This is a genomic window from Rouxiella badensis (genome assembly GCF_026967515.2).
GTDB lineage: Bacteria > Pseudomonadota > Gammaproteobacteria > Enterobacterales > Enterobacteriaceae > Rouxiella > Rouxiella badensis.
The window spans coordinates 1,602,012-1,717,354 of sequence record NZ_CP114062.1; the positions used below are offsets into that span (position 1 = coordinate 1,602,012).

Below are 115,343 nucleotides of genomic sequence, written 5' to 3' on the forward strand. Positions count from 1 at the left end.
AATATCACTATTCGCCTGCGTCATGCGCTGCGCCACGCGGCGCTGCCTGCCGTCACTCTGACCGGTTGGTTAATTGGCGGCTTGCTGAGCGGTGCCGTGATTACCGAACAGGTGTTTGGTCGTCCGGGGCTCGGAAAAATTACCGTCGATGCGGTGCTCGGCAAAGATCTGCCGGTAGTGCTCGCGGTCGCCATTTTCTCGGCTTTTGTTTACGTGGTGATGAGCACCTTGGTCGATATTCTTTATCTGCTAATAGACCCCCGCCTTCGCGACGCGCCCGTCTCGACCGAGGAAACGCCATGAGCCAAATATTTATCGCATCCGGCGTCAAACGCCGTTATTCCCTCGGTTACGGGCTGGCGGCATTTTATCTGCTGCTGGTGTTTATCGCCGTGCTGTTTCCGGGACATATCAGCCACTACGATCCGCTTAACGCCGACCCACTCAACGCGATGTTGCCCTCTTCTTGGCAGCACTGGCTGGGCACCGACCAATTGGGCCGTGACGTACTGACCCGCATCATCTACGGCAGTCGTTATTCCCTGCTGATTAGCCTGGCGGCGATGGCCATCGCCGTCAGCATCGGTAGCCTGCTCGGCCTGCTCGCCGGGCTGGCAAAAGGACCGCTGGACGAGTTTATTAGCCGCGCCGTTGATGTGATTTCGGCATTTCCTGACCTGCTGCTGGCACTGATGCTGATTGCCTTTACCGGGCCCGGTACCGTCAACCTTATCTTTGCGCTTGGCGTCGCTTCGGTACCGCGTTTTACCCGCGTGGTTAGGGCGCAAACCTTCCAGGTGATGTCCTCGGGCTACGTTGAACAGGCTAAAACCTTCGGTCTTAAGCGCCACGTGCTCATCTGGCGCCACGTGTTGCCGCACGCGATTGCCCACGTGCCGGCTCTGGCAACGCTGGGACTGGGTACAGCCATTATCGGTACCGCAGGCCTGAGTTTCTTAGGGATGGGGCCACAGCCACCGACCGCCGAATGGGGGCTGATGCTGGCCGAAGGACGAAATTATCTGCGCAATGCCTGGTGGATAGGCGCGTGGCCGGGCGTGGCTATCACGCTGACGGTTATCTCCGTGAATACCCTTGGACGCTATTGGCAGGCCAAATTTGAAGGAAAACAGCCATGAGTGATGCGCTTTTTATCGATATTCAAAACCTCAGTATTCGCTTTGGTGACAAGACGGTAATCAAAGGCCTCAACCTGCAGCTGAAACACGGTGAGTCAATTGCCTTCGTCGGCGAGTCGGGTTCGGGAAAAACTGTGACCGCGCGGAGCCTGATTGGCCTGCAGGACGGCAAGGCACGTATCGCTGCCGACCGCTTTTTGATTAACGGCGAGGACATGCTCAACGCCAATCAGCGGCGCTGGCGCAAAATTCGCGGCCAACAGATAGGCTACGTGCTGCAAGACGCGCTGGTGTCGCTCGACCCGCTGCGCAAGATTGGTCAACAGGTCAAAGACGCGTTGAGTGCCAGCCAGAACGCCGAACGCGGTAACCTTCGCGCGCAGTCCATCCAGCTGTTGAAATCGGTCGGCATGCCGGACGCCGAAACGCGGCTCGCGACCTATCCCCATCAGCTTTCGGGCGGGCTGCGCCAAAGAGCTCTGATTGCTACCGCACTCGCGGGGAAACCGAGCCTGTTGATTGCCGATGAACCCACCACGGCCCTGGACATGACGGTGCAAAAGCAGATTCTTGATCTGCTGCAAAAACGTCGCGACAGTGGACAGAGCCTGCTGCTGATAAGCCATGACCTGTCGGTCGTGGGGCAGTTAGCCGACAGAATATTAGTGATGAAAGACGGTGAAGTGGTCGAGGAAGGCGAAAGCGAGAGCCTGCTGCGCGCGCCGCAGCACCCCTACACGCAGCAGCTGCTTGCCGCAGTACCGAGTCCGGCCACACGAGGACTGCGGCTGTCCGGCCAGCGCGGCGAGGCGTTGCCGGTCAAGCATATCTCCAGTGGTGAACCCGTATTGGTAGCCAGCGGGCTCTACAAGCACTACGGCAACAAAAACGTGGTTAATCACGTCAGTTTTTCTCTGGCGGCGGGCGAAACGCTGGGTATTGTCGGCGAATCCGGTTCCGGCAAGACCACGGTTGCCAGAATGGTGTTGGGCCTGACCGAGCCGAGTGCCGGAACCCTCACGATTCAAGGCCAGCGCTGGAGCCAGATACCAGAGTCTGAACGTCGTCTGCGCCGCAAGGGGATCCAGCTTATTGCACAAGACCCGCTCAGCTCTTTCGACCCGCGTTATAATGTGGAAAAAATCATCGGTGAGAGTCTCGACAGCGTGGGGATCTATGGCGATGAGCGTAAAAAACGCATTTTGCAGCTGCTTGAAGAGGTACAGCTTGGCGGGAGTTTCCTGAGCCGCTATCCCCGAGAACTCTCTGGGGGTCAGCGACAGCGTATCGCCATTGCCCGCGCCTTTGCGCCAAATCCGGTACTGCTGATTGCCGATGAACCGGTCAGCGCGCTCGACGTGTCGGTTCAGGCTCAGGTGCTGGACTTGCTGGCAGAAATGCAGGCAGAACACAGCACGGCGCTGCTGTTTATCTCTCACGACCTCGGCGTGGTGCACCATCTGGCCGACCGGGTGGTAGTCATGAAAGACGGTTCAGTGGTCGAACACGGGCACGTTGATAACGTCTTCCATCGCCCTGCACATCCGTGGACGCAACAGCTTATCAACTCGCTGCCAACCTTCTGAAAACGCGCGGTTCCCTGCTCCCCAGGGACCGCTCATCTCTTCGCGTCGTGCGCCTGTTTAAAAAATCAGAAAATAGTTAATTCTCCCACGCTGGCACTGACCCTTTTTAGCGATGTTTTCCCCTGAAATTATTCCTAACTCACAGACTGGTGCTATCTTGATATTGCCAAACAACTAAAAGGAGTGAATATGGCGAGATCGACCTTTACCGTCAGAGTCCAGCTTCATGAAGCTGATTGGGCGCAATATGAAAAATTGCATGCGAAAATGGAGGAAAGTGGTTATGCGCGGCAGGTGACCGCCGAGTCGGGCACCACCTATTTCCTTCCCGATGGCGAATTCAGCATCAGAAGCTCAAGGCAGGAAGGTGAAATTGCCGATGAGGTGATAACCATCGCCAACGGGGTCAAGGACAATGCCTGCGCGGTGGTGACGAAATCAGCCGGCCGGGCAATACGGGGTTTGAGGAAAGCGTAACCATCAAAGGGGCGCGCTGCGCTCCCTTCTTCATGACGGTTGCAGGGGATTGTAAATATTGCTAAAGTCGCGGCCAGACATCAGAGCCATTGCTCTTTTGCGTAAGCGTTAACGTTAACCAACGCACTCTTCGCAGCCTTATGCTGCCTATTGTGTGGTGATTATTGTCATGGCTCAGCTCCAAACGCCTTCTGCGCGTGCTTCTACAGCGTCAAATTCCCTGTTTTTTCTATTTATTATTCTGCTGACCGCGGCAAATCTCCGTGCACCCATTACCTCAACAGGCCCAATACTCGAAGACATTCGCGCCGCGTTTGGCCTGAGCGCCTCCGCAGCGGGGTTGCTCAATTTTATTCCGCTGATGCTGTTTGCCCTCATAGCCCCGATTGCCTCCATGCTGGGCAACCGTGCGGGACTGGAAAAGAGCCTGTGGGTGGCCGTCTGTCTGATTACGCTCGGCAGCCTGCTGCGTATCTCGGCAGGGGAACCCGGTTTATGGCTGGGTACCCTGCTTCTAAGTTCAGGCATCGCGGCGGCAAACGTGCTGCTCCCCCCGCTTATTAAGCGTGACTTTAAACACCACACCGCCAAATATATTGGCCTCTATGCCTCGACGATGGCGATTACCGCCAGCATCGCCTCGGGCGTTGCCGTACCCCTGGCACAGATCAGTAATGCAGGCTGGCACCTTTCGGTCGGCGTGTGGGTCATTCCCGCCCTTGTGGCGGTATTTGCCTGGTTGCCGTTGCTAAAAACCGCTCACCGTCAGCAACGTCAGTCAGTCGCTTGCCCGGCAAAATCTGCCCCCCTTAAATCTCCTTGGCGGTCGGCGCTGGGCTGGCAGGTTTCGCTGTTTATGGCGCTCCAGTCGATGGTGTTTTACACGCTGATTGACTGGTATACCCCTTACGCGCAGTCGCAGGGCTTTAGTCAGGAAAATGCCGGCTGGCAGCTGTTTATCTATCAGGCAGTATCAATTTTCGCCAACCTTGCCTGCATGAGCGCGCTAAAAAAGCTGAAAGACCAGCGGCTAATAGGCTTTACCGCTTCTCTGGCTATTTTTATCGGTCTTGCCGGGCTGCTGATGCTGCCTGCCTGTGCGCTCATCTGGCTGGTTATCGCCGGTTTAGGTGCCGGAGCCTCGATGGTGACCTGCCTTTCGCTGTTCAATCTGCGCGCCACCGACCATCGTCAGGCCGCTCAGCTTTCAGGAATGGCACAGTGCGTAGGCTACGGGATCGCCGCACTGGGACCGCTATTTTTTGGCATGCTGCATCAGGCCAGTCAAAGCTGGACTTTGCCGCTGTCAGTCTTGCTGGCGATGAGTGCCCTACAGATGGTGCTCGCCCCACTTGCCGGTCGCGCAAAACATATTGAATAATACGCCAACGGCGAGCAGCGCGATAAAACGCTCATCGCCTCCATAAAAGAGGATGAGCAATGCACAGCATAAAGCAAAACGCCTGGCTGTATTGGTCTGATACCCTGACTAAAGGCTTTGAGTTCGCCTAGTGGTGATTATTTCTGGAATCATAATGACGGGTATTTATATTGACCAGTTCTGGTGGTAAGAATTAACCTGCATGGGATAAACAGCCCATTAACCGCTTATTCATTAAAGCGATTAATGGGCTATTTACAGCGGGGGAAATAAATACTAATCCTCGACTCGGTCGATTAATATTCCTGTTCAGGAGCCCGAAGCGGATCGTCTTTCTTGTAGTCAGGCTGAGGATTGTCTTTAACTCGCTTCAAATCTTCCTGATTTTTATCAAGGTCGCTCTTTTTACACATAATCGTCAATTCCTTCTGCCAATTTTGGCGGGATAGCGTTATTTCGGTACAACATTTGAATACAGGTTAGCCCACGGTTTTCACCGTGGGCCGGGTAGCCTGCACGTAGAACATTTCATCCATTGCTGCGTGGACTAGTGCCCGCCGTGACTATTTTTGCCACCTTTTTTACCGGCTTCACTTGCGTGCTCACGGTCATCAGCGAAGTTACCTGCGCCTTTTTTACCGCCTTTTTTGCCCGCTTCTGAAGTTTTGTTGTGATCGTCCGTACCTGATCCACCACGATGTTCGGCCATAATATCCTCCTATCGGATTTGTTCCATCATAATGACAGGGTCTTCCTTTTTCAGAGTAACATCCTGTTATTGACCCAATCTAAGAGCACGATGCTCGGAGTTAATAATAGTTGACCGCCCATTCATGTCAAAAATTGCGCAAAACTATTTTATAAAAAACCCACAACCTTTTAATTTTAAAATAAAAACAATTTTAAATATTTTATCGATATATTTAGATATTCTTAAATAACCAAAAAATTAAAATAAAGATGAAAGCTTAGCGTGTTTTTTGATAAGTTATTCTGTTTTTAAACTATTAAAAAAAACGTAGCAACTTATCCGTTAGTCCTTTATTTTTAAATGACTTAGCATGGCATGACCTATTACCTCATTTCCTGCCTTGAGCACATTCTCTCCCGCACCTTTTAAGTCTTCATATTTTTTGTTCTGTCCGAGCTTCATCGAGGCGGTGATATCGGTAATTTTTATCTCGACGCCGACAATCGCCTTTAGCATGGCGGCGATATAATCTGCGGGGGCATCGGCAAGCCGCCACGGAGAGGACTGCGTTGATTCCTGCCTGTCAGTGAGGCTAGCCAGCATCTCGCGCAGGAAAGCCTCATCGTGGTGAAAGTGAATATGCCCTCGAACATGTACTGCACGGTAGTTCCAGGTCGGCACCTCGCGATGAGTTTTATGCTTGCCTGGATACCAGTTTGGTGAAATATAGGCGTCCCCGGCCTGGAATACCACCAGCACTTCCGCGCCATTGGGGACGTTCTTCCACACCGGATTAGCACGCGCGACGTGCGCGCGCAGGCTATCACCTGACGCCGCATTTTTGGCTATCTCGAAGGGAATATGTACTGCATCAAGCCCTGGATCGCCGTAGGTTATCATCGTTCCCAAGGGATATTTTTCCATTAATTCATATAAAAATTCGCTTCTCGACTCTTTATAAGGCGCAGCAACGTACATGTTTTATCTCCCAATCAAAGAAAAAATAGGCGCAGGATGCCGGAATTCACGACAAATTATCGCGATAGTGGTTTACTGTTAAGGTCCACTTTCAATAAAAATGGCTAAGCCAGATAACCTCAAGAACAGTCCAGGATGCCTAGAAAAGCCAAGACGATAGATATTCCCGCCATCGGTGAGCTAAACCGCCAGGCCGGTCAACTCAGCCTGCAGCTGGCGCGTGCCTTGAAAAAAGCTATCCAGCGTGGCGAACTCAAAGCCGGTGACCCACTGCCCTCGACTCGGACACTGGCGTCTTCGCTGAGGCTGGCACGCGGCACGGTCATTGAGGCATTTGAACAACTCATCGCCGAAGGTTTCTTCGAGGCGGTGAGAGGCTCGGGGACGCGGGTGGCCAACGAGCTCTCCGAGCTTTCCTCGCCGGTTACCCCGCGGGGAAAAGACCTGGAGCAGCCCCCGGCGCTCTCTGCTCAGGCAGAGCGCTACGCACTTGCCGGCGGGAAAATCAAACTGCTGGAACCGGTGCCCTTTGCCGTTTCCGTTCCTGCTGGCAGCACGTTGCCCGATGATATCTGGCGGCGTCTGGGCAATCGCATTCGTGCCAAAGGCCCCGGCGCTCCATCAGGCTATGCGTCTCCCGCAGGCGCGCTTCCTTTGCGTGAAGCCATTGCCGAATACGTGCGAAAATCGCGTTCGGTGCACTGCACCCCCGAACAGGTCATCATTGCCGCGGGCACTCAGCAGGGTCTCTATCTTTCCAGTCAGGTGCTGCTTGATGCCGGGGAGAAGGTCTGGGTTGAAGATCCTGCCTATCACGGTATCACCTCCATTTTTGAAACCACCGGCCGTCAGGCGCAGATGATCCGCGTCCCTCTTGATGTCGAAGGGCTCAACGTTACCCGCGGGATTGAGCTTTGCGCAGACGCCAAAGCTGCGTTTGTCACCCCTTCGCATCAGTATCCGGTCGGCATGCCAATGAGCATGGCGCGTCGTCTTGCCCTTATCGACTGGGCCAAGGCCAATCGTTCATGGATTGTCGAAGACGACTATGACACTGAGCTGCGGTACGCTGGGCATCCGTTCCCCTCTTTGCAGGGGCTGTCCCCAGAGCGGGTTATCTATCTCGGCACTTTCAGCAAAATACTCTTTCCTTCGCTGCGACTTGGCTATGTGGTGGTCCCCGAGCCGTTGGTCGATGCCTATCTGGGCGCAAGAATGTTGATCGACCGTCACCCCCCCAGCGCCGATCAGTACGTGCTGGCCAGCTTTATGGCAGAGGGACACCTTGACCGACACATTCGCAGAATGCGCGGCGTGTATGCCGAAAAACGAGAGGTGCTGATAAACGCCGTGATAAGGCATATGGCGCCGGAGCTGGCGGTGCTTCAACCGGGCGATCAGGGAATGCATATGGTGCTGTGGCTACACAAGGGGATACGTGATGTGGAGGTTGTTCAATACGCTATCGCGGCGGGCGTTTCGGTGCGCGCGGTATCGCCGATGTACTCAGCGGGCAACGAGAGGTCTGGACTTATCCTCGGGCTAGGCGGCTTTACCGATGAAGCCATTATCGGCGCGGTTAAGAAACTCGCCGCGATAATTCAGCGCATAGCGCCTTAAAACAAAAGCATGGCCCCGCCGCTGCTACCGGTGCGCCGACGGAGCCGATGCTCAGCGTGAAAACCTTTTTGCGCCAAACACGCAAACCAGCACGCCAGCCATGATGGCTATCATCGAGGGTTCGATGGTTTCATGCAGCACCCATCCCGCCAGCGCAAGTCCGAAGAAAGGCTGCAACAGCTGGAGTTGTCCTACAGAAGCAATGCCGCCCATCGCCAGACCGCGATACCAGAAAATAAATCCGACCCACATACTCAATATCGACACATAGGCCAGCGCGATCCAGGCCTGAGGTGACACCACTGGCCAGGCGTGCGGGGCGGTATAGAGCATCGCGCCCGCGCTTAACGGCAATGAGATCACTAGCGCCCAAGAAATGACCTGCCAACCGCCGAGCACTCTCGACAACACGCCACCCTCGGCGTAGCCCAGTCCGCAGAGCAGAATAGCAGCAATCATCAGCATATCGCCGGTCAACGAACCCGCCGATCCATGCTGCATTGCGTAGCCTGCCACCAGAACGGCACCTAAAATCGAGAACAGCCAGAAGCCCAACCTTGGCCGCTCACCGCCGCGCAGCACGCCAAAACAGGCGGTAGATAAAGGAAGTAAGCCAATATAGACCAGAGAATGAGCCGACGTGGTATGCTGCAGGGCAAGTGCGGTTAAAAGCGGGAATCCTATGACTACCCCGGCCGCCACAAACAGCAGCGGCACCCGCGTTTTACGCCCCGGACGTGCCTGTCGGGTGAAGGTAAGAACACTCAGCGCCAACAGTGCGGCAATCACCGCTCTGGCCGCCGTCAGAAACAGCGGATCAAACTCCATCACCGCAATGCGCGTCGCGGGAAGCGATCCGCTAAAAATCAGCATCCCGATGAAACCGTTTATCCAGCCGCGAGGGGTTGTTTCTACCCTTCCTGAACCTACCGAAATCGTTTGTGCTTTACTCTCCATTATTACCCTGCTCCTTGATTGTCGAAGCAGAGATTCTCAGCCAAAAAGTGGATTAGGGTAAGAACCACTTTAGGACAAAATGAACGAGCCAGAATACCGTAACACCTTGGAGAAAGGGCTTTCACTGCTACAATGAGTCTATATGGCTATTTTTTGACCTAGCCGCTTTCAACGCCGTGCAATTCGGCCTCGCTCACCTCTTGTTGTGCGTACTCATTACGTTTCTTATGCTCGATCCTCTTGCGTACGCGCGAGGAAATTTTCTTGAAAATGGCTTTCGTTCAATGGATTAAGAACAGAAGAGATCCCCAGGCTTCACAGGGAACAACACCCGCACAGCGCAAGGACGGCAGCGAAGTTGCCCCCCTCGCCGCAGAAATTTTTTCCATCGACCAGATGGAGCGGTTCGGAGAGAAACTGGCTCAATCGCACAAGCTTTCGACCAGAAAGGCGCCCTACTATTTGCTGAACCGGCTCACCGAGAGTGAAAAGATCCTCTCGGACAACTGTAACGTTCTCAGCGCCGGGGGAGACAAAAGTATCGCACCCGCCGGTGAGTGGCTGCTCGATAACTTCTACCTGATTGAAGAACACATCAGGCTGGTGCGCCAGCTGTTGCCTAAAAACTTCGGTATGGGGCTGCCCACGCTGGTTAGCCCACAGAGTTGTCCGCGTATTTACGACATCGCCACCGAGGCTATTGCCCACAGCGATGGCCATTGGGACGCTTGTACCCTGACGCGCTTTATCAATGCCTACCAGCAGGTAACCCCGCTGCGACTCGGCGAGCTATGGGCTTTTCCGGGAATGCTGCGCCTGGCACTTATCGAAAACCTGCGGCGTATCAGTATCGAGGTAACCCAGGCGCAGCGCGAACGTAATCTTGCCGAAAGCTGGGCCAACAAGATGCAGCAAAGCGCGGAGAACGATCCGGCCGGTCTCATCATCGTGATTGCCGATATGGCACGCAGCAACCCGCCGCGCACCAACGCGTTTGTTGCCGAACTGGTGCGCCGTCTTCAGGGACACGGTTCAATGCTGGCGCTGCCGCTGACCTGGATTGAACAACGACTCGCCGACGTTGGCTTAACCTCCGCCGAACTCATCGTGCGCTTCAATCAGCAGCTGGCGCTGAGCCAACTGTCGGTGAGCAACAGCATTGCGGGACTGCGTAAGCTGAACGAGATGAACTGGGCTGACTTTGCCGAGAGCGTCTCGGTGGTTGAAAAGGTGCTGCACGAGGATCCGGCCGGAATTTATCCGGCCATGTCTTTCGCCACCCGTGATAACTATCGTCACGTCATCGAGAAACTGGCACGCCATTGCCCGTTTAGCGAAGAGGAAATCGCCCGGCATGTCATCGGGATGAGTCAGCGCTCTCCAGAAGGCAGCCAACAGCACGTCGGGTACTATCTGGTCGATTCCGGACGCAGCGAGCTCGAAAAAACGCTGAATATCCGCTATTCATTGATGAACTATTTCCGTCATCAGATGAACAAAACGCCCCTGCTGTCGTGGCTTGGCAGCCTGAGTCTGCTTATCACCGCCCTGACCGCTAATTTACTGTTCGAGAGCGATCAGAGCGGGATGGGCTGGACGATGTGGCTCCTGCTGCTGCCGATTGTCATTATGTGCAGCCAGTTCACCATGGACCTGCTTAATGAAACCGCCAGCCGCAGCCGCACGCCTCGCGCACTGCCGAAAATGGACTTTTCACTGCATATCCCTGAAGAATGCGCCACGTTGGTTGCCGTTCCCTGCCTGCTGGGCAGTCGAAGCGGCATTGACAAGCTGATAGAAAGCCTTGAGGTTTGCTATCTGGGCAATACTCATCAGCATCTCTATTTCGCGCTCATCGCCGACTTTTTTGACAGCAAGACCGCTATTTTGCAACTCGATCAGCAGTTGCTCAACTACGCCAGCAACCGCATTATTCAGCTCAACCGCCGCTATGACGCCGACCATAACGCCCGCTTCACGCTGCTGCATCGCGAGAGTCAGCTCAATGTTTCGCAGGGCGTATGGATGGGCTATGAAAGAAAACGCGGCAAGCTGAGCGCCCTGAACCGCTGGCTGCTCGGGGAGGAGAGTACGTTTACCACCCTGGTCGGCGCAACTCAGGCCCAGCTTTCATACGTTCGCTATGTCATTACGCTCGACAGCGACACGCTGCTACCTCGCGACCACGCACATCAGCTGGTTGCGGCGATGGCGCACCCGCTTAATCGTCCGGTCTATGACCCGGCGCTAAAAAGAGTGGTCAAAGGTTATAGCATTCTCCAGCCGCGGCTCGCCGAGGAGATCCCCCGCTACGGGCAGAGTCGTTACGCTGCCGTGTGCAGCAGTCTGCCGGGCACTGACCCTTATACCTCGATGTCATCCGATATTTATCAGGATATCTTCGGTGAAGGATCATTCGTCGGCAAAGGCATTTACGACGTGGCGATGTTTACCCGCGCGACCGACAATACCTGCCCTGAGAATCTGGTGTTAAGCCACGACTTGCTCGAGGGTTGCTATGCTCGCTCCGGGGTACTGAGCGACGTGGTGCTGTATGAGCAGTATCCCGCCAACTATCTGGTTGACGTTGCGCGGCGAACCCGCTGGATACGCGGTGACTGGCAGTTGCTAAACTGGCTGCGGCTGCGCGTAGAACAGGCCGACGGAACCCGCTGCCCGAACCCGTTAAGCATGCTGTCACGCTGGAAACTGCTCGATAACCTGCGGCGGAGCCTCGCCGCCCCCGCGTTACTGATGATGCTGTTTGCTGCACTGTTGCTGGCGCCCAACACGCTTTACTGGCTGCTGTTTATCACCACCCTTTTGCTGTTGCCGAGTGCGGCCGCGCTGGCACTGAACCTGTTGAACAAAGGTGCGCAGGTGCAGCTTTTGCCGCATATAAAATCGGTCGCGCTCGGTATTTTATCGCGGCTGGCACGCATCGGTATCTATCTTGCCACCCTGCCGCATGAAAGCGCTTATACCTTAAAGGCCATTGTAGTGACCCTCTGGCGGCTTAACGTTAGCCATCGTCGGCTGCATGAATGGGCCAGCAGTGGGCAGGACGGCAAGCCACAGTTTCTGCTGTCAGCAGAAAACCTGTATCGCATCATGTGGGTTAACCCACTCGCGGGTGTGCTTATCATGGCATTGACCCAGCACATCAATCCGCCGTTTTTGCCGGTTTCGATGGCGTTAGGCCTGCTGTGGATAGTGGCCCCGCTGCTGCTCGGCTGGCTCAGTCGCAAGCCAGAAAAACCCAAGGCTGAAATTGATTGCACCCAGCGCACCTTCCTGCGGCGCACTAGCCGCGAGACCTGGTCCTATTTCTCCACCTTTGTGAATCAGCAGGAAAACTGGCTGCCACCGGATAACTACCAGGAAGTGCCTGAGCCGAAGATTGCTCACCGCACCTCACCGACCAATATTGGCCTTTCCCTGCTGGCGAATTTAACGGCAATGGACTTTGGCTATATCACACAGGGGGAACTGCTTCAGCGCACTAACCTTACGCTGGATACGCTGGACAAGCTCGAGCACTACCGGGGTCACCTTTATAACTGGTATGACACGCGTACCCTTCAGCCGCTCAATCCACGCTATATCTCGAGCGTTGACAGCGGCAATCTGGCCGGACATTTATTGGTGCTGTCCACCGGTATCGCTGCGCTTCGCCATCAGCCGGTTATCGACATCAAACAGGTTCTGACGGGCCTCGAAGATACCCTGCTGCTGATTGAGAATGAGGCTAACCCGCTACAGCGCGAAGGCCTGAGCCTGATGCGCCAACGTTGGGCCAAGGCCGTGCAGCGCCCTGTTCACAGGGTTTATCCCGAGCTCGAAGCCATGCTGGGCATTGCGACAGACCTGTTGCAGCATAATGGCACCGAGAGCCTCGGGTTGCGCGAGCTTCACCGCCAGCTGGAGGCATTTTGCACCGAGTGGTCGCAGCTGTTCGCCTGGATGAAGAACGAGCCACGGGACAAAAAACTGCCTTCGCTGCTGTGGTTGTCGCAGCTGGAGAATAAAGTACCGGGTCTGGATCAGGCGCTGATTGAGGAGACCGCCCATCTGGCGCGACAGCGACTGGTGTTGATTAACGAGCTTGAACTGCGTCTCACCGATCACGCCCGTATGGATTTCCACTTCCTGTATAAGAAAGAAACCCAACTGCTGAGCGTGGGCTATAACTGTGACACTAACAAACTCGACGGCGGTAACTATGACCTGTTACCGTCAGAGATTCGCCTGACCAGCTATTTCGCTATCGCGACCAACCAGCTGCCGTTGAAGAGCTGGTTTGCGCTGGGGCGGCTGTTTACGCTGATCGACAGACAGCCGTCGCTGATGTCGTGGAGCGGTTCGATGTTCGAATATCTGATGCCGCAGCTGGTGATGCCAACCTACCCAGACTCTCTGCTGCTGCAAATGGGCCGCACCGCCGTTGCCCGCCAAATTGCCTGGGGGCAAGAAAACGACGTCCCGTGGGGCATCTCCGAATCGGCCTACGCGGCCTTCGACGCCGCCCAAAACTACCAGTATCGCGCTTTCGGCGTGCCGGGGTTAGGGCTGAAACGCGGTTTGGGCGAGGACATGGTCATCGCGCCCTATGCTTCGGTGATGGCGCTGATGGTCAAACCGCAGCAGGCCTGTGACAACCTGCTGCGCCTTGAAACTCTTGGTGCACGCGGTAAGTATGGCTTTTATGAGGCGCTGGACTACTCGCGATCGCGGCTCAATCACGAAGAAAACTTCTCGCTGGTGCGCACCTACATGGCGCACCATCAGGGCATGAGCCTGCTCGCGCTGTCTCACACTCTGCTCGATGCACCGATGGTTGAGCGCTTCGTAAAGAATCCTTCCTTCCAGTCGGCCCTGCTGCTGTTGCAGGAACGCGTGCCGGACGCACCGACCATGTACAGTCCACGCAGGCAGTTTGACACCATTGATGCGCTGCAATCGGTTAGTGTCGAACCGCGGCAGTTCACGCGCGTTGACACGCCAACGCCAGAGGTTCAGCTACTGTCGAACACCCAATATCACCTGATGTTGACACAGTCAGGCGGTGGCTACAGCACCTGGCGAGATTTGGCCCTGACCCGCTGGCGTGCAGACGCAACGCGCGATAACTACGGCACTTTCTGCTATATCTCTGACCCAAACACCGGTGAAGTGGTGAGTAATACCTGGCAGCCGGCGGGGAAGAAAAACGGACAATACCAGGTGGTGTTTACCGACGCCGCCGCCGAGTTCACCCGCATTGAAGGCTCGCTGAGCATTCAAACCAAAATCGTGGTCTCACCGGAAGATGACGTCGAGATTCGGCGTTTGACCCTGACACATCGTGGGCGTCAACCGCGCATCGTCGAGATAACCACCTACGCAGAGGTGGTACTCGCGCCTTTGGCTAACGACATGGCGCACCGGGCCTTTAGTAACTTGTTTGTCCAGACCGAGCTGGTGCCTGACAGAGAAGGCATTCTCTGTCATCGCCGCCCGCGTGAAGAAAACGAGGACTGCCCGTGGTTGTTCCACATGACCGCTATTCACGGCGAGACGGAGCGTGAGACCTCCTTCTCCACCGACCGTGCGGCCTTTGTCGGACGCGGCCGGACACCGTCATCCCCTCTGGCGATGAGCCGTTCAGGATTGCTCGATAACAGCGCCGGTGCGGTACTCGACCCCATTCTCGCTATCCGCCAGCAGGTTGAACTCAAGCCCGGGATCCCGCTGGTCGTTGACCTGGTCTACGGCATTGCGGAAACACGTTTGCAGAGCCTGTCGATGATGGAAAAATACCGCGACAACAACATCGCCGACCGCGTATTTGCCATCGCACGCTCGCACAGCCAGGTGGCGCTGCGCCAGATTAACGCGACCGAAGAGCAGGCCAACCTGTACAACCAGCTTGCCGGTGCGATTATCTTCCCTAGCGCCGAGATGCGACCAGATGCCTTGATCCTCAGCCGCAACCGGCGTGGACAGTCTGCCTTGTGGAGCCATTCGCTTTCCGGCGACCTGCCTATCGTGTTGCTTTCCATCACCCAAACTGAAAATATCGCACTGGTGACTACGCTTATCCAGGCCCACAGTTACTGGAGAATGAAAGGGTTACCGGTAGATTTGGTTATCCTCAATGATTCCCATGAGGGCTATCAGCAGGACCTGCATAACGAAATTCTCGACCGCATCGCCGTGGGTTCTGAGTCCGGGCTTATTGACAAAAATGGCGGAATATTCGTGCGTATTACCGAGCACATTCCGCCAGAAGACCTGATGCTTTTGATGAGCGTGGCCGCCGTCGCTATCGACGATCGCAACGGCGAGCTCACTGACCGAATGAGCAAAAAAATGCAGCCGCTGATTCATATGCAGCCAAAGCTTGAAACGCTGAAAAATCTCCCTCCGCTCGCCAGCCCTGCGCGCGAGTTTCCGACCGACTCGTTGGCGTTCTATAACGGGCTGGGGGGATTCTCACCCGACGGTCGTGAATACCAGATTGTGCTTCGACCTGGTCAGGATACGCCGGCCCCCTGGGCCAACGTGCTGGCCAACGACAACTTTGGCAGTGTGATTTCAGAATCTGGGCAGGCCTATACCTGGTTCGAAAATGCCCACGAGTATCGGCTTACGCCTTGGGAGAATGACCCCGTCAGCGACAGCGGGGGTGAGGCGTTTTATCTGCGTGACGAAGAGAGCGGCGAAATCTGGTCACCGATGCCGCAGCCGGTGCGTACCGACGGCGACTACCTCTGCCGCCACGGATTTGGTTATAGCGTCTTTGAGCATCGTCATTTGGGCATCGACAGCGAAATGACCGTGCTGGTGGACGAGAACGCCGCGGTGAAACTGTTTATTCTGACGCTAAGCAACCTTTCCGGCAGAACGCGCAAGCTCTCAGCCACCGGCTACGTTGAATGGGTATTGGCCGACCTGCGCGCGAAATCTGAAATGCACATCGCTACCCGAGTCGCCGAGGTCAACCTCGGCTGCGGCGTGCTGGCCACCAACTATTACGGCACCCCCGAAAGCGAACGCACCGCCTTTTTCGCTGTCACCGGCGTTCACTGTTCGGTCACCGGTGACCGCCGTGAATTTTTAGGGCGCAACGGCTCGCTGGCCGCACCTGCCGCCCTGCAACAGGAAAGGCTTTCCAACAAAACCGGTTCCGCGCTCGACGCCTGTGCGGCGGTCCAGTCTGCGACCAAACTTATCGACGGCGACAGACGAACGCTGGTGTTCGCACTCGGCGTAGGCAAAAACGTTCAGGAGGCCGGTGAGTTAATTCAGCAATTCCTGAATCAAGAGTCTGCCCGTAAAGCACTGTGTCAGACTCACCATCACTGGCACCAAAAGCTCGACAAAATTCAGGTCACCACGCCAGAACCCGCGGTGAATCTGCTGGTCAACGGCTGGCTTATCTATCAGACCCTCGCGAGCAGGATTATGGCGCGCAGCGGCTATTATCAGTCCGGCGGTGCCTTTGGCTTCCGCGACCAACTACAGGACACTCTCGCGCTGGCTCACGCCGCGCCCGAGAGGATGCGCGAACAAATCTTACTCTGCGCCTCACGTCAGTTTCTGGAGGGCGACGTACAACACTGGTGGCATCCACCGTCCGGTAAAGGTGTGCGCACGCGCTGTTCCGACGACTACCTGTGGCTGCCGCTGGCCATCTGTCATTATGTTGAGGTAACTCAGGACGTTGACGTGGTCCACCAGCCCGTGGCCTATCTCGAGACGCGGCTGCTGGCCGCCGACGAGGAGTCATTCTATGGCCAGCCTCAGCTCAGTCCGCAGAGTGAATCGCTGTTTGAGCACGGCGTGCGGGCGATTAAATACGGTCTGAAATTTGGTGAACACGGACTTCCATTGATGGGCAGCGGCGACTGGAACGACGGCATGAACAACGTGGGCATTAAAGGGCTCGGTGAAAGCGTGTGGCTTGGATTCTTCCTTCTCAAGGTTCTGCAAAACTTCGCCCTGCTCGCCGACAAGCTCGGTCAGACCGACATCATCGCTCTCTGCGGTCAACAGGCCGCTCAACTGAAGAAAAACCTTCACGACCACGCCTGGGACGGTGAGTGGTATTTGCGCGGCTATTTCGACAGCGGAGAAACGCTGGGGTCACACCTTAACCCCGAGTGCCAAATCGATGCTATCGCGCAAAGTTGGGCGGTGCTTGCGGGCGCAGAGGATGCCGAACGGACCCAGCGGGCGATGCATGCGCTTGACCAACGCCTGGTTGATGAAAACGCGGGGCTGATCAAACTGCTGACCCCACCGTTCGACGATAAAGGCCCGAATCCGGGTTATATTCGCGGTTATCTGCCCGGTGTACGCGAAAACGGTGGGCAATACACCCACGGTGCGATTTGGGCGGTGATGGCCTTTGCAGAGATGGGAGAAACGCGTCGCGCATGGCAGCTGTTGGCCGCCATCAACCCTATCAACCACAGCCTGACCCGCGAAGCCGCAGAACGCTATAAGGTTGAACCTTACGTGATGACAGCTGACATCTACAGCGTCACGCCACACGTTGGGCGCGGCGGCTGGAGCTGGTATACCGGCTCGGCCGGCTGGGCCTATCGGCTGATAGTCGAGTCACTGCTGGGCATTACGCGTCACGGCGACTGCATTGCCATCAATACACAGCTTCCCGACCACTGGCCGCAGGTGACGCTCACTTATCAACAAGGCAGCAGTCAGTATCAGATAACCGTGAAACGCGCTGAGGACGAGCGACGCGTGACGCTCGACGGCCAACCTTTGTCTGACAGGATGATCCCCGTCAAAGACGACGGCAGTTCTCACGTCGTAGAAGTCTGGGTCTAGACAAAAAGCAGTCTGTGTTCACACCCCAAAAGTCTCAGGGCAGGCCGGGCGGTCTGCCCCTGAGCCACACTCTTCAGTAACCATGGCATTTTTCTTTCTTTCGACAACGGTCGGTTGCTTAGCGTTTATGGCTAAGCCGTCGCGCGATAGTCAACCGGTGTTGCCCTACTCCAGCCAATTTCCGGGGCAATAAGCGTGATGAAGTCGGTCAGAATCTGCTTATACTCGTCGATATTGAACTCATACGGCAGCTCGATGCGCAGCTCTTCAACCTCCTGCAGCAACGGATCCTGATGAAGCTGTTCGAGAATTTGGTCGGCGCTTCCGACCAGGTCTGGTGAAAACAGCGTACGGCGTTCGCCCTGTGGGGAGAGCGTGCGCGCATGACGTGAGGCCGCAAAATCGGCGTAGCGCTTGCGGGTCGCCGCATCGGCGCTGTCGAACGGCACTACGACTCTACCGCGTGCTATGCGCGGTGTTCGCACTGCGTTGGCTGGCAATGCCGAACGAAAAGCCTCAATTTGGCGCAGTTGCGCGGTGTAATAATCGTCGGTTCCCTCACCCGAGGTGAGATTGCCAATTAACAGATTCAGGTTCTGCGACCCCGCCCATTTTACGGAACGCAGCGAACCGCCGCCGTACCACAGGCGGTCGGTCAGTCCCGGCGCATAAGGCTGCAATCTTGGGCGTTGGCGATTACCGGGAGACTCGATAAAACTCTCTTTGTCACCAAGGTAGCGACCGCTCAGGTTGTCGATAAGCCGCGTAACGCGATGATACGAAAAGTCCTGCGCTCGCCAGTGGTCATCGAAAACCTCAGGCCCTAACAGCTCGGCATGAGCAGGTTGACCGGCGCTTAAGCCGACGTTCAAACGTCCGTGCGACAGCACGTCCACCGTCGACAGGTCCTCCGCCAGTCTGAACGGGCTTTCGTAGCCAACCTGAATGACCGCCGTACCCAGCTCGATGGTGCTGGTACGCTGACTGGCGGCGGCCAGGAAGGTACTGGCCGACGAAACGCCGTGCTCGAGATGGCGTTGGCGAACCCAGGCACCGTTGTAGCCCAGCCGTTCACCGGTCTCAAACAGCTGTAGAGTCTCTTCAAGACCTTGCCAGGGTGCGTCATCGGGGTAATTGCCGGGCGTGAGGAAAGCGAGATGAGAAATGTTGAGCTGCGTCATAAACGGTTGTCCCTAAGTGTGAAAATCAAAGTTCGGCCATTATGCGTAACAGAATTTACAAAGTTAAATGCATAAAACGGCGATGCTTAGCACAAATAGAAGATAAAAAAACCCGCCAAACGGCGGGTAAAAGAGACCACGACTTCTGCTGGGGAGGCAGTATTATTATTAGTATTCGGTATCACGAAACGCGATGACGCAATCACCCGTCGTGATGCAACGCGGTTACGGATAAAGTCCCCGGTCCTTACGCGCCATAAGAATACGCTCACAGGCTACGGCATAGGCGGCAGTACGCAGTGTCACGCTCAGGCTTTCAGCCTTGTTCCACACTGCGGACAATGCGTCTTTCATGATGCAGTCGAGCCGCTGATTAATCTCTTCCTCGCTCCAAAAGAAGCTCGAGAAATCCTGAACCCATTCGAAATAACTGACGGTAACGCCACCGGCATTGCAGATGACATCAGGCACCACGGTAATCTGGCGCTGGCGCAAAATATCATCGGCGGCAGGCAGCGTCGGTCCGTTAGCGCCTTCCAGCACCAGTCGACAGTTGAGCGCTCTGGCGCGCTCCACGGTGATTTGCCCTTCGAGCGCGGCCGGTATCAGGATATCGAACGCTTTAAGCCAGAAATCACGGTCACGTATCGACTCGGCCTGAGTGAATCCGGCAATGCTGCCATGCTCGCGCTGCCACGCTAATAAAGCCGGAATATCAATACCTTCTTCTCGATAGAGGCTACCGCTATGGTCCTGAATTGCGACAATACGCGCACCCTGCTGATAGAAAAGCTCGGCAGAAATACTGCCGACGTTACCGAGCCCCTGCACGGCCACGCGACTGGTTGCAACGTCCAGCCCAATGCGCGCCGCCGCCGCCATGCCGGTAACAAATACCCCACGGCCGGTCGCTTTCACGCGCCCCAGCGACCCACCGAGATGAACCGGTTTGCCGGTCACGACGCCGGTGGTGGTCGCACCGACGTTCATCGAATAGGTGTCCATCATCCAGGCCATGACCTGCGCATTGGTGCCAACGTCGGGCGCGGGAATATCCTGCTGCGGCCCAATGATGTTGCCAATCTCGCTGGTATAGCGGCGAGTCAGCCTCTCAAGCTCTTTCACCGAAAGCTCACGGGGATCGACGCGCACCCCGCCTTTGGCACCGCCAAACGGCAGATTGAGCGCGGCACTTTTAATGGTCATCCAGGCAGAAAGCGCCATCACCTCCTCCAGCGTGACGTCAGGATGAAAACGCACGCCGCCCTTGCCCGGTCCCCGCGAGAGATTATGCTGCACCCGATATCCTTCGAAGTGGCGGACCGAGCCGTCGTCCATCTCCAGCGGGATATCGACTATCAAGGCTCTTTTAGGGTGACGCAGCGTGTCCGCCCAACGGGTCAGGTCACCGAGGTAGGGCAGCACGCGTTCAACCTGCGCCAAATAGGTTGCCCAGGCGGAATCTGCATCGTCCGAAACGTAAGAAAGCGCAGTCATTATTTAACCTCTTAATTTAGGGGGCTCATCATTCAGGCGAACAAAGTCCTCACCGGTGAGTGATAATAAAAATGTGTGTTATTTTTTAACGACTATTCAGTAAGCTATTCAGGTAGATAACAGATTCTGCCCCTTGCCGCAGGGCGCGCCTGCGGCAAGGGACGGTATTATTTAACGCGATAATCTTCCACAGAGAATGAATTGGCGTGTGCGAAGCCCTGTAGTCCGCCAATAAGTACCGACATCAGCTGGCTTCCCACCTGTTTTTCACTCAGCCCAACGGTATCCAACAGGTCAAAAATCTCACGTGGGTCAAAAAGAATGTTCCACAGGAACACGGCTTTATCACCGATATCCGGAAGGCTCATTTCCGCCATCGCGTCACGCAAGGCCGGACGGACAGAATTAGCCTGCACCAGCAGGTATTCCGCGCCTTCCCACAGACGTTCGAGATAGCCCCGGCGGTTACGCATCGGCACCATCGCCGCGCCGCGCTGCCGCACCAGTTTTATCCAGTAGCGGCTGACCTTTTCAAGCCTTTCGAGGCCGCTACCGGTCTGCTCCTGACTGTATTCAAGCAGCAGCTGACCCACTTCCTGACGGTAGGTGTTCAACACCTCTTCAACCGAGGCAAACTGGCGATAGGCAGTCGCAACGGAAACCCCGGCTTCGTTGGCGATTTCCGTCATGCTGATAGGGCCTTCCGAGACTTCAAACAGCCGCGCACCAGCCTGGATCAAGTTTTTTCGATTCCTTTCGGTATCACTACGCATGGTTTTTGCCATTTCACTCTCTGCCTTGTTTCAATCTGTACTTACGCCATTAGTGGAATGTCCAATAATGAATCAACCCAGTGATGCCAGCCCGCGCTTGAGCCGCTTGACCCCTTCGGCAATCGCCTCTTTGCTGGCGGCGTAGGAAAGGCGAAGATGCCCTTCTCCCGCTGCACCAAACTCACTGCCCGGACGCACGGCGATACCCTGTTCGCGCAGCAGTGCCACCATATCGATCGCCGGAATAGGCAACGAATATGACGGGAAGCAGTAAAATGCGCCTTCCGGTTCGTTAAGTTTTAAACCGGGGATGGCCTGCAGGCCTTCCATCATCAGAATGCGGCGTTCACGGTAAACATCATACATACGTTTGACATCATCCTTGCACTCCTTCAGCGCCACAACCGCCGCACGCTGGACGGCGGTGTTGACCGAGCCGTTAACGGAATTGTGCACGCGGGCGGCGGCGGCAATCATATCAGCCGGACCAGCAAGATAACCTACGCGCCAACCTGTCATGGCATAACTTTTTGAAAAGGTTTGGCAAAACAGCGTACGGCCGCGGAACGCTGGCACCTGCAACACCGAAGTAAACGGCTTGCCGTTAAACACCAGGTCGCTGTAGGCCTCATCGGCGATGACCAGCGTATCGTGCTGATTTACCAGACGGCCCAGGGTCTCAATCTCTTCACGCGTATGCACGATACCGGTCGGATTGCCTGGGTTACAGAAGACGAACAGCTTCGCGCCCTCGAGGCAGTGGTCAAGCAGCTCGAGGTCCCAGTGCAGGTCCGCCTTGCACGGCATTGGCACGCAAATTCCGCCTGCCATGTTAACCAGATCGGCGTACAGAGAATAGGTCGGATCGGGGATAACGACACGATCGCCTGGATTCACCATCGACAGAATCGCCGCCGCCAACCCTGCGGTACCGCCGTGGGTGACCAGCACTTCGCCCGGTTTCACCGGATACCCCGACTGGGCCGAAACCTCTTCTGCCAGAGCTTCACACAGCAGTTTGTCCCCCAGCAACGGCGCATAGTGCGTAAAACCGTTTTTCAGGGCGTCGGCCGCCGCCTGCACGATGCGCGGCGGGGTATCAAAATCTGGCTCGCCCATCGCCAGCGAGACCATATCGCCGCTGGAGGCTGGCTGCTGCACGCGTAAAGAAGTGCGTTCGATACGTAATACAGCCTCGGAGGCCGTGAATTTTTTAGCTAAAGAAGACATGTTTCACCCTTAATTTTTGCAAGTTCGGCGAAGGCTCACCACCCTTGAACGTTTCGCCGAAAGATGATTATTTGGCTGATAAATCAGCCGGTGCACCCTTCCAGCGGCTCAGCTCGAGGTCGCCCGAAATATCACGCATAAAGGTAGGCGCGACGATCAGTTCTTCAATCACCGTGCGGGCTGGCAGCCCAGCGCAGAGTACCACTGCCTCGGCGACGTCCTCCGGCTGCACCATGTTGTCGCGAATACTTTGCGTTGGCGGATTCGCGCGGTTATCCATAATCGGGGTATTTACCTCGCCCGGCAGGATGCAGGTTGAACGGATGCCGTCGTTGCGGAAGGTATTGTGCAGGTAAGTCATAAAGTTGCGCACGCCAGCCTTGGCCGCCCCGTAAGCCGCACCGCCCAGCAGGTTTGGACGCAGCGCCGCCAGCGACGACACGGTGATGATGGTGCCATTCTTCTGCGCCAACATGCCGGGCAGCACCGCCTGTGTCAGCAGAAACACGGCCTTGAGGTTGACGTCCTGCACCTGTTGCCACTCCTCTTCTTCAATCCAGCGCGCATTCAGCGTTTTGCTGGCGCTGCCAGCGTTATTAACCAGAATATCGACCGTGCCAAGCTCGCCGTTGACCCAGCTAATCAGCGCCTGAACCTCGTCCTTATTTTCGATATGCGTCGCACAGCTCCAGGCCTGACCGCCGTTTTCGCGAATGCCGCGCGCCACGCCTTCAAGCACCTCTTTACGACGCCCCACCAGCACCACCTTCGCACCGCGCGACGCCAGCAGCTCTGCCGAGCTCTTGCCAATCCCGCTGCCTGCACCGGTAACGATGATGACTTTTCCTTGTAATGAATCCATGTTCAGCCCCTTGCCAATTCTTCGATAGTGACGTCGTAGTCGCGCAGTGCGCCTTCTTCGGTGATGTAGCCTTCCTGCAAATCAAACAGAATGGCCGCTTTGCTGCGTTCAGCAACCGGGCTTTTACCGCCGCCGCCTGGCATCTGAATCGTGACCTCATCCCCCGGGAACACGTCGTGACGACCGACCGGTTTTTCCAGCTGTTTGCCGTTGATGGCAATAAAGTTAGGCGCACCTGCTTCACCGCCCAGTACGCCCTGCGCCGGATGCTTTTGACGCGAATAGAACATGCTGTGCGAGAGTGGGAATTTGCTGGTGTTGCGGATCACCATGCGCTGGGCCACGCCGCCGCGATAGCGACCTGCGCCTCCGGAGTCCGGCACGATGGATTTTTCGGTAAACAGCAGCGGCGTCGCGGACTCGATAAGCTCGACCGGCGTCGATGACATGTTGCCCGGAAAACCGGTCACGATTCCGTCGGCAGAAGGCCGCGCGCCAGTACCGCCGTTAACGCAAAGGCTTTCAACAAAGCGGCGGCCGTCGTCAAACTGACCGGCGAAAACGTCACAGGTCACCGGCGCACTGCCGGAATGGCCCATCACGCGCTCGGGCATGATTTCTGAAAGCGCGGTAAAGATGGCGGCGTGCGCCATGTGTCCTACGCGGTTACGCATTTCCACCGCGCACGGCGGACGGGCGTTAGCGATAGAACCTACCGGCGCGGTCACGGTGATCGACTTAAAGCAGCCTTCGTTGTTCGGCAGATGCGGCTCCAGCAGGCACTTCAGCGGATAAACGCTGTAGGCGTAGGTAAACGACATCGGGCAGTTGCTGCCAAACAGGGATTCGGCGGACGAACCGGCGTAGTCAATCGTGATGTTGCTGCCGTCGACAATCACCGCCACGTTAAGGTGAATGTCGCCTTCGTAATCGCCAATATCGACCGCCGCCTCATAACGTCCGTCCGGCACCGCCTCAATCGCCTTGCGCATCGCGTTTTCAGTCAGGGAATGGATTTTCTCCGCCAGCGGCTCTACCGAGTCGAGCTTCAGGTCATCCATCAGGCCTAGCAGGCCGTTGGCACCAATCTGGTTGGCAGCAAGCATTGCGTGCAGGTCGCCCTCCACCTGATCCGGTGAGCGCACGTTAGCCAGCAGCAGGTCCAGCAGCTGCTGATTCACCTCGCCCTCGAGCATCAGTTTGCTTGGCGGGATCAGGAAGCCCTCTTCAAACATGTCGCGCGACGAGCCCATATTCAGCGAGCCGCCGATGTCGGACATGTGTGCCGCCGAGCCGGTGAACGCCACCAGTTTACCGTCGCGGAACACCGGCGTGACAATGGTGACGTCGTTCAGGTGGCCGGTTCCCAGCCAGGGATCATTGGTAATCAGGCTGTCGCCCGGCTTGAGCGTCTCGGCCGGATATTTCGCCAGCAGATGACGCACCGTCGCCGGTAAGGTCCCGATAAACACCGGAACGCTGGTTTTTGGCTGCGCCAGCGAATTGCCTTTGGCGTCCATCAGCAGGCAAGAATAGTCGCCTACCTCACGAATAATGCTTGAGAAGGCCATGTTGACCAGCGTCGCGGCCGCCTCCTCAGAGATACTGACCAGACGGTCCCAGGTGATCCTCAGGCTGATCGGGTCATTCAGAAAACGCAGGTTATCAGGGGTTGAGGTCGTCATTATTTCAGCTCCATCAGAATATTGCCTTGTTCATCAAGCATGGCGGACGCACCGGGTCCGACATAAATCGCACACTCTTTCTCCTGCAATAATGCAGGGCCATCAATCCAGGCATGAGTGACCATTAGGCTACGCGGCACGACGCGACAATCGCTGAACCCTTCGTCGCGGCCCAGATAAACGGCAAGGGTTTTCTCCTGCGCGCCCTCGTCTGGCTGAGCCTGCTTGTCGCTGGTATTCATCTGCGGTGGCGTGGTTTGAACGCGGCCACGCCAGTTGACCACTTCCACGCCCTGTCCTTTCAGCGTACGGCCAAAGCGAGCAAAATGGGCGTCTTCGAAGGCGGCAATCAGTGCGTCAACGTCACCCTGTTCGATAAAGGATCCCGGCAGGCTGACGGTCAGCTCCGAGCCTTGTCCGACGTAGCGCACGTCGGCCAGTTTTTGCGTGCTGGCGGTAGCCGGTTCTACGTTGGCTGCGGCCAGTGTGGTAAAGGCTTCATCAAACCCTTCGGCGAAAGTACGATGCACGGCCGCCATGTCGATACCGGGCTGTAGACGGCAGCGATCGCTGCGCACGAAGTCGGCGCTCGGCGGTGCAGTCAGCAGTCCAAAGGCGGAATACACGCCAGCACCATTCGGGAAATAGACCTTTTTAACGCTCAGAATCTTGGCAAGTGACCAGGCGTGGCTCGGGCCTGCGCCACCAAAGGCCAGCATGGTCATCTGGTGCGGGCTGACGTTTTTCTCAACGGAGTGCGTGCGCAGCGCCTCGGCCATTTTGCTGTTGGCCACTTCGTGAATGCCCCACGCCGCGTCTTCGATGCTCAGGCCCAAAGGCTCGGCAATACGCGAAATAGCCTTGCGGGCGGCAGCAACGTCGAGGGTCATCCGCCCACCGAGGAAGGCGTCTGGGTCAAGCAGGCCGAGGACCAGATTGGCGTCGGTAACGGTAGGCAACTCGCCGCCACGTCCATAGCAGGCCGGCCCTGGGTAGGCACTGGCGCTTTCGGGACCTATTTCCAGCAGGCCGAGCGAATCAACGCGCGCAATACTGCCGCCGCCCGCACCGATTTCAATCATGTCGACCACCGGCAGTTTCACCGGCAACCCGCTGCCTTTCAACAGACGGTCGGCGCGCCCGACCTCATAGTCGGTCGTAATGGAAGGTTCGCCGTTGCGCACAACGCAGGCCTTCGCCGTGGTGCCGCCCATATCAAATGCCAGCACCTGGCTGTGACCGTTCTTACGGGCAAACGCGGCGGTAGCCACGATACCCCCCGCAGGACCGGACTCGATGATGCGGGTGGGAAAGTCCGCCGCGACCTGCGGAGCCATCAGGCCACCGTTGGAGCCCATCACCAGCCAGTCGCAAATGAAACCGCCGTCGCGCAGCTTCTGCTCAAGACGCGCCATGTAGTTGCGAGCTTTGGGCTGCACGAAGGCGTTCATGGCGGTCAACACGCCACGGTCATATTCGCGAATTTCGCGGGAAACTTTGTGCGACACCGAAATTGAAACCCCCGGCAGTTCGCGACTCAAAATGGCTTCGATGCGATTCTCATGTTCGGGCCAGGCGTAGGCATGCATACAGAGCACGGCCACGGCCTCGTAGCCCTCATCGCGCAGTTTTGCCGCCAACGTGACCACTTCCTGCTCGTCCAACGGTGTGACAACGTCACCTTTACTGGTCAGGCGTTCATTGATTTCATAGGCCTGTGAACGGGGGATTAACGGCGCGGCAGGTGCACCGTTAAGGTCATAAATGTCATAGCGATATTCACGCCCCAGCACCAGAACATCACGAAAACCTTGGGTGACGACGAAGGCGGTTTTCGCGCCGCGTCTTTCCAGCAGTGCGTTAATCGCAAGCGTAGTCCCGTGAGTAATCGTCTGGATCTCGCTGGCCTCAAGCCCTGCCATCTCGACCAACTGAGTCAGACCGGTATAAGCCCCCTCGGACGGATCGTGCGGCGTAGTCAACGTTTTATGACGAAGCGCGACGCCTGTTTCGTCGTTTAGCAGCACCAGATCTGTAAACGTGCCGCCAATATCAAATCCCATTCGCCATGTTGACGTGTGTTTCATAATTACCTCGACAGATGTTCAGTTGCTCTGATAACGCATTCGGGGTCCGTTACTCCGCACGCAGCGGCTTACCGGCAGTTTCTTTGAGATATAAGGTACTAATCAGGGTCAGCATCGCGGTGATAATAACCATGTAGCTCGGGATGCTGGCGATACCGGTGAGGCCGATGAGCCAGGTCATCAGCAGCGGCGCAGAGCCTCCAAAAATCACCGTAGAAAGATTGAAGCCGATGCTGTAGGCGCTGTAGCGCACGTTAGTTGGGAACATTTCGGCAAGCGTGGCCTGAATGACCGCCGCATGACCGGCGAAGGCAAAGGCCAGCAGAATCGCGGCCATACAGGCCAGCGGCATCATGCCCAGCGTCAGCAGCCAAAAGCACGGATAAGCCAGCAGGGCCATCGCTATCGCCGAGGCAATCAGCAGTGGCTTACGGCCAAGACGGTCGGAGAGCCAGGCCATCATCGGGATAGCGCCGATAATGGTCAGCAGGCCACAGGCGGTGACCATCAGGCTCTGTATCTGAGCGAAATGCATCACCTTGTTGAGATAGGTCGGCATATAAACGAACAGCACGTAGTAGCCGGGTCCGTTGACGGCCGGTAAGGTCACCGCCAACGCGATAGCCTTGAGATGACGTTTAGAGGTCAGCACTTCGCGGATTGGGTTGCGCACTACCGCTTTATTCTGCTTAACCATCTGAAAATGAGGGGTATCTTGAATGCGGGTGCGGATATAAACGCCGATCAGTGCCATCGGGATAGCCAACAGGAACGGCACGCGCCATACCCAGTCCCTCATCGCCTGGGCGCCGTAAATATTAATCAGGCCGCTTATTAACAGGCTACCGAACAACAAGGCGATGAACGACCCCATCACCAGCGGCGACATGACGACCGCACGGCGGTCATCTTCGGCATATTCCGCCACAAAGGAGCCGGCACCCGAGACTTCTCCTCCTGCCGAGAAACCCTGTACCACGCGCAGTAAAATCAGCAAGGCAGGCGCTGCCCAGCCGATGCTTTCATAGCTTGGCAACAGGCCGATGGCCGCCGTGGCCAGTGAAATCATCAACAGCAGGATGGCGAGTAATTTCTGGCGGCCCATTTTATCGCCCAGGTATCCACAAATTACGCCACCGAAAGGACGAACAACGAAACTGACCGTAAAGCCCACGTAGGTCAGCATTAGCCCCGCGTCAGAGGTGTTCATGCTGCTGGCGGAAAACACTAGCACCAGCGTACTCACCAGAAGACCGTAAATGCCGTAGTCATACCACTCAACAAAGGATCCCACGCCGCCCGCCAGTGAAGCACGTTTGACGATATTGTTTTTTGCCGAGTCTCTCGCCGGCAAAGCGTAATCCATCGATGCAACCTGAGATTTATTCATTGTTCTGCCCTGCTAAAGTAGTGATGAAATCCGGCCCAAAACGGTGGCTGGGCCGGTCTTGTGCGCTGTGATTTAGCGGTATTGTCCGGTGACTTCTGCGGTCATCTCGGCTTCACGTTTTGCCACTTCCTTGACTTTCTCCAGGACGTCCTCTGCTCTCCAGAAAGGAATAATGATGATGCCGTCGTCGTCGGCAACGACGATGTCGCCCGCACAGCAAACCACGCCGCCGATGGCAACCGGTTCGCCTATCACGCCCGGACCATTCTTGTAAGGCCCTGCAGGACTCGTGCCACGTGAGTAGGTTGGGAAATCAGTTGATTCAATAATTTTTTTGTCGCGCACTGCACCGTCGATAACCTGACCGCGTGCTCCGGCGTGTTGAAAGCGCTGGGTCAACTGCTCGCCCACCAGAGCACGGTCGATGTGCCCCATGCCGTTGATCATCATCACGTCGCCCTCTTCGATGTAGTCGAGAGCAATGATCACCGCCGCGTTATCGCCCGCCGTAACCTGTACCGGAAATGCAAAACCGGTAAAGGCGGTGTGATTGGTCAGGGGAATAATCCCTGCGTCACACATACTCAGGCGTTCCATGGCGTCGCCGATATTGGCAACAGGAAAAGCGGCGAAAGCATCGAGCCACTCTTTTGAGGGACGTTTCCAGCGTGGAGCAATACGAACTTCTGCTGTTTCTAATGCCATTTTCTCAGACCTCAATGTAGGGAGTAAAAATGAAAAGTAATTCTCGAATGAGAATGTTTTATCATTTTAAAAATTAAATGTTCAACGTTTTTTTTCTGAACCAAAGGGTCAGGAAGGGCTATTTAAGAGGCTAAAAAACACAAAACAAGAGAATTAAAATTAATTATAAAATTGATTAAAATCATTAAGTTAACTTATTATACAAGCATGATATTTGTGATGAAGATAACATTATTAAGTCAAATATCAGCAGCCATTCAATTTTCTTATGGCTAGATAAGAATTGGCATGAAATAAATCATTGTTTTGGTGCAAAATAACCAATGAATATCAGCATCCGCACTGTGCAAGTGCAGAATAAATTTGAGGGGTAAAATAATCCCTTATAACAGGGGATAAGCAATTTTATATTTTGTGGTGCGGCGCACAGAATTGGTGCGCCGTGAGAATGAGCCTGTCTGGCTTTGATAGGGGGATTTTTTTGCAGTAACAGGGAAATCGTAAAATCTATCTGCGGCTAACCGTCAGTTTTACGCTGCCGCGATTATTGCCGTACGCCTGCCAGGCATCGTTGGCAAAAGCATACAAGTAGCCGCTGGCCTTCGGTGTGAAGACTTGCCTTTCACCTATCTGGAACACCTCGTGGGGCAAAAAGTCATTTTTATGCTTCGGGGTCGCGTCCGGCAGATAATCGTTGGCGACCATGCCCGTCAGCACAAACCAGCCAATACGTTCTTCGCGCTTGGTGAGCCAGAAATCGGCCTGATAGTTGCCGGTCATCTTGCTGTAGAGCAGCTCAAATTTGCCCAACAGTGACGACAAAGCCTGCGGAATTTTGCCGAAATGGAATTTACCGTCGCGAGTGCCTTTCGGCCCGCAGTTAATATGACCGTCGAGCCACTCACCCGTGGCATGAAACTCGTACGTCACGCCCGCCTGCAAATAAAACCCGGTAAAATTCCAGAATTCATGTGCGAAAACCTCAACGCCGATTGATTGCTCTTTCTTCAGCGCTTGCCCCTGCCAATAGTCACGCTGAGTCAAAGGTGGGTTGCGATGCCTGTCGAGCGCAGACTGATGCAACGAGGGGTTCTCGTCGCTGAAAAAAGGCACGTTGCGCGGGCGGGTCTTGAGATCTTTGAATACTCCAATCGCGGAATCATGCTGCTGGTCGAGGGAGTCGGGAACTATCTGAGCGAGTGAAGTCTCCCTAAACCTCAGCCCTTCGGCTTCGGCCTGCTCTATCATCCAGCGCAATGCGCCATCGGATAATCCATGCTGCACGTAGCCTCCGCCCACGTCCGCATGCACGCCGGGGAACCAAATCTGCTTAACGTCCCGCGTTGGATCAACGCCGGTCCACAGCGTGGGCATAAAAGTTTGCCGCTTTTCATCGATGGAGATGGCGTGACGCGCCGTTTTAACCATCGGACTCAGGCTGGTATCGTGGAATTTATAGCGCGAGCTGCCGTTTAGTAGACTCAGAAACGCCACGTCTTCCGGGATCCCTAATGCCCCAACCGTGTCCCATACGCCAATAAAGTTTATCGGTACGGTGTGGCTACAGGACTGGCCGGGCGTGACGTAGTGAAAGGCGCGCTCTTCACTGGCGATGACCGTTTTTTGCGCACGGTAGCAGTTAAAAACATCCTGAACCGCTGACCAGGTTTCCTTCTCACTTAGCGGATGCGAGCGCAGGTCGAGCAGCCCACAGTGTGAAATCATGCCACCAAGGCTACGCACGGTAAAGGCCCCACGGCTGAAGCCAAACAGCCAGATGGTGGCACCAACCTGGTAATTTTTGGCCAGCCAGCAGTAGGCACTCATGATGTTTTTATCCAACCCGTCACCGACGATGCCGTCAATAATGCGACGTATTGCGCCCCCTTTGGTGCCGACGCCGGGATGATAGTAAGCCCGCTGCTCAAGCCCCTCTTTATCGGTTTTTTCGAGCGCGTTACGCATTTTAACCACGTTAGTGGGAACAGATATACCGCCGTCGGTTTGCTCGGGAGTATTCCAGGTACCGTCACAGAAAATAATCAGATGCATAAAGGTTTTCACCTCATCCCTTTTGACTTAGAAACCATAGGAAACCAGTTTAAACCTAGCCTGTTACCTTCAGGGTGCAAAGTCTTAATCGACATATAAAAATGATTCAATTCAGGAATTCAGCAGTTTGTCTGTTTGGGGGATCGCGTGCGGATGATGATCGAGGTTTTGAGTCAGGGGAATTTGATGCTTAAGATGCCTGTTACCCACGTAAAAGCCGGATGGACAGCGGATAGCGACGTCATGCTGTCATGGCAACCGCACAACGTTTAAGCATTAAAGGTGATGGCACACTGATTATGCTTAAACGCTAGTTCCCTTAAGGCGTTAGCGTTAATCAGTCTCACTATGTTCAGTCAGCTTTCTTCGGCTTATCGTTGTCCTGCTGATGGCGTTTTTCCGCTAGCCAATCCTGAATCATCTGCAGTAAGAAGAGCCGTAAACGCAACGGTGAACGGTCATACACTTTCCAAAAACTCAGACTCTGTTCCATGAAAGACTCCTGCTTGATAACCACGTACTGAAGAAGGTTTATTGTACAGGTATAGCACAGGCTATATTTGTTAGCCATAGCAAAGTCAGCAAAAATTGGTGGTTGGAGATACTTGGTTTACAATGCCTCCCATTGTCGCGAGGTATGTGGCTTCTGGAAGTGAAGTAAAAAGCCATTGAGCAAGAAAAAAGGCGGGCGTTGTGAAAAATAAGAAAGTAGGTCCATTGCTGGATGTGGAAGATCACGCTCAGGGCTTTTTACAGGTGCGCGAGGCGCATCGTCGGGAACTCATGGATGACTATGTCGAGCTTATCTCTGATTTGATTCAGGAATTTGGTGAAGCAAGGCAAGTCGATTTGGCCGCACGTTTGGGGGTTTCTCAGCCCACGGTGGCAAAGACGCTGAAAAGGTTGGCGAGCGCGGGATTAGTGCGCCAGTTGCCTTATCGCGGCACGTTTTTAACCCCTGAAGGTGAGAAGCTGGCGGCGGAAAACCGTGAACGCCATAACGTGGTTGAGGCCTTCTTTATTGCATTGGGCATAAGCCCTGAAACGGCGCGGCTGGACTCCGAAGGCGTAGAGCATCACGTCAGTGATGAAACGCTGGACGTGTTCCGTCGTTTTACGGAACAGAAAAACGCCGGGAAATAATCCCCCCCCGCTAAAAAGTCAGGAAGACTTGTCATTTTTCCTGACTTTTTACTGATATTTCTGCTTCCCCCATCACGGTTCATAAATAGTTTGCCCCATTATCGTTTCTTTTCATTTAACTCGTGCAAAAATAGTCCCCCTCTACGCCTGACCCCACTCTTTGTTAATAAGGATTTAAACGAGATGACGTTCAAGCCTATCGCTATCGCATTTTTGAGCCTTTCCTTTATCGCCTCAGCTCAGGCTGCATCCTCCGAGCAGGATAAAATCGACTCGATAATCAAGCCGTTAATGGCCCAATATCAGATACCGGGTATGGCCATTGCCGTGAGCATCAACGGTAAAAATACATTCTACAACTATGGCGTTGCGTCCAAAGAGACGCACAAGGCGGTGAGCCAGAACACGATTTTTGAAATCGGTTCACTGAGCAAAACCTTTACCGCGACGTTGGCCAACTGGGCCGCACAGCAGGGCAAAATTTCCTACTCTGACGCCGCCAGCCACTATATCCCTGAGTTGCAAGGCACCGCGTTTGACAAAATAACGTTGCTAAATCTGGCCACGCACACCTCTGGCCTGCCGCTGTTCGAGCCAGACCACGTGAAAAACAACGCTCAGCTTATGGCCTGGTTTAAGCAGTGGAAACCTGCCCAACCGGCGGGCACCCAGCGCATCTATTCGAATATGGGGATTGGATTGCTGGGCATGATAGCGGCCAAGAGCCTTAATCAACCGTTTACCGACATCATGCAAAATCGTATGTTGCCCGCGTTAGGTATGCACAATAGTTATGTGCAGGTTCCGGCCGATAAAATGGGTGAATATGCTCAGGGCTATAACAAACAGAATCAGCCGGTGCGCGTCAATCCTGGGGTATTGGACGCCGAGGCCTACGGCATAAAGTCCAGCTCGGCGGACCTGATTCGTTACCTGAACATAAATCTACGAACTCAACCCATTGACGCCAAATGGCAGACAGCGGTAGACGCGACGCATCGCGGTTACTATCAGGTCGGGCAGTTTACGCAGGATATGATGTGGGAAAACTACGCCTATCCGTCAGCGCTGAAAACCCTGTTAGACAACAACGGCTCGCAGATTATTTCCCAGCCCCAGCCGACTCAGGCCATCAACCCGCCGCAGCCCCCGTTGGAGCAGGCCATCTACAACAAGACCGGCTCTACCGGCGGATTTTCAACCTACGCCCTGTTCGTTCCTATCAAAAAGATGGCAATCATTGTGCTAGCGAATAAGTCTTACCCTAACGAGGCAAGGGTTAAGGCGGCATACGAGGTTATGAAGGCCGTCGATCCGGACTTTTAATCATTGAATATTTGTTTTTAATTCAAAACATAATGATTTAAGTCAAAGGCGCGCGTTTTGCGCGTCGGGAAGGAAAATAGCCTTTGTACAGAGGGTTTCCACTAGTAGGGAACCCTCTGCATTCAAGGCTTTCAACCGCCGGGCTCAAGCCTCAACCTAGCGCCAATATTTTTTCCTGCTGGTCTTGCCTATCCCTGGATTGTAACTGTTGGTCGGGTCAAGCTCGCGCATGTGCTGCTCGTATTCACCGGAGGCAGAGTACAAATGCCCGACGTTGTGTTCAGCGGGATATTTCGCACCGCGCCGGTCAAGATACTCCAGCACCTCATGCTTGAAAGTCACCGGGTCTACGCCAGGCTTGAGGATGTAGTCCTGATGGTTTACGAAGCAGAAAAAGTGCCCGCAGCAGGAGTCTTCAAGCACCTGCGCCTGAAGATGTGCGGGTAACACAATTCGCCACTGGTCATCGTTACGGCGCAGCGCTACGTCAAACGCCATCAGCCGCTGGTTGGTGTCGATGCCCATATAGTCGCAGTACGAAACCGTACAGCCGCCAACGCCGAAGCGAACCAGGAAGGCGTCTTTTTCTTCACGCGAGTCGCAGGCAAAAAATTGCCCCGATTTCCCTGCGAAAAACGAGGTCAGCAGAAGCTGCAGTTCAGGCGCGTGGCGAGCCTCGGTTTTTATCATCAGATGATGCTCAAACTGGTCTCGATAGTCGAGGATGCGTTTCGACACGCGCTTCGGCGTCAGGTTATTTACCCCTTGCAGCACTTTATCGACCAGATTAAGCGGTAAGAAACCGGCCTTTTTCACCCGCAGGTCCCATTTAGCCTTCCCGGCCATTAAAGACGGTAAAGCCTCTGGCCCCAAACGATCGATTGCCCAATAAACATGCTTGGAGTAACGCACCGTCAGATCAAACGCGTTGCGGTGGATATATTCCGCCTGCTGAGGCAGTTCTTGCAGATTTTGCAGCAAATAACGGCGTAGCCCGACAAGCTCTTGCTCATCGTTGGTGCCAATATAGAAAGTCTGCGTGCGGTCGCCTTTATCGAAGGTAGAAAGCCGAACCGCAAACACCGCTACCTTTCCCGCGCTGCCCGAACTGTCGTGCAGGTATTGCGCATTGCCGTTAAAGCGCGTCGGGCTATTGGCATCGACGTCACGGATAACCTCAGCATAATCGTCGGCCCAGATTTTCCCTTCCCAGTCCGGCGCGGTGCCGGTGGTGTAATCCTGATTTTCGAGACGCGCAATCATCTCTTCTGGCGTATTGCCCAGAAATACGCCCAGATGATTGACCAGAGAAAGGCTACCGTCGTTGTTAATCTGCGCGAAAAGGGATTTTTCAGTAAACGCCGGGCCGCGCCGAATGAGCGAACCGCCAGAATTATTGCAAACGCCGCCAATCACCGAGGCGCCAATGCATGAAGAGCCAATCACGGAGTGCGGCTCTTTATGGTGCGGTAACAGCGCCTTTTCCAGCTCGGTCAGCGTGCTTCCGGGGAAAGCAATAACCTGTTGCGCGTTATCAATGATCTGCACACCTTTTATACGCCGCGTGCTGACAATAACGACGTCACGATCGTAATTATTGCCGTCTGGGGTTGAACCGCCGGTCACACCGGTGTTGGATGCCTGCATCAATATAATTTTGTCAGCGGCGACGCATAGCTTCAGTACCTGCCAAAGTTGCAGCAGGGAGTCAGGAATGGCTACGGCAAGCGCCTGTCCCTGACCGACGCGAAACCCCTTGGTATAATAGGCTTTATCATTTTCACTGGTCAGTAACTGGTCGCCGGTCAAAATCTGCTGCAACTGAGGAATAATTGCTACACCCTTCTCCATCTGCCTTTCTCCCTTGGCCGCGCGCGTGAACGGCGGCTGACGATTCAATAAAATATTCTGATTTTTTAGTGGTTATAAAACTGCCCGAGGACAGTGGCAGAATAGGAGTATCAAAAAACTTTCTCTAATCTAAAACGGTGATTTTCCGTCCAGAACCCGTGCAATAACGTTTAATGCGCCCTGTTGGTTGTTGCTTTCGGTCCGATAATCCGCCACCGAGGCGACGGTCGGGCTGGCGTTAGCCATCGCAAAACCAAACCCGGCATGGCGCAGCATTTCAATATCGTTGTCACTGTCGCCAACGGCCACGACGTGTTGATCTTTAATGCCCCATCGCGCCTGAAGCAGGCTGAGGCCGTTGGCCTTGTGCAAACCTGGGATAATCAGGTCGATAAAGCCGAAGCCGCTGCCGACCGGCTGAGAGATATCACCCACCTCGTCGGCAAGTTTCTTAAGCAGTGCCGGGATAGCGTCATTGGGGACGTTTAATGAAAATTTGAAAATAATGTCCTCTACCGTCGAGAAGTCTTCCACCTTTTTCAGGCGACGATAGTGATTCGACATTTTTTCGACGATAGCCTCGCTCATTGAGACATGAGCATAGGCGCTGTTTTTACCGCACACCACCAGATTGATGTCTTGAACCTCTGCCAGCACCTCGAGAATACGTGCAACGTGCTCTTTGGCAAACTCGCCACAGTGGATCTCCTCACCTGCGTCCACCACATAGGCTCCATTTTCAGCAACGAAGGCTATCTCCTGCTGAATTTCTGGAAAATAGTGCACCAGCTGATAAAACTGATTGCCACTGGCGACCACGAAGCGGATGTCACGCGCCTTGAGTTCGGCATACTGCTCGAGAAAACGTGCTTTATCATAGGCCTTATCGTCATTGAGAAAGGTCCCGTCCATATCAACCGCAATCAGTTTAATTGACATAAATTTTCCGTTTTTAAAAAGAAAAAAAGAATCGTCGCCGGCTGTCTGGCAGCAGCGCTGGCGCTAAAGCTAAGCCGATAACGTATTATCCGCTAACCGTTCACCCTGTCGATTGACCTGTAACAACGAAATCTTACGATGAGATCCAGATCACAAAACTGTGATTAATCCACCGACGCTTTATCAAACAAAGGCAGAGAACTGGCGTTAACTGCTTGTTCTTATTGCCTGACTCAAAATTTGCCTAGGTTATTTAAAGTGTTGGCAAAGGTTGCCGATGCTTGTCTTCGTTAAAAGTTTATGTAATCTTGCGCTCGCAAAAAAATGTGCGCCAGGTCACTTTATTGACGCACTGTTTGAGTGTCATCAGGGTCAGATAACGATGCATTACCCCGCATCGGCATTTTATCTCTAAGTCAGAGGCGCCATTGAAAGCGAATAATCTGACAGCCATAAGTAACAGGAACTTACATGAACGAAAAATCTACAAGTTACAAAGGGCCTCTGGCTCTGCTAACGGCGCTATTCTTTATGTGGGGATTGATTACCTCACTGAATGACATCTTGGTTCCACATTTAAAATCCCTATTCGAATTAAGCTACGTTCAGGCCTCGCTGGTTCAGTTCAGCTTCTTCTTCGCCTACTTTGTGATGTCTTATCCGGCGGGTAAAGTCGTCAGCAAGTTTGGCTATAAGGCCGGTATCATCATGGGCCTGCTGGTTGCCGCACTGGGCTGCGTGCTGTTCTATCCTTCGGCGTCATTGCGCTCTTATCCGCTGTTCCTGCTGTCGCTGTTCATTCTGGCCTCCGGTTTAACTCTGCTACAGGTTGCGGCAAACCCTTACGTTAACTCATTGGGAAGCGCAGATACCGCAGCCAGCCGTCTTAACCTGACGCAGGCGTTTAACTCATTGGGTACCACCATTGGTCCGGTGCTGGGCGGCATGTTTATTCTTTCCGCCGTGGTGCTGACCGCTGACCAGATTTCTCATCTGCCTGCCGGTGAACTTCAGCATTACTATGCCAGCGAGTCCTCTTCGGTGCAGATGCCCTATCTGGTGCTAACCGCGGTACTTATCCTGATTGCTCTGGTGATTAAATTCAGCAAGCTGCCAGTCTTGAGCAACGAGAAAGAGCAGGACGACGGTAAAGACCACAGCCTGTGGAAGAAAAAGCATCTGGTGTTGGGTGTGATCGGTATCTTTGCTTACGTAGGTGCGGAAGTGTCTATCGGTAGCTATCTGATAAGCCTGCTGGAGCGCCCGGACATTGCCTCTCTTTCTGCGGTTGACGCCAGCCAGAAGCTCTCCCTTTACTGGGGCGGTGCGATGGTAGGACGCTTCCTCGGCAGCGTGCTGATGACCAAAATCAAGGCCAACCGCCTGCTGGCGTTTAACGCGATGATAGTGGTTCTGCTGATTGCCTCGGCCATCATCACCAAAGGTACTTTCAGCATGTGGGCGATTCTGTGCGTTGGCCTGTTTAACTCTATTATGTTCCCGACCATTTTCTCGCTGGCGCTGAACAAGTTGGGTGGTTTGACCGGCCGTGCTTCAGGCGTGCTGTGCATGGGTATCGTCGGCGGCGCAATCATGCCTATCATTCAGGCTGCCGTTGCCGACCACGTTTCACTGCTGGTGTCTTTCGTTGTGCCGCTGGTGTGCTACCTCTACATCGCCTGGTATGGCTGCAAAGGCTACAGGCCAACTCACTAAGCGAATTCATTTTGGCCCTCCTTCTCAGCGAGGGTCAACATTTTCTGCCTGAGGGTTAATTAACAAAAATAGCCGCTTTTTTCTTCATTGATATAAATAAAGCAGACAGAGCCTCAATATTCAATGCCACCTCCTCCGGCACCCGACAGCTCACCGAAAAATACTCACCAAGGTCTTCAAACTCATACTGATGGCCAAATACATCCTCAAGATATTCAATGCTCCCGGATTTATTTAACTCAACGCTAATTATTAGCGCAGTGTCTTTGATCGATATATAGAAATCGTAACTATATTGAAACTCTATTTTTATTGGCAGCGTAATGTGCTGGGTATCGACCTCCTCAAGAGGACACCCCAGGAACTGTAGACAATGAATCGCATTATTAATAAGCTTATTATTCTCTTGTTCATTCTGTTGATGACCTGACGAACTCATTTATCGTCCTTATGGCTGACATCTTCATGCCAGATTATTGATTCGAGCAACTTCCCGAGCGCTTCTACTTTCAATCTGCTGTTTTTCTTGCCGATAGCGGTTTTTCTCGGCATCAATATCAAGTCTTTTATAAAGTTCATTAGATTGGACATGAGACGAATAACGGCGAATAATATTATTCACTTGGTTCTCATGATGATAATCAGCATCCTGTAAATTTCTATTTAGCGCATTTTCTTCCTGCCGTAGCAGCTCAGATCTGTTGCTTTTGCTGATGCCATTCCCTCCGCCGGACCGGAACATATAAATTCGCCCCATGCCCTCAAGAAAGAATCCTTTATCTTCTTCTTTAATACGTGCAGAGGGAGAACCGGTAACAAGCTTAATCAATAAGTTATGCGTTAATAACCCTTCATTAATAATCATCTTAAATCCTTATCAGCTTATTAAATTAGTGGGTGTTTTATTGGGCGTAAATACAACCCAATAAAACCTCCAAGATCATTTAAGACTAAAAGATATTAAATCGGATGAATAACAAGCAAATTTATAGTGCCTCACCATTTATCCCCTTGCAATGGCTGAGTTATTTATGAGCGAAATACACTAAACTGTGCCGCCAGGATAGGCCTTTTCCCACCCGCCACCCAACGCCTTGTAAAGCCGCACCAAAGACAGCGACACATTGGTGTTACTGATGACCAGCGATTGCTGCGCGTCGAGCAGCGCCTGTTGTACCGTTAACACATTGAGGAAGTCGGTGGCGCCGGCAATATATTGCCGCTGGGCGTTATCAAGTGCGATTTGCGAGTCTTCGACCACCGTGACCAGCTTCTGCCGCTGCCGTTGATGGGTATCGTAATCGACCATCGCGTCGTCCACCTCGTGCCACGCCTTCAGCACCGTTTGCTGGAAATGTACCGCGGCCTCCTGCTGCTGAGCCTTGCGCAGCGCCAGTTGACCTCGAAGGCGACCGCCTTCGAAAATCGGCAGATTCAGGCCAGGGCCAAAATTGTAAAAATGCGAGCCCCACTGACCCAGCTGATTGAACTGCATCGCCTGAAGCCCGGCGTTAGCCGAAAGGGTAATGCTGGGATAAAAATCGGCGGTGGCAACGCCAATCTCCGCGGTAGCCGCATGCAACTGGGCCTCAGCGGCACGAATATCCGGTCGGCGCTGTGCCAACTGTGACGGCAGGCCGACCGGAACCTCAACCGGGGTGAGCGGGAGCGGTTTTACTCCGTTCAGTTCTCGGCTCAACGCACCCGGTTGTTCGGCCATCAGATAACTTAAGGCGTTGATTAAATGCGACTGCTGCTGTTCTAAAATAGGCAGCCTCGCCTGAATAGCCGCCACCTGCGCCCGCGCCTCGGCCACTTCAAGCTGAGTAGCCACGCCGTCAGACAGACGGACAGAGGTCAATTTGAGGCTGTGCTCGGCAACGGTAAGGTTCTGCTCGGTAGTCGCCCGCTGAGCCTGAATGCCGCGCAGTTGAATATAATCCCCCGCGGTTTCGGCCTGTACCGTTAATAGCACGGCGCGTCGGAGGTCAGCGCTGGCCTCGACGCTGGCACTGGCCGACTCCAGCTCGCGACGCGCGCGGCCCCACATATCCAGCTCCCAGGAAGCGTCAACGCCCGGCTGCCAGACGTTATAGGCTCGTTTGCCGTCAAGGCCCGAAATATCCTGCAATCCCTCCTGACTGTTGCGCGCACGCTGATAACTGACCGCCCCGTTAACCGACGGCTGGCTATCACCACCGATAACGCGCCGTTCGGCCTGTGCCTGCATCAGTCGTGCGGTCGCAGCCTTCAGGTCAAGATTAGCCTGTGCCGCACGCGTAATCAGGCGGGTCAGCGTCGCGTCGTGAAAAATGCCCCACCACTGCGGGCTGATGCCTTTGTCAACCGTGCGGCTGGGGGCGCTGCCCTGCGTCCAGACAACCGGGCCTGTGACCTGCGGCGCCTTGAAATCTGGTCCCAAGGTACAACCGCCAAGCAGCGTGACGCTCAGTGCAAGAGATACCCTCTTCATGGCCTGCTCCCCGCCGTTGCGGCGGTATGCACAGTGGCCTCTACCGCCATTCCGACCAACAGTCGCGATGCCTCACGCTGGCCCGCATCAAGCACTATTTTTACCGGAATACGCTGAACCACCTTGGTAAAATTGCCGGTGGCGTTGTCGGGGGCGATAGGCGAAAAGGTCACGCCCGTCGCAGGCGCGAAGCTGTCTACCACGCCGTGCAGCGTGGCCCCGCCGAAGCTGTCGACGCGGATATCCACCGGCTGACCCGGACGAACGTGCTCAAGCTGGGTTTCCTGAAAATTACCGATAACGTAGGCACGTTTGAGCGGTACCAGGGCCAGCAGCGTATTGCCCGGCGTGACATAGGCTCCCTGCCGCGCGACGCGTTGACCGACCCAACCGTCGACAGGCGCAACAATCTGCGTATAGGAAAGGTTCAGCTCAGCGGCATCAAGAGCAGCCTGCGCACGTTTCAACTCCCCTGTTGCGCGTTCACGCTCGGCCAGCAGAATCGCCGTTTTTTGACGCGCCGCATCCAGCGAGGCACTGTCTCGTGCGACGTTAGCCTGGGCGGTATCGATACGCGACCGCGCCTGCTGAGCGTTCTGCTTGCTGCCTGCGCCCTGCGCCGCCAGGTCGAGATAGCGCGCAAAATCGGCTTTGGCAAAGACGTAAGTCGCCTGACTTGCCGCCAGGGTCGCCGCCGCCTGATGAATATTGGACTGCTGCTGTATCAGGCTCGCCTCAGCGTTCGCGACCGTGGCCTGCTGGACCAGCAGATTCGCCTTTGCCGCATCGAGCGCCGCGCGCAGGTCGCGGTCATCAATATCAATCATCGGCTGTCCTTGATGCACATACTGGTTATCTTCAACCCTGACGTGGGTGATTTGTCCGCTAATGCGCGGCGTTACCAGGGTGTAATCGGCACTGATAAACGCATCGTTGGTGGTTTGGTCCGTGCTGGTGGAAAAAAGCCACCCGCAAATTAGTGCGATCGCCAAAACAGCCGCGCCAACGATGGCAATCAGGGTTTTTTTAGGGGTCAATAAAGAGGGGGTCATCGTCAAACCTTAAGCATCTTTGACGGGACGCGGGGGATAAACCCGTGTCGCCATCAGAGGAATAAAAATAATCAACGTCAGCGTAATAAACGCCATCACACGATAAAGGTCAGCGCTGGCCAGCACGAGCGCCTGCGCCCTAATTTGCCCGGCAAGCCGCGTGAGACCTTCATGCTGCTGCGCTAACCAAAGTGAACGCCCGCCGAGCCTGTCGACCAGCGTGTGGGAGTGAAAGTGCTCACGCATCGTAGTCACCCCCTCAAGCACGCCGGTGCCCACCACCGCCGCCATTCCTTTAACCGTGTTAAACCAGGCGGACGCAGAAGGACCTTCAATCGGCGGTAACCCATTGGTGGCGAGCATCAGAAGCGGAATGACCGCCATCGGCTGCGCGAGAATTTGCAGCATTTGCAGGCCGTAGAAGTTATTGCGGATCCAGTCGGAGGTCATCGCGCTGCCGAGATAGCAGGTCAGCGCGATAAGTCCCAGCCCGACGGCGAGTACCCACCGGCAATCCACCCGATTGAGGTTGCACAGCGAAGAAACCAGCGGCAGCGCGAGCAGCTGACCCAGCGCGACATATAGCGCCAGCGGGGCAATTTGCAGCGGCCGATATCCCTGAACCTCCGCCAGATAAGCGGCAGGAATGCCCGGTACCGCGACGAGGATAACCAATACGCCGCCGAGGGTAATCAGCGAGAACGTCAGGTTGCGCCGCGCCAGCTGTTGTACCTTGAAAAAAGGCAGCGGGTGGAACCACTCGTTAACCATAAACAGCGTCATACTAACCAGCCCCAACGCCAGCATGCGGCCAATAAACGGCGAGTCCAGCCAGCCAAGTCGCGTCCCCTGCTCGAGCACGATAACCAACGAGGCGATCGCCGGAAAACCCAACAGCACCCCGCGCCAGTTGAATTGGCGAAAACGCTCGAGCCGCAGCGGGTCTTGAGGGATCCCCCAGTACACGGCGCTCATCGCCAGCAAACAAACCGGCACGACCTGCCAGAATGCCCAGCGCCAGCCGACATACTCGGTCCAGAGTACCGCCAGCGGCGTGCCCAGATTTGGCCCGAAGGTTGCCGTCAATGCGTAGGCACCGAGGCCATAAAGCTTGATGCCGGGGGGTAAGAAGCGCAGCGCGACGCTCATCAACATCGGCGGCAGACAGCCGCCGAACAGCCCTTGTAGTGCACGCAGCAGGTACAGCTGGTGCAGGTTGGAGGCGAAGGGACAAAGAACGCCCAACAGCATAAAGGCGGCGGTAACGCTGAGCGTGAAGCGACGCAGCGAGAGGGTGGCCGAGAACCAGGGGGCGAAGGCCATGGCAGCGACCTGCGTCGCCTCATAAAGCGTAGTCAGCCAGCTGCCCTCGTCGTGGCTAATTGACATCGCCCCCTGTACGTCGGGCATCGCAATATCGGTCACATGTTCATTCAGCCCGGCAATCAGCGACGCCAGCAGAATGCCCACCAGCCCAGTCATGATGCGCAGATTGAAGGTTGCGGCAGCAGGCGAAACCTTGGGTTGCGCGGTTATTTCCATTACTTGTCCTCTACAGATTAATGAGAGGCTCAGTCTAGAAAGGCGCGAGGGATTGAGAAATTGCTATGTTTGCAGTTGAGGAGTGCGTCAGACGCACGACTGGCACAGATCATGAATGATGCGCCGCAGCCAGCGATGAGCAGCATCACGTTGAAAACGCGGATGCCAGGCCTGCACTATCGGAATAGCCTCGACCGTCACCGGCAGCGCAAAGCTGCGCGCTTTAATCCCCATGCTCTGCACCGCGCGGACCACGTGCTCCGGCAGCGAAAGAATCAGGTCTGAATTGCCTAACGAAAACACGCCAGAGTGGAAGGTTGGCACCACCAGCGAGATAGGCCGCAGCAGTCCCGACTCTGCCAACTGTTTATCGATGGGACCCCGCGCCCGCCCCCGTCTCGAGACGCTAATGTGCTCATAGGCGGCATAACTTTGCGGGGTAATCTCGGCGTTGAAGATGGGATGATCCTCGCGAGCCAGCCCCATAAACCGAGTGCTAAACAGTGACTGCACGTGAATATCGTCACCCAGCGGGCGCATCGCGCTGATATAGAGATCGACCTTGCCATCCCGCAGGCTGTCTTCATCGCTGCCGTTTTCTGGCGTAAAGCGGATCCCGACGTTAGGAGCCTCCTCACGCAAACGCGCAAGCAACACGCCGCCGTAGGCGCTGATAAACACGTCATTGGCGTGCAGCGTAAAAGTACGCTCCAGCGCCGCGAGCGAAAGCACCGACTCAGGTTGCAGCAGCGTTATCGCGCTTTCCATCGTCTGATGCACCTGTTCACGCAACGCCAGCGCACGCGGCGTCGGTACCATTCTGCGCCCAGTCTTCACCAGAATCGGGTCGCCAAGCTGCTCGCGGATGCGGGTCAACGTGCGGCTCATCGCGGGGGGACTCAGGTTCATGCGCCGCGCAGCACCAATCACCGAGCCTTCTTCTAACAAGGCATCGAGCGCAATAATCAGGTTTAGATCGGGAAGCTTCATAATAATCAATCATATCGAGAGGATGGCCGAGTTATAGCACAGCGCCGAATCCCAGGGCCAGCACGAATACCCTCTTCCCTGCGCCTTTTGTTGCCAGAATGAAACAATCAAACACTTTGCTGCAAAATACTCGCGGTTTAGAAAAAATGCGGTAGGATGATTTCACTGATTCGGCACGCCGAATACTTCCCGTTAATGTCATTTAAAATAGAAAGGTCGCGAACATGTCTAGCAAAAAAATTCAGTGGAACGGTGCCTTACAGCCGGAAGCAGTTGAAATCCTGTCTAAAGACGGCGGCATGATCGTTTGCCCGACTAAAGTGGGCTACATCATCATGACTTCAGACGCTAAAGGTCTGGATCGCAAGTTTGAAGCCAAAGAGCGTAACCGTAACAAGCCAGGCGTTGTGCTGTGTGGTTCTCTGGAGCAGCTGAAGTCACTGGCTCAGCTGAACCCTGAGATTGAAGCGCTGTATCAGCAGCACTGGGACAAAGACATTCTGTTGGGCTGCATCCTGCCGTGGAAAGAAGACGCCAAGGCACGCATTCCAGACGACGGTTCTAAAACCATGATGATGGACAAGCGCGACACCAGCTGCTTCGTGATCAAATTCGGTAAGCCGGGTGAGATTCTGGCCAAAGAGCTGTGGGAAAACCACGGCAAGTTCTCCTTCGCCAGCTCCGCTAACCCATCAGGTAAAGGCAACCGCGGCAAGGTAGAAGGCATCGGCGAGCGTATCGAATCACACGCAGACCTGATTATCGAAGCCAACGAATACGTAACCTCGATTCAACCGAACGAAACCGAGAAAACCCGCTACGAGCAAGGCGTGATGGTCTCCATGGTTGACGAGAACGGCACGCTGGTTCCAGAGCAGAAAGGCCAACGCAGCGTGACCCCATGCCCTATCCTGATCCGTAAAGGCCTGGATGTGGATAAAATCATGTCAATCATGTCTGATATTTTCCTGACCTGGGATTACCGTCAAGGTAACTACTACTAATCCCTGCGGCTACGGTCAGAAATGCACGGGCACCTTCGGGTGTCCGTTTTATTTTTCAGCCTCTAATCAGAAGGCGTGAGGTAAAGCTGGCGCAACTTTCTCTCGAGGTCGTCCACAAACAGCCTGACGCGCGCCGAGAGGCCGCTGTCCGATTTGAATAAAACCCAGGAATGATAGGTGTCCATCTTCCAGTCAGGCAACAGCCGCACCAGCTTGCCTTCGTGTACTGACTCCTGAGCAATGTAGTCCGGCAGGTAGGCAATACCGCCTCCGGCCATCGCCGAACTCATCAAAGCCACGCTGTTGTTCATTCTGAAACGGCTGCGCACCTCAATATCCAGCTTCTGCTTGTCTTTATAAAAAGGTAATGAAATCGTGTGTGCTGGCCCACGGAACAGGATGTAGTCGTGGCGCGGCAAATCTTCCGGCTTGGTTATTTTTGCCAGTCGGGCAACGTATTTGGGCGCGGCGTAAAGACCCCAGGTGATTGGAATCAAAGGTTTTATCTGTGCGGCTTCCGGCCTGTCGCGGGTGATGACAATCGCGATATCATAGAGCTCATCGGCCATATTGACCGGTCGATCGGTTAAGTCCAGGTCAACGTTGACGTGAATATTGTTATTTATATAGTGGTTGAGCACCGGAACAACACATTGGCAGCCAAAGGTCACCGGGGCAATCAGGCGCAGATTGCCCATCGGCTCTTCGTGAAAGTGACGAATGAAATGCTCGGCACCCTTAATCTCATTCAGTATACGATTGCAGTACTGGTAGTAGCTCATCCCCACGTCGGTGACCGCGATTTTACGCGTGGTGCGGTTCAACAGCTGCGCACCGAGTCTCACTTCAAGGCTGGCTATTTCTCGGCTCACAGAGGATTTCGAGAGCCGCAGTGATTTTGCGGCCTCGGTAAAGCTGAGTGTTTCAACCACGCGGGCAAACACCACCATCGCGGTAAGGTTTTCTATATTGTCCATCGACCAATCTAAGGTTTTTTAAAACATAAGATAAAATAACATAATTATCTCCCGCACCAGACAGGATCTCTTTTTTCCAAAAATGCATCAACGCCTTCAACTAAATCCAGGCTCTGTAAACGCTGCTGCTCGGCGTAGTATTCAGCGGCAAAGGCCTGTTCCAGACTCTTGTCGGCGCTTTCATAGGCAATATTTTTAATCGCCTGAATCGCCATCGGTGAACAGCGCAGGATATCTTGCGTGAGCTTATTCACCGCTTCATCAAGATTCTCTTTCGTCGTCACCTGATTCACTAGGCCAAATTCCAGTGCTTCACGGGCGGTGATCCTTTTACCGGTCAGCAGCATTTCCATCGCCTGTTTAAGCGGCATTTGTCGCGTCAGTCGGAAGATCCCGCCCGCGCCCTGAATCAGGCCCAGCTTAGCCTCAGGCAGAGCAAAAACGGACTCCTCCGTTGCAACAATCAAATCGCAGGCCAGCGCCAGCTCAAAGCCGCCTCCGAAGGCATAACCGTCGACCTTGGCAATCACCGGTTTATGGATGTCGAAACGCTCGGTAAATCTCGGCCATCCGGCACGACCGCCGCTGCCCAGACTCGACGGTGGCTCGCCGGCCTCATAGCGCAGCTTGAGTTCTTTGAGATCCTGTCCCACCGAAAAGGCGCGGCCCCCCTCGCCCGCCAGCACCACCACCCAGACATCAGCGTCCTGATTCACCGTTTCCCATACCGCCAGCAGTTGGCGGTGCATCTCGAGATTCATGGCGTTAAGTACGTCAGGACGGTTGAGGGTGATATACGCCACCCGCCCCCGTTTTTGGTACTGCACCGCCTGAGGATTTTCATCCTGCATGGTCATTACGCTCTCCTGCTTTCAACCCAGTTTCGCCTTTTGAGCAAATTTGCCGGTTTTTTCCCTGACATCGCGAGAATACATTCTGATGACCTGTTCGGTACAGAAGCTCGCCATATAGTGTCTGAAGGCCGATAAAGGCTCTTTCGAAAGCGAAATCATTCGCTTATTGGCCGGAACTGCCGGCGCAGCCATCAGTTCGACGGCGTCGGCCAACGCTCCGTCCAGCTCTTGCGACGTCACCACCTGGTCAAAAATATAATCTGAATAGGCAGCGCCCGCGTAGATTTGTTCACCGTGCAAAATGACCCGCTTGGCAAACCGCTCGGTGGTGGCCGCCGTCAGGCGCAGATTGGAAACGCCGGGGATAATGCCCTCTTTGGCGGCAGGCAACGAGGCATAGCTGCCCGTTTCCGCAATCACATAATCGCAGGCCAGGACCATCTGCATGCCGCCACCGATGGCAAAAGTATCGACCACCGCAATCCAGGGTTTAACGGCTCTGCTGACAAGATTAGGCGTCGGATACGTCACGCCGTGGATAAGCTTGTTGAGGCATGCCATCTCCCGGCCAATGAGAAAACCGGCGTAGGATATTTCGCCGCTGTGCAGCTTTTTCAAATTAATACCGGAGCAGAAGACCCTCTTGCCAGCATATTTGGGATGGGTGACTTCTCCTCCGCGCAGTACGCCGACCTTGATATCTGGCGACAAGCAGAGGATATCTATAGCCGTTTCTAAATCATCGACAAATTCCCCATCTTCGGCGTTGAGATTATGGCCATTGAGGAAGGTGATGACCGCCGCCTCGCCCTCCCGCGTCATCTCCAGCGACGCCAGACGAAGCCTGCCATCGGCGGCAAACGGCCTCATTAGAGACAGCGAAAGCGCCTTTGGCTCAAGCTGGGCATGCAGCAGGTGTGTTCCATGGTCTTCACTCTGTAGCACCTGCTGCAGGAACAGTGAAAAACAGTAGTCGGCAACGACGCGCACATCACTGACTGTGGTTTGCGGCGCGAAAAGCACAGAGAACGTCCTTTCAAACAGGTCCGTCACCCGCAGCGAACGGGAGTAAAGTGCGGTCCAATGCTCATACAGTGCCAACGCATTTTCCTCAAAAAAGGCCTGGATTTGCCTGTCTTGATTGCAGCGTTCGATTTGCGTTTCGCTCGGCGTATCCGCCGTCAATGCCAGTTCGGCCAGCCGTGATTTCACCCGTTTGGCCGCGTTGTTTAAGGTTTCAGTTATCAGGTCGGACATCGTCTGCCTCTCAGCCTTTTCTCATGATTCGGTCGCTGGCCGAAAGCGACAGACCCAGTGTTTCATCGTATGAGGCGGTGCTCGCCTCAAGGATAAGCTTGCGACGCACGCGGATATCATTAAAGGCGTGTGGATTAAGTCCAAAAATAATGTCTTCGGTCAACGCCTGCGGCTGACTGGCTAGACGATCTAGCAGCCCATTGGCTTCGGCCTCTTCGGCGGACCAGCGGTTGCCAAGCAGCAGCAGTGAACGTAACCCGTTGGCATTTAACTGCTGGGTCAGGCGGTGAATCAGCATCCCCGGTACCGTGACCTCTTTGCCGTTCAAGCCGAAAGAGGACGCGGGGGTTCCAATACGAAGGTCAGAGACGGCCAGTATCGACATCGCTGCCAGCGAGAGTTCGCCTTCACAGTGAGCAACAATCAGCGCATTGACATTCTCAAGGCGTCGCAGGCTTTTCTCCCATTTGTGCAGCAGCGCAACGTCGGCGATGGCTTCACCAGCGTCGGCCCCTGAGGTCTTGCCAAAGGTAAAGCCAACGACTTTTACCTGCTCGTCGGCCTCGGCCTGCGCGCAAAGCTGGTTAATTTTTTCGATAAGCTCGACCGAAATTGATGCAGTATCTTCGATATTCATGTTCAGACGTTCCATAACACACCTCTTTAAAATGGGTTGAATTCAATCGTGGGTTCAAAAGAAACGAGGAGCTTTATTCGGCCCACTGTACCAAGGCCGTTTCGATGGCCGCGCCGGGTCCCATGGTCATTAGCACCCCAAGGTCACCCTTGTTGGCGGTTTTTTCATTCTGTAAGCGCTCCAGCGAGAACAGGAAGGATCCGCTGGATAAATTACCGAAATCGTTCAATACGCTGCGCGTATGGCGAAGGTCGTTCTTGGTCAGCCCCAGATTGATGCAGATGGAGTCGATAACCTTCTTGCCGCCCGAGTGGACAATCCAATGGTCGATATCGCTTACGCTAAGCGACCGTTCGCCGAGTAGCCTGTTGACGACCTTCTCAACCTTGGAACCCACTACGTAAGGCACATCCTTCGAGAGATAAAAACTGTTCTTGTGCTGCTCGTCGTTCCAGTCGAACTTCATCATGCCTATCCCCTCTGACTCCGTCAGGCTGAGCTTGTCGAGCAGTCGAACAGCGCCAGCGGGCAGGATTTTGTCTGCGGGTTCAGACACCACGGCCGCCGCGCTGGCACCGTCACCAAACAGGCTGTTGACCACCGAGGTCGCTATCGTGCCGTCTTCGAGGTAGGCGGCCGAACAGATTTCGGTGCAAACCACGATGGCCAGTTTGCCTGGATTGACCACCGACCAGTTTTTGACCGCATCGAGGCCATTTAGACCCGCAGAGCAGCCCATGCCAACAATATCGATGCGGTTACAAAACTCGGAGAGACCCAGCGACTGACAAAATCGGGCGCTTAATGCCGGTACCAGAAAGCCGGTCGAGGTCACGCAGCAAATGCAGGCGATGTCCTCAACGGTTTTACCGATTTTAGTCAGGCATTTATTGATGGCATTCGCACCCAGTTCAAGCGCGGAATATTCATGACGGTTCAGCATTTCACCGTGTGACTCGGCGTTAGGCTCACTCTTTGCCATCTCTTTTATCGACAAATGACGTTTGCTAATGCCGCTATTAATAAATATCGAGCGAATACGACCGTCTTTTATCCCCAAATTGTCACAGACTTCATGCTGGGTATAGGAGGTTTCAGGAACGTCATGCGCACAGGCTAAAATATAGGGGGCATGGGAATCACGGGTATTTATATTCATAGAAATCTCTCCTTTAAAAACTTGCAGAATTCTCGCGTGCCCTGCTCGATAATTTCAGGCTCGTAATAGCTAAAGGCCAGTCGGATCCCGTTAATCACTTTGCCTTCTCGTCGAGAGAAATAACTAACCGGCATAAAGGTGACCTGATAATTCTCGACGCAGTGAATTAAATCCTTTGAGGTGATTGAAAACGGTAATTTCAGGAACACAAAGAATCCACCTTGCGGGGGTTGCCATTTAATTGGCGAGCCATCCAGTTCACTTTGCAGCACCTCGACCATGGCATTTCGGCGACGTTGATATTCTTCGCGGATGGGACGTACCCAAGCCTCCACCGAGTACCCGTAGTGAATTAAAAACCCTGCCACGATTTGCTGATTCAGTGCGCTGGTGCTCAGGCTGGTGTGGTCTTTAATATGCAGTATATCGGCGCGCGTCGCGGCGTCTGACTGATTAAGGATTAGATACCCCAAACGCAGCGACGGGCACATCACCTTGGAGAAGGATCCCACGTAGTACACCAGCCCATGCGGGTCCTGCGACTTAATGGAGTGACCGCGCTCTCCGTCAAAATAGAAGCCAGAATAGGTACTGTCTTCGATAATCTTGACCCCGTTTTGATGACACACTGCCAACAGCGTTGCCTTCTCAGACTCGGACAAACGGTAAGTCATTGGGTTATTAAAGTCAGGATTGATATAAAGGAGTCTGGTATTTTTACCCTGGCTTTTAAACTCGGCGATAAGCGCGGTCAGATTCTCAAACTGGAAAGCGCCCGCCTCGTCACTGACGTCATCAACGGAGACCGTGACCGACGATTTCCCTAACACGGAAACACAATCATTAAAACCAAAATAGGTTGGCTCAATAATCAATACGCAATCACTCTCCTCGCGTAATTCATGCAGAAGAATAAGGTTATAGGCTTCCTGACATCCGTTGGTAATAAAGATGTCATTTTCGGCGGCGTGGATATTTTCATCAATGGATAACCACCGCGAAACATGGCCATTAATAACCCCCTGACTCGGCCCATAGGTACACAAATGTTCATTAATGTCTTTCTGATTATGACTAAACATTTCATCAAGCGTATTTTTATAGACCTGACGATAGTGTTCAAAATCAAGCAATGCATAAACCTCGGGATTGGGCCTGCCCAATGAGAACGAGCAAGCCTGCGGGTACTTCCTCGAGAGAAAGCTTACCGTTGATAATATACTCTCTTCGCTATTCATTATTATTTCCAAATTCGTTATTCCGTATTGCAGGCATGGGGGAGCCACGGCGTTGCACCGGATTAATCGCTTATTTATTTTAAAATGTTACATCAATGGGGTGATTAACTAATAATATCGAATATTTTTCCTTCGCTCTGCCAGGTTAATATTTGCTGGAAATCCTGCTCCAGTTGCGTTTTATTGTCATTAACCAAATAGACAAATCCCGGCAGGCCTTTGGTATCCGTCGTTTTCTTCACCTGCTGCCCCAGCGTCGGTAATCCGAAGAAGTTAGAGAATGAAGGCAGATTTTCGATGGCTTCACGTGCCGGCATTCCCGCCAACAGGCCATCACCGGTAAACAGGAACGACACCTCGGAAACGCCAGACAACAGCCTGTAGTCTTTACCCACTAATTCATTCAGGAAACGGCCCGGTTCAAGATACATCTCCACGCAGCGGCTTACCTGCGTATAGCCTAAACAGCGTGTGAAAGACTCTTCATTGATAGAAGCGCCCATCAGCCGAGCGTTAGCCTCAATTAATACCGGCCCTTCTGAGGTCAGGATAATCTCGTTATGCGCCGCGCCATAGTTTACGCCGAGTGCAGACAGTACGTCGCAGGCATAGGATGACAGCAGATGCGCCGTTGGCTCATCGCCGGGGATAAGATGCATACCCTCAAAATTATAGGCACCGCCGTTAACCCGACTGCGGATCTGTTCCCAGATATCGGTCACGTGATGTTTACCGTTCCAGCTCAGGGTATTAACGAAGTACTGCACGCCATCAACCAGTTCCTGAATCAGCAGCTCTTCATTCACATAGCCAAGAAGATTCTTTTGACCCAGCTGTTTTGCGGCCGCCTGCGCCACCTCTTTCGCGTTTTCACACAGCGTAACCCCGTCACTCGCCCCGCTGTTTAGCGGTTTGACGATAACCGGATAACCACAGCATTCATTTGCCCAGTTAACCAACGCCTCTGCCGACGAAGATTTAAACTGTTTGATTGAACGAAGCCCGTTTTCCGCTAATACCTGATGCGAGTGGTACTTGTTTCTTCGCCAGGCCGTGGTCTCAGGACTGTTTCCCTCAACAATACCCATCATCGAGGCCAACATGTCGGCCAACTCAATCCCACTGTCAGAGCCAGCAATAACGTAGCGAATATCGTACTTTCTGAGCCTTGAAACTATCTGCTCGCACGAGCCCTCATACTTTATCGTTTCCACGAACCCGCTGACTCTGGTTTGACGTGTGAAATCATTCCAGACATGAACAACGCGGTATCCGCTCTCCATAAACTTCTTCGCCAGCTCGTTGCCGGTCGACAATGCATCAACAATCGCGACTGTGTTTAACACTCGATCCTCCTCCTGGATGGACACCCCGTTTTAAGACATGCCAATTAAAACCAAATAGGTAAAATACTTAAGAAAAATTAATTAATATTGATAGCAAATTGTTAGCATTAGGCGTCTTTAACGCGCAATAACAGGAAAAGCGCCAACAGCGAAACGGCCATTGCCAGCCAGTAAACGGCCTGATGCCCAAACTGCTCGCTTGCTGCCCCCTGCATCAATCCTGCAAAGATGGCACCGGTGGCAATGCTGTTGGTGTAAAGCGTGCTGGCGGTTCCGGGGGAGCCAGGCAACAGCTCCTGCAGATAAAGCATGCCAATTCCACCAACAATGCCAATAAAAGCCGCATTAAGCAGCTGTATCGCCACCAGCGCCAGCGGCGAATTCACCGTCGCCATGCCGGTATAAAACAGCGCGGCGCAAAGCGCAGCCACCAGCATCATTGGCCTTTTGCCAAAACGCGTCACAAGCGGCGTACAGAACAGCATAATGAGGATTTCAAAACCTGCGGCACCGCCCAGCAACCAGCCTGCAAACCCCTCGGCAACGCCATGCATTCCGCTGACATAGACAGGCATATCGATGAGATACATTGTATCGCTGCCCCACAGCAGGGCCAGAGCGGCAAATAGACAGCCGACACCCCGATTCTTGGTTGCCCTGTGCATTCCTGCGCCTTTGGCGGCCTGCACAGGAGCAGCATGAAGCGCAGGCAACAGCGTCAGTACCAGAACGATACTGAGGGCAAACAGGAGAGCCACGGTGAGATACAGAGCGGTGAAACCAAAATGTGCGAGAGTAAAAAACGCCACCGGCGGAGCAATAATCCACGAAAGCGAGATCTGTACCCGCATACGCGTGCTGAACTTCACCACCTCACAGCCTGCTTCATCGGCGTACTGGCGCGCCAACGCAAACAGCTGCGGCATGGCGGTCGTGGCGAGTGAAGTCATCACCACGCCAAGCGTTAGCAGCGTCATGTAGTGTCGATTAAAAGCAAACAGCAGGGCGTTGAGGACGGCAATGGTGCAGCAGCCTAGGATCAGCAGGCGACGGTTACCGCCTGCGTCAGAGCGTCGCGCCAAAACTTGGCTAACGCCGACGCCTGCAATGGCGTTAACGGTATAGAAAATACCGACCATCATTGGGCTGGCACCGGTACCACGGGTGAGGAAAAGGCTGACAACGGGCATCTGCAGCGCCCCCGCAACGCCTAATATCAGCGCAACCGCCATGAAAGCAACATTGACAATTTGACTGTTGCCGACGGCCCGCTCTTGCAACTCCATGCTAACTCCCTGAAAGACAATATTTAATCAAACTGATTAAACATTGATAGCATAGATAACATTTGAGCAGCAATAAAACATTAGTGAATCTTATTCATGTGCTCGCTAATTAATCAAATATAATAATGCCTGATGCGCGTATAAAGTGACAGCGTCACGAAGATTGACAGCATGACAGCATCAGGTGCCTAGAATTCACTCCCCTGACATAAATGTGTCACGCATTACAAAAATAATGGGTTCAGTTCTTATTAAGCGTTTGCTTTCCCATTTTCCTATTCAGGGGTTAAATATGAGTGACAATAACGCCATTCGACGGGGTGCACTTCCCCTCACATCCGAGAGCAATCCAAAAATATACAAGAAGAACAACCGATTCACCGTTATCTTCTTTTTACTGCTTCTGGTACTCGGCATTGCTTTTGCCGGGGTTAATCTGTTCAACGATGTCAGCGACACCGGCGCCGTCTATACCAGCTACATCCCCTTCTTACTGCTTGGACTGGCGCTGCTCATCGCCCTCGGGTTCGAATTCGTTAACGGTTTTCATGACACCGCCAATGCCGTGGCAACCGTCATCTATACCCATTCTCTTCCGCCTATGGCCGCGGTCGTCTGGTCAGGCTTTTTCAACTTCCTCGGCGTTTTACTCTCCAGCGGCGTCGTCGCCTTCGGGATTATTTCGCTGCTGCCCATCGAGTTGATCCTGCAAGCCGGGACCGGTGGCGGCTTTGCCATGGTGTACGCGCTGCTGTTTTCGGCGATTATCTGGAACCTCGGCACCTGGTGGCTGGGCCTGCCCGCCTCCTCCTCACACACGCTCATCGGGTCGGTCATTGGCGTGGGCGTGGCAAACGCCCTGATTCACGGACGCACCGGCACCAGCGGCGTGAACTGGGATCAAGCCCTGAACGTCGGCTATGCGTTACTGCTGTCGCCGATTATCGGCTTCGTATTTTCAGCGCTGATGCTGTGGGTGCTAAAAGCCGTGGTCAAACAACCCAAACTGTATTCTGCACCTAAGGGGGATACCCCACCGCCGCCGTGGATCCGTGGCCTGCTGATCCTCACCTGCACCGGTGTTTCTTTCGCCCATGGCTCAAACGATGGGCAGAAAGGCATGGGCCTGATTATGCTGATTCTGGTGGGCACAATGCCGATAGCCTATGCGCTGAACCGATCAATGCCGCCAGAGCAGATCCCACGCGTCGCTGCATTGGCAAACGTGACCGAACAGGATTTGCAACGGCAGTTTCCGGCCACTCTGACCGCCCCCGCGCGTGACGTATTAAGCACCTACGTGCGTACCTCCGAGCTGACGCCAGAGGTCATGCCGGCATTGGCAGCCTTGACCGGAACCATCGGTGATGAAATTCGTCAGTACGATTCGGTGAGCAAAATCCCGGCCACGGCGGTCTCCAACACCCGTAACGACATGTACCTCACCTCGGAGGCCATCAAACGCATCAAGGCAGATAAACAGTTGGTGCTGTCGGCCGACAGTCAGCGTGATTTGGGCGCATTGAAAAGCGAGCTGGATAACGCCACACGCTTCATCCCGTTCTGGGTAAAAGTGGTGGTCGCGATTGCTCTGGGACTGGGCACTATGGTTGGCTGGCGACGTATCGTTGTGACCGTCGGCGAGAAGATTGGCAAATCGCACCTCAACTATGCGCAAGGGGCCAGTGCTGAAGTGGTGGCAATGGCCACCATTGGCGCAGCCGATGCGTTTGGGCTGCCGGTTTCCACCACTCACGTACTGGCGTCAGGCATTGCGGGGACGATGGCGGCGAACCGTTCCGGGCTACAAATGAGCACTCTGCGCAATCTGGTGATGGCTTGGGTGCTGACATTACCGGTTTCAGTGCTGCTTTCTGCCACGCTGTACTGGATTTTCACTCACTTCTAAAGCAGGTTTGCCTTCCTCTGTACCTCAGGAGGAAGGCAAACAGGCCAATTAGCCAGAAACCGGTGTCAGTACAGGGTCTGGACGATAGCGCGAAGCAAACAGCTGTTTCAGCTGGGTCAGCTTCGGCATATCATTGATGGCAATGTAAGGTGCATCAGGGTTCTCGGCCATGTAGTTCTGATGGTAGCCCTCCGCCGGATAGAAATGATTGTGCGTTTCGACGGTCGTCACCAGCGGCTTGCCAAACACCTTACTGGCATCGAGCTGTGCAATATACGCCTGCGCCACGCTTTTCTGTGAATCCGAAAGCGGGAACAGCGCTGAACGGTACTGAGTGCCGGTGTCTGGCCCCTGCCGGTCCAGCTCTGTCGGATTATGTGCCACAGAGAAAAACACCTGCAGCAAATCCCCGTAGGTCACCTGCGTTGGGTCAAAGGTCACCTGCACCGACTCCGCATGACCGGACTCTCCGCCGCTGACGGTTTCATAATTAGCCGTATCAGCTGACCCACCGGTATACCCCGCCACCACCTTGGTCACGCCTTTTACGTGCTGGAATACGCCCGCCACGCCCCAGAAACATCCACCGGCAAACAGTGCGGTTTCTGAATGTGACGTGCTTACCGCCTCATCTTTTAACGGTGCCGGGATTGCCACCGCAGGCTCAGCCCCCCCGAACGACCAGGCAATGCTGCACCACAGCATGGCGGTGACCGCAATTAATACGCCCCAAGGGCCAGAGCGGCGCAGGGACAGGAAACCTTTATGAGCTATTTTCATCATGTACCTCACGGGTGAGTTACCGAAACTAACGCCATTAGATGCGGCGTTAATAATGAGTATCGCGTTGATGAGTCCAAGATGACAGCACAATCGGGTTGGCGGGATGACCGCCCGATGACAAAAATGTCATAAACCGGGCGGTGAAATTACGACTTCTGACTTTCTCCCACGATAATCTCTTCACCAATGGCGTAGAAATGCCCACCGGCGACATAGTGCAGGCTGCGCAGCTCAGGCGCGGCGGTCTCAAACAGCCAGTGGCCGTCTTTAAATACCCGGGAATCGGCCCAGGCACCGATAATCTCACCAATGTAAAGGTCATAGGTCTGTTGATTGTGTGGCTCAGGGATAAGCCGGCACGCCAGCCACGCCGAACATCCCTCGACAAACGGCAGGTCGAAACCTTCGAATTCGAACAGCTTAACGCCCGCGCGGACCAGTTTATCCGGCTGCTGGGCCAACGTTTCGGTACCCAACTGGAGGGTCATCGGTGCCTGTACCACCGTAGGAACCTGAATCACAAACAGGCCGCTCTTCTCCATCAGCTCACGGGTTTTTGCCCTTTTATCAATAACCACCGTCAGTTTAGGTGGCGAGAAATCCAGCCCGCAGGCCCAGGCAGCAGCCATTACGTTTTCCACCCCCTCATGACGCGCCGAAACCAGAATGGTCGGGCCGTGATTGATTAAACGATAAGATTTCTCTAACGGAACCCCGGTGATGTATTTGTTCATGATTTACCTTTAAATAAACGGTTAAACAGCCCATTTTTTATTGATTAAAGCACTGGTGGCAATCGACCCGGTCACGGCAAAAAGGATGGGGATCAGGAAATCGTGATTCACCCGCGTGAATTCGAGGATAAGCACCACGGCAGTTATCGGCATCTTCATCGAAGAGGCCAAAAACGCGGCCGCGCCGACAATGGCAAACGCGCCAATCGAGGTGCCGGGCCAGAAACTATCCCAGACTCCCCCCAAAATGCAGGCCAGCAGTGCGCCGTTGGACAGTCCCGGCGTCAACAGGCCGCCCTCGGCACCCGAACGCAGGCTGCCCCAGATAACCAACAGCTTGAGCACCAGCAAGGCGGCGGCAAGATAGAGCGTAGTTTGATTATCGAAGGTTATCTGCGCGGGCCCTTTGCCGTTGCCCAGAAGCTGGGGGAACCAGGCGGATAGCAGGCCCAGAATGGCGAAGTTGAGCAGGCAGAACACCGGCATCTGCCAGTTGCGTTTTGCCTGTTTGCGCGCCTGCGTCATCACGCGGGTGAAGACGTTTGCGGCGATGCCAAACAGCGGCCCGCAAATCACCGACCAGATAACCAGTCCAGAGGTAATGTTGAGTTCAGGAAGATGGTACTGAGATTCGTTTCCGAGACCGGCCCACGCCACTAGCGCGGCAATCGAGGAAGTGCAAACTGCCGGGATAAGCAGCTCCCAGCTGAACGCACCCAGAAGAACTTCGAGGGTAAACACCGCGCCACCAAGCGGCACGTTATACACCGCCGCCAATCCCGCACCCGCACCGCAGGCCACCATCACCCGCGTTTCGGCAGGCGTGAGGCGAAAACGCTGCGACAGCCAACCGGCACCGATAGCCCCCACCTCACGCGGCGCAACTTCACGGCCGAGCGGTGAGCCTAGCGCTACGGTGATGATTTGCAGCAACGCATGCACCAGCGTAGAAAAAAAGGGCATCGGTTTTTGCGGATTTTTCACCGCATTGGCGATGCTGACCAGCGGTTTGCCGAAACGATAGAGCAGATACCAACCGATACCCGCTATCAGCCCGCAGCTCACCAGCACATAAAAACGGCGAGAGGCGTTGGCAGCACTGACGCCTTCCAGAAAGCTTTCCTGGCTGATAATCGCATCAGGACTGTATCCGAAGGCAAGGTGCTGAATAGCGTGCAGCAGCAGAGCCAGCAGCATTCCCCCGATGCCCGCCGCGATACCGGTCAAAAGCGTCGCAATAATCAGGCTCAATGTTCCGCTGCGCGGCTCGACGTGCTGTTCACTCATCCTGCATTCCCTGTATTTTTATGCCCTTATGGACAACGATTTTAAATTAAGGAAATTATAAAGTTTAAGTTTTAATGGGGAATCAATGGGAAGAGGGGCAACGGCGCTAAATTAAACATTTCATTAACGAATCAGGATTAACGGCCACCGCCGTCAATCAATACGGCGGCGGCCGTCGGTAAGGCGAGGACTTAGTCCATGGTGTAGCCAGGTTTTTTCACCAGCTCATCCAGATGGGCTTTGATGATGGGCTCGTAAACTTCGCTCTTCCAGTCGTCTTTTGGGATCTCATTCAGGCGAATGGAAACCGCTTCATCGGTGCTGCCGAAATGCTTTTTCAGCACGTCAGTGAGATCATCGGAGATCGCGTGTTGCTGAGCTTCGGTCAGGTTGCGCGTAATGAATTTCAAATCAATGTGTGGCATAGGGTTCTCCGCTAAAAAAGGGCCATCCAGATTAGATGCTCTAGCATCCTACAGCGATAGCCCATAAAAAAGTAAGCACTGTGTGCCGACAAATGATGTCACTGACTTAACTGATGGTTATTTGGCCCTACTGTTACAAGCCGCTTTCTGAAAGCGGCTTGTAACAGAGACTTAGACGACCGGCAGGCCGAGATTTTCCCGCAGCGTGGAGAATTGATAGCTTTCGCGGAACAGACCCCGTTTTCTCAATTCGGGAATGACCAGTTCAACGAACAAGTCGAGCTGTTCGGGGATGATAGCGGGCATAATGTTGAAACCGTCCGCGCCCTCTTGCTCAACCCACAGCTGAAGGTCGTCGGCGATATCTTGCGCCGTCCCTACGATAACGCGATGTCCACGAGAACCGGCGGCAATGGCGGCCAGCTCACGCAGAGTCAGATTCTCACGCTCGGCTAAATCGGTCAGCAGCTTCACACGGCTCTGGTTACCTTCAACCGCTGGAATTTCCGGCACGGGGCCGTCGAGCGGATATTGGGTCATGTCAAGACCGAAGCGGGCAGAAAGCTGCTTGATGCCGTTGTCGATATCCACCAGCAGATTCAGCTGACGCCAGGTCTCTTTGGCTTCTTCAAGCGTGCGTCCAATAATCGGCATCACGCCCGGCAGGATAAGCAGGTGGTCAGGGTGGCGACCCGCTTCGATTACCTGCTGTTTCTGCGAGCGGTAGAACGCCTGTCCCTCTTCCAGACTGGCAGAAGCGGTAAACACCACCTCGGCGGTCTGCGCTGCCAGCTTTTGGCCATCGGCTGAGGAACCGGCTTCGATGATAACCGGTTTGCCCTGCGGCGAACGCGTGATGTTCAGCGGACCTTGCACCTGATAGTGCTCACCGCGGTGATCGATAGCGTTAATTTTGTCATCAACGAAGTATTGCCCGCTGTCTTTATTGGCAATCACTGCGCCTTCCTGCCAGCCTTCCCAAAGCTTGTTGGTGACCTGCAGGAACTCGGTGGCCTTGGCGTAACGGTCGGCGTGACCCGGCATATCTTCTTTGCTGAAGTTGCGCGCCACGTCGTTGGAATAAGAGGTCACGACGTTCCATGCGGCACGGCCACGGCTGATGTGGTCTAGCGAAGAGAAGCTGCGCGCCAGGGTGAACGGGTCGCTGAAAGTCGTCGATGCGGTGGCAGCCAGGCCAATGTGGCGAGTGTTGACCGCAACGGCAGACAACAGCGTCAGCGGCTCAAGGCGTGCCATGGTGGACGGCAAACGGTGCACGTTGGTCGCCAGCGCATCGCCGACGAAAAACATATCAAAGGTGCCTTCTTCGGCCTTTTTGGCGATGCTGATAAGCCAGTCGATGTCGGTCGGAGACCCTAGACGCTGGGTAAGACGCCAGCCGCTGACGTGATGGCCGAGAGGTTGTACAAACAGGCCGAGGCGCATTTGACGTGGAGAATTTGAGGGTCGGGTCATGGTGTTCCTTAATATAATTCAAAATTTGTAAAACGTAGCGATTCAAATTGTCGCTATAGATAGAAGGCAGGAGCGATGAGACAGCCTTTTGACCTCATCGCCGTGGTGTTTAATTTAGAAAGCGTTTTCCGTGGCCTGTAGCGCCTGCAAAATGGTCGCGGCAGAGAGCGTAAACGGCAGTCGCGCCGCATTTTGCGCCGAGAACTTCACCTCCTGCGCCATCTTTTGCAGGGTTTCACTGCGATCGCCGGTCAGCAGCGGCAGCTGTAGCGGTGCGTCGAACTGCTTTAACAGCGCAAACAGGCCCGCATCGGGTTCGCCGCCGTCGTTCTCAAGAATCGATTGCAGCAGCAGTCCGTAGCCGACCTTTTCGCCGTGCAGCCAGTCGTGCAGCTCAGGTTGATGCGTCATGCGGTTGTGCAGCGCGTGCGCCACGCCGGGAGCCGGAAAGTCGTCGCGCATGCTGTTGGCCATACCGGCCACGGCGATATTGGCGTCGATCACTTTGACCAGCGCTGGGGTAACCCTCTCCAGCTGGTTATCTTCCACCGCCTGCTGACCAAACTCGATGAACGTATCGACGGCAAAACGTGCGGCCTGCACCTTGAGATTTAACGCCAGACTGTCGCGGTTCTTTTGCTGATAAGGCCGGAATTCGTACCATTTAGCCAGGGCATCGACGATGCCAGCCTTGAGAAAGCGCACGTCGCTGCGGGCAATAACCTCACTGTCGACCAGCACCAGTACCGGCATCTTGGTCAGCGGCTGGCTGCGCTCGTGGCCACCCGCCGCGTTATAGATAATGGTAATCGGTGACCAGGCGGCGCAGGTGGCCGCCACGGTTGGAAAGGTCACCATCGCCACGCCTTCAAGTAGATTGCCCACGCCCTTGGCGGTATCCAGAACGCGTCCGCCGCCAATGCCTAATACCAACGAGGCGCCCTGCTCTTTAACCCTAGCGCCGTGCTCATCAATCGCCTGTTCGGTACATTCACCGGCTAGAAAAGAGACGCTGTAATTGACACTGTGCGCTTTAAGACTGGCCTCCAGCTCGGGGTTAACGGCTTTCCAGGCCTGAGGGCTGGTAATAATCGCAATGTGCCTGGACAGCGGCGCAATATATTCGCCAACCTGAGATCGAATACCCGATTTATGGTAATAGGTTTGTGGGGATTTAATAGCAAGCACGTCGAGTTAACCTGTTCGATTTAATTAGGGAAATGCTACGAGAAATTCGGAAATAAGCAATAACTTACTGCTATATCGCTTTTCCATAATTCGCAATTATTTATGCGTTTTTTAGATAAACAAATATCAAAGCTTGCTATGAATAAGCAGATAAAGAAAAGATAATGAAACAACAATCGATAATAATATTATTTTTTACACCGGGAAAAGACGAGAAAATCGATGAATCAAGTGTTCAGGCAACTCACTCCAGAAGATAATCACGCTTACCTCGAACTGATGCTCGCCGCCTATGCACCCATTCGTGAATTAGGCATTCAGTTTGATGCTGCAACCGCAGACTTGGCCCGCGTGACGCGCCACCTGACCGAGCACGACGTGTACGCGCTGCTGGTAGACGGCAAAATGGTCTCTTCCGTCACTCTGCGCTATCCGTGGAGCCCGCTTCCCGGTCCGTTCAACCTGCCACACATCGGCTGGTTTGGCGCACATCCTGATTACAGCGGCCACGGCTGGGGCAAGAAAATCCAGGACTGGGTCGAGCAGGAAATTCTCATCAAGCAGCTTAAAGCCCCCGCTGTCTCACTAGGCACCGCCACCCGCCATCCATGGTTAAAAGAGATGTATCAAAAGCGCGGCTTCGAGCCGATGCACGAAAAGGATTTGGGCAAGGGCCATATCACCCTCTTTATGAAGAAAGTCCTCGATCCCGTCGCGCATGAAAAATGGCTCTCTCGCCAAAATACGCGCTAATTCGTCTCGATATTGTCATGAACCCAGGGAACCTATTATGAAAATTCTTCCTGAACATCAGGATATTGCCCAGTTTATTCAGGCATTCCGTCTTGAACTGCATCGTTTTCCCGAGCTCTCGAATCAGGAGTTCGAAACTACCGCACGCATCAAGGCAGCGCTGAACGAACAGCAGATTCGCATTCTCGACCTGCCGCTGGCCACCGGGCTGGTGGCCGAACTGGGTGACCCTCACTCTCCGCATCTGGTCGTACTGCGCTCAGACATTGACGCGCTGCCGATAGATGAACAGTCGGGCGTCGATTACGTGTCGCAAAACCCAGGCGTTATGCACGCGTGCGGACACGATTTTCACGCCTCGGCGGCGCTGGGCGCGGCCATTTTGCTGAAAAAAATCGAGCATCAACTGCCGGGACGCGTGCGCGTGCTGTTCCAGGCGGCCGAAGAAGTCTTTGAAGGGGCACCTGCGCTGCTGGCTACCGGTGCACTCAATGACGCGGCGGTTATTTTCGGCATCCATAACGACCCCACGTTACCGGTTGGCGTGCTCGGCAGCAAAGCCGGTGCCTTAACCGCAGGCGTTGACCGCTTTGATATATCCATTGCCGGAACCGGCAGTCACGCCGCGCGCCCGCACGATGGCAAGGATCCGATTATTATTCTGGGACAGGTCATTGGCGCGGTACAGACTCTGCTGAGCCGCAATGTGCCGTCCGACCACAACGCCGTCGTGTCGATAACGCAGGTACACAGCGGCTCGACCTGGAACGTTATCCCTGACAGTGCGTTTCTCGAAGGCACCGTGCGCACCTTTAATCAGCAGACTCGCGAACTGATTGAGCGCCGTCTGCGCCAACTGCTAAAGGGCATCGGCGACGCCTTCGATGCGAAAATCACCCTCAATTGGCTGGCGGGTCCGCCTTCGGTGGTCAATGACGCAGGATGGGTCGATTTCGCCCTTGAACAAGCGCCAGCCGCCGGATTCGAGGCCCGCGTGGTCGAGGCGAGTCCTATCGGTGAAGACTTCGCATTCTATCAACAGCAGATCCCCGGCGCGTTCGTTATGGTAGGCTCCGGTGGCCCTTACGCCCTGCATCATCCTGCCTTCCGCGTGGACGATAAAGCGCTGTTCCCGACCGCAGACTACCTGCACCGTCTGGCGGTGAGCGCGCTGGAAAAACTGCAATGAGCCTCACGCAGCGTCTCGCCGAGCTCATCGTGAGTTCAGCGCCCTCACCGCAGGCGCGTGAGCAGGCCCGCGGCGGTTTGCTTGACTTCGTTTCTGTCGCACTGCCGATTGTTCAAGGCGATATTGCGGATACGCCCTTAACTCAGCTGCGGGCCGTCTATCGCAACCAAGACGCCCAGACACGCGCATTACTGCTCGGCTACGCCGGGCACGCGCTCGACTTCGACGATTTTCACCCTGATTTTCGCGGTCATCCGACGACGGTTATCCTGCCTGCGCTGTTTGCGCTAATGCCTGAAAAGCCCGACATCAGCGGTGACGCTTTTCTCGACGCCTACGTGATTGGCGTCGAGGTTGCCGGTCGACTGGGGCTGGCGGCGGGTCCTCAGCATTACAAGGCCGGACACCACAGCACCGCCACGCTCGGCACCCTTGCCGCAGCGGCAGCGAGCGCAAGGCTGCTCAATGCCAACGTTGCGCAAACGGCCAATATTCTTGGCATCGCCACCACTCGGGCCAGCGGGCTGCGCGCGCAGTTTGGCTCGGCGGTCAAGCCTCTGCACGCGGGTTTCGCTGCCGAATCGGCGGTTATCGCCACCCGTCTGGCATTCGCCGGTCTACAGGGACAGGCCGACAAGGTGCTCGATGCCTTCCTCACCAGCGGCGGCGGCGGTCAGGAAAGCCCGGAGAAATTAGTGGCGGGCTGGGGGGCTCCCTGGCGCATCGTCTCGCCGGGACTGGAGTTCAAGCCTTATCCGACCTGTGCGGGCACCCACAGCGCTGCCGATGCGGCCTTTACGCTGCGGGCCGAATGGCTGCAAGAAGGCCGACCGCTGGATACGCTCATCGCCGACATTGTGCGTATTGAAGTGGCCTTCCCGCCCGGTGGTGATATTGCGGCCTCGGTTCGCGTACCGCACAGCGGTATTGAGGCCCGTTTCAGTCTGGAATATGTGATTGCGGCGACGCTATTACACAATCGCCTGAGTCTGGCGGATTTCGGCGAAGGCCCTGTCGACGACGAGATAGCGGCGTTGGCGGCTAAAGTGCAGCGTTGCCCCGACGTTTCGGCACCACCGGACGAAATCGATCCTACCCAACGCTTTCACGAAGTGACATTGTCACTAAAAAACGGCGAGAAACGCACCTGCCGCGTGACGCGTCAGCAAAGTGTGGCTCAGGGGGTCAACGGGCGATTCAAGCTGCAAAGCTGTCTGTCTTCAGCGACGCCAAAAGAGTGGGATGAGATTGAAAGTCTGTGCCAGCTGGCAACGCCAGCCGCCCTGCCCGTGTTGGCAAAACGGCTGACTCTCTTTGCCTCTAAAACGTCTTAACGAGTCAGTATTACCGGCGGCTCAAAGGCCTTCACGGCAGGAGCCGTCCCTTGATAACGCGCCACGTTTACCGTAGTTATCTGCCCACAGCATCCCTGCGCCAACGACGAGGTGCCGACGTCCAGCGTCAACACGTTCGGATTACCATGACGACACGTTGGGCGAGCGGCCTGCGGATCCACCGGGTCATACCATGCGCCGGTAGGCAGCTGCACCACGCCCGGTCTGATTCCCTCGCTGATGTCCACGCTGGCGAGCGCCGTACCGCGCACGTTGCTTATAGCCACTGTATCGCCGACTTGAATCCCCCTGACGCGCGCATCCTGTGGGTGCATCAGGCACACCTCACGCCCGTCGCGCTTCAGGCTCACGCTGTGATGACCATAATCGAGCTGGCTGTGCAGCTTAGTGGCAGGCTGATTAGCAATCAGGAAAAGAGGATGCTCGTCGTCCGGTTTTTGCGTCGGCTCGAGCCATACCGGATGTCCCGGGCAGTCGGCGTCGTTAAAATCAGCAATGGTCTGGGAAAATATCTCTATCTTGCCGCTCGGCGTCGGCAGCGGATGTTTGTCAGGGTCGAGGCGCAGGTTACGCAACAGCCGTCCCCCGTCTTTCAACTGCGGTAACGGGATCTGGCCGATTTCCCAGAAGGTGGAGAAGTCCGGTACGCTGATGTGCTGCTGCTCGCACTTTTCCTGCATCTGCTGATACAAATGCTCCAGCCACTGACGCGCGGTGCGCCCCTCGGTAAACGCCTCTTCGCGCCCTAATCGCTTTGCCAGCTCGGCAAAAATAGAATAGTCATCTTTCGCCTCGCCGAAAGGCCTGGCAACCGACTGCATGGCGATGAGATGGCGGTCGGTCGGTGCACCGCCTACGTCTTCACGTTCGAGCGTCATGGTGGCTGGCAGCACGATATCGGCATGGCGCGCGGTGGCGGTCCAGGCAATCTCGTGGACTATCAGCGTATCCAGCTGATTAAACGCCTGCCGTAGACGAGCCAGACTCTGATGGTGATGGAAGGGATTGCCCCCCGCCCACCAGGCAAGTTTTATCTCGGGATAACGCAGCGTCTGGCCGTTATAGCGAAATTCCTGCCCCGGATTAAGCAGCATGTCAGCGATGCGCGCCACCGGGATAAAGTCCTTCACGCCGTTTTTCCCCTGCGGCAGCGCCGGGAAAGAAACCCGATTGTGGTGCTTACCGTAATGGCCCAGCGCGCCGAGCGCATAGCCATAACCGCCGCCCGGCAGCCCCGGCTGGCCGAGAGCGGCAGACAGCACCAGCCCCAGCCACACCGGTTGCTCGCCGTGCTCGGCGCGTTGCAGCGCGTGCGCCACGGAGACCATCACCCTCTTGCCTGCCAGCTCGACGGCCAATTTTTCAATACGCTCGGCGTCGATGCCGCAAATCTCGGCGGCCCACGACGCGTCGCGCACCAGGCCGTCTTCTTTCCCCTGAAGGTAGGCAACCAGCTTGTCCCAGCCGACGCAGTAACGCGCCAGAAAATCTTCATCGGTCAAAGCGTTGGCTTTTAATACAGACAACAGGCCGAGGATCAGCGCCGCGTCGGTACCGGGTCGAATCGGCAGCCATTCGGCGTCTGCTTCGTCCGGCATATCGCTCTGTAGTGGGCTGACAGAGATAAATTTTGTGCCGCGCTGCGCCGCCTTGTGAATAAAGCCGCGCTCGGTGTGTTCACTCAGTCCGCCGCTGGCGACCTGCGAATTTTTCAGCGCCAGACCGCCAAATGACAGCAGCAGCTCGGTGTGTTCTGAGATTTCTTCCCAGCTTACGCCGCGACGAGCAATTTCATTCATGTCACCGACGATGTGCGGCAAAATCACCGACGCCGCGCCCGAACTGTAGCTGTTGACCGAGCGAACGTAGCCACCGAGGGTGGTATTGAGAAAGCGGTGCACCTGACTCTGGGCGTGGTGGAAGCGCCCTGCGCTAGACCAGCCGTAAGAGCCACCAAATACGGCGGCGGGACCGTGGGCGCGTGCGACGCGAGAAAGCTCACCGGCAGCCAGCGCGTAGGCCTCCTCCCAACTGATAGCAATATATTCATCGGAACCCCGGCGCTCGTCGGGACCTGGGCCATTTTCCAGCCAGCCACGGCGCACCATCGGCGTGGCGATGCGCACTTTATGGTTCAGCGCATTTTCAAAGTTTTTCAGGATTGGGCTGGGGTCGGGATCGCCTGCGAACGGCGTGATCACCAGTTTATCGTCTTGAACGACGGCGGTAAAAGCTCCCCAATGGGAGCTGTGAGTCGTGGATTTTGCGGTCATTCGGCCCTCTAGAGCACCGTCGATAAGAAATTACGCACGCGGATATTTTCCCTGTCATCGAGCACGGCCTGCGTCGGCCCCGCGGCGACGATTTTTCCCTCTTCCATAAAGACGATATTATCCGCAACCTCACGGGCAAAGCCGACCTCATGGGTGACGATGACCATGGTAATGCCCGAATGTGCCAGCTTTTTGATAACCAGCAACACTTCGCCGACCAGCTCAGGGTCGAGCGCCGAGGTCGGTTCGTCAAACAGCATCACGCCGGGGTCCATCGCCAGCGCACGAGCAATCGCTACCCGCTGCTGCTGCCCCCCTGAAAGCTCGGAGGGCCACGCGTCTTCACGCGATGCCAGCCCGACCTGCTGCAACAGTGAACGTGCCTTGAGCACCGCCTGCTGACGGCTCTGCTTTTTAACTCGCATCGGCGCATCAATGATATTTTGCAGCACGGTGCGGTGAGGGAACAGATTAAACTGCTGGAATACCATGCCAATCTCGGCGCGCTGCGCCGCGGCCTGTTTGCTGTTCAACTCGTACAGCGCACTGCCTTTCTGGTGATACCCCACCAGCTGTTCACCGACGCGAATCGTGCCACCGTCAAGTTTCTCAAGGTGGTTGATGCAGCGCAACAGCGTGGATTTCCCCGATCCAGACGGGCCTAAAATCACCGTCACCGAACCGGCGGCGATGTCGAGATTGATACCGTGCAAAATGGTGTTGCCGCCAAAGCGCTTGGTAATATTGCGGAGTTCGATAGCCTCAGCCATTGTTGCCAACCCTCTCTTTGTTCACCGCCAGAGCAGGCGTCTTGCGTTTAATCCAGGCACGTTTTTCTTTGCGCACGGTACCGCGGCCGAAATAGCGCTCAACGTAAAATTGGCCGACCGACAGCACGGAGGTCATCGCCAGATACCAGATAGTGGCCACCAGCAGGAGCGGAATCACTTCATAGGTTCGTTGATAAATAATCTGCGCGGAGTACAGCACGTCCTGGAGGGCAATCACCGAGACCACTGCGGTGGTTTTAAGCTGACCGATCACTTCATTACCCGCCGGAGGCAGAATGGCGCGCATCGCCTGCGGCAACACGGTGTGACGGAAAATCTGCGCCGGACGGTAGCCCAATGCTCTCGCGGCCTCAAGCTGCCCTTGACTGACGCTCTGAATACCGGCACGCACAATTTCGGCCGCATAGGCAGACTGATGCATCACCAGCGCTATCACCGCCGCACTGAAAGGACTGATCAGCGAGTTGGCGTTAGCGCTCCACAGCTCACCGACGAAAGGCAGAGACAGCGTAATTTTTGGATAAAGCGCGGCAACGTTGTACCACAGGAACAGCTGCACCAGCATCGGTACACCGCGAAAGAACCAGGTGTAACCCCAGCTCACCGCGGAAAGCACCGGGTTCGACGACAGACGCATCAGCGCCAGCACCGTGCCCCCCGCGAAGCCAAGCACCACGGAAATTACCGTGAGCTGAAGCGTCATCAACACGCCCTGAAGAATTGACGCTTCGGTCAGATTTTCAGCAATAATCTTCCATTCAAAGCGCGGGTTATTGATAACCGAGTTTGCTACTGCCAGTAAAATGAGCAATACGATGAAGGCGCTGATCCAGCGCCCATAGTATTTTTTACCGATAATACGCAGCTCGTCCTGCGATTCTGGCGTTGCCTTTTGCATTAAAAAATCTCTTCGTTGCGTTTTGCTTCTTTCATCGCGCCGTAGCCGATGTTCCACTTATCGAGGATCTTCTGGTAGCTACCGTCCTTGATAAGTGAGTTCAACGCGGCCTGCACGGCGTCTTCCAGCGGAGAACCTTTAGGAAATGCAATAGAAACCGGGGCGTCGTTAACCGTAATCTGTCCGCTCATGGTGAGCACCGGGACCTTGCTGACCTGATACGTCAGGCCTTCGTAAGGACCAAAGAACATCGCCACACGACCGCTGACCACCGCTTGCACACCCGCCGGACGATCCGGGAAGGTCGCAATCGTGATGCCAGGTTTGCCGTCGGCGACACATTTCTGGGTAGCCTCCTGCAGGCGCAGCAGCTGTGTGGTCCCTGCACCGGCACCGACCTGCTTGCCGCAGACGTCCTGCAGTGAAGTAAACGGGGCAATGTTTTCGTCTTTACGCGAGATAATGCCGAGACGCGATGCATCGAAATAGCCGATGAAATCAACCTGACTCAGACGTGCCTTGGTAGCGTTGATGTTGGACAGCGCAACGTCGTAACGGCCGGACTTCAGGCCGGGAATAATATTGTCGAAACCGCCGGTATCGCGCCACTGCACCGCCACGCCGAGCCTTTCGGCGATTGCACTCATCACGTCAATCTCGCGGCCAGCCAGCGTTTTATTGTCGGCCATATAAAAGGTGGTTGGCGGAGTATTGGGGTTAGTGCCTGCAACGATGTAGCCGCGCTTAAGAATGTCTTCAGGCAGCTTACTTTTTAAGGCGCTATCGGCGGAAACGTGGAGAGAACTAGAGAAAGGCACGTTCTGATCGGCAGCCCAAACGCTCTGCGCGCTTGCCGCAATCACGAGAGGAAGCAGCAATTTTTTTAATAACTTCATTTTTAAACCTTTTTCCCGGTGAAAATTAAAATAGATCAATATTATTTATTTTCAGGAGTCGGCCTAAGCCTTACAACTGCTTAAATTAGATAAGTAAATCCAATTTTGTGCTAAAGAAATGCGATTTTTGAGAAAGGGAAATGAGGTCAGGGAATGACTTACGACGGTATCAGGCGGCAGAGATCCTTTCTCCGCCGCCCGTCGTAGAGTCAACATTCTTGTAGACTCAAACTTTTTATTCTAAGCGTCCGCTGCGCTGGGTTAGCGGAACGGCGGCTCGTCGAAGGTGCGCAGTTTACGGGAATGCAGTTTGTCCCCTTCGGCGCGCAGCAGGTCTATCGCTCGAATCCCGATTTGCAGGTGTTCGGAGATAGCTCCCTCATAGAAGTGGTTCGCCTGCCCCGGCAGCTTAATCTCGCCGTGCAGCGGTTTATCAGAAACGCACAACAGCGTGCCGTAAGGAACGCGGAAGCGATAACCCTGGGCGGCAATGGTGGCGCTCTCCATATCCACGGCCACCGCACGACTTAGGCTAAAACGACGCGCCGACGCCGAGAAACGCAGCTCCCAGTTGCGGTCATCGGTGGTGACGACGGTGCCGGTACGCAAGCGCTGTTTGACCTCTTCACCCGGCATGTTGCTGACCAGCTTGGTGGCGTCATACAGCGCGCGCTGCACCTCGGCAATGCTTGGGATCGGGATATCCGGTGGCAACACCGCATCGAGCACGTGGTCGTCGCGCAGATAAGCATGGGCAAGCACGTAGTCGCCAATGCTCTGGCTTTCACGCAGTCCGCCACAGTGGCCAATCATCAACCAGGCGTGTGGGCGCAGTACCGCAAGATGGTCACAGATGGTTTTAGCGTTGGAAGGCCCCACTCCGATGTTCACCAGCGTGATCCCCTGCCCGTTTTCAGCAATCAGGTGATAGGCCGGCATCTGGTGTTTCTTCCACGCCAAATCGGAGGCGGTGCGCGACGGATCGCTGTCTTCCTCGGTGATGTAGTTGCCTCCGGCACAGGACAGCGCTTTGTAAGGCGAGGTTGGGTCCAGAATCTGCTCGCATGACCAGCTGACGAACTCGTCCACATAGCGAGTGTAGTTAGTGAACAACACGTAAGGCTGGAAATGCTCGGGCGGCGTGCCCGTGTAGTGTTTCAGGCGCGCCAGCGAGAAGTCGGTGCGGAGCGCATCAAAGTGTGAGAGTGGGAAGCTGTCGGTTCCGCTCGGGACACCGTCGGTGATGTCGTCACCAATTTTAGCCAGATCGGTGGTCGGGAAATTCAGCGCCAGACCGGCCGTCATCGAGCGGTCCAGCACCAGGTCAGAACCGTCAATCACGAACGGGTAAGGCATCTCCTGCTCTGACGCACTGACAATAAAGGATGCGCCGTAGTCTTTTTCGAGAATCGAAAGCTGGCTGAGCAAATACCCCCTAAACAGCTCGGGGCGGGCAATGGTGGTCACGTAACGGCCCGGATGCGCGAAACGTCCGTAGGCGCGCGTGCGGAACTGAGTTTGTGAACTGCCGTCCCAGCTGACCTCGATCTGCGGGTAGGCAAAGAGTCCGTTTGCGCGAGCCGCCGCGTCTGGCAAAGTCCCGTTATCGATATATTGGCTGATGGCGGCGCGCAGCGCCGACAGGGAGGCCTCAAACAGCGACTCAAGGCGAGCGATAGCCTCCGAGGCGTTGAGATAAATTGTAGAGGGTTGATTATCCATAATAACTCCTGAGCGCGATTGCCATTTTTTCTCATTTAACATCATATATTGCATGACCTCAATCTAAGATGTTAAATAGCCACGATTGTTTAGGTACTTTGAGCAAGCAGGTCAATTAATTGCTGAACCTGCAATTCATTGACCATAATGTGCTCAGCCTGCATATGGCTTGCGGCCAGCGCTGGAGCAACACCGCGTTTTTCAGACAGGCCAATAGCCAAACTAAGATCGCCATGTTTAACCAAAAACTCACTAACCTTAACGTTCTGACTTTCCATATATCGGATTAGTTTTACTGGTAAAGTCCCTACGCCAGCTTTACCGTTCGCTATATTATTTTTTATTTGCAACAGCAGTCTGTGGGCGTCATCGTTATTCTTCAGCACCTCGGATTTGTTATTGTTCTCGAGTATATCAATAAGCATCTCCAGCAGTTCCTTATCAACTAATTTGCCCGCGGTTGGCGACCTTACCCCACGCAATGCCAGAATGCTGTTAATGTCGACATCACTTCCTTGCACAACCCTGATAACATTGCGCGGCAGCTGTATTTGGTCATACTCTCCCATTGAAGCTGCATGGGTTTCAAGCCAGCTCTGTGCCTCGGCAACGTGACTAACAGCGGGTTCAAGCATGCTTTTAAGACGCTGGATATCTGCAAGTTTGACAGAATATTCTCCTGGTTTACTGCCAACGGTTTCACCAAGGGGGGTGAGAAAAAGAGTAAAGTCCGGTATTTTTGTGCTTAAGAAATCGATTAAATTTTGAGGCAACCTTCTCGAGCCCAGCCGATCCCCGACCTGCATCATATTTTTTTCCATACTTTCGAGAAAATAATATGCATCCTCTTTTGTAGATATACCTTCAGCCATCAATAGAGTGTATAAATGTATTAAATCGCTTTTAGACAACCGCGCAGTGGGCGCTTCGACGTTGCCTGATGCCAGTGAGTCAGCACCTTGAGTACACGTATTGAGAAAATCCTTTATGGGCTGAAATTGTTCTAGAAAGAATTGGAGCCTCGCTGGCAGCGCAGTCTTAATATCGTTCCTTGCCTCGTTAATCATGGGAAGCAGCTTTGGCTCTAAATGATTTTGCAGAGCTCGAATAATATTTGGTGGATATTTTATTGTGACACCTTCACCCTTTAATTTTATTTTGTCTGCAATCCATTTTTCAGCCTGAGGCATTGTGCTGATATCTCTCGTTTGTTTTAAATCGGTGGTTATCTCTCTTTTAGCTATCGACTCCGGCGTTTCTTCAATGCCTGCATGGCTGACCGGAATGCGTTTATTCAGCAATTTCTCCATCACGTTGGCCACAGCATCAACGTCTCCACCGTCGCTGATCGCACCGACGATAGCGTCACGGGGTATCACGCCCGGTATGGGCTGCCCTTCAACGTAACCGGGAATTTTCAACTTATCAAGCACTAGCACAACGGGAATATTCAGTGTCGATATATCCACCGTGTCGCCTAATTTAGCCTTTATTGCGCTATATCGGGCATTCATCGCGCGGTCTGCTTCACTCCAGGTGCCATTAGCCACCTTCTCCCGCGCCCGCGTATAGTTAAGATGTTTAGCCGTAAAGGTTGCAGACTCTGCGGCTTCATTGACCTGAGTATGGCCATAAGCATGGAGCTTGTCTTTCGGGGTACGGTTGCCAATAGTTCGCACTCTGTAGCCCATGATATTGACATTGGTGCTTTCCCCCTCCTGCACCATCGAATTCAGTGAGACACCTACCACCAGGGTGCCCGACGGGGTATTTTTATAACGTATACCGCTGCCCAGCCTATCAACATTAGCCGATATTTCGGCAAGTGAATAAGGTTGTTCCGCCGTACTGCCGAGTGCACTTTTCCATGCCGCCGCTCCCTTGTTTACGCTGCGATTAGCAGCCCAGCTAATGATCACCCCTTCCACTCCGCTTCGCATCCGTGCCTTATTGTCCCAGTATTGCAGCGCTGAAGCGTCGATTTTCCTTTCACCTCCGCGTCGAGAGCCTGACCGATGGGAAACAGCATCGTTAGGCATTGAACTACGACGACCAAAATGGGTTAAGGACTCATCAAGCTGCTGCGCTCTATACCAGTCGGGGCGATGGCTGATTTCTGTAAATGACGAGGCGTGCCTGGCAGCATAAGGAGGGGTGCTCGAGAAGGTCTGATCCAGCATGCTGAAATTTTTATGCCAGTCGATTTGTACCGCGTTATCGGTAAATTCCATGTCCGCGATATAATTTTTATTGAAATTATTGGCGTCGAACGCCTTGGCAGCCTCTTTTTCACCGAAGGTGGTGCCTGGTGTATCAGTCGTGCTGATTGTCCTGCTTTTGAAGTAAATGTATTGGTCTTCTGTTCCGGGTTTTGACACTTTAACGATCAACGCAGGCTGGGTTGAGGCATTTTCACGGACCGCGTGCACATAGCCGACGTCAACGTTATACCCCAGCTTTCGGGCTTCAAAGGCGAGGGTCCGGTAATTGGATTCATTCTCGAGAGCATTCTCTCGCTTGCCGAATCGGGCTTTGAAGACCTCCGTTTTAGCGTCAAACTCAGTATTCAAGGTGGTTTTAAGGTCGGAAATATCCAACGGCGTGGTGGGAAGATCGTCGACATCATCGATAAACTTGAAATCGTTATAGCCTGAATCGCCCGAACTGCTGGCATGACTCACTCTCTCTGAACTGTTGCCAGTGCCAGAGCTCCTGGAACCGCTGGCAATACCCGAATCCGTGGTGCCGTTTAGGCTCCTTGTCCCCGAGGAAACAGAGCTGGTTGAAAGAGTTGATCCAGAATCCGAAAAATGACTGTCTGCCTTTTTGATTTTCGAGTCGATGAAATTTTCCATTCTGGTTTTAAGCTCAGCGGGCAATTGGTCAACGGTAATATTCATCTTTCCAGCGAGGAGGGATAACGAACGGCTCAGCAATTCACCGGCAGCTTGCCCACCCGCCTCTGATATTATCCCCACAGCAGCATCAATCATCGCATTGCGGGCTTCTTCCTGCCTGTCAGCCATGGCGGCCTGAAGCAGTTTCGGCACCACGCCGGTGGCAAGTGTCAATGACCAGCTTGCCGATGCCGTCCCAAGAAATGCCAGCGCTTTACCTGATAGCGTGACAGCAACGCCGCTTGCACCGCCGGTAAACGGCATGGCAAACAGGGCCGCAGCAGTCCCCAGAGTACCGATAGCGTTAACAATATCGTCACCCAGAATTTCATTATCGGACTTCATCAGGTAGTCGGCATCTTGCTGGGCGTGGTGAATTTTTAAGTTAAGTAGCGCGCTGGCATACCCCTTACTTGAAGTCAATGTGGTAAGTCTGGGAGGGGGATTAATGTTAACGGGTATAGGTGCCGGTCCCCCGATCATAATCCGCATTTTTGATTTTGGGATAATTTTTTTTGGGGACGGTAACAGGCCGCTAGCATCAACCACCACATCCTTTGCTCTCATGAAATCATCCCGTTTTAATCCTTTTTTCACCTGCTTGAAGAACTCATCTCCTGTTGCCTTATCTTTAAACTTTAGCCCCGCCGTGCTCCATTGCGCCTCAAAACCTTGCCCACTGGTCAGAGAGAGATATAAAACCTCACCGCCAGGTTTCTTGATACAGGCCATGTCGGTGACGTATTTGCCGTCAAGCTCGAGCAACTCAACCTCACCGCGGCTAATTTGCTCCAGTACCTCATTTTTGCTTAAAGCGCTACGGCCTACCGAGTTGTCGAAATGAGTATTGACGATGCTTCTCATTCTTGAAACTATATATTTTTCTGAAAGATCTTTTATTTCCGGACGTTGATAAAACCTTTTTAACTCATCAATATAAGCCTTTTGCACATCTTCATTTTTGAGAATATGCACAGCTCTTTGCATCCCATCTTTTTCAGCTTCAAATTTCAACTCATTCCCTAAACTGGCATAGTCCTTACGCGCATAGGTCTTAAAGGCATAATCCAGCAGACTAATGGTTTCCAGAAGTTTAGGCCGTTGCTGATGCCTTTCGTCTGCCAATCTGTCGGAGGCGGCTGAAAACGGGATGCTATAGACCTTAACTTTAGTATCCCAATCGATAGTTCGTTGATACCCCGCGTTACGCAGCTTGTCCTCGAGGTGGTTTTTCGCCCACAGCAGCGGGCTGTCGAGGCGGTTTTGCTGATAAAGAGGATTTTTGTCCAGCAGCGCCTCATCCAGGCTAGCTTTGACGTTTAAGTCATCCTGTTGCATTCCCCCGGCAGTGCCCGTCGAGCGTTTGCCGCGCGTAAGCACATTCTCCTGAAGCGCTTCACGCTCAGAGGCAATGCGTTCACTGCGGGTCGCCGCCAGCGGGGCTTTCGGCGCCGGTACCTTACCTGCCGACAGCCTGTTCTGCGTGGCGATTGCTACCGCAGAGACTGAGGCGAAGGAGCTGTCCGTGCCGAACCGCTTTACCGCACTGGCAAGGAACTGCATTCGGTCCTTCTGATACAGCCCGAAACCGGCCAACGGCGCGGCAAGCGCCAGGCTAGCTCCGGCCGGGAGCAGGCCGGTGACAAGGCGGGCAACGGCATTAGGAATTTCACGTTCCAGATAGGTTTTAATCGCGGCATCAGCCGAGCCCTGCCCCGGCAAAAGACAATTTTTCAGGGCTCTCACCCCTAAGCCAATCGTGACAGGCGCTAACAGCGCCTTAATATAGCCCATTCGCGGCATCAGCAACTGCCTGTTAGGATGAAAGGAAATCATCCGATTCAGCGTCACGTCACCCAGTCCCACCGCCGCAGTGACCACCGCGTAAACCCCACGTGAACTGATTTTTTTGCCACCCCACTTGACCAGGTACCGATCAAAGGTGTCGCTTTTCGCCAGCAGTTGTTGTTGATCGGGCGGCAGTGACATGTTCCCATTAAACGCATCGTTTATCGCTAGTGCCACTCTTTCTTGCAGGAACCTGCCTTCGGGGTCGCTGACTTTCGCAAAATTCTTTTCAGCAACGTCTTTGAAAATTTTCGTCATCGCCATTTTGATGACCGCAGGGTCGGCATTGGGGTGCTCACTGGCGAAGGCTTCCAGCTGATCCTTGCTCCACATGCCGACCCCTTTCGCCAGGCGGCCATCGCGAGAATGACGGTGTATGTTCTCACCAAGGTGGTTTTTAGCCGCCTTTTTAATCTTCGCATTAATGGCTTCAATTGTTTCTTTTACCTCAGACAAGGTCTTTAACTGAGTCTTGATATCGCCATTTTCAGACGTCTTCGTCGCCCCCTTTAACAGGGTCGCAGCATCAACCAGTTCTAATGATGCCAAAAGCAAGACCTGTGACAGTTGACGGATCTGTTTATCCTCACCTTGACTGCGCGGCAGATCGAGACTTTCTAGCCCCTTTCGAAGGGTGCTCACCAGCGTCGTTTCTATTTGAGTGGCAACGCGGTGGGCCGACTCCGCAGCCTGCCTATAGGCGTCCAGCGCCTGGGATTTTTCCTGCGCGCGATTAACCCGCTTGATATGTGAGGGATTAATCTCTTCAAGCAGCGTTTTTGCTACCGCCTCAAGTGCCTTCTCTATATCACCAACCGGCCCTGCCTTGGGTTCCTCAATGTGAGGTGATTTTTTGCTGGCCGACGCATAGGTTTCCGCAGCCGACTGCAACCCGTCGACGGCGTCGAGAAACTTCTGTGCATCGGCCAAAAGCGTGACCGGGGGCGCCTTAAATTGGCAGACTACGGGTTTCGCTATATCTCCACGCAGCATCTTGATGAGTCCGATCCCCTGTAACTCCGCGTTGCTCGGCCCTGTGGCCACGCGTTTTGGGATGACAACGCGACCTATGGGCTGCTCGACAACCCGTTTATCGTCAACCATAGAGTCCAGTACCCTAACTCCGCGTAGCGCAGAAGCCTGAAGGTTATCTATCTGGTGTTGAGCAGCAGCTTTAACATTCTGTAGCTTTTTTTGAACATAATTTGGGAACTTCTCTATCTGTTTCAGGCTAAATTTTTCTAAACCCGTCTGCACCACGGTATTAGCCTTATGCAGGAAACTCTCAGGCGTGGCGACCCTGGTTAATTCGGCGGCAATCGCCTTCAGCTCGTCAGCCGCATTACCGATGTGGCCAGCAATGAAGATATGCGGTGCCAGCTTTCCAAATTGCTGACGGATCTCCTTGGGTTCGGTGTTAAATAAGTTACCCGGCATGGTTTTGGTATACGCATCTGCAGCCTTGGCCGCTGTCTTTATCCCTTTGGCAGTTTCCTTCAGCACCGCCATCATTGACCGCGTGTGGTTATCGAGCGACTGACGTTTCACCGTATTCACCAGCGCTTTCAGTTCCGGTGAGGCCTTCTCCAGCAACGTCTTTTCCACCTCGCGCCTGAGTTGGTCCAGCGCCGCGTCTGACGCGGTCGCCTTACCCTCACCCAGCATTAAATCTACTGCCCCTTCAACCAACGTGGCCACCTGTGCCTTGTCGATCTTCGCCGCGTTTTCAGGGTCCTGGAGCCTGGCAGCCAGTTCAATGGCGTCAACGGTTTTGACCAGGGCGGTCACGATCGCGTTTAGCTGGTTGACCGACTGGCTGGTCCTATGCGCTTCAATAACGTCGGATTGCCTGGTTAGCACCTGCGGAGAATCCTGCACCTCCCGAAGTAAATTCTGCGTCACCTCCTGCAATTTCTTTAGGGTGTATTGATACTGAGGCGGCATTGTCTTTTGCAGCGCGTCGAGGTCCGCCGGAAGGCGGTTCAAAACATCCAGGACCAACGTCGGTTTCTCCGGGCTATGGCCTTTTTTATGAAACATTTTGAAGGCAGGGAGTTCGTCGGTCATTGTTTCACTGAACTTCGCAGTCGCCTGAGTAAACGTCGACAGTGTGTTCGCCCATTTATCGGGGTGAGTGGCGAGTTCGCCTTTGATAAGCCTTAGAAAATCTGCCGTTTCAACCGGCGTCGGGTTAGCAGGTTCTTCCAGCAGGGCACTGAGCAGGCTGTGCTTATCCGCCGTCTCATCAGCGGTCACGTTGACATCTTTTTTGAGTTTAAAAACGGTGTCCTTTAAGGCTCGTAGGAAATCCTCATCGTTAACAACCAGAACAAGCAGTTCGCACACGCTTTTATCACCCTGCCAGTTTCCGTCATTGCTGATTTTCTCCACCAGGCTGTCAAGGTTGGCTCGCTCTTCCTTTGAAATAAAAATTCCCGCCTCTTTCGCTTTCATCGGGCTGGAGCATTTGGCCTGGCTCTCAGGATCGAGAGACGAAGGAGGGAGATGGGTTGAAGATAGATTAACGAGGGGCGCCATACGATTACCTGATGAATAGTTAAGAATAATTATTCAAAACTATATTTCATCAGGTGAATCGTAATTTATGAAAGTCGTACAGTTCTTATGGATTTTTACATCTGGCGGAGGTAAAGGTTTGTCAGCAAGACTATAAATCTCTGCCGCCGCTGGCGATCACGCCTTTATACCAGTCGAAGCTCTTTTTCTTGGAACGTTTAAGGGTGCCGGAATTATCATCATGCTTATCAACATAGATAAACCCGTAACGCTTGCTGTACTGGCCGGTCGTGTAGGACACACAGTCAATGCAACCCCAGGGCGTGTAGCCCATCAGGTCAACGCCGTCGTCAATCACCGCTTTTTTCATCTCTTCGATATGAGCCCGCAGATAATCAATGCGGTAGTCGTCGTTGATAGTGCCGTCGGCCTCTGGCGTATCCACTGCGCCAAAACCATTTTCGACGATGAATAACGGCTTTTGATAACGCTCATACAGCGCGTTGAGGGTGTAGCGCAGACCCACCGGATCAATTTGCCAACCCCATTCGGAAGCCGCGACGTGGGGATTGCGTTTTCCCCCTTCTACGGAGACCATGCCAACCTCTTCAAATCTGGCCGCGTACTGTACCGCCGTGCTCATGTAATAGCTGAAACCGAGATAATCGGTGCAGCCTTCGCGCAGCGTCTTGGCGTCTTCTGGATGCATTTCAATGGAGTAGCCTTTGCTTTCCCACTCTTTGAGAATGTAGGAAGGATAGTAGCCACGCATCTGCACGTCGCCAAAAAGATAGCGCTGGCGCATCTGTTCCTGCGCAAACATCACGTCATCAGGGTCGCACGACCACGGATAAATCGGCACCATTGCCAGCATGCAGCCGATTTTAAAGTCAGGGTTAATCGCATGACCGTCTTTTACCACTCTGGCACTCGCCACAAACTGGTGATGCAATACCTGATACATCGCTTGTTCTGGATTAGGCTGTTCGATGAAAATCACCCCGGAGCAGGAATACCCGAACAAGGGGAGCTTCCAGTTGCGCTGGTTGTTGATTTCATTGAAGGTCATCCAATATTTGACCTTGCCCTTGTAGCGCTCCATCACCACGTTGCTGAAATGGACGAAGAAATCGACCACCTTACGATTCAACCAACCGCCGTATTCTTTAACCAGATGATATGGCATCTCAAAGTGCGATAGGGTTATCACCGGCTCAATATTATGCTTGAGTAACTCGTCAAACAGGTCGTCGTAGAACTTAAGCCCCGCCTCGTTAGGCTGCTGCTCATCGCCGTTGGGGAAAATGCGCGACCAGGCGATAGAGGTACGAAAACATTTAAATCCCATCTCGGCAAAGAGCGCGATATCGTCTTTATAGTGTGAATAAAACTCCACCGCCTGATGATTCGGATAGCTGAACCCTGTTTTGACACCGTCGGTTATTTCACGCTGAACGCCGTGCGCACCGGCGGTTAGTACATCAACGATGCTCGGCCCCTTGCCGCCCTTATCCCATCCGCCTTCAACCTGATGAGCGGCCACGGCGCCGCCCCACAGAAAATCATCCGGCAATTGTCTGGTAGACATATTTTTTCCTCAGTATTTGCTCAAAATTGTAAGAGTTTTGGCGGGGATTAATACTCGACCTGTGGGTCAAGATTAGCGCCATTAGACTGGATAACGTGCTGATACCAGACAAAACTTTTCTTCTTGAAGCGCGCGAGATCTTTAAGGTCTTTTTCATCACGATTGACGTAAATAAAGCCGTAGCGTTTGCCAATCCCCTGATGGGTGCTGACCAGGTCAATCGCTGACCACGGACAATAGCCGAACATCTCGACACCGTCGCTGACCGCCAGTTGCAGCTGTTCAAGATGCTGGCGCAGGTAGTGAATGCGATAGTCGTCGTAGACCTTATTGCCCGCCTCAAGCTTGTCGAACGCGCCGAGGCCATTTTCAGTAACGATCATCGGCAGACGATAGCGTTCATAGATTTCACGAGCCGTAATGCGAAAACCGACAGGGTCGATATACCAGTTAAACTGGTTTCTCTTCAGATAAGGGTTGTTCATACCGGCGTAAACGCTGGTGTCGATACCGGCCAACTGCTGGTCGACGGCTTTGGACGGCTCGCCGTGCTCGCGAACATTGGTGGACTCGTCAGCCCCCACCGTGGCCGAGGCGTAATAGTTAAAGGCGATAAAGTCCGGCTTACCTCGGCGCAGTAACGCCATTTCTTCGTCGGTTATCTGCGGCAAATAGCCTTTTTCTTCCATAAAGCTCCAGGCCACCGCGTTATAAACGCCATAGCACCCCAGATCAAGGTACAGCCAGTTGCGAATTGCGCTGAAGTTGTTGGCGGCCAACACGTCTTCGGGTCGTGCGCTGGCAGGGTAAACGCAGGAAATATTGGGCGCTGGACCAATCTTGGCGTGCGGCAGCATCTCGTGGCAGGCTATCATCGCTTTAGCCTGCGCCAGCATCATATGGTGGTTCTGCTGATACAACACCTTCTGCGGGTCAGGCGTCCCCGGCGGCAACGTGCCTATTACCTCGCCTTTGAGGATCATCATGTTTTGTTCGTTGATAGTCAGCCAGTAATTGACCCTATCCCCATAGAGCTCAAAAGCCGTGCGGGAATAACGCTCGAAGGCATCTATCGTTTCACGATTAGACCAACCGCCCTTCTCCTGCAAGGCCCACGGCAAATCAAAATGGTACAGCGTGACCAGCGGCTCTATCTTGTGCTGGCAAAGCAGGTCAATCAGGCGCTGGTAAAACGCCGCCCCTTTAGGGTTAATCTCACCGTTGCCCTGAGGAAAGAGTCGTGCCCATGAAATGGAAAAACGGTAGGTCTTCAGACCCAGTTCGGCGAACAGCGCCACGTCCTGTTCGAGGTGATGATAGTGGTCGCTGGTGACCTTGAAATCGCTGAGTTCGGCATCAAAAATCGCCTTATCTATCACCGACGGGCCTTTGCCGTCTTCGTTCCAGGCACCCTCGACCTGATAGGCCGAGGTCGATGCCCCCCAGAGAAAACCCTGTGGGAAAGGCTTGATACGTTGATGTTTCATGACGCTCTCCTTGATTAATGATTCTTCAATGCAGAAACTTCGCGATGCAAATAAATCAGCTCTTCGACCAGGTCGCGACAGAGCATGGCGTTCATCAGATGGTCCTGTGCGTGAACCAGTATCAGGCTGACCGGGATCTTGCCCGCGCCCTCATCGGCACCGATAAGCTGGGTCTGAATCAGATGCGCCTCGCGTGCCGCAGCCTTGGCTTCGGTGAGATGCTGATCAGCCAGCGGCCAGTCGCCTTTTCTCGCCGCACTCAGCGCCTCCATCGAACAGGAACGTGCTTCTCCGGCATGAATAATCAGTTCCATAACGACGTTTTCAAGTTCCATAATCAGTTATTCTCCACCGGTTGCAGACTGGGCTCTTCCTGCTCAAGCAGCTGTTTTTCATACATTTTGAAGAACGGGTAGTAGATAAGCGTCGAGACACAAATAAGCACGCCGACCAGAATAATCGCCCGATAATCCCAACCCGTAGACCAGGCGGCGCCTATTGGCCCTGGCGTGGTCCAGGGGGCGAGCGACACCACGTGGTTCACCAGACTGGTGCGCGTCGCCGTGTAGGCAATGACCGCATTAACCAGCGGCGCGGTAATGAACGGAATAAACAGCAGCGGATTCATCACTACCGGTGAACCAAAAATTACCGGTTCGTTGATATTGAACATGCTTGGCACCAGCCCCAGCTTGCCAATCGAGCGGAGATGCGCTGACTTGCTGCGCAGGTAGAGGAATACCAGCCCCATGGTTGAACCCGAGCCACCTACCACGATAAAGAACTGCCAGAAGGGTTCGATGAAGATTTGGGTCAGCGGTTGACCGGCATTGAGCTCCTGCTGGTTAATGCCCAGGTTGGTGAGCCAAAAGGCCTGCAATATTCCCCCGACGATAACGGCGCCGTGAATACCAGCAAACCACAGCAGATGACACAACAGCACGGCAATTAAAATCGCGGGTAATGAATCTGAAGCGGAAATAATCGGCGCAAAAATTGACATTATCGCCTGCGGTAATAACAGGCCAAACTGATGCTGAATAAAAAGGCTTAGTGGGAACAGGGTAATAAATATTGCAAGAATAGGAATTAACAAGTCAAATGACTGCCTTATTTTTGGCGGCACCTGCTCGGGTAATGTAAAGCCAATATTATGCTTTTGCAGGAAGTGCATTAATTCGGTGGAATAAAGGCTGACAAGAATGGCGGTAAATATCCCTTCCCCACCGAGTGACCCGACCGGCAGCGACCCATTATTTTGCGGCGAGGCAACCACCAGAAACGCCATTAACGACAGCATAGCCGCCATAAAGCCGTTCATCTTGTAGCTTATTGCCAGATTGTAGGAGATAGCGGCGGCAATATAGACTGCCATGATGCCCATGGTCATATTGTAGGGCATCATGATTTGGTCGGTGTGCTGGGCGACCATGCCAAGCCACCACTGGGCAAAGGCCCACTGGCTGTTGGCGCTAAACGGCGGATGGGCGAACAGCAGCATAAATGAGCCGACTATCAGGAACGGCATGGAGGAGATAAAGCCGTCTTTGATGGCGACAACGTGGCGCTGACTCGACAGTTTCGCCGCAATAGGGCTAATCCTGTTCTCAATCACGCTGAATAATGACTCACTGAGTGTGCTCATTATTTTGCCTCATCTGAGGTGATCATTTTCAGCGTTTCGTTGAGGATTTTTTCGCCGTTCATCATGCCGTAGTCCATGGTGTTGATGACGGTAATCGGCTTGTTCAACGAGTCACAAACCTGCTTGAATTCAGCCAGTTTGTACTTGATCTGCGGCCCCAATAGACAGCAGTCATAATTCTGAATCTGTTCACTAAACTCATCAAAACCAATGGCGTTAATCTCAACGTCGATATTATTTTGCGCAGCATATTTTTCCATGCGCTGGACAAGCATACTGGTGGACATTCCGGCGGCACAGCACAGTAAGATCTTATTCATTTTTTATCCCTCGGCGTAGTGTTTAAATCAAAATATACAAGGCAACGCCGTTTCTGCAACCGGTTTCAGATTACTTAGCTTGATTTGTGATGGCGATCGCACGCGGGAAGCAATCGTTAAATATTAATGCCAACCAGATGGATTAATATCGCAGTGGGAATATTATTAAACGTAAGGAAAACGTTAAAACACGGCTAATAATAACAGAAGATATAAATAGTTATCGTCACCTATAAATGCGGGTTATTTATTGCCATTGCGTAAAGTCGCTCTCTTCGAATAACTTGTTAGTTCAATAAATAACAAGGTACGATAGTCCACTGCGAAATGCCGTTACGGGGAAGAAAATGAAGACCATGCTTGATGTTGCCAATAAGGCCGGAGTGTCCAAGGCTACCGTTTCACGCGTTTTGGCCGGCAACAGCTATGTAAGCAAAACGACCCGCGATCGCGTTTTCAAGGCGGTAGAAGAAATCGGTTATCGCCCTAATCTGGTCGCCAGAAACCTGGCAACCAGCAAATCGCAGAGCATCGGACTGATGGTCAGTAATACGCTCTATAATGGCCCCTACTTCACCGAACTTCTCTTCCAGACGGCGACGCTGACCGAAAGTTATGGTCGTCAGCTGATCCTCGCCGACGGCAAACACAGCGCCGAAGAGGAGCGTCAGGCGATCGAATTTCTGCTCGATTTACGCTGTGACGGCATCATTGTTTATCCCCGTTTCTTAAATTCAGGCGAACTGACTCAAATCATCGAACGCTCTTCGAAACCGATGATTGTGGTCAATCGCCGACTTGAACATAGCCCGCAGCACTGTGTGTACGCCGACCACCAGCAGTACAGCTTTAACGCCGTCAGCCATCTTATTCAGTGCGGGCATCGCGATATCGCCTTTATCAGCGGTATACCCGGTTCGCCGTCTGCAGACAGCCGCCTGCGGGGCTATCGTCAGGCGCTGGAGAAACATGACATTGCGTATCGAGAACCCTGGGTTGTTGCAGGAAGCTGGTCGCTGGAGAGCGGGCGCGAAGCGGCAAAAACGTTGCTCGCGCGCAACATCTCTTTTAGCGCACTGGTGGCGAGTAATGATGATATGGCGATCGGTGCGGCCAATCAGCTGCACGCGGTGGGAAAACGGGTGCCGCACGATGTCTCATTGATTGGCTTTGATGATATCAAGATGGCGTCGTATTTCATCCCGGCGCTCAGCACCGTTCGCGTACCGGTCGCAGAAATGATTGAAACCACGCTCAAACAGCTAGTCGATATGATGGACGGCCGACCGTTCGATGCCCTCCAGCCGTTCCCCGGCGAGCTTATCGTGCGTGACTCTAGCGGACCTGGGCCGCATCTTTAATCTTCAGGCGAAGCAAAATCTTCACCGAGCCATGCCCCTTTGCAAAACAGTCGCGCAGCGGCCAGGCTCTGCTGATGTCGTCCCGCAGGGTCGGCGGGAATTTGCACCATTTGCAGCAGCATGGCGGTGAAAAACTGTGCCAGCAGCGCGACGGAAATATCTTCTCTAAACACGCCGTTTTGCTGCGCTTCGGCAAAAATGCCCTGCACAATCGCCACCAGCTCATCGCGCGTTTTATGCACCGCAGGAAATACCAGCAGCGTCTGCTGAGTTTCACTCGGGTGTTGAGCAAGAAAATTCAGCAACTTGCGAAAGCTTAACGCCACGCGGTCCATCACCTGATTTTCGGGCACCCAGGCGTCAATTTTTAGCGTCTGCGCCAGCGAAAACAGCCGCTGGTTGAAGGCGTTCAGACTCTCATCGTTCAAGGATTCAGACATATTTTTCCGTCGGATGACTTATTGTTAACGTGCAGGTCCGCAACTTTATCCTATTTAATTTCATCCGCAAACCGCCCCCTTACTCGCTATTTCAATTAGCGCAACTTCATAGCAACTATTGTTGTTTTACTTCGCAACCCCCCGAATCCAATAATCAAAAGCATTACCCTCTGAGCTTAATATAAGGAAAAAAAGATGGGATACCGTTTAAGTTTGTTGGACAAAAGCCCTCTTGACGAACATGAGGATGCTGCCGGGGCACTCAAGCGCACGCTGGAACTGGCACAAAAGGCCGAACAGTGGGGTTATCACCGTTTTTGGCTGGCCGAGCATCACAATACCGACAAGCTTGCTATCTCCTCACCGGAAATTGTCATTGCGTGGATCCTTGCTCACACCCGCAAACTGCGGGTCGGTTCGGGCGGCGTAATGCTGCAACACTACAGCCCGTTTAAGGTCGCCGAAAACTTTAACCAGCTGGCGTCACTGGCGCCAGGCCGCGTCGACCTTGGCGTCGGCAAAGCGCCGGGGGGCCTGCCGCTGTCAACGCATGCGTTACAGTACGCGGTCAATCCCGAGTTGAAAGGTGACTTCGCAGAACAGCTAAAACTGCTGGACGACTGGCTTTCCGTGCCGGTCAGAGAGCAGAGCGGTGACACGCTTTCCGTTACACCTCAACCTCCACAGACCGCCTCGCGCTTCCTGCTGGGTGCCAGCGAAGAGAGCGCGAGACTTGCTGCACGACTGGGCTGGAACTTCGTGTTTGCCGCGCACCTCAACGCCGACGAGCGTGATATTTCCCGTGCACTTTCTGCCTATACCCACGACAGCAGCGGCCGTCGCGCTCTGCTAGCCGTGCCGGTGATTGCGGCCGACACCAGCGCACAGGCTAAGAAGTGGGTCGACGAAGGCCAGCTTTATCGCGTCATCGCCAGCGACGGCCAACGGGTCAACGTCGGCAGTCTGGAGCAGGCCGAGGCCTATATTCGCCAGTCGAAGGCCGCGTCGCACAAGATTGAGGAACGCAAATCGGCAGTGCTGGCCGGTACCGGTGAAGAGGTCCATCAGCAGCTCGAGGCATTGCAGGCGCAGTATGGTATTGAGGAGTTTGTGATCGATTCACCGGTTTCTCAGTCTCAGGCCCGTCTGCGCTCGCTCGAATTACTCGCCAGCGCCAGCGTGGCTTTGGCATAGGGAGCCGCTAATGAGTGAAATTATTCGCCAGGCCAATGAGTCAGACGCCGAAGCGCTGCACAGTATGCTGCAAAAGGCCTATGCCTCTCTGCAAGAGCACAATATTCATTTTACGATTACTCGCGCCAGCGTTGAGGACGTGCGCGAGGTTATCCGCAACGAAAGCACTTTCCTGTTGGAAACGGAGCTGGGAATAACCGCAACGGCTACGGTACGACTGCCCTGGACACCGCCGAAGAAGCCTGAGGCACCCTGGCCGTTTCTGCACTGGTTTGCGGTGAACGAACGCGCCAAAGGCAAAGGCTATGGCGCGAAGATTATCAGCTACGCCGAAGAGACCTTCCTGCGCGACCAGCTGAAAGCGCCGGCGGTTTTTCTGGCGACGGCGATACGCCATCCGTGGCTCACCACGCTGTATCAGCGCCGAGGCTATGAGGCGTTTCATACCGCCATCAACCCGCTTGGCGTTGAGTTGGTGTATCTGCGCAAGATTCTTAATCAAGAAATCTATGAGGCGCAGGAGCAGAAAGAATACGTTCGCACCATCGCCGACACGCGAGTTTTGGTATAACCGGTCAGCATAAAGGAAAAAATAATGAGCAAAAAAAGACAGTTACGCTTAGGAGCGATTATTCAGGGACCTTCGGGCAATATGTCGGCATGGCGTCATCCTGACGCGGTGGCCGACGCCAGCATCAACGTTGAGTTCGTTCAGGCATTGGCGAAGAAAGCCGAGCAGGCCAAGTTTGATTTTCTGTTTGTGGCCGATGGCCTGTATATCACAGAGCAGTCAATCCCACACTTCCTCAACCGCTTTGAGCCTATTACCCTGCTCTCCGCGCTGTCGCTAGTGACTAAGAAGATTGGTCTGGTCGGGACGCTTTCGACCTCTTATAGCGAACCCTTTACCGTGGCGAGACAGTTCGCCAGTCTCGATCATCTGAGCGGCGGCCGTGCCGGGTGGAACGTGGTGACCTCACCGCTTGAAGGTTCGGCGAAGAACTTTTCCCGCGATAAACACCCTGAGCACGACGAGCGCTATCGTATCGCCAGCGAATATTTACAGGTGACCAAAGGCCTGTGGGACTCATGGGAAAAAGACGCCTTTGTGCGTAACAAAGAAAGCGGACAATTCTTCGACCGCGACAAGCTGCATACCCTAAATCACCACGGTAAATACTACTCTGTACAGGGACCGCTTAACGTTGGCCGTTCTCCTCAAGGTCGCCCTATCGTCTTCCAGGCGGGTGCATCCGAGCAGGGTAAAGCCTTTGCCGCCGAGGCCGCCGATGCCATTTATACCCGTCAGGAAACGCCGGAGCTTGCCCGTGAATTCCTGCAGGACGTGAAACGTCAGTTGGTTGAGAAAGGTCGCGACGCCGATGATATCCGCGTGTTCCAGGGGACTAGCGTGATTATTGGTGACAGCGTGGAGGACGCCGAGGGCAAGTATCAGCAGACCGCGCAGTTGGTGACCGTTGACAAGGCGCTCGAGTATCTCGGACGCTACTTTGAACACTATGATTTCAGCCAGCATGAGCTGGATGCGCCGTTCCCGGAAATCGGCGACTTAGGGCAGAACAGCTTCCGTAGCACCACCGACGAGATTAAGCGCAATGCAAAAGCGCGTGGGCTAACGCTGCGTCAGGCCGCACTCGAAGCCGCCACACCGCGCCCTTCGTTCCTCGGCACGGCCCAAGACGTTGCCGATGGCTTCGAGCACTGGTTTACCTCCGGTGCGACCGACGGATTCATCGTCCGCGGCGGCACGCCAACGGCATTTGATGATTTCATCGAACAGGTGATTCCGATTTTGCAACAGCGTGGCCTTTACCGCACCGAATACGAAGGCAACACGCTGCGTGAGAATCTGGGATTGCGCGAGCCAGAGAACCAGTTCGCCAGGAATCAGGCAAAAACTCAGGAAAAAGTTACCGCGTAACCTTTTGATGCTCTGCCTCGCGTTACGACCTGGAGGCAGAGTTATTCCCGCTCGTTATTCAACCTCGTAGCTCAATTCCTTCTGAAACTTCTTGCGCAATACCCGACGTGCTCTTCTGAACGGGTAACCTTTCTCCTGTCTCTTAAGTCGACAGCGAATTGCCGCCCTTTCGACGGCCCTGACAGCTCGCTGCTGCTCTAGTCCCGAGCCTTCCTTGTCGGTATCGCCGTCAGTGATGGCGGGTGGTATTAGGCTCAAGATCTCGAGACCATAAAGCAGATTAAACATTCCCCCGCAGTCTGCCTCCCAACGAAGGGGCGTATTGATGTGAATTAACGCCTTCGCAGCCTGCTGTGTCACACCATATCCAGCCGTAGAACATGCCTCGCTGACGCAATAAAATGTGACGTAATTACCGAGAGAGGCCTTTTTTGTCGGACAATAATATTCTGGAGGAGTTAACAGATAAACCCTGGCCTTATTATCACTTACCGATTCAATCCGTTTTAAAACATCGATTATATTAGTATCGATAAGCGCATCATCTTTCATAATTAGCGCCCATGGCAAAATAATTATCAACGCTTCGTGAAATAAATTCTTCGCTTAGCGTAGCGCCATCAACGGCATAAAAAATCACGGTTTCAAGCCCGATCTTTTGGCACTGCGTCAATAGTGCCGTTCTTTTCTCAAGGTCTTTTTTAAGGCTAATAACAAACGCTTTCATTAATTTCATACTCAAGGTGCCAGCATGTAGCGTTCAATCTCCACACCTATTTTTTTGTTGTCTATGGATGATATGTTTTTCTCTTGAGTAATAATCTGTGTCGCCTGCGCATAATTAGGCGCCCAGACTTTATTATTAATAAAGCCACCTTCTAATATCGCGTTGGCATAAAGTGCAATAAGTGGCTTCTGATAACTACAGGCAAGGTGCACCCAAGAGGTGTCTGGCGTAATAATCAGGTCCGCCTGCTTGACTATTGCCGCCGCACTCAAGAAGCTCGTAAACGGACTCTTAATTGCCCGAGCGTCGAGCTTCAGTGACTCCATTAATGCAGGAGGGCCGATAATAATAATCACTGCATCAGGAGTCACCTGCTTAATTTTCTCGATAACATAGCCAAGCTGATGGTCGGACATCAGTCGCGTTTTGCAGGCCGCAAATGGATTGATAACAATCAGTTTTCCTGGCAAAAGAGGGGCCATAAACATCGTCACCGCGTTGGCTACGATGTCCGGAATCGTTATCTCGTAGCGATAATTTTCTGCGCTGAGCCCAAGCTTTTGCAGCACCGTCTTATATCTTTCGCTTACGTGTCTGTCGTAAAACGCATAGGGAATATTGACGTTATAGCGTTTAAATACCTCCTTGTTAAACCCTAAAGTGTATTTTGCATTAATAAGACTGACAAACGCATAATGTGAAGCCGATATATCATCACCAAAATCAAGCAACAGATCGTATTGTTGGCGGCGTAACCTGCACACCGTTTTCAATACACTGCTTTTCTTGCTGGAGTGTGAAAAAACCTTTCCTGCAAAAGACGCTGCCTGATAAATAAAAGCGTTATCCTTGCCTGTCACAACATCGACAGCATAACCCGCGCGCTCTAGCGCCTTGATCAAACCACTGGCAACAATGGAATCGCCAATCTTGTTGTCTTCACGTAATATTAAAATGGTTTTAACGGCCTGAGGGTTAAATAAATCTTGTTTAATTATCAGGAAATCAAAAAACTGCGAAGCCACTCTAATCTTCCATCTCTTTTGAAAAGCCAGCCTGGCCATGTTCATCTTCTTTATTTTCTTTAAATTCATGATAATTTCCAACCCACGGGAGTGCACCCTGCCAAAAAAAAACCAGCAGGATAATATTTAATAAAATTTAAATTTTTAGAGGGGTTTATGGGGCCAATATTACTTGGGTCGTTTTTTAGTACCCGAATATAATACCCACATTGCGGCGAGGATCAATGAAATGAGTATTATAAAGCAACAAACCCCGCAGGTGCGAGGTTTGGCTTAATGCGTACAACGTTGTCAAAGACTTTACATCATTGGCTTGATGTTCTTGTGAATTAACAAGTTCGTCTTCTCATCCAGCGGAATGTCAGGACAAGCACCGCAATAGCCAATCAGATACCAGTGCCCATCCGCACATTTTTCTGGACAGACTTTATAGCGTTCGTTTTGCACGCCATAGAGCTCTGCTTTTGCCTGAGCGAGTTCGCCTGAGTTATCTCCGCGAAAGAACAGGGAAAACTGGTGATTTTCATCGACATGTTTTTGTCCATGGCGGCGGCTGCCCAGAAGCAAATAATGGTATTCAGACATTATTTCTCCTCCTCCTAGCAATTGATTAAATGTCGTTACAACCCTTTTTCGCCTGATGCAAAAAACATTTGGAACACACAATTTTGAGGGGCCATCTACGCGCCTAATTTCAGAGACAGCGCCAATTGATGCCCTTCTTAAAGTATAGGACAGATCACAGTTGCTATGAGGTCTTGCGTGACAAACGTGATACAGATCACGCATTAATTTTGTACAACTAATTTGCTCAGTAAGCAAGCAGCTTGATGGGTGTGGAATGATATTTTTTCAAGAAATCAAAGAAGCGCTAATGCCTTGAAAGTCTTGCCTGTTGGCAGCAATACAAATACGTCTTCGCGTAATAAGTAAAGTTTAGCCTGTTGCTGCCCTAGTGTAACGGTGAAACGATAAAACGGCTTGATTCGGACAAAATGTGGCAAAACTGGCTGTAAAGGGGAAAATAGTGCTAAACGGACATTGACGGGGATGACGGCAAACCCGAGGAGATTAAGATAGACCGGTGTTGGGCATAAAAAAGCCGTAGAGCAAGACAGCTTCAATAAAAATGTTAATGTATCTTGTGCGAAATGCCCATGGACTGCTTTTCGTCGCCATGTTCACCAGCCTGCTGAGTGGCTTTAGTAACGCTTCACTGGGCAGCGGGAAAACCACGCTGGCGAAAGTGTTGGTCGGTCTTTACCCCCTCATCTGGCCGACAGAATCATTAAACTCGACGCTGGAAAGATTACCGAGGATAGAAATCAGTGAGCTATTTTTCACAATCCGGCTATGAGGTGCGCCTCGAATGGGGTATTGCCGCCGTCGAAAATTTGGCGCACGAGGTGGATTGCATTGTGATTATTGACGTGATGTCATTTTCAACCTGCGTGAGCATCGCCTGCGACCGCGGTGCCTTGCTGTTTCCTTATCCGTGGAAGGACCAGACTGCGCAGGAATATGCGCGGCAAAAAGACGCCGAAGCGGCCCATGTTGACCGTCGTTTTTCCGGTCCGGGGTATACACTCTCCCCGCAGTCGCTGCTGAAACTGAGCGCAGGAAACCGACTGGTTTTGCCTTCACCCAACGGCTCGGCGACGACCTTCAAGGCTAAAGCCGTCGCTTCTGCCTCCACCGCCCTATTCTGTGGCAGTTTGAGAAACCTCAAGGCAACGGCGCGTGCCTGCCTTGGCTTTTCGAGGATTTTGCTGGTGCCGTGCGGCGAGAGATGGACCGACGGGAGTTTACGTCCGTCGCTTGAGGATCTCACCGCCGCGGGCGGCATCATTGCGCATCTGGCGGGCAAAACGCCGTCCCCTGAAGCAGAAGCTGCGGTGGCGGTATATCGAGCAACGCCGCTCGACCGTCTTCGTGAGTGCGCTTCCGCGCAAGAGTTAATTGAGCGTGGCTTTGCCGCTGACGTCGACCTGTGCCTCGAGCCCGACGTCAGCGACTTGGCCTGTCAGCTGGTTGATGATGCCTTCGTTGGTATCTCCGACGGCAAAACGCGACTGATTTCAGGACCATAGCCGTTAACCGTCAGCTCGCCGGCCTTGAGCTCGACCCTCGCAAACGGCAACCTGTCGGCACCGTCAACCATCCCCTTAAGGGTAATAAAGTCGGTCTTGCCTATCCGCACATAGTTACCCTCATGGTCATGACCGGCGAAATAAGCGCGAACCCCATAGCGACACAGCAAATCAACCAGCTGGTCGCAGTTCCAGAGATTGTGTTTATTTTCCGGTGCCAGCGGGTAATGACCAAAGACCAGCACGGTCTCCTGTAGAGCCTGAGCTTCCTGCAGGGCCTGCTCTATCCAGGCAAGTTGCTGGCTGCCCACGGCACCGTTCCAGCTCTGCGCCTGTGGACGCTGCTGGTCAATCAGTTCATTCAGAGCCTGTTGCGCTTTGTGGCGCTCCTCGCCGTTGCCTTCATTGCAATAAAGACTTAGATCGTTGCCGTCGATGACGATAAAACGGTATCCCGGTTGACTAAACTGGTAATAGCTCTTGGGCAACCCAAGCACCGGCGTCTGCTCAGCCAAATATTCAGTAATCACCTGCGCGTCGTGATTGCCGATAACCACCGCATGCGGATGGCGCAGCGCGTCGTAAACGGGCAGCACGGCCGCAAAGCTTGACCAGTCGCGGTCAACCAAATCCCCCAACGTGACCACAAACTCCAGGCGATGATCGTTGAGCTCGGTAATGGCCTTGGCGAGCTTGCACAGGCTGTTGCGATAAAAACGAGGATGACTGACGCCCGGCTCGGCGTCGGCGTACTGCGGGTCTGCTATCAGTCCAAAACGCAGCGTGGTGCTGGAATGCGCCACTTCTGCCAGTTCGGGCACCTCATAAAGTGCGGCGACGTGGCCCAGAATCTGGCGCTGTTCGGCGGTAAGGGAAATAGTCATAATCGTTCTCCTGCTTAGCGAATGCCGGCGCGCATGAATGACTGCACGAACTGACGTTGGAATACCAGAAACAGCAGCAACAGCGGCAAGGATGTCATGATGGTGGCGGCACCTATCAAGGCCCACTGCACGCCCTGTTCAGGGGCAGAAAACAGCTGAAGCCCGACGGTCAGAGGGCGAACCTTAACCGAATCGGTAATGACCAGCGGCCACAGAAAATCGTTCCAGTGAAAACTTATCGAAACCAGCGCGAAAGCAATGTATATCGGTTTGGCGAGCGGAATATAAATCCGCCGCAGGATATAAAACCGGCTGGCACCTTCGACGATCGCCGCCTCTTCGAGCACCAACGGAATACTTTTAAACGTCTGACGTAGCAGGAAAATTGCAAACGCCGAAGCAAAGTAAGGCAGTGCGATGCCTAACAGGCTGTCGCGCAGGCCCAGCGCGCCGATAGTCTGGTAGTTATTGAGAATCAGCACGTCGGGACTTATCATCAACTGCAGCAAAATGAGCGAAAATATAATCCCCGCGCCCTTGAGGCGAAAACGCACCAACGCATAGGCCGCCATTGTCGCCAGAATCAGTTGACACACTACAATCATCAGCACCAGCAGCGTGGTATTGAGGAAATAGCGACCGAAAGGTGCGGCCTGCCAGGCGTGCACAAAGTTCTGCATGGTCAAAGGCGCCAACAACGAAAAACTGCCCTGCTCCGAGGCTGGGTGGATAGCCACCCACAGCGACAGTAGAATAGGTAAAAACCACAGCAGCGCCGCACAACAAATTGCCAGATTAAGACACAGGCGAGCGTAGGAAAAGGGACGCGCCGGAGATACCGTCATCGTTAAACTCATTGATAATGCGCCCTCTTGTCCAGCAGGTTGAACTTAATTAGGGCGATAGCGCCCAAAATAACCAGTAAAACCACCGTCATCGCCGACGCTGACGGCAGGTCCCAGAAACTAAACGCCGTGCGATAGATATAAAATAGCAGCAGGCTGGTGCTGTTGTCCGGGCCGCCGTTGGTCATGGCAATCACCTGGTCGACGATGCGAAAGGCATTCATCGAGGCGTTAATCAGGATGAACAACGTGGTCGGCATCAGCAGTGGCCACTGAATACGACGGAAGAAATAGGCGCGTGAAGCCCCTTCTATCTCCGCGGCTTCAGCCAGTCGCGGGTCAATCTGCTGTAATGCTGCCAGATAAAAAATCATGAAAAATCCCGCCTCACGCCAAACCGAGACCACCATCAGGCTATAGAGCGCGGTGCCCGGTTCGCCAAGCCAGTTGACCGCTGGCAGCGAGAAAAATGACAACAGCTGGTTAAGCAGCCCCAGCTGCGGGGTATAAAAAAACAGCCAAAGATTGGCAATAGCCACCATCGGTAGCAACGAGGGAATGAAAAAGGCGGCGCGGACCAAGGCATTGCTTCTCAGGCGGCGATTCACCGCCAGCGCCATCATCAGTGCCAGCCCGACGGCCAGCGGAATGGTAATGACCGCGTAAAGCAGATTATTGCGCAGCGATAACATGAAGGTGTCGTCGTCCAGCAGCGCGCGGTAGTTATCCAGCCCGACAAAGTGGGCCGGATGACCGCCGCGAGCCGCGCTAAACACGCTTTCCCAAACCGTTGCCAGCGCCGGATAGTGGGTAAAAAGCAGCAACAACCCCAGCGCAGGAAGTATCAGCAGATAGCCATAGAGCGGGAGAGACAACCCTTTGTTGCGGGCTATCGGGGCAACGGTATGCAGCGTGCTCATCTCAGTGCCCTTATTGATAAGACTTTAGCAAACGGTCGGCCTGCTTCTGTGCCGAGGCGAGGGCTTCTTCAGGTGATTTAGTCTGCGTGACCGACGCCTCGATGGCGTGGTTGAGCAACTCCTGAATCTGCACGCTGTTATAGGTTGAGAGCTCCGGCTGCGAGTATTTGAGTTGCTCGCGTGCGACTAACGCCTGAGGCACTTTCTGCACGTAATTTTTCATGATGTCAGTCTCCCAGGCGGCCGGAGACGTCGCCACATAGCCGGTCGCGATGCTCCAGCGAGCGGCCTGTTCAGGCGCAGAGACCCACTGAATAAATTCCAGTGCGGCTTTTTGCTGCGCTGGAGTGCCATTTTTGAAGATATACAAATTGCCGCCGCCGGTCGGGCTGCCGCGCTGGGTTTTCTCAGGCAGCATGGCGACGCCGAACGGGAATTTAGCGTTGTCATGCACCGTCGTCAGGTTGCCGGTCGTCGTGACCATCATTGCCGTCTTGCCGTCGATAAAGTCCTGCGGTGTGGTGCCCCAGGCAATGGCCCCCTTCGGCGATACGCCATCTTTCTGCGCCAGATCGGTCAACCAGTGCAGCGCTTCAACGGTGGCAGGGGTATTAAAGGTGACCGCCGTGCCTTTGCCGTTGTCCAGACGTGCACCATTGGTCGCCGCGATACCCTGGAAGTTCCAGTAACCGTTTGGTGTTGAAGGAATTTCAATGCCCCATTGTTTGACGTCGTTGCCGTCACGCACGGTCAGTTTCTTGCCGAAATCGGCCACTTCCTGCCAATTTTTAGGCGCGGCGTCGGCGTTAAGCCCCGCCTTCTCAAAAGCCTGTTTATTCCAGTACAGCACCACCGTTGAACGCTGGAACGGAATGCTCCACACCTTGCCGTCAATGTGACGAATAAAGGCCGGGTAGAATCCGTCAATCCATGCCTTACCCGCTGCGTCATTCGCCAGGTCGCTCACCGGCACAATGGCACCGGCGTCAATCAATGAATAGGCTTCAATATCGCCGATTACCGCCATCTGTGGCGCATTGCCTCCACGAAACGCGGTCAGTGCCTTAGTCACCGTGGTCGCATAGTCACCGGTATAAACCGGCTGAATGCTGACCTCAGGATGAGTTTTCTCGAAATCGGCAACCAGGCCGTCAACGGTATGGCTGATTTTCCCGCCGACGGCTATCGGATAATACATTTGCAGTTTAACGGTATCGGCCGCGAAGGCAGAGGTCGTAGAAAGCAGCAGAACCGCGGCAGCCAAACGTGATAAGCGCATTGAAACAGGCATGGTTTTCCCTTCAGTAAGTAAAAGTAAAATCAAAAATAAGCCCTTAAACAGCGAGTTTTTCTTCCATCGCCAGCACGTTTTCTTCGACGGGATAACAGCGTTTGCCGTTGGCGGTAGAGAAGAAATATTGTGCCGATGTCAGCCAATGTAGCCCGACAATGCTCCCTTCGTTGAGAGGGCACATCCCCGGAATTTTTACCGTTAGCGTGGCCTGGCACTGCGCAATCTTGCACACCACCAGCGTGTCGGACCCCATATATTCGTAGCTCAGCACTTTGCCTTTCAGTTCGGTACTGTCTGGCGCACAGAGCTGAATATCCTCCGCACGCAGCCCGAGGCTCAGCGCAGAAAGCGCATAATCCTCTACAACGGGCACGCGCAGGTCGCCCAACTGGTGCTGCGCCTGTTTGCGAGTCAGCGGCAGAATGTTCATCGGCGGTGCGCCAATAAATTGGGCAACGAAAACGGTGGCGGGATTGTTATAAAGGTTGTCAGGCGTGTCCTGCTGCTCGATGCTGCCGTCGTTGAGCAGGATAATCTTGTCGGCCATGCTCATGGCCTCGGTCTGATCGTGGGTAACGTAGATAAGGGTCAGGCCCAATTTCTTCTGCAGCGCACGTATCTCGCGGCGCATGCTCTGGCGCAGCTTGGCATCAAGATTAGACAGCGGTTCGTCCATCAGACACAGCTTGTTATTGGCGATGACCGCACGCCCCAGCGCCACGCGCTGCTGCTGCCCACCCGAAAGCTGAGACGGCAGTCGGTCAAGCAGCGTATCCAGCTCCATCAGCCTCGCGACTTCCTCCAGACGTGAAGCAAACTGACGTTTGTCCTCCCCACGCGCCTTAAGGCCAAAAAGCAGGTTTTCGCGCACGTTGAGGTGAGGAAACAGCGCATAGGACTGGAAGACCATCGACAGTTTGCGCTGCGACGGCGTTAGCCGCGTCACGTCTTGCTGCTGGAGGTGAATAGCACCCTTGTCGGCAAACTCCAGTCCGGCAATGGTGCGTAGCATGGTGGACTTTCCGCAGCCGGAAGGCCCGAGCAAGGCAACGAACTCCCCCTCTTTAACCTCAAAACTGACGTCATTGAGTGCAGTCTTGCTGCCCCAAACCTTGCTAATGTTGTGAAGTGACAAATAGCTCATGAGGCTCTGCATCTCTGCAATGAGTGATTGGCATAAGCTAGCGAGTCGAGATGACCTTTTTATGACGGGGAAATGACGCTTAGGCGAAAACGTCAGTCTCCTGCCAACAGGCGCGGGAGACTGACAATGGGGAGTTTACTTATTCAATAAACTGATAGGGTTTAAAGAAGTCCTGACCCAACCAGGGATACTGGGTCGGCACCGTTTTCAGGCGTTTACGTTTGTAGCTTGCCGCCGAATTAACGTCGCCTTTGCCGCTGTAGACCGCATAAAACGGATAAGGATACACCGGGCGCGAAGCCGCCCCCTGAGCCAGCGTTTCAAGCGTGATCCCTTGGCTTCTTGGCGGCACAGCCTGCGGTGCACCTTTGCCCGGCGCGCCACCCGGCTGGCCGAAGCGGGTGGTTACCTTCTGCGCCGCCTGATAGCTGATAATGACGTCGGGGGCGATGCCCTGCTCCACCCAGTTCATCATCGGGCTAAGGAGGTCCATCTGGCTTGGCCCTTCCCCACCCGAACAGTGGTGCATGCCGGGGAATAAATACAGTCGCTCAAACTTATCGCGGGTTGCGCCACCCATCGTGTCCGCCAACGCCTGATGATAAGCCAGCGTGTTGGCCGGTGAAATATGGCCGTCCGCCCAGCCGTGCCAGAGAATCAGCTTGCCGCCCGCCTCGTAGAACGCTTTCAGGTCTGGGTTGGTCGCGTCATACAGTGGATGCAGTTTCGCCAGCTCGGACAAGCCGACTTTATTGAACTGCACGTCGTTGAGCGTGAGGGTTTTCGACGGATTCTTCACATAAGCCAGATATTGCAGGGTGTTCAGCGCTATCGTCTTACTGAAGTTAGGCGCATCGGCCGTGGCGGGTATAAAGGAGGCGCCCCACGCCAGTTCTGATCCCGGCATTGGGCCACCGACAATCAGTTTCTGACCGCTTTGCGGGTCTTTCGGCCCTTCGTATATTTTACGCAATGCGGTAATTTCAGCCTCGGAGAGACAGTTCTGCGTGTCCTTGCTTCCCGCTTTGCAACTCAGCACCTGAGGGTCGAAATGACAGCTCTGCGGGTCGGAGATCAGACCATCAACCTGCCCGTCTTCGGCGTCACACTGTGCCAGCACCGCGTTGTGGATGAGCGGCAAACGCGAGGACAGAATGACAGGTTTGCCCTCGGCACCGGTGTTGGCCAGCACCAGCCAGGCGTTGAATATCGCGTTTTGCACCTGAAGGTTCATGGCCGGTGCACCGGCGATAATACCGTTGAAATCGTCAGGATAGCGCTGCGCTTCCATCAGCGCTTCGCGTCCGCCGTCAGAGCAGCCGTTAAAATATGAATAACTTGGACCGCGACCATAATAGGCGGCGATCAGCTGTTTGGAGACCAGTGCGGTGAGATGCTGGGCGCGATAGGCAAAGTCGACGCGCTTTTGCGCAGAATTGCCAAAGGCGTCGTCATCCATGCCGTGGCCCATATCGGTGGCACCTATCACAAAGCCGTTTGCATTAAGCGGCGTACAGCCTGCCGCAGCTCCAACCTCAGTTCGGATGCTCCCGCAAAGGCCACCGCAGCCAATCTGCATATAACGCTGTATCCAACGGGTGGTTGGCAGCATGACCCTAAAGCCAACAGCCGGGCTTAACACACCGTCAACCTGGCAAAATGGGCTGCCATTGGTCTGCGTTTCTTTCGCCGAGATAATGTGGCTTCCCTCTCCACCGAGGGCAGTAAGGTCGGTTTTAGTCAGTGCCGAACAGTCAATGACCGATTTTACCGCAGGCAAAATAAGTCCGGCAGGCGTCAGACTTGTTACAGCGGCAGCAGGTTGATTTGTTACATATTTAGAGGGGCCAGAGGCAGGCACGTTTTGTTGTGCAGCCTCGGTCATTGTGACCAAGGTAAACAATGAAAATACCGCGACACCTTGCCAGAGTCGAGTAAAGCTTTTTGAAATCATTAAACCCCTTCCTTTTTGGGCCAACTAATTAGAAATCAATACTAAGAGCTTTGAAACAAATTAATAGTAGACCTTTATAGGCAACAGGTAATTTTTTTAGTCGGGTATGATACAAAATGTGTATTGATAACTCATGGATAAATCTCGAGATTCATTAAAAATAATCTTTATCTTTACTCCTTAATATTTAATAACCCAAAATTTTCGATTTCTTTACACTTGGCGTTTTATTTAAGAAATAGTCTGAATTTCACCTTGAAAGATGAAATAAATAAACAAAGATAAAACATAGCGTTAAGCATATTTACCCCCATTCTGGCCCAAGGTCAAAAACAGGCCTCACAGTAATTCCACAATTGATATTTATCATTCATTATCAATCAATTAAGCACGCAAAGATCAACCAAGATATATCTTGACCGCTGAGAGTCCGAGATATATCTTCAGATTTATCACCCTTTCGTTCCTGAGAGTTATTTTTCAAATGAGACAGTGTTACCGATGAGAAAAACCAGCGCTATTCACGCCCCAAACAAAAAAATGCCGGAACGTCGGGGTAAAACGTTTAAAAATGAAGAACTGCTGTTACTGATTCTTTATTTTGTAAGACTTAATACAACGCATGGTTATGAAATCATAAAGTCGATAGCGCACTATTCGATGGGAGCTTACAGTCCAAGTCCCGGTGTGATTTACCCGAACCTGACCCTGCTAGAAGAGCTTGGCTACGCGGTGGCGCAAGCCGTTGATGGTTCCAAAAAAAAGTACACAATCACCCGCAGCGGTGAGCACTATCTTGAGCAGCATAAACAGACAGTGGTCGATGCATTGGAAAGACTTAAAGCATTGGAATTATCGAAACATCCTGTAAAGAATCCTGAGATTTATTACGCAATCGAAAACCTTAAAACAAGTGTGAAAATTAAAATGCGTAATGAAAACATCACCCAGGACGAGGTCGAAAAAATATCAAGAACGATTCAGGAGGCCACTAAAAAGATTAATGAAGCTTAATCGTCATTAGGGGTATTTATAATCCCTTTATTGTTGTCTGGAGTTTATATTCAGAATTCGCACCCGTTCTGAAAACCCGCTCGTGCGGGATAACTCGTGCACGGCATCCTTTATGGATTAATACGCTGTCGCAGAAATACCTGTGAGCCGAAAACAATATCACTCTATTCATTGGACTCCTTCTATGCAATTACGCATTTTATGTATTTTGACGATAATCGGATTAAGCGGTTGTCATGATAACACCACCAAGGAGAAGCCGGCTCCAACGCAGGTCGGCGTGGTCACGTTAAAGTCTCAACCTTTCACTTATTCCAGCGATCTCACCGGCCGCACCACCGCCACGCTGACGTCAACCGTGTTGCCGCAGGTTGGCGGTATTATTCAGCATCGTCTGTTTAAAGAGGGCGACGAGGTAAAGGCCGGGCAGGCGCTTTATCAAATTGATCCGTCGACTTATAAAGCGGCTTACGATCAGGCCGCTGCTGCCCTGCAAAGCGCCAAGGCACTGGTTATCGCCGACTGCCAAAAGGCCCGCCGCTACGCCATTCTGGTTAAAGAGCAAGGTGTTTCGCAGCAGGACGCCGACGACGCCACCGCCACCTGTGGCGAAGACAAGGCCAGCGTGGCCGAAAAAATCGCTGCGCTTGAAGCAGACAAGATAAACCTTGACTGGACCCGCGTGACGGCCCCTATCTCAGGGCGTATTGGCATCTCGACCGTGACGCCAGGTGCGTTGGTCACCGCCAATCAGACTACCGCACTGACCACCATTACCGCACTCGACAGCATGTACGTTGACCTCACCCGCTCCAGCGTAGACCTGCTTGAGCTGCGCAAACGCGCGCTCGCCAAAAATAGTGACACCCTTGACGTCACTCTGACGCTGGAAGACGGTTCGGTTTATCCACAGAAAGGCAAACTTGAGTTGACAGAAGTTTCCGTTGACGAGGCTACCGGCTCCGTGACTCTCCGCGCCGTGTTCCCTAACCCCCAACACGTTCTTCTGCCGGGGATGTTTGTTCACGCAAGCGTCGATGAAGGCGTGATTGAAAATGCGATTCTGGCACCCCAACAAGCCATCATTCGTGACCCGAAAGGCAATGCCACCGCAATGGTGGTGGATGCCAATAACAAAGTTGTGGTGCGCAAAGTGATAACCAGCACCACGTCGGGCGATGATTATTTAATTTCCAGTGGGTTGCAGGCGGGCGATCGCGTGATAGTCGAAGGGACATCCAAGGTTAACGCGGGTCAAGTCGTTAAACCGGTTGAAACCCAGCTCGGTGCCACAACGCCGGCGGCGACACAAGGAGCGTCGTGATGTTTTCCAGCTTCTTTGTACGCCGCCCGGTTTTTGCCTGGGTTATCGCCCTGCTGATTATGATGGCGGGTATTATTGCTATTAAATCGATGGCGGTGGCGCAGTATCCTGAAGTGGCGCCGCCCTCGGTCAGGATCAAGGCGACCTATACCGGTGCCTCTGCCCAGACTATTGAAAACAGCGTGACTCAGGTTATAGAACAGCAGCTTACCGGTCTGGATAACCTGCTCTACTTTACCTCGACCAGCAGTTCGGCCGGTACGGTGCAGATTACCGTCAGCTTTAAACTGGGGACTAACCCCGACACCGCGCAGGTTCAGGTGCAGGATAAACTGCAGCAGGCAGAATCCCGCCTGCCGACCGAAGTGCAGGAGGCCGGTTTAACGGTGACCAAGTCGCAGTCGGACTTCCTGATGATTGCGACCTTGTATGACAAGACCGACAAGTCCTCAAGTCGTGACATTGCCGACTGGCTGGTCAGTAACATGCAGGATCCGCTGGCTCGCGTCTCAGGCGTAGGCAGTCTGAACGTCTTCGGTAACCAGTATGCCATCCGTATCTGGCTCAATCCGACCAAACTTGCGGCCTACGACCTGATGCCTTCCGACGTCGAAACGGCAATCTCTTCGCAGAATATTCAGCTGTCAGCGGGTAGCATCGGCTCATCCCCGACCTCTTCATCACAGCAGATTACGGCAACCGTGCAGGCCGAATCCCGTCTGCAAACGCCTGAACAGTTCCGTAATATCATCGTCAAAAGTGAGGCCGACGGTTCAGTCGTACGCATTGGTGACGTTGCGCGCGTTGAAATGGGTAGCCAGGACTATCTTACGACCTCGAGTCTGAATGGCCATCCGGCGGCCGGCCTTGCGGTTCAGCTTGCAGCAGGATCGAACGCACTGGATACCGCCAACGCGGTGAAAGCCACCATTGAGAAATACCGCAGCAGCATGCCTGCGGGTTATGAAGTGGCCTACCCGAAAGACACCACAGAGTTTATCAAGCTTTCGATTCAGGACGTGGTTGAAACCCTGCTTATCGCTATCGTGCTGGTTATCGCGGTGATGTATCTTTTCCTGCAAAACGTTCGGGCGACGCTCATCCCTGCACTGGCGGTGCCGGTGGTACTGCTGGGGACCTTCGGGGTGCTGTCTGCACTGGGTTACACCATTAATACCCTGACGCTGTTTGCGATGGTGCTCGCCATCGGGCTTCTGGTGGATGATGCCATCGTGGTGGTCGAAAACGTCGAGCGAATAATGACCGAGGAGGGACTCAAACCCCGCGCCGCAACTGAGAAATCAATGGGTGAGATTTCCGGCGCGCTGGTGGCGATTGCGGTTGTACTCTCCGCGGTATTCCTGCCGATGGCCTTCTTTGGCGGTTCGACCGGGGTGATTTATCGTCAGTTCTCGGTGACCTTGATCTCTGCGATGGCACTCTCGGTCATCGTTGCACTGACCTTGACCCCGGCTCTTTGTGGAACCCTGCTGCGCCACAGTAAGCCGCACACCAAAGGCTTCTTTGGCGGCTTCAACCGTATTTATTCCAACACTGAACATCGCTATAAACACGGTGTGTTAAAGGGGATGCGCCGACCTGCGGTGATGATGATTGGCTATGCGCTGCTGGCCGTGGTCATGGGTTTACTGATGATGCACCTGCCAACCAGCTTCCTGCCGAATGAGGATCAGGGACAGGTCATGGTGCAGTACACCTTACCCGCAGGCGCCTCGGTGAATCGCACCAATGAGGTGACTAAAGAGGTTACCGATTATTTCCTGAAACAGGAGAAAGCGAACACCGACGTCGTGTTCTCCATTACCGGTTTCAACTTCAACGGTAACGGTGATAACGTCGGGATGGCCTTTATCGCCCTTAAAGACTGGGATAAACGCTCGGGTTCGGCCAATACGGCGCAGGCTATCGTTGAGCGCGCCAACAAGAATCTGGCGAAAATCACCGATGCCAAAGTGATTGCCATGACCCCACCTGCGGTATCCGGCATGGGCCAGAGTAACGGCTTCACCTTTGAGCTGATGTCTGTGGGCGGCACTTCCCACGATCAACTGCTGAAATTACGTAACCAACTGATCGATGAGGCCAATAAAAGCCCAGAGCTCCAGTCTGTTCGTGCGGCCGATCTGCCAGAAATGCCGCAGCTCAAGGTTGATATCGATAATAATAAGGCGGTTGCCTTGGGTCTGTCTTTGAGTGACGTGACCACGACGCTGAGTGACGCCTGGGGGGGACAATACGTCGATGACTTTATCGATCGCGGTCGCGTCAAAGAGGTTTATATCCAGGGCGATAGCCAGTTCCGCTCACAGCCAAGTGACCTGAACAAGTGGTTTGTGCGCGGCACCAACAGCAGCGGTGACACCACCATGACGCCGTTCTCTGCCTTTGCTACCACGCACTGGATGTACGGACCTCAGTCGCTGGCACGCTATAACGGGGTGACGTCCTTCGAAATCGATGGTGAAAACACCGACGGTTACAGCTCTGGTGCAGCAATGGACAAGATGGCTGAACTGGCGTCCAAGCTACCGCCGGGCTCCACCTTTGCCTGGAGTGGATTGTCCCTGCAAGAGCAGTTAGCCAGCGGTCAAACCGGCACGCTGTATGCTATCTCAATCATGGTGGTCTTCCTGTGTCTGGCGGCACTGTATGAAAGCTGGTCGGTCCCCTTCTCGGTCATTCTGGTTATCCCACTCGGCGTGCTCGGTGCGTCCATCGCCGCCTCGCTGCGTGGATTAAATAATGACATTTACTTCCAGGTGGCGCTGTTGACCACCATCGGGTTGTCGTCGAAAAACGCCATCCTGATCGTCGAGTTTGCCGAAGCGGCCGTGAAGGAGGGAATGACCCTTTCTGCGGCGGCAATCTCAGCGGCGAAAACGCGACTTCGCCCGATCCTGATGACCTCTATCGCCTTTATCGCCGGTGTTCTGCCGCTGGCGCTGTCGACGGGCGCAGGGGCCAACAGCCGCATCGCTATCGGGACCGGCATTATCGGCGGGACATTGACAGCGACGCTGCTGGCGATTTTCTTTGTGCCACTTTTCTTTGTGCTGGTGAAACACTTCTTCACTCGCCGTAACGTGAACGAGGAGTAATCGATGTTTCATCATAAGAATTTCTTCCGCCTGAGCGTTGTCAGCCTGTCGATGCTGCTGGCGGGCTGTATCTCGCTTGACCCGGACTATCAGAGACCCGCAGCACCGGTGCCAAAAACCTGGCCAAGCCAGGGCGCGAATGCCGATGCCAAGGCGGTGTTGACCGACTGGCAGCACGTGCTCGCTGACCCACGCCTGAATCAGGTTGTGCAACGTGCCGTGGTTAGCAACCGTGATCTTCAGGAGTCGATTGCCGATATCGAGGCGGCCCGCGCACTGTACGGCGAAGAGCGAGCGTCGCTGTTCCCGACGGTAGACGCCGAGCTAACGCAGACGCGTGCCCGCTCCTCATCGGGTGCGATCAGCAGTTCTGCTGAGGCGGATGGCGCAGTCAGCAGCTTTGAGCTTGACCTGTTTGGCCGTAACCGCAGTCTGGCCCGCGCCGCCAAAGAGACCTGGCTTGCCAGCGAAGCGACGGCGCAAAATACCCGCATCACCTTGGTGTCCGAGACCACCACCGCCTGGATAACGCTGGCGGCGGATAATAGCAATCTGGCGCTGGCGCAGCAGACCATGGCAAGCGCCGCCGATACCCTGCGTATCACGCAGTTGCAGCTGAATGAAGGCACGGCGGCAGCGGGCGATGTCAGCTCGGCGATGAGCACCTATCAACAGGCGCGGGCAACCGTTGCCAGCGATAAAACGCAGGTCGCGCAGGACATCAACGCCCTTAACCTGCTGGTCGGCGATACCGTGCCTGCCAACCTGCTGCCGGGTACGATTGAGAGCCTCTCGCCGCAGGCGATTGCCATTGTTCCGGCGGGCGTGTCGTCTGACGTGCTGCTGCGTCGCCCTGACGTGATTGAGGCCGAGCACAATCTGAAGAGTGAGAATGCGGACATCGGCGCGGCGCGGGCCAACTTCTTCCCGACCATTTCGCTCACCGGCAGCGCGGGCGTCGGCAGCAGTTCGCTGTCGAACCTGTTTAGCCACGGTGCCAACGTCTGGTCATTTGCGCCAAGCATTACGCTGCCGCTGTTTACCGGCGGCAGCAATCTGGCGCAATTGCACTACGCTGAGGCCGAGAAAAAGGGCCTGATTGCCGCTTATGAGAAAGCGATTCAAACCGCCTTTGAAGACGTGGCAAACGCCCTTGCACGCCGCAGCACGTTGAATGAGCAGATGGACGCGCAGGTGCAGGCGGTCGCAGCGGCGCAGCGAAGCTACGATCTCGCCCGCCGTAGCTATGAGGTGGGTACCGGTGACTATCTGACAGTGCTGACCGACCAGCGCACGCTGTGGTCATCCCAGCTGAACCTGGTCGCCCTACAGCAAACCGACTTCGAGAACCGCATTACACTGTGGGAATCATTAGGGGGTGGGCTTAAATGACAATTTCTTTAAATTGCATTTTTTAGATCTAGATCTTTAGGTCTTTTAGGTCAAGGGCACGCGCTTCGCACGCTGGGCGCTGGCCCAGACCCGCCAAGGGGCCTTCCCAGGCCAAGGCCCCTTGAAGCTTTCAAACCGGAAAAGCGCCTCGGAGTTAACTGTCCTTAAAAGCAGGTTAAGGGCCGCTGCCCAAAAAACTCCCCGGTGCCTACTGCCCTTAAAAAAATTTGCTATTAAAGACCTTCAACCCATAAGGTTTGTGGGTTGGTGAACTCCCGGATCCCGAAGTGCGACAGCTCGCGCCCGAAACCGCTCTTCTTCACCCCACCGATGGGAACACGGGGGTCTGAGAAGCTCGGAGAGTTAATGAACATCCCACCGGTGTAGATTTGTTTCGCCAACGCTTTTGCCGCGTCGAGGTCTCGGCTCCACAGGCTTCCACCCAGGCCGAACTCGGAATCATTGGCCATCCGCACCGCGTCGGCGGCATCTTTCGCCGTGATAAGAGACGCAACCGGACCAAACAGTTCCTGAACAAAGCTGGTCATGCCCGGTTTCACGTTGCCCAACACCGTCGGCGCATAGTAATTACCCGCACCTTCGATAGGCTCACCACCCAGCAATAACGTCGCGCCCTCGGCAAGCGTCGCCTGAACCTGACCGTGCAACTCGTCACGCAGATCAAAGCGCGCCATGGGGCCAAGGTAGGTTGACTCGTCGCGCGGATCGCCGATTTTCAACGCCTTAACGGCCGCGAGGAACTTCTCGGTGAACTCTTCAATAATCGATTCTTCAACGATAATACGCTTGGCCGAGATGCAGATTTGACCGTTATTCATAAAGCGTCCGGCGATAGCCCCCTTGACCGCTGCATCGATGTCGGCATCGGCCAGCACGATAAAGGCGTCGGAACCGCCTAATTCCATCACACATTTTTTTAGCGCAGCACCGGCCATTGAGGCAATAGCCGCTCCGGCACGCACGCTACCGGTGAGAGTAATCGCCGCAATACGCGGGTCTTTAATGCTTTCGGCGACGGCCGCGTTGTCAGCGTTATAGACGTCAAACAGGCCTTTTGGTGCACCGGCTTTAGTGACAATGTCACGCAGAAGATAGGCACAACCCATGACGTTTGGTGCGGGCTTCAGCAAATAACTGTTGCCCGCCAAAATAATCGGCACGGCACCACGCAGCACCTGCCATACCGGGAAATTCCACGGCATCACAGACAGTACCGGACCCAGCGGCAGGTAGTTGACCCACGCCTTGTCATTTTCAACCAGCGTCGGTTCTGGTGCGAGCATCGCCGGACCATTCTGAGCATACCATTCACACAGGTTAGCGCTCTTCTCGACCTCGGCAAGCGCCTGCGTGACAGGCTTACCCATCTCTAGCGTCATCATTTCAGCCAACGGACCCGCACTGGCACGAAGCTCACGTGCGATGTTCTGCAACAGCGCAATACGCGCTGGCATGTCAGTATTCTTCCAGTCGTTGAAGGCATCTTGAGTGCCCTTCAGTGCAGAATCTACTTCCTCTGCGGTCGCGAAAGGATAATGTTTGAAAACGTCACCGTTAGTTGGATTACGGGAGAATGCGCCAGCAGGCGCTGTCGTTGTATTAGTCATCTGTGGTCACCTTTATAGTCAGGATTAACGCTATCTGCCGTCAATCCTAGACTTGTTAAAGGTTTTTGAAAAATGAATAATAATGAAAGTAATCGTCTCGTTTAGAGAAAGAACTTAGTTCGAAATCAGACTGGAGAGAAGCCATGGACCTGACACAGCTTGAAGTTTTTGCCGCCGTCGCCGAGGAAGGCAGCGTGACCGCTGCCGCAGAACGGCTACACCGCGTTCCTTCAAATATTTCGACCCGAATCAAACAGCTAGAAGAAGAGTTAGGCACACCGCTTTTTCATCGCGAGAAGCTTCGGCTGCACATTTCTGACCCCGGTAAAACCTTTCTGAGTTATACAAAACGCATTCTGGCTCTGGCGGAAGAGGCAAAGCAGAGTGTGTCGGGCCAGCGGCCAAACGGCATATTTACCCTGGGTTCGATTGAGAGCTGTGCCGCCGTGCACATTCCTCCGGTGCTCGCCCGTTATCATCAGGCTTATCCTGACGTGGAGCTGGATCTGTCGACCGGCCCGTCGGGCGACATGATCGACGGAATTTTGTCCGGTCAGTACAGTGCGGCCTTCGTTGACGGCCCGCCAAAACATCCTGAACTGGAAGGAGTACCGGTTTTTGATGAAGAAATGGTGCTGATTGCCGCATTGAACCACCCGGCCGTCAACCGAGCGAAAGATATCTCCGGCTCAACCATCTACGCGTTTCGCGCCAATTGTTCTTATCGTCGGCTGTTTGAGAACTGGTTTGCCAACGATCAGGCAGTGCCGGGAAAGATTCACGAAATGGAGTCTTATCACGGCATCGTCGCCTGCGTGACTGCCGGCGCCGGACTGGCGTTAATTCCTGCCAGCATGCTCGACAGCATGCCAGGCAAAAGCGGTGTAAAAATCTATCCGCTCGGCAACGAGATGGGAAAAATCAAGATTTGGCTGATGTGGCGTAAAGGCAGCGCGTCGGCCAACCAGAAAGCGATGGTGACGCTGCTTGAGGCAATGAACTGACTGCTCGCCCTGAAAGACACATTCTCAAACAACTGGTTACGTCTGGTATCTTGTAGTCAATCCGACGCCCATATAGGTTATGTTATAACATATCAATTTGATGTGATTATTATCAACTTAAGGGGACAGGATGAAAGGTAAGTTACTGGTATTAGCCGGGGTCGTGGCGCAAGCGACGGTATTGGGTGCTCTCAGCGCTGGTCAAGCTGCGGCGGCCATCACGCCCGTTCTACACGCTATTGGCGTTGAAAATCAGTATGCCGACGTGATTTCGCAAATCGGAGGCAAGTTTGTTGAGGTTGAGGCCATTGAAACGGACCCCAACACTGACCCTCATACCTTCGAAGCCAGTCCGAAAATAGCCGCCGAGATAGCGCATGCCGACCTGGTAGTCATGAACGGCCTGGGTTATGACGCATGGACCGACAAGTTTCTTGCCGCAGCGCCCAACGCCTCACGCAAGGTCATCAACGTGCAACAGCTGATGAATCTGCCGGACAAGACCTCAAACCCGCACCTGTGGTACAAGCCTGAGGTCATGCCCGCAGTAGCGAAACAGATTGCCGCCGACCTCAGCGCGGCGATGCCGGATCAAAAAGCCTATTTCAATGCAAATGCCGGCAAGTTTACCGCCTATTTAGCGCCCTGGCATGCCGCACTGGACAAGCTGAAAAGCGCGTATTCCAACAGTGAAGTGGCGGTCACAGAACCTGTTGGCGACTATCTGCTTCAGGCCGCAGGGCTGAAGATTGCGACACCGTTCAATCTTGAGGCCGCTATCATGAACGGCACCGATCCTGCGCCTCAAGACGTCACCGCGCAAAATGCGCTTTTTGCTGACGGCAGGCTCAAAGTCTTCGTATACAACCAGCAGGTAACGGACCCACTGACTGAGACCTTCCTCAGCCAGGCAAAAACGCACCATATCCCCGTGGTCGGCGTGTATGAAACCATGCCAACCCCGGGCTACCATTATCAAAGCTGGATGCTGGCTGAGACCAACGCGCTGATTAAGGCGTTAACAGACCAGACCTCCACCGAAAGCCTGCTGGCCAGGCACTAAGATGAACGTGGATGACGGCGGCGTGCTGAGCGCAAACCATCTCAGCGTTTCCTATGCGGGAAAAACGGTGCTCGACGGAGTGAGCTTTGGCCTTAAGCCTGGGGAGTTTTGTGGACTGATTGGCTCCAACGGCAGCGGCAAAACCACGCTACTGCGCGCCCTGCTCGGTTTTCAGTCGCTCGACGCAGGTGAAGTGCGAATAGACGGAAAAATGGGCAAAGCAGGTCTACACTCGGTGGGCTATGTGCCACAGAAAATCATGCTCGATGCCGAAATACCGCTGCGCGCGCGGGATCTCGTCACGCTGGGGCTGACCGGTAAGCAGCTGGGTTTTGCCCTCAACTCGCGCGCCGTGAGGCAGCAGGTTGACGCCATGCTTCGAGAGGTTGGCGCAGAAAGTTTTGCCGATGAGCGTATCGGCAATCTCTCGGGTGGCCAGCAGCAGCGCGTGTTAATCGCTCACGCCCTCATCCGCCGACCTCGCCTGCTGCTGCTTGACGAGCCTTTGGCGAATCTCGATATTCGCAGCGTATCAGAAATCGTGGCGCTTCTGCGCCACCTCTGTATTGTCCATCAGGTCAGTATTCTGCTCTCCGCACACGACATGAACCCGCTGCTGTCGTCGATGGACAGTATCGTTTATCTGGCTAACGGGCGCGCCGCCAGCGGCAAAACCGATGAGATCGTGCAAAGTGACGTGCTGAGTCGGCTTTATGGTTACCCCATCGAGGTATTACGCGTCATGAATCGGGTTTTGGTGATTGCTGCCAATGCATCGAGTGACGTCTGTGCCCTGACTTCGCCCCCTGAAAACCTGATGAAAGCATGATTTTTTTATGAATTCCCTGATAAATTTCATAGTAGAGCCCGGATTCTTTAGCAGCGACCCGGTTCAAACCGCGTTGATCGTGGGCAGCGGAACCGCCATCGTTTCTGGTGTGGTCGGCGTATTCACGGTAATACGCGGCCAGTCTTTCGCGGGTCACGCGCTGGCAGACGTCAGCAGCGCAGGAGGTGCGCTCTCCTTCCTGCTCGGTATTAATCCTCTGATAGGCCTCTTGGGTATGGCGCTGCTGGCGTCATTGACCATGGAAATTATCGATATTCGCCGCGCCCGCGAACGTGACCTGATGACCGGCATTGTATTGGGCGCAGGGCTGGGGCTGGCGGCACTGCTGCTGTACTTCGATGTCACGACACGCAGCACCACGGGCGCGGCCGTGACCGTAATGTTCGGGTCGATGTTTGCCATTTCCCCAACGATTATTCCCCTTGCGCTGTGGCTCGGCGGTGGTGCAGTGGCGGTTATCATCGTTATCTATCGTCCTTTATTGCTCAGTTCGCTGGATAAAGAGCTGGCGCAGGTGATGGGCATCAGGACCCGATGGGTGTCGACTTTCTATCTAATGCTGCTGTCGCTGGCGGTTACCCTGTCGGCGATGACCGTCGGCGCGGTCCTCTCTACCGCACTGCTGATTGGCCCGGCAGCAACGGCGCTGCGTATTACCAGGAGGCCGCTTATGGCGATGCTTATGGCCACAATATTAGGGCTAGTGGCGACATGGGGCGGGATTGTACTGGCCTACGACAGCTTTTACTGGACCCCCGGCCACGGCTGGCCAGTCAGCTTCTTTATTGTGGCACTCATCTTTATCGCCTATCTGGCTTCAACCCATCTTATTCGCCTGAAAGGTCATTAACATGTTCTCCAGCTTTATGATCAATCCCTGGATAGTGGTGACTCTGGTCGCGATAGTCGCCGGTCTGGTCGGGTTCTTTGTCGTTCTGCGCGGCGCATCTTTCGCGGCCCACGCGCTGCCGCTGGGCACATTCCCCGGTGCCGCGCTGGCTGGCCTGTTAGGTATTAACAGTTTTATCGGCCTGATAACCTTCGCCGGTCTGGGTGTCATGGGCATTAATCAGTTGGCAAAAAATGGCCGTCATGAGGTGGCGACGGCACTCACGCTGGTGATGCTGCTAAGCCTCGGTACGGTATTTTTAAGCCTGAGCAGTCAATATTCGCAGCAGGTTTATGCACTACTTTTTGGCGAGGTGCTGGGAGTCAGCCGCGCAGAACTCATTCCTGTTGCGCTGATAAGCCTGTTGGTGATTGGCATAACGATGCGGGTATTTTATCCGCTGCTGTTAAACTCAGTCTCGGCGGAGTTAGCAGAGGTTCAGGGTATTTCGGTGAAGAAGATGGAGTTATGGTTTCTGTGCCTACTGGCGTTAGCCACAGCGATGGCCCTGCCGGTCGTGGGTGCGCTGTTGGTGTTCAGCCTGATGGTTGCCCCTGCCGCCGTAGCACACCGGATCACCTCAAGACCGATTCCTGCCGTCCTGCTGTCGATAGCGGTATCGCTTATCACCGTGTGGCTGGCGATTGCCCTTTCCTATGAAACCAACTGGCCGGTAGGTTTCTTCGTCGGCTCAATAGGGGGTGGGCTTTTTATTGCAACATTTCTTTGAAGAGAATGTTTATGGGCGGCTGCCCTGCCCAGCTTTTAAGGTCGAGGTCAATTAACTCCGAGGCGCTTTTCCGGTTTGAAAGCTTCAAGGGGCATTTAACTTTCCGCGCCGTAACCGGGCAAGAGAACCGCGAAGCGGCGCGGGACCACGGCACATTCGATATCACTAAAACAGACTCATCGGCTGGCACGACTCATGAACCGATAACAAGGCGGGGGGAATCCAATGGGGCTTCGCCTTGTAAGCCCCTTTGGCTGGTCTGGGCCAGCGCTTAGCGTGCAAAGCACGTGCCCTTGACCTAAAAAATGCAATTTAAAAACAAATTGCCATTTAAGACAGCTCCTCATGGAAGGCAGCCGTTCTCATCTTCCAGTAGGCCGAGGTACGAATAGCGTTAACATCATGCCCTTTCTGCTCCACGAAGATGTTACGCAGGGACTTGATGATTGACGCCTCAGCCGCACACCACACAAAGCCTTCGCCAGCGGCGAGCTGATGGTTTTTGGCCCATTCAACCAGTTGCTCGGAGCTTTCAACCCAAATAATCTCTGGATTGGCCTGCTGGCTAAATTCACGGCGGTCACGCACATCGTTTGCCAGCGCAACCACGGTCACACGGGTACCCGCCGGTAGCTCTTCCAGACGGCGCGAGATGGCCGGGAAAGCGGTTTCATCACCGAACATCAGCTGCCAGTCGTAGTCCATCGGAATCACGCGTGAACCGCGAGGGCCCGCAATCATCGCCTGGTCACCGGGTTTCACATTTTCAGCCCACTCATTGGCTGGCCCTTCCCCATGCATCGCGAACTCAATGACTAACTCTTTTTTTTCATTATCGTAAAAACGCGGCGTGTAATCACGCATCGCAGGCTCGGCTGCTTCGGGATTAACAATAAATTTTACGTGGTCATCGAACGATGCACTGATAAAATCAGACAGCGAATCACCGCTAAAGGTGATGCGCTTAAAGCTTGGGCTGATTTGCTCTACGCTAACCACGTTAAGGGTGCGTCGTTTGATTTCATGGCGAATAAGCTGCACTCGGTTGGTTGATGTATTTTCGGTCATGATAAGATTGTTCCACTTAGTTGATAATATCAACAATCTAAATGAGAATAGGAGACATTGTCAACTCATGGGTGAATCGCATAACGAAGACGTACTGTGGGTCATGCATATGATCATGCACCGCTACCGCGCTAAACAGTTTGAAATGCTGCGCGATGGCAACCACGACGTTACCCATATGGAAGCGAAAGTTCTGAGCTACGTAGGCAGAAATCCAGGCGCTGCGCCGGGGGATTTATCGCGTTTTATGGAGCGTGACAAAGCACAGCTGGCGCGACTGATTAAAGGTCTGCGCGACAAAGGTCTACTCACCAGCGACAGTGACCCACTCGACCGCCGCATTATGCGTTTGACGTTGACAGAAAGCGGTCTGGAAATCAGAAAAACGATGCAACAGCAGGGGCAACGGCTAAATAAGCTCGGTATTCGCGGCTTTAGCGAGGAGGAGCATCAACAGTTGCTCAGTCTGGTTGGCCGTGTTTACGACAATTTTGAGCAAGAGTAGCCAGTTAAGAGAAACCGAAAAATAAAAAAACCTATGACTTAAAAGTCATAGGCTCCACAACTGGGATAGAAAATCACATTCGACAAGACCGGGGAGATCTCAACATTTACTGCTTCACTTCAGGAGAAAATCATCATTACCGTTGTTAACTTAGCACAGCTCATTCCAATAGCTTCGGCGCAGTAGCCGCTGATATTGACTATTTCTGGCGATACCAGGAAGGGTCAATATTTCCGAGTTCAATGCCATATAAAGATCCTGTCACAAGGAGTGATTCAACCAATCGAGAACTGTCTGCCGTAGTCTGAGTCAAGAAAGTCGCAGAACATCGACGCTTAATTCTTTGCCATAGGGAATTGGCGTTTAAATTTTTGGCCATCATTCACTCCTTATTGCTGTATTCTTTGGGGAGTATTCCCCTCGACTGAATTCAGTAAACCAATATTCGCCGAAGAAATGAAATAATCCTTTTGGCATTACTTATCTGGAAAGCTGCATTTGTCGTTGCTGAGGGCCACCAGCAGCCCTCAGCAACAATCTATTCAAGAGATGACAGGCACAGCCGGTAGCATTAATAAAATAGAAGCAGACGAAATTATGTTCAAAGCTTACTTAATATTAAATGCCCCTCTCTTATTACTCACGACGCAGGCGGCGAGAGAGGATATTGCCCAACGATTGCAGACCCTGTACAACAATGATTAAGACAATGGCCGTCGAGACGGTTGCAAAGGTGTCAAAGCGCTGATAACCATAGGTAATGGCCAGATCCCCTATTCCGCCGCCGCCCACGGTTCCGGCCATGGCGGTTGCGCCAATCAGGCCGATGGTCGCCGTCGTTAAGGCAAGAACCAGAGACGCCAGTGCCTCAGGCAACAGGAAATGCCAGATTGCCTGTAACGGCGTGGCGCCCATCGATTTGGCAGCCTCGATAATTCCCGGATTAATTTCCAATAACGAACTTTCAACCAGTCGCGCAATATAAGGCGCGATATAGATAATAAGTGGCACAATCGCCCCGGGAGTGCCAATCGTGGTAT

93 protein-coding genes (2 of these 93 cut by a window edge) are annotated in these 115,343 nt (G+C 54.0%); 32 read left to right on the forward strand and 61 right to left on the reverse strand.

Annotated features, from left to right (window positions below; genetic code table 11):
• The 5 genes from O1V65_RS07570 to O1V65_RS07590 form a co-directional block, all read left to right on the forward strand.
• A protein-coding gene (locus tag O1V65_RS07570) for an ABC transporter permease (protein WP_017491767.1) crosses the window boundary here: on the forward strand, positions 1-303 show its final stretch. Its footprint begins 705 nt before the window's first position; the window shows 303 of its 1,008 coding nt (coding positions 706-1,008); its start codon lies off the left edge, out of view; it ends in the stop codon at positions 301-303.
• The gene (locus O1V65_RS07575; RefSeq protein WP_084912534.1) at positions 300-1,139 is read left to right on the forward strand and encodes an ABC transporter permease; all 840 of its coding nucleotides are present in this window, start codon (positions 300-302) and stop codon (positions 1,137-1,139) included. The genes O1V65_RS07570 and O1V65_RS07575 overlap by 4 nt, the downstream gene beginning before the upstream one ends.
• Positions 1,136-2,725 (forward strand): dipeptide ABC transporter ATP-binding protein, encoded by a 1,590-nt coding sequence (locus O1V65_RS07580; protein WP_017491765.1) that lies wholly within the window; start codon positions 1,136-1,138, stop codon positions 2,723-2,725. The genes O1V65_RS07575 and O1V65_RS07580 overlap by 4 nt, the downstream gene beginning before the upstream one ends.
• 189 nt (positions 2,726-2,914) lie before the next feature.
• Positions 2,915-3,202 (forward strand): type V toxin-antitoxin system endoribonuclease antitoxin GhoS, encoded by a 288-nt coding sequence (gene ghoS / locus O1V65_RS07585; protein WP_017491764.1) that lies wholly within the window; start codon positions 2,915-2,917, stop codon positions 3,200-3,202.
• A 169-nt stretch (positions 3,203-3,371) separates the two neighbouring features.
• Complete coding sequence (locus O1V65_RS07590) at positions 3,372-4,583, forward strand: CynX/NimT family MFS transporter (protein WP_165429517.1); 1,212 nt, start codon at positions 3,372-3,374, stop codon at positions 4,581-4,583.
• Between the two features lie 547 nt (positions 4,584-5,130).
• On the opposite strand, the gene O1V65_RS07595 is transcribed toward O1V65_RS07590, so the two are convergent.
• Both O1V65_RS07595 and O1V65_RS07600 read right to left on the reverse strand, forming a co-directional pair.
• A complete protein-coding gene (locus O1V65_RS07595; protein WP_084912536.1) occupies positions 5,131-5,292 on the reverse strand; it encodes a con-10 family general stress protein in 162 nt (53 codons plus the stop codon).
• Between the two features lie 324 nt (positions 5,293-5,616).
• Positions 5,617-6,252 (reverse strand): FMN-binding negative transcriptional regulator, encoded by a 636-nt coding sequence (locus O1V65_RS07600; RefSeq protein ID WP_017491760.1) that lies wholly within the window; start codon positions 6,250-6,252, stop codon positions 5,617-5,619.
• 135 nt (positions 6,253-6,387) lie between these two features.
• Between O1V65_RS07600 and pdxR the strand changes: the two genes are divergently transcribed.
• On the forward strand, positions 6,388-7,872 hold the full coding sequence (gene pdxR, locus O1V65_RS07605; protein WP_084912538.1) for a MocR-like pyridoxine biosynthesis transcription factor PdxR: 1,485 nt from the start codon (positions 6,388-6,390) through the stop codon (positions 7,870-7,872).
• 51 nt (positions 7,873-7,923) lie between these two features.
• Here pdxR and O1V65_RS07610 read toward each other — a convergent pair whose 3' ends face one another.
• Entirely contained in the window at positions 7,924-8,829 is a 906-nt protein-coding gene (locus tag O1V65_RS07610; protein WP_269130384.1) for a DMT family transporter, read from the reverse strand.
• 264 nt (positions 8,830-9,093) lie between these two features.
• Here O1V65_RS07610 and O1V65_RS07615 point away from each other — a divergent pair, with 264 nt between their 5' ends.
• Positions 9,094-17,664: a glycoside hydrolase family 94 protein gene (locus O1V65_RS07615; protein ID WP_420066647.1), complete on the forward strand. Its 8,571-nt coding sequence runs from the start codon at positions 9,094-9,096 to the stop codon at positions 17,662-17,664.
• 131 nt (positions 17,665-17,795) lie between these two features.
• Here O1V65_RS07615 and O1V65_RS07620 read toward each other — a convergent pair whose 3' ends face one another.
• The 10 genes from O1V65_RS07620 to O1V65_RS07665 form a co-directional block, all read right to left on the reverse strand.
• On the reverse strand, positions 17,796-18,845 hold the full coding sequence (locus O1V65_RS07620; protein ID WP_269130385.1) for an LLM class flavin-dependent oxidoreductase: 1,050 nt from the start codon (positions 18,843-18,845) through the stop codon (positions 17,796-17,798).
• 225 nt (positions 18,846-19,070) lie between these two features.
• Entirely contained in the window at positions 19,071-20,342 is a 1,272-nt protein-coding gene (locus tag O1V65_RS07625; RefSeq protein WP_017491754.1) for a Glu/Leu/Phe/Val family dehydrogenase, read from the reverse strand.
• Between the two features lie 167 nt (positions 20,343-20,509).
• Entirely contained in the window at positions 20,510-21,082 is a 573-nt protein-coding gene (locus tag O1V65_RS07630; protein WP_225741477.1) for a TetR/AcrR family transcriptional regulator, read from the reverse strand.
• A gap of 105 nt (positions 21,083-21,187) precedes the next feature.
• Positions 21,188-22,345, reverse strand: coding sequence for a pyridoxal phosphate-dependent aminotransferase (locus tag O1V65_RS07635; protein WP_017491752.1), 1,158 nt, complete (start codon positions 22,343-22,345; stop codon positions 21,188-21,190).
• Positions 22,346-22,412: 67 nt separating this feature from the next.
• Positions 22,413-23,207: an SDR family oxidoreductase gene (locus O1V65_RS07640; RefSeq protein ID WP_017491751.1), complete on the reverse strand. Its 795-nt coding sequence runs from the start codon at positions 23,205-23,207 to the stop codon at positions 22,413-22,415.
• A gap of 2 nt (positions 23,208-23,209) precedes the next feature.
• Positions 23,210-24,892: a hydantoinase B/oxoprolinase family protein gene (locus O1V65_RS07645; protein WP_269130386.1), complete on the reverse strand. Its 1,683-nt coding sequence runs from the start codon at positions 24,890-24,892 to the stop codon at positions 23,210-23,212.
• The gene (locus O1V65_RS07650; RefSeq protein ID WP_026110512.1) at positions 24,892-26,979 is read right to left on the reverse strand and encodes a hydantoinase/oxoprolinase family protein; all 2,088 of its coding nucleotides are present in this window, start codon (positions 26,977-26,979) and stop codon (positions 24,892-24,894) included. Before O1V65_RS07650 ends, O1V65_RS07645 begins: the two co-directional genes overlap by 1 nt.
• 49 nt (positions 26,980-27,028) lie before the next feature.
• Positions 27,029-28,369, reverse strand: a complete 1,341-nt coding sequence (locus O1V65_RS07655; RefSeq protein WP_017491748.1) for an MFS transporter — start codon at positions 28,367-28,369, stop codon at positions 27,029-27,031.
• A 72-nt stretch (positions 28,370-28,441) separates the two neighbouring features.
• On the reverse strand, positions 28,442-29,074 hold the full coding sequence (locus O1V65_RS07660; protein ID WP_017491747.1) for an RraA family protein: 633 nt from the start codon (positions 29,072-29,074) through the stop codon (positions 28,442-28,444).
• Positions 29,075-29,581: 507 nt separating this feature from the next.
• Positions 29,582-31,126: a DUF2235 domain-containing protein gene (locus tag O1V65_RS07665; protein ID WP_269130387.1), complete on the reverse strand. Its 1,545-nt coding sequence runs from the start codon at positions 31,124-31,126 to the stop codon at positions 29,582-29,584.
• A 117-nt stretch (positions 31,127-31,243) separates the two neighbouring features.
• Here O1V65_RS07665 and O1V65_RS07670 point away from each other — a divergent pair, with 117 nt between their 5' ends.
• A complete protein-coding gene (locus O1V65_RS07670; protein ID WP_269130520.1) occupies positions 31,244-31,399 on the forward strand; it encodes a TOBE domain-containing protein in 156 nt (51 codons plus the stop codon).
• A 79-nt stretch (positions 31,400-31,478) separates the two neighbouring features.
• On the opposite strand, the gene O1V65_RS07675 is transcribed toward O1V65_RS07670, so the two are convergent.
• A complete protein-coding gene (locus tag O1V65_RS07675) occupies positions 31,479-31,619 on the reverse strand; it encodes a hypothetical protein (RefSeq protein ID WP_017494172.1) in 141 nt (46 codons plus the stop codon).
• A gap of 200 nt (positions 31,620-31,819) precedes the next feature.
• On the opposite strand from O1V65_RS07675, the gene mntR reads away from it, so the two are divergent.
• Complete coding sequence (mntR, locus tag O1V65_RS07680) at positions 31,820-32,269, forward strand: manganese-binding transcriptional regulator MntR (protein ID WP_017494171.1); 450 nt, start codon at positions 31,820-31,822, stop codon at positions 32,267-32,269.
• Between the two features lie 183 nt (positions 32,270-32,452).
• The gene (gene ampC / locus O1V65_RS07685) at positions 32,453-33,595 is read left to right on the forward strand and encodes a class C beta-lactamase (RefSeq protein ID WP_227955932.1); all 1,143 of its coding nucleotides are present in this window, start codon (positions 32,453-32,455) and stop codon (positions 33,593-33,595) included.
• A 156-nt stretch (positions 33,596-33,751) separates the two neighbouring features.
• Here the strand turns inward: ampC and dld are convergent, their stop codons facing one another.
• Both dld and O1V65_RS07695 read right to left on the reverse strand, forming a co-directional pair.
• Positions 33,752-35,446, reverse strand: coding sequence for a D-lactate dehydrogenase (gene dld, locus O1V65_RS07690; protein WP_017494169.1), 1,695 nt, complete (start codon positions 35,444-35,446; stop codon positions 33,752-33,754).
• A 129-nt stretch (positions 35,447-35,575) separates the two neighbouring features.
• Positions 35,576-36,385, reverse strand: coding sequence for a Cof-type HAD-IIB family hydrolase (locus tag O1V65_RS07695; protein WP_017494168.1), 810 nt, complete (start codon positions 36,383-36,385; stop codon positions 35,576-35,578).
• Positions 36,386-36,856: 471 nt separating this feature from the next.
• On the opposite strand from O1V65_RS07695, the gene fucP reads away from it, so the two are divergent.
• Positions 36,857-38,101, forward strand: coding sequence for an L-fucose:H+ symporter permease (gene fucP, locus O1V65_RS07700; RefSeq protein ID WP_192503699.1), 1,245 nt, complete (start codon positions 36,857-36,859; stop codon positions 38,099-38,101).
• Between the two features lie 55 nt (positions 38,102-38,156).
• Here fucP and O1V65_RS07705 read toward each other — a convergent pair whose 3' ends face one another.
• From O1V65_RS07705 to O1V65_RS07730, 6 genes are all read right to left on the reverse strand, one after another.
• Positions 38,157-38,540, reverse strand: a complete 384-nt coding sequence (locus O1V65_RS07705) for a hypothetical protein (RefSeq protein ID WP_165429510.1) — start codon at positions 38,538-38,540, stop codon at positions 38,157-38,159.
• Between the two features lie 24 nt (positions 38,541-38,564).
• Positions 38,565-38,966 carry a hypothetical protein gene (locus O1V65_RS07710; RefSeq protein WP_017492687.1) on the reverse strand — a complete coding sequence of 134 codons (402 nt, stop codon included), beginning with the start codon at positions 38,964-38,966 and terminating at the stop codon, positions 38,565-38,567.
• 180 nt (positions 38,967-39,146) lie between these two features.
• Entirely contained in the window at positions 39,147-40,574 is a 1,428-nt protein-coding gene (locus O1V65_RS07715) for an efflux transporter outer membrane subunit (RefSeq protein ID WP_165429509.1), read from the reverse strand.
• On the reverse strand, positions 40,571-41,626 hold the full coding sequence (locus O1V65_RS07720) for an HlyD family secretion protein (RefSeq protein WP_084912545.1): 1,056 nt from the start codon (positions 41,624-41,626) through the stop codon (positions 40,571-40,573). The genes O1V65_RS07715 and O1V65_RS07720 overlap by 4 nt, the downstream gene beginning before the upstream one ends.
• Before the next feature lie 9 nt (positions 41,627-41,635).
• Positions 41,636-43,168, reverse strand: a complete 1,533-nt coding sequence (locus O1V65_RS07725; RefSeq protein ID WP_017492690.1) for an MFS transporter — start codon at positions 43,166-43,168, stop codon at positions 41,636-41,638.
• Between the two features lie 87 nt (positions 43,169-43,255).
• The gene (locus tag O1V65_RS07730; protein ID WP_017492691.1) at positions 43,256-44,158 is read right to left on the reverse strand and encodes a LysR family transcriptional regulator; all 903 of its coding nucleotides are present in this window, start codon (positions 44,156-44,158) and stop codon (positions 43,256-43,258) included.
• A 224-nt stretch (positions 44,159-44,382) separates the two neighbouring features.
• Here O1V65_RS07730 and O1V65_RS07735 point away from each other — a divergent pair, with 224 nt between their 5' ends.
• The gene (locus tag O1V65_RS07735) at positions 44,383-45,162 is read left to right on the forward strand and encodes an L-threonylcarbamoyladenylate synthase (RefSeq protein ID WP_017492692.1); all 780 of its coding nucleotides are present in this window, start codon (positions 44,383-44,385) and stop codon (positions 45,160-45,162) included.
• A gap of 62 nt (positions 45,163-45,224) precedes the next feature.
• Here O1V65_RS07735 and O1V65_RS07740 read toward each other — a convergent pair whose 3' ends face one another.
• From O1V65_RS07740 to O1V65_RS07775, 8 genes are all read right to left on the reverse strand, one after another.
• Positions 45,225-46,139 (reverse strand): LysR family transcriptional regulator, encoded by a 915-nt coding sequence (locus O1V65_RS07740; protein WP_084912546.1) that lies wholly within the window; start codon positions 46,137-46,139, stop codon positions 45,225-45,227.
• 44 nt (positions 46,140-46,183) lie between these two features.
• Positions 46,184-46,996 carry an enoyl-CoA-hydratase DpgD gene (gene dpgD / locus O1V65_RS07745; RefSeq protein WP_227953739.1) on the reverse strand — a complete coding sequence of 271 codons (813 nt, stop codon included), beginning with the start codon at positions 46,994-46,996 and terminating at the stop codon, positions 46,184-46,186.
• A 15-nt stretch (positions 46,997-47,011) separates the two neighbouring features.
• Complete coding sequence (locus O1V65_RS07750) at positions 47,012-48,250, reverse strand: enoyl-CoA hydratase/isomerase family protein (RefSeq protein ID WP_084912547.1); 1,239 nt, start codon at positions 48,248-48,250, stop codon at positions 47,012-47,014.
• A gap of 10 nt (positions 48,251-48,260) precedes the next feature.
• Positions 48,261-48,902, reverse strand: a complete 642-nt coding sequence (locus tag O1V65_RS07755; protein WP_017492696.1) for an enoyl-CoA hydratase/isomerase family protein — start codon at positions 48,900-48,902, stop codon at positions 48,261-48,263.
• 58 nt (positions 48,903-48,960) lie between these two features.
• The gene (dpgA, locus tag O1V65_RS07760; RefSeq protein ID WP_227955937.1) at positions 48,961-50,046 is read right to left on the reverse strand and encodes a 3,5-dihydroxyphenylacetyl-CoA synthase DpgA; all 1,086 of its coding nucleotides are present in this window, start codon (positions 50,044-50,046) and stop codon (positions 48,961-48,963) included.
• The gene (locus O1V65_RS07765; protein ID WP_269130388.1) at positions 50,043-51,179 is read right to left on the reverse strand and encodes an aminotransferase-like domain-containing protein; all 1,137 of its coding nucleotides are present in this window, start codon (positions 51,177-51,179) and stop codon (positions 50,043-50,045) included. Before O1V65_RS07765 ends, dpgA begins: the two co-directional genes overlap by 4 nt.
• Before the next feature lie 209 nt (positions 51,180-51,388).
• Positions 51,389-52,630 (reverse strand): ATP-grasp domain-containing protein, encoded by a 1,242-nt coding sequence (locus O1V65_RS07770; RefSeq protein ID WP_084912550.1) that lies wholly within the window; start codon positions 52,628-52,630, stop codon positions 51,389-51,391.
• A 107-nt stretch (positions 52,631-52,737) separates the two neighbouring features.
• Positions 52,738-53,916 (reverse strand): sugar efflux transporter, encoded by a 1,179-nt coding sequence (locus O1V65_RS07775; protein ID WP_084912551.1) that lies wholly within the window; start codon positions 53,914-53,916, stop codon positions 52,738-52,740.
• Between the two features lie 292 nt (positions 53,917-54,208).
• Here O1V65_RS07775 and O1V65_RS07780 point away from each other — a divergent pair, with 292 nt between their 5' ends.
• Positions 54,209-55,825, forward strand: coding sequence for an inorganic phosphate transporter (locus O1V65_RS07780; RefSeq protein ID WP_165429507.1), 1,617 nt, complete (start codon positions 54,209-54,211; stop codon positions 55,823-55,825).
• A 48-nt stretch (positions 55,826-55,873) separates the two neighbouring features.
• Here O1V65_RS07780 and msrA read toward each other — a convergent pair whose 3' ends face one another.
• The 6 genes from msrA to O1V65_RS07810 form a co-directional block, all read right to left on the reverse strand.
• Positions 55,874-56,605: a peptide-methionine (S)-S-oxide reductase MsrA gene (msrA, locus tag O1V65_RS07785; RefSeq protein ID WP_017492702.1), complete on the reverse strand. Its 732-nt coding sequence runs from the start codon at positions 56,603-56,605 to the stop codon at positions 55,874-55,876.
• A gap of 149 nt (positions 56,606-56,754) precedes the next feature.
• Positions 56,755-57,342, reverse strand: coding sequence for a flavin reductase family protein (locus O1V65_RS07790; protein ID WP_165429506.1), 588 nt, complete (start codon positions 57,340-57,342; stop codon positions 56,755-56,757).
• 21 nt (positions 57,343-57,363) lie between these two features.
• Positions 57,364-58,629: a chloride channel protein gene (locus O1V65_RS07795; RefSeq protein WP_165429505.1), complete on the reverse strand. Its 1,266-nt coding sequence runs from the start codon at positions 58,627-58,629 to the stop codon at positions 57,364-57,366.
• A 191-nt stretch (positions 58,630-58,820) separates the two neighbouring features.
• Positions 58,821-59,054, reverse strand: coding sequence for a tautomerase PptA (gene pptA / locus O1V65_RS07800; RefSeq protein WP_017492705.1), 234 nt, complete (start codon positions 59,052-59,054; stop codon positions 58,821-58,823).
• A 171-nt stretch (positions 59,055-59,225) separates the two neighbouring features.
• Complete coding sequence (locus O1V65_RS07805; protein WP_026110647.1) at positions 59,226-60,530, reverse strand: LLM class flavin-dependent oxidoreductase; 1,305 nt, start codon at positions 60,528-60,530, stop codon at positions 59,226-59,228.
• A gap of 114 nt (positions 60,531-60,644) precedes the next feature.
• Positions 60,645-61,718, reverse strand: a complete 1,074-nt coding sequence (locus O1V65_RS07810; protein WP_017492707.1) for an iron-containing alcohol dehydrogenase family protein — start codon at positions 61,716-61,718, stop codon at positions 60,645-60,647.
• A gap of 222 nt (positions 61,719-61,940) precedes the next feature.
• Between O1V65_RS07810 and O1V65_RS07815 the strand changes: the two genes are divergently transcribed.
• From O1V65_RS07815 to O1V65_RS07825, 3 genes are read left to right on the forward strand one after another with little or no spacing between them, the layout of a single operon-like run.
• Positions 61,941-62,471, forward strand: a complete 531-nt coding sequence (locus tag O1V65_RS07815) for a GNAT family N-acetyltransferase (protein WP_165429504.1) — start codon at positions 61,941-61,943, stop codon at positions 62,469-62,471.
• A gap of 37 nt (positions 62,472-62,508) precedes the next feature.
• Complete coding sequence (locus tag O1V65_RS07820; protein WP_165429503.1) at positions 62,509-63,660, forward strand: amidohydrolase; 1,152 nt, start codon at positions 62,509-62,511, stop codon at positions 63,658-63,660.
• Complete coding sequence (locus tag O1V65_RS07825; protein ID WP_165429502.1) at positions 63,657-64,994, forward strand: MmgE/PrpD family protein; 1,338 nt, start codon at positions 63,657-63,659, stop codon at positions 64,992-64,994. Before O1V65_RS07820 ends, O1V65_RS07825 begins: the two co-directional genes overlap by 4 nt.
• Here O1V65_RS07825 and O1V65_RS07830 read toward each other — a convergent pair.
• The 11 genes from O1V65_RS07830 to O1V65_RS07880 form a co-directional block, all read right to left on the reverse strand.
• Positions 64,991-67,288: a molybdopterin-dependent oxidoreductase gene (locus tag O1V65_RS07830; RefSeq protein ID WP_227989576.1), complete on the reverse strand. Its 2,298-nt coding sequence runs from the start codon at positions 67,286-67,288 to the stop codon at positions 64,991-64,993. The two genes, O1V65_RS07825 and O1V65_RS07830, sit on opposite strands and share 4 nt — an antisense overlap.
• An 8-nt stretch (positions 67,289-67,296) precedes the next feature.
• Positions 67,297-68,058, reverse strand: coding sequence for an amino acid ABC transporter ATP-binding protein (locus tag O1V65_RS07835; protein WP_084912555.1), 762 nt, complete (start codon positions 68,056-68,058; stop codon positions 67,297-67,299).
• Positions 68,051-68,977 carry an amino acid ABC transporter permease gene (locus tag O1V65_RS07840; protein ID WP_269130389.1) on the reverse strand — a complete coding sequence of 309 codons (927 nt, stop codon included), beginning with the start codon at positions 68,975-68,977 and terminating at the stop codon, positions 68,051-68,053. Before O1V65_RS07840 ends, O1V65_RS07835 begins: the two co-directional genes overlap by 8 nt.
• Positions 68,977-69,873, reverse strand: coding sequence for an ABC transporter substrate-binding protein (locus O1V65_RS07845; RefSeq protein WP_227977460.1), 897 nt, complete (start codon positions 69,871-69,873; stop codon positions 68,977-68,979). The genes O1V65_RS07840 and O1V65_RS07845 overlap by 1 nt, the downstream gene beginning before the upstream one ends.
• 261 nt (positions 69,874-70,134) lie before the next feature.
• Positions 70,135-71,595 carry an AMP nucleosidase gene (locus O1V65_RS07850; protein ID WP_017490840.1) on the reverse strand — a complete coding sequence of 487 codons (1,461 nt, stop codon included), beginning with the start codon at positions 71,593-71,595 and terminating at the stop codon, positions 70,135-70,137.
• A gap of 89 nt (positions 71,596-71,684) precedes the next feature.
• Positions 71,685-78,878: a hypothetical protein gene (locus O1V65_RS07855; RefSeq protein WP_269130390.1), complete on the reverse strand. Its 7,194-nt coding sequence runs from the start codon at positions 78,876-78,878 to the stop codon at positions 71,685-71,687.
• A 130-nt stretch (positions 78,879-79,008) separates the two neighbouring features.
• On the reverse strand, positions 79,009-80,445 hold the full coding sequence (locus O1V65_RS07860; protein WP_017490838.1) for a 6-phospho-beta-glucosidase: 1,437 nt from the start codon (positions 80,443-80,445) through the stop codon (positions 79,009-79,011).
• A gap of 47 nt (positions 80,446-80,492) precedes the next feature.
• Complete coding sequence (locus tag O1V65_RS07865) at positions 80,493-81,932, reverse strand: glycoside hydrolase family 1 protein (RefSeq protein WP_017490837.1); 1,440 nt, start codon at positions 81,930-81,932, stop codon at positions 80,493-80,495.
• A 14-nt stretch (positions 81,933-81,946) separates the two neighbouring features.
• Complete coding sequence (locus O1V65_RS07870; RefSeq protein WP_165429497.1) at positions 81,947-82,267, reverse strand: PTS lactose/cellobiose transporter subunit IIA; 321 nt, start codon at positions 82,265-82,267, stop codon at positions 81,947-81,949.
• Positions 82,268-82,269: 2 nt separating this feature from the next.
• Positions 82,270-83,577 carry a PTS cellobiose transporter subunit IIC gene (locus O1V65_RS07875; protein ID WP_017490835.1) on the reverse strand — a complete coding sequence of 436 codons (1,308 nt, stop codon included), beginning with the start codon at positions 83,575-83,577 and terminating at the stop codon, positions 82,270-82,272.
• Positions 83,577-83,897, reverse strand: a complete 321-nt coding sequence (locus O1V65_RS07880) for a PTS sugar transporter subunit IIB (RefSeq protein ID WP_017490834.1) — start codon at positions 83,895-83,897, stop codon at positions 83,577-83,579. The genes O1V65_RS07875 and O1V65_RS07880 overlap by 1 nt, the downstream gene beginning before the upstream one ends.
• Before the next feature lie 347 nt (positions 83,898-84,244).
• Here O1V65_RS07880 and O1V65_RS07885 point away from each other — a divergent pair, with 347 nt between their 5' ends.
• Entirely contained in the window at positions 84,245-85,258 is a 1,014-nt protein-coding gene (locus tag O1V65_RS07885) for a LacI family DNA-binding transcriptional regulator (RefSeq protein WP_017490833.1), read from the forward strand.
• Here the strand turns inward: O1V65_RS07885 and O1V65_RS07890 are convergent.
• Entirely contained in the window at positions 85,255-85,698 is a 444-nt protein-coding gene (locus tag O1V65_RS07890) for a hypothetical protein (protein ID WP_017490832.1), read from the reverse strand. The genes O1V65_RS07885 and O1V65_RS07890 overlap by 4 nt on opposite strands.
• 195 nt (positions 85,699-85,893) lie before the next feature.
• On the opposite strand from O1V65_RS07890, the gene O1V65_RS07895 reads away from it, so the two are divergent.
• The 3 genes from O1V65_RS07895 to O1V65_RS07905 are packed head-to-tail and all read left to right on the forward strand — an operon-like array spanning position 85,894 to position 88,834.
• Positions 85,894-86,892 carry an LLM class flavin-dependent oxidoreductase gene (locus O1V65_RS07895; RefSeq protein ID WP_017490831.1) on the forward strand — a complete coding sequence of 333 codons (999 nt, stop codon included), beginning with the start codon at positions 85,894-85,896 and terminating at the stop codon, positions 86,890-86,892.
• A 10-nt stretch (positions 86,893-86,902) separates the two neighbouring features.
• Positions 86,903-87,463 (forward strand): GNAT family N-acetyltransferase, encoded by a 561-nt coding sequence (locus O1V65_RS07900; protein WP_017490830.1) that lies wholly within the window; start codon positions 86,903-86,905, stop codon positions 87,461-87,463.
• A gap of 24 nt (positions 87,464-87,487) precedes the next feature.
• The gene (locus O1V65_RS07905) at positions 87,488-88,834 is read left to right on the forward strand and encodes an LLM class flavin-dependent oxidoreductase (RefSeq protein ID WP_017490829.1); all 1,347 of its coding nucleotides are present in this window, start codon (positions 87,488-87,490) and stop codon (positions 88,832-88,834) included.
• A gap of 54 nt (positions 88,835-88,888) precedes the next feature.
• On the opposite strand, the gene O1V65_RS07910 is transcribed toward O1V65_RS07905, so the two are convergent.
• The 4 genes from O1V65_RS07910 to O1V65_RS07925 form a co-directional block, all read right to left on the reverse strand.
• Positions 88,889-89,386 (reverse strand): hypothetical protein, encoded by a 498-nt coding sequence (locus tag O1V65_RS07910; RefSeq protein ID WP_269130391.1) that lies wholly within the window; start codon positions 89,384-89,386, stop codon positions 88,889-88,891.
• The gene (locus O1V65_RS07915; protein ID WP_227953730.1) at positions 89,376-89,570 is read right to left on the reverse strand and encodes a glycosyltransferase family 25 protein; all 195 of its coding nucleotides are present in this window, start codon (positions 89,568-89,570) and stop codon (positions 89,376-89,378) included. The genes O1V65_RS07910 and O1V65_RS07915 overlap by 11 nt, the downstream gene beginning before the upstream one ends.
• Positions 89,571-89,572: 2 nt before the next feature.
• Positions 89,573-90,655, reverse strand: coding sequence for a glycosyltransferase family 9 protein (locus O1V65_RS07920; protein ID WP_084912561.1), 1,083 nt, complete (start codon positions 90,653-90,655; stop codon positions 89,573-89,575).
• 231 nt (positions 90,656-90,886) lie between these two features.
• Positions 90,887-91,171 (reverse strand): hypothetical protein, encoded by a 285-nt coding sequence (locus O1V65_RS07925; protein ID WP_269130392.1) that lies wholly within the window; start codon positions 91,169-91,171, stop codon positions 90,887-90,889.
• Between the two features lie 544 nt (positions 91,172-91,715).
• Here O1V65_RS07925 and O1V65_RS07930 point away from each other — a divergent pair.
• On the forward strand, positions 91,716-91,943 hold the full coding sequence (locus O1V65_RS07930) for a hypothetical protein (protein ID WP_269130393.1): 228 nt from the start codon (positions 91,716-91,718) through the stop codon (positions 91,941-91,943).
• The gene (locus tag O1V65_RS07935; RefSeq protein WP_017490823.1) at positions 91,915-92,676 is read left to right on the forward strand and encodes a 2-phosphosulfolactate phosphatase; all 762 of its coding nucleotides are present in this window, start codon (positions 91,915-91,917) and stop codon (positions 92,674-92,676) included. The genes O1V65_RS07930 and O1V65_RS07935 overlap by 29 nt, the downstream gene beginning before the upstream one ends.
• Here O1V65_RS07935 and O1V65_RS07940 read toward each other — a convergent pair.
• From O1V65_RS07940 to O1V65_RS07965, 6 genes are all read right to left on the reverse strand, one after another.
• Positions 92,610-93,560: a metallophosphoesterase gene (locus O1V65_RS07940; protein WP_017490822.1), complete on the reverse strand. Its 951-nt coding sequence runs from the start codon at positions 93,558-93,560 to the stop codon at positions 92,610-92,612. The genes O1V65_RS07935 and O1V65_RS07940 overlap by 67 nt on opposite strands.
• A 14-nt stretch (positions 93,561-93,574) precedes the next feature.
• Positions 93,575-94,417: a carbohydrate ABC transporter permease gene (locus O1V65_RS07945; protein WP_192503683.1), complete on the reverse strand. Its 843-nt coding sequence runs from the start codon at positions 94,415-94,417 to the stop codon at positions 93,575-93,577.
• Positions 94,414-95,325, reverse strand: coding sequence for a carbohydrate ABC transporter permease (locus O1V65_RS07950; protein WP_269130394.1), 912 nt, complete (start codon positions 95,323-95,325; stop codon positions 94,414-94,416). Before O1V65_RS07950 ends, O1V65_RS07945 begins: the two co-directional genes overlap by 4 nt.
• 10 nt (positions 95,326-95,335) lie before the next feature.
• Positions 95,336-96,616, reverse strand: coding sequence for an ABC transporter substrate-binding protein (locus O1V65_RS07955; protein WP_269130395.1), 1,281 nt, complete (start codon positions 96,614-96,616; stop codon positions 95,336-95,338).
• Positions 96,617-96,659: 43 nt separating this feature from the next.
• Positions 96,660-97,763 (reverse strand): ABC transporter ATP-binding protein, encoded by a 1,104-nt coding sequence (locus O1V65_RS07960; RefSeq protein WP_084912566.1) that lies wholly within the window; start codon positions 97,761-97,763, stop codon positions 96,660-96,662.
• A gap of 139 nt (positions 97,764-97,902) precedes the next feature.
• On the reverse strand, positions 97,903-99,717 hold the full coding sequence (locus O1V65_RS07965) for a tannase/feruloyl esterase family alpha/beta hydrolase (protein WP_269130396.1): 1,815 nt from the start codon (positions 99,715-99,717) through the stop codon (positions 97,903-97,905).
• A gap of 501 nt (positions 99,718-100,218) precedes the next feature.
• On the opposite strand from O1V65_RS07965, the gene O1V65_RS07970 reads away from it, so the two are divergent.
• The 4 genes from O1V65_RS07970 to O1V65_RS07985 all read left to right on the forward strand — a co-directional run bounded on the left by O1V65_RS07970 (position 100,219) and on the right by O1V65_RS07985 (position 106,566).
• A complete protein-coding gene (locus O1V65_RS07970) occupies positions 100,219-100,731 on the forward strand; it encodes a PadR family transcriptional regulator (protein ID WP_084912016.1) in 513 nt (170 codons plus the stop codon).
• 184 nt (positions 100,732-100,915) lie between these two features.
• Positions 100,916-102,055: an efflux RND transporter periplasmic adaptor subunit gene (locus O1V65_RS07975; protein ID WP_269130397.1), complete on the forward strand. Its 1,140-nt coding sequence runs from the start codon at positions 100,916-100,918 to the stop codon at positions 102,053-102,055.
• Positions 102,055-105,174 (forward strand): efflux RND transporter permease subunit, encoded by a 3,120-nt coding sequence (locus O1V65_RS07980; protein ID WP_084912022.1) that lies wholly within the window; start codon positions 102,055-102,057, stop codon positions 105,172-105,174. Before O1V65_RS07975 ends, O1V65_RS07980 begins: the two co-directional genes overlap by 1 nt.
• 3 nt (positions 105,175-105,177) lie before the next feature.
• Positions 105,178-106,566: an efflux transporter outer membrane subunit gene (locus tag O1V65_RS07985; protein ID WP_017490813.1), complete on the forward strand. Its 1,389-nt coding sequence runs from the start codon at positions 105,178-105,180 to the stop codon at positions 106,564-106,566.
• Between the two features lie 233 nt (positions 106,567-106,799).
• Here O1V65_RS07985 and O1V65_RS07990 read toward each other — a convergent pair whose 3' ends face one another.
• Positions 106,800-108,194, reverse strand: coding sequence for an NAD-dependent succinate-semialdehyde dehydrogenase (locus O1V65_RS07990; RefSeq protein ID WP_192503679.1), 1,395 nt, complete (start codon positions 108,192-108,194; stop codon positions 106,800-106,802).
• 143 nt (positions 108,195-108,337) lie between these two features.
• Here O1V65_RS07990 and ptrR point away from each other — a divergent pair, with 143 nt between their 5' ends.
• The 5 genes from ptrR to O1V65_RS08015 all read left to right on the forward strand — a co-directional run bounded on the left by ptrR (position 108,338) and on the right by O1V65_RS08015 (position 112,730).
• Positions 108,338-109,198 (forward strand): putrescine utilization regulator PtrR, encoded by an 861-nt coding sequence (gene ptrR / locus O1V65_RS07995; protein ID WP_269130398.1) that lies wholly within the window; start codon positions 108,338-108,340, stop codon positions 109,196-109,198.
• Between the two features lie 130 nt (positions 109,199-109,328).
• The gene (locus tag O1V65_RS08000; protein ID WP_017490810.1) at positions 109,329-110,261 is read left to right on the forward strand and encodes a metal ABC transporter solute-binding protein, Zn/Mn family; all 933 of its coding nucleotides are present in this window, start codon (positions 109,329-109,331) and stop codon (positions 110,259-110,261) included.
• Position 110,262: 1 nt separating this feature from the next.
• Positions 110,263-111,090, forward strand: coding sequence for a metal ABC transporter ATP-binding protein (locus tag O1V65_RS08005; RefSeq protein ID WP_227977456.1), 828 nt, complete (start codon positions 110,263-110,265; stop codon positions 111,088-111,090).
• A gap of 7 nt (positions 111,091-111,097) precedes the next feature.
• Positions 111,098-111,961 (forward strand): metal ABC transporter permease, encoded by an 864-nt coding sequence (locus O1V65_RS08010; RefSeq protein ID WP_165429486.1) that lies wholly within the window; start codon positions 111,098-111,100, stop codon positions 111,959-111,961.
• Between the two features lies 1 nt (position 111,962).
• Positions 111,963-112,730, forward strand: a complete 768-nt coding sequence (locus O1V65_RS08015; protein WP_192503676.1) for a metal ABC transporter permease — start codon at positions 111,963-111,965, stop codon at positions 112,728-112,730.
• Between the two features lie 330 nt (positions 112,731-113,060).
• Here the strand turns inward: O1V65_RS08015 and O1V65_RS08020 are convergent, their stop codons facing one another.
• Positions 113,061-113,798 carry a siderophore-interacting protein gene (locus tag O1V65_RS08020; RefSeq protein WP_269130399.1) on the reverse strand — a complete coding sequence of 246 codons (738 nt, stop codon included), beginning with the start codon at positions 113,796-113,798 and terminating at the stop codon, positions 113,061-113,063.
• 67 nt (positions 113,799-113,865) lie between these two features.
• Here O1V65_RS08020 and O1V65_RS08025 point away from each other — a divergent pair, with 67 nt between their 5' ends.
• Complete coding sequence (locus tag O1V65_RS08025; protein WP_017490804.1) at positions 113,866-114,303, forward strand: MarR family winged helix-turn-helix transcriptional regulator; 438 nt, start codon at positions 113,866-113,868, stop codon at positions 114,301-114,303.
• 636 nt (positions 114,304-114,939) lie between these two features.
• On the opposite strand, the gene O1V65_RS08030 is transcribed toward O1V65_RS08025, so the two are convergent.
• Positions 114,940-115,343 carry the 3' portion of a methionine ABC transporter permease gene (locus tag O1V65_RS08030; RefSeq protein WP_017490803.1) on the reverse strand. It continues 256 nt past the right edge of the window, so only the last 404 of its 660 coding nucleotides appear in the window; the start codon falls outside the window, past its right edge — the gene reads right to left on this strand; it ends in the stop codon at positions 114,940-114,942.

Coding starts and splice junctions, on each gene's coding strand:
- O1V65_RS07940 (WP_017490822.1), bottom strand. CDS start 93,560: ATGACTATTTCCCTTACCGCCGAACAGCGCCAGATTCTGGGCCACGTC.
- O1V65_RS07795 (WP_165429505.1), bottom strand. CDS start 58,629: ATGAGTGAACAGCACGTCGAGCCGCGCAGCGGAACATTGAGCCTGATT.
- O1V65_RS07780 (WP_165429507.1), top strand. CDS start 54,209: ATGAGTGACAATAACGCCATTCGACGGGGTGCACTTCCCCTCACATCC.
- O1V65_RS07750 (WP_084912547.1), bottom strand. CDS start 48,250: ATGTCCGACCTGATAACTGAAACCTTAAACAACGCGGCCAAACGGGTG.
- O1V65_RS07890 (WP_017490832.1), bottom strand. CDS start 85,698: ATGTCTGAATCCTTGAACGATGAGAGTCTGAACGCCTTCAACCAGCGG.
- O1V65_RS07815 (WP_165429504.1), top strand. CDS start 61,941: ATGAATCAAGTGTTCAGGCAACTCACTCCAGAAGATAATCACGCTTAC.
- O1V65_RS07600 (WP_017491760.1), bottom strand. CDS start 6,252: ATGTACGTTGCTGCGCCTTATAAAGAGTCGAGAAGCGAATTTTTATAT.
- O1V65_RS07905 (WP_017490829.1), top strand. CDS start 87,488: ATGAGCAAAAAAAGACAGTTACGCTTAGGAGCGATTATTCAGGGACCT.
- O1V65_RS07825 (WP_165429502.1), top strand. CDS start 63,657: ATGAGCCTCACGCAGCGTCTCGCCGAGCTCATCGTGAGTTCAGCGCCC.
- O1V65_RS07705 (WP_165429510.1), bottom strand. CDS start 38,540: ATGAGTTCGTCAGGTCATCAACAGAATGAACAAGAGAATAATAAGCTT.
- O1V65_RS07710 (WP_017492687.1), bottom strand. CDS start 38,966: ATGATTATTAATGAAGGGTTATTAACGCATAACTTATTGATTAAGCTT.
- pdxR (WP_084912538.1), top strand. CDS start 6,388: ATGCCTAGAAAAGCCAAGACGATAGATATTCCCGCCATCGGTGAGCTA.
- dpgA (WP_227955937.1), bottom strand. CDS start 50,046: ATGAATATAAATACCCGTGATTCCCATGCCCCCTATATTTTAGCCTGT.
- O1V65_RS07860 (WP_017490838.1), bottom strand. CDS start 80,445: ATGTCTACCAGACAATTGCCGGATGATTTTCTGTGGGGCGGCGCCGTG.
- O1V65_RS08015 (WP_192503676.1), top strand. CDS start 111,963: ATGTTCTCCAGCTTTATGATCAATCCCTGGATAGTGGTGACTCTGGTC.
- O1V65_RS07650 (WP_026110512.1), bottom strand. CDS start 26,979: ATGAAACACACGTCAACATGGCGAATGGGATTTGATATTGGCGGCACG.
- O1V65_RS07790 (WP_165429506.1), bottom strand. CDS start 57,342: ATGAACAAATACATCACCGGGGTTCCGTTAGAGAAATCTTATCGTTTA.
- fucP (WP_192503699.1), top strand. CDS start 36,857: ATGAACGAAAAATCTACAAGTTACAAAGGGCCTCTGGCTCTGCTAACG.
- O1V65_RS07830 (WP_227989576.1), bottom strand. CDS start 67,288: ATGACCGCAAAATCCACGACTCACAGCTCCCATTGGGGAGCTTTTACC.
- msrA (WP_017492702.1), bottom strand. CDS start 56,605: ATGAAAATAGCTCATAAAGGTTTCCTGTCCCTGCGCCGCTCTGGCCCT.
- O1V65_RS07885 (WP_017490833.1), top strand. CDS start 84,245: ATGAAGACCATGCTTGATGTTGCCAATAAGGCCGGAGTGTCCAAGGCT.
- O1V65_RS07980 (WP_084912022.1), top strand. CDS start 102,055: ATGTTTTCCAGCTTCTTTGTACGCCGCCCGGTTTTTGCCTGGGTTATC.
- O1V65_RS07880 (WP_017490834.1), bottom strand. CDS start 83,897: ATGAATAAGATCTTACTGTGCTGTGCCGCCGGAATGTCCACCAGTATG.
- ptrR (WP_269130398.1), top strand. CDS start 108,338: ATGGACCTGACACAGCTTGAAGTTTTTGCCGCCGTCGCCGAGGAAGGC.
- O1V65_RS07910 (WP_269130391.1), bottom strand. CDS start 89,386: ATGAAAGATGATGCGCTTATCGATACTAATATAATCGATGTTTTAAAA.
- ghoS (WP_017491764.1), top strand. CDS start 2,915: ATGGCGAGATCGACCTTTACCGTCAGAGTCCAGCTTCATGAAGCTGAT.
- O1V65_RS07990 (WP_192503679.1), bottom strand. CDS start 108,194: ATGACTAATACAACGACAGCGCCTGCTGGCGCATTCTCCCGTAATCCA.
- O1V65_RS07930 (WP_269130393.1), top strand. CDS start 91,716: ATGTTAATGTATCTTGTGCGAAATGCCCATGGACTGCTTTTCGTCGCC.
- O1V65_RS07675 (WP_017494172.1), bottom strand. CDS start 31,619: ATGGAACAGAGTCTGAGTTTTTGGAAAGTGTATGACCGTTCACCGTTG.
- O1V65_RS07865 (WP_017490837.1), bottom strand. CDS start 81,932: ATGAAACATCAACGTATCAAGCCTTTCCCACAGGGTTTTCTCTGGGGG.
- O1V65_RS07715 (WP_165429509.1), bottom strand. CDS start 40,574: ATGAAGAGGGTATCTCTTGCACTGAGCGTCACGCTGCTTGGCGGTTGT.
- O1V65_RS07955 (WP_269130395.1), bottom strand. CDS start 96,616: ATGCCTGTTTCAATGCGCTTATCACGTTTGGCTGCCGCGGTTCTGCTG.
- O1V65_RS07970 (WP_084912016.1), top strand. CDS start 100,219: ATGAGAAAAACCAGCGCTATTCACGCCCCAAACAAAAAAATGCCGGAA.
- O1V65_RS08010 (WP_165429486.1), top strand. CDS start 111,098: ATGAATTCCCTGATAAATTTCATAGTAGAGCCCGGATTCTTTAGCAGC.
- O1V65_RS08005 (WP_227977456.1), top strand. CDS start 110,263: ATGAACGTGGATGACGGCGGCGTGCTGAGCGCAAACCATCTCAGCGTT.
- O1V65_RS07635 (WP_017491752.1), bottom strand. CDS start 22,345: ATGTCTTCTTTAGCTAAAAAATTCACGGCCTCCGAGGCTGTATTACGT.
- O1V65_RS07775 (WP_084912551.1), bottom strand. CDS start 53,916: ATGGAGTTGCAAGAGCGGGCCGTCGGCAACAGTCAAATTGTCAATGTT.
- O1V65_RS07645 (WP_269130386.1), bottom strand. CDS start 24,892: ATGACGACCTCAACCCCTGATAACCTGCGTTTTCTGAATGACCCGATC.
- O1V65_RS07975 (WP_269130397.1), top strand. CDS start 100,916: ATGCAATTACGCATTTTATGTATTTTGACGATAATCGGATTAAGCGGT.
- O1V65_RS07850 (WP_017490840.1), bottom strand. CDS start 71,595: ATGGATAATCAACCCTCTACAATTTATCTCAACGCCTCGGAGGCTATC.
- O1V65_RS07665 (WP_269130387.1), bottom strand. CDS start 31,126: ATGCATCTGATTATTTTCTGTGACGGTACCTGGAATACTCCCGAGCAA.
- pptA (WP_017492705.1), bottom strand. CDS start 59,054: ATGCCACACATTGATTTGAAATTCATTACGCGCAACCTGACCGAAGCT.
- O1V65_RS08025 (WP_017490804.1), top strand. CDS start 113,866: ATGGGTGAATCGCATAACGAAGACGTACTGTGGGTCATGCATATGATC.
- O1V65_RS07625 (WP_017491754.1), bottom strand. CDS start 20,342: ATGACTGCGCTTTCTTACGTTTCGGACGATGCAGATTCCGCCTGGGCA.
- O1V65_RS07960 (WP_084912566.1), bottom strand. CDS start 97,763: ATGAGCTATTTGTCACTTCACAACATTAGCAAGGTTTGGGGCAGCAAG.
- O1V65_RS07595 (WP_084912536.1), bottom strand. CDS start 5,292: ATGGCCGAACATCGTGGTGGATCAGGTACGGACGATCACAACAAAACT.
- O1V65_RS07755 (WP_017492696.1), bottom strand. CDS start 48,902: ATGGAACGTCTGAACATGAATATCGAAGATACTGCATCAATTTCGGTC.
- O1V65_RS07945 (WP_192503683.1), bottom strand. CDS start 94,417: ATGAGTTTAACGATGACGGTATCTCCGGCGCGTCCCTTTTCCTACGCT.
- O1V65_RS07735 (WP_017492692.1), top strand. CDS start 44,383: ATGTCTAGCAAAAAAATTCAGTGGAACGGTGCCTTACAGCCGGAAGCA.
- O1V65_RS07925 (WP_269130392.1), bottom strand. CDS start 91,171: ATGTCTGAATACCATTATTTGCTTCTGGGCAGCCGCCGCCATGGACAA.
- O1V65_RS07640 (WP_017491751.1), bottom strand. CDS start 23,207: ATGGATTCATTACAAGGAAAAGTCATCATCGTTACCGGTGCAGGCAGC.
- O1V65_RS07660 (WP_017491747.1), bottom strand. CDS start 29,074: ATGGCATTAGAAACAGCAGAAGTTCGTATTGCTCCACGCTGGAAACGT.
- O1V65_RS07590 (WP_165429517.1), top strand. CDS start 3,372: ATGGCTCAGCTCCAAACGCCTTCTGCGCGTGCTTCTACAGCGTCAAAT.
- O1V65_RS07655 (WP_017491748.1), bottom strand. CDS start 28,369: ATGAATAAATCTCAGGTTGCATCGATGGATTACGCTTTGCCGGCGAGA.
- O1V65_RS07740 (WP_084912546.1), bottom strand. CDS start 46,139: ATGGACAATATAGAAAACCTTACCGCGATGGTGGTGTTTGCCCGCGTG.
- ampC (WP_227955932.1), top strand. CDS start 32,453: ATGACGTTCAAGCCTATCGCTATCGCATTTTTGAGCCTTTCCTTTATC.
- O1V65_RS07950 (WP_269130394.1), bottom strand. CDS start 95,325: ATGAGCACGCTGCATACCGTTGCCCCGATAGCCCGCAACAAAGGGTTG.
- O1V65_RS08000 (WP_017490810.1), top strand. CDS start 109,329: ATGAAAGGTAAGTTACTGGTATTAGCCGGGGTCGTGGCGCAAGCGACG.
- O1V65_RS07915 (WP_227953730.1), bottom strand. CDS start 89,570: ATGAAATTAATGAAAGCGTTTGTTATTAGCCTTAAAAAAGACCTTGAG.
- dld (WP_017494169.1), bottom strand. CDS start 35,446: ATGGAGAAGGGTGTAGCAATTATTCCTCAGTTGCAGCAGATTTTGACC.
- O1V65_RS07965 (WP_269130396.1), bottom strand. CDS start 99,717: ATGATTTCAAAAAGCTTTACTCGACTCTGGCAAGGTGTCGCGGTATTT.
- O1V65_RS07610 (WP_269130384.1), bottom strand. CDS start 8,829: ATGGAGAGTAAAGCACAAACGATTTCGGTAGGTTCAGGAAGGGTAGAA.
- O1V65_RS07985 (WP_017490813.1), top strand. CDS start 105,178: ATGTTTCATCATAAGAATTTCTTCCGCCTGAGCGTTGTCAGCCTGTCG.
- O1V65_RS07870 (WP_165429497.1), bottom strand. CDS start 82,267: ATGGAACTTGAAAACGTCGTTATGGAACTGATTATTCATGCCGGAGAA.
- O1V65_RS07840 (WP_269130389.1), bottom strand. CDS start 68,977: ATGCAAAAGGCAACGCCAGAATCGCAGGACGAGCTGCGTATTATCGGT.
- O1V65_RS08020 (WP_269130399.1), bottom strand. CDS start 113,798: ATGACCGAAAATACATCAACCAACCGAGTGCAGCTTATTCGCCATGAA.
- O1V65_RS07855 (WP_269130390.1), bottom strand. CDS start 78,878: ATGGCGCCCCTCGTTAATCTATCTTCAACCCATCTCCCTCCTTCGTCT.
- dpgD (WP_227953739.1), bottom strand. CDS start 46,996: ATGACCATGCAGGATGAAAATCCTCAGGCGGTGCAGTACCAAAAACGG.
- O1V65_RS07845 (WP_227977460.1), bottom strand. CDS start 69,873: ATGAAGTTATTAAAAAAATTGCTGCTTCCTCTCGTGATTGCGGCAAGC.
- O1V65_RS07695 (WP_017494168.1), bottom strand. CDS start 36,385: ATGTCAATTAAACTGATTGCGGTTGATATGGACGGGACCTTTCTCAAT.
- O1V65_RS07900 (WP_017490830.1), top strand. CDS start 86,903: ATGAGTGAAATTATTCGCCAGGCCAATGAGTCAGACGCCGAAGCGCTG.
- O1V65_RS07725 (WP_017492690.1), bottom strand. CDS start 43,168: ATGGAAATAACCGCGCAACCCAAGGTTTCGCCTGCTGCCGCAACCTTC.
- O1V65_RS07580 (WP_017491765.1), top strand. CDS start 1,136: ATGAGTGATGCGCTTTTTATCGATATTCAAAACCTCAGTATTCGCTTT.
- O1V65_RS07720 (WP_084912545.1), bottom strand. CDS start 41,626: ATGACCCCCTCTTTATTGACCCCTAAAAAAACCCTGATTGCCATCGTT.
- O1V65_RS07835 (WP_084912555.1), bottom strand. CDS start 68,058: ATGGCTGAGGCTATCGAACTCCGCAATATTACCAAGCGCTTTGGCGGC.
- O1V65_RS07805 (WP_026110647.1), bottom strand. CDS start 60,530: ATGACCCGACCCTCAAATTCTCCACGTCAAATGCGCCTCGGCCTGTTT.
- O1V65_RS07875 (WP_017490835.1), bottom strand. CDS start 83,577: ATGAGCACACTCAGTGAGTCATTATTCAGCGTGATTGAGAACAGGATT.
- O1V65_RS07730 (WP_017492691.1), bottom strand. CDS start 44,158: ATGAAGCTTCCCGATCTAAACCTGATTATTGCGCTCGATGCCTTGTTA.
- O1V65_RS07895 (WP_017490831.1), top strand. CDS start 85,894: ATGGGATACCGTTTAAGTTTGTTGGACAAAAGCCCTCTTGACGAACAT.
- O1V65_RS07575 (WP_084912534.1), top strand. CDS start 300: ATGAGCCAAATATTTATCGCATCCGGCGTCAAACGCCGTTATTCCCTC.
- O1V65_RS07620 (WP_269130385.1), bottom strand. CDS start 18,845: ATGACGCAGCTCAACATTTCTCATCTCGCTTTCCTCACGCCCGGCAAT.
- O1V65_RS07920 (WP_084912561.1), bottom strand. CDS start 90,655: ATGAATTTAAAGAAAATAAAGAAGATGAACATGGCCAGGCTGGCTTTT.
- O1V65_RS07820 (WP_165429503.1), top strand. CDS start 62,509: ATGAAAATTCTTCCTGAACATCAGGATATTGCCCAGTTTATTCAGGCA.